Source organism: Streptomyces sp. NRRL S-37 (genome assembly GCF_000721605.1).
In the GTDB taxonomy this organism is placed as follows: Bacteria; Actinomycetota; Actinomycetes; order Streptomycetales; family Streptomycetaceae; genus Streptomyces.
In genome coordinates this window covers 1-115,343 of sequence record NZ_JOIZ01000015.1, presented here as the reverse complement: position 1 = coordinate 115,343, position 115,343 = coordinate 1, and the positions used below count along the sequence as shown (strand labels likewise).

The 115,343-nt window shown below is 72.7% G+C and carries 88 protein-coding genes, 1 tRNA gene and 8 pseudogenes (1 of these 97 running past the window's edge); 52 read left to right on the top strand and 45 right to left on the bottom strand.

What is annotated here, in order from left to right; all coding sequences use genetic code 11:
- Positions 1-24 carry the 3' portion of an APC family permease gene (locus IH50_RS0121895; protein WP_030864847.1) on the top strand. 1,329 nt of this gene lie to the left of the window's left edge, so 24 of the gene's 1,353 nt are visible here — the last part of the coding sequence; the start codon falls outside the window, past its left edge; it ends in the stop codon at positions 22-24.
- Between the two features lie 80 nt (positions 25-104).
- Here IH50_RS0121895 and IH50_RS0121890 read toward each other — a convergent pair whose 3' ends face one another.
- Positions 105-335 (bottom strand): hypothetical protein, encoded by a 231-nt coding sequence (locus IH50_RS0121890; RefSeq protein WP_030864844.1) that lies wholly within the window; start codon positions 333-335, stop codon positions 105-107.
- Positions 336-417: 82 nt separating this feature from the next.
- On the opposite strand from IH50_RS0121890, the gene IH50_RS0121885 reads away from it, so the two are divergent.
- Positions 418-1,386 (top strand): DUF1152 domain-containing protein, encoded by a 969-nt coding sequence (locus IH50_RS0121885; protein WP_030864841.1) that lies wholly within the window; start codon positions 418-420, stop codon positions 1,384-1,386.
- A gap of 83 nt (positions 1,387-1,469) precedes the next feature.
- Here IH50_RS0121885 and IH50_RS0121880 read toward each other — a convergent pair whose 3' ends face one another.
- Entirely contained in the window at positions 1,470-2,312 is an 843-nt protein-coding gene (locus IH50_RS0121880; protein ID WP_030864838.1) for a helix-turn-helix transcriptional regulator, read from the bottom strand.
- A gap of 241 nt (positions 2,313-2,553) precedes the next feature.
- Here IH50_RS0121880 and IH50_RS0121875 point away from each other — a divergent pair, with 241 nt between their 5' ends.
- Positions 2,554-3,498: an SDR family oxidoreductase gene (locus IH50_RS0121875; RefSeq protein WP_030864835.1), complete on the top strand. Its 945-nt coding sequence runs from the start codon at positions 2,554-2,556 to the stop codon at positions 3,496-3,498.
- Between the two features lie 420 nt (positions 3,499-3,918).
- On the top strand, positions 3,919-5,340 hold the full coding sequence (locus tag IH50_RS0121870; protein ID WP_030864832.1) for a DEAD/DEAH box helicase: 1,422 nt from the start codon (positions 3,919-3,921) through the stop codon (positions 5,338-5,340).
- A 318-nt stretch (positions 5,341-5,658) separates the two neighbouring features.
- On the opposite strand, the gene IH50_RS0121860 is transcribed toward IH50_RS0121870, so the two are convergent.
- Together IH50_RS0121860 and IH50_RS0121855 are read right to left on the bottom strand one after the other, a co-directional pair.
- Positions 5,659-6,090 (bottom strand): hypothetical protein, encoded by a 432-nt coding sequence (locus IH50_RS0121860; protein ID WP_030864824.1) that lies wholly within the window; start codon positions 6,088-6,090, stop codon positions 5,659-5,661.
- A gap of 234 nt (positions 6,091-6,324) precedes the next feature.
- The gene (locus IH50_RS0121855; protein WP_030864821.1) at positions 6,325-7,791 is read right to left on the bottom strand and encodes a hypothetical protein; all 1,467 of its coding nucleotides are present in this window, start codon (positions 7,789-7,791) and stop codon (positions 6,325-6,327) included.
- 497 nt (positions 7,792-8,288) lie between these two features.
- On the opposite strand from IH50_RS0121855, the gene IH50_RS41715 reads away from it, so the two are divergent.
- The 3 genes and pseudogenes from IH50_RS41715 to IH50_RS0121835 all read left to right on the top strand — a co-directional run bounded on the left by IH50_RS41715 (position 8,289) and on the right by IH50_RS0121835 (position 11,916).
- Positions 8,289-8,870 (top strand): hypothetical protein, encoded by a 582-nt coding sequence (locus tag IH50_RS41715; protein WP_158801285.1) that lies wholly within the window; start codon positions 8,289-8,291, stop codon positions 8,868-8,870.
- A 41-nt stretch (positions 8,871-8,911) separates the two neighbouring features.
- A pseudogene (locus IH50_RS0121840) lies at positions 8,912-9,312 on the top strand (transposase); the annotation flags it as partial.
- Between the two features lie 327 nt (positions 9,313-9,639).
- Positions 9,640-11,916, top strand: a complete 2,277-nt coding sequence (locus tag IH50_RS0121835; protein ID WP_030864814.1) for a GmrSD restriction endonuclease domain-containing protein — start codon at positions 9,640-9,642, stop codon at positions 11,914-11,916.
- Between the two features lie 264 nt (positions 11,917-12,180).
- On the opposite strand, the gene IH50_RS0121830 is transcribed toward IH50_RS0121835, so the two are convergent.
- From IH50_RS0121830 to IH50_RS0121815, 3 genes are all read right to left on the bottom strand, one after another.
- Positions 12,181-13,704 (bottom strand): aldehyde dehydrogenase family protein, encoded by a 1,524-nt coding sequence (locus tag IH50_RS0121830; RefSeq protein WP_030864812.1) that lies wholly within the window; start codon positions 13,702-13,704, stop codon positions 12,181-12,183.
- A gap of 102 nt (positions 13,705-13,806) precedes the next feature.
- On the bottom strand, positions 13,807-15,084 hold the full coding sequence (locus IH50_RS0121825; RefSeq protein ID WP_037872692.1) for a GAF domain-containing protein: 1,278 nt from the start codon (positions 15,082-15,084) through the stop codon (positions 13,807-13,809).
- Between the two features lie 523 nt (positions 15,085-15,607).
- On the bottom strand, positions 15,608-16,141 hold the full coding sequence (locus IH50_RS0121815) for a hypothetical protein (protein ID WP_030864805.1): 534 nt from the start codon (positions 16,139-16,141) through the stop codon (positions 15,608-15,610).
- A 115-nt stretch (positions 16,142-16,256) separates the two neighbouring features.
- Between IH50_RS0121815 and IH50_RS40005 the strand changes: the two are divergent.
- Positions 16,257-16,391, top strand: a pseudogene (locus IH50_RS40005) (LysE family translocator); the annotation flags it as partial.
- Between the two features lie 45 nt (positions 16,392-16,436).
- On the opposite strand, the gene IH50_RS0121805 reads toward IH50_RS40005, so the two are convergent.
- Entirely contained in the window at positions 16,437-17,372 is a 936-nt protein-coding gene (locus IH50_RS0121805; RefSeq protein WP_030864802.1) for a LysR family transcriptional regulator, read from the bottom strand.
- A gap of 133 nt (positions 17,373-17,505) precedes the next feature.
- On the opposite strand from IH50_RS0121805, the gene IH50_RS0121800 reads away from it, so the two are divergent.
- The 4 genes from IH50_RS0121800 (at position 17,506) to IH50_RS0121785 (ending at position 24,201) form a co-directional block, all read left to right on the top strand.
- The gene (locus tag IH50_RS0121800; protein ID WP_030864800.1) at positions 17,506-18,750 is read left to right on the top strand and encodes an MFS transporter; all 1,245 of its coding nucleotides are present in this window, start codon (positions 17,506-17,508) and stop codon (positions 18,748-18,750) included.
- Positions 18,751-19,082: 332 nt separating this feature from the next.
- Positions 19,083-20,615 (top strand): LPXTG cell wall anchor domain-containing protein, encoded by a 1,533-nt coding sequence (locus IH50_RS0121795; protein WP_030864796.1) that lies wholly within the window; start codon positions 19,083-19,085, stop codon positions 20,613-20,615.
- Between the two features lie 218 nt (positions 20,616-20,833).
- Positions 20,834-23,425, top strand: a complete 2,592-nt coding sequence (locus IH50_RS0121790) for an MXAN_6230/SCO0854 family RING domain-containing protein (protein ID WP_030864793.1) — start codon at positions 20,834-20,836, stop codon at positions 23,423-23,425.
- Between the two features lie 152 nt (positions 23,426-23,577).
- A complete protein-coding gene (locus IH50_RS0121785; RefSeq protein WP_030864789.1) occupies positions 23,578-24,201 on the top strand; it encodes a histidine phosphatase family protein in 624 nt (207 codons plus the stop codon).
- Positions 24,202-24,308: 107 nt separating this feature from the next.
- Here IH50_RS0121785 and IH50_RS0121780 read toward each other — a convergent pair whose 3' ends face one another.
- Positions 24,309-25,190, bottom strand: a complete 882-nt coding sequence (locus tag IH50_RS0121780; RefSeq protein ID WP_030864787.1) for an alpha/beta fold hydrolase — start codon at positions 25,188-25,190, stop codon at positions 24,309-24,311.
- Positions 25,191-25,344: 154 nt separating this feature from the next.
- On the opposite strand from IH50_RS0121780, the gene IH50_RS0121775 reads away from it, so the two are divergent.
- Positions 25,345-27,405, top strand: a complete 2,061-nt coding sequence (locus IH50_RS0121775; RefSeq protein WP_030864779.1) for an AfsR/SARP family transcriptional regulator — start codon at positions 25,345-25,347, stop codon at positions 27,403-27,405.
- Between the two features lie 214 nt (positions 27,406-27,619).
- Here IH50_RS0121775 and IH50_RS0121770 read toward each other — a convergent pair whose 3' ends face one another.
- Entirely contained in the window at positions 27,620-29,518 is a 1,899-nt protein-coding gene (locus tag IH50_RS0121770; protein ID WP_030864778.1) for a CASTOR/POLLUX-related putative ion channel, read from the bottom strand.
- A gap of 289 nt (positions 29,519-29,807) precedes the next feature.
- Here IH50_RS0121770 and IH50_RS0121765 point away from each other — a divergent pair, with 289 nt between their 5' ends.
- Positions 29,808-31,802 (top strand): flavin monoamine oxidase family protein, encoded by a 1,995-nt coding sequence (locus IH50_RS0121765; protein WP_030864777.1) that lies wholly within the window; start codon positions 29,808-29,810, stop codon positions 31,800-31,802.
- 77 nt (positions 31,803-31,879) lie between these two features.
- Here IH50_RS0121765 and IH50_RS0121760 read toward each other — a convergent pair whose 3' ends face one another.
- Genes IH50_RS0121760 through IH50_RS0121750 form a run of 3 tightly spaced genes read right to left on the bottom strand, consistent with a single transcriptional unit; the run spans position 31,880 to position 35,239 of the window.
- Positions 31,880-32,188 carry an SCO4225 family membrane protein gene (locus IH50_RS0121760; protein WP_030864776.1) on the bottom strand — a complete coding sequence of 103 codons (309 nt, stop codon included), beginning with the start codon at positions 32,186-32,188 and terminating at the stop codon, positions 31,880-31,882.
- Positions 32,189-32,225: 37 nt separating this feature from the next.
- Positions 32,226-32,909 (bottom strand): response regulator, encoded by a 684-nt coding sequence (locus tag IH50_RS0121755; protein WP_030864774.1) that lies wholly within the window; start codon positions 32,907-32,909, stop codon positions 32,226-32,228.
- Positions 32,906-35,239, bottom strand: coding sequence for a histidine kinase (locus IH50_RS0121750; RefSeq protein ID WP_030864771.1), 2,334 nt, complete (start codon positions 35,237-35,239; stop codon positions 32,906-32,908). The genes IH50_RS0121755 and IH50_RS0121750 overlap by 4 nt, the downstream gene beginning before the upstream one ends.
- 240 nt (positions 35,240-35,479) lie before the next feature.
- Here IH50_RS0121750 and IH50_RS0121745 point away from each other — a divergent pair, with 240 nt between their 5' ends.
- From IH50_RS0121745 to IH50_RS43585, 3 genes and pseudogenes are all read left to right on the top strand, one after another.
- Positions 35,480-35,929 carry a DUF5707 domain-containing protein gene (locus IH50_RS0121745; RefSeq protein ID WP_030864770.1) on the top strand — a complete coding sequence of 150 codons (450 nt, stop codon included), beginning with the start codon at positions 35,480-35,482 and terminating at the stop codon, positions 35,927-35,929.
- A gap of 458 nt (positions 35,930-36,387) precedes the next feature.
- On the top strand, positions 36,388-37,221 hold the full coding sequence (locus IH50_RS0121740) for an alpha/beta fold hydrolase (RefSeq protein WP_030864766.1): 834 nt from the start codon (positions 36,388-36,390) through the stop codon (positions 37,219-37,221).
- Between the two features lie 64 nt (positions 37,222-37,285).
- Positions 37,286-37,450, top strand: a pseudogene (locus IH50_RS43585) (peptidase inhibitor family I36 protein); the annotation flags it as partial.
- Positions 37,451-37,504: 54 nt separating this feature from the next.
- On the opposite strand, the gene IH50_RS0121735 reads toward IH50_RS43585, so the two are convergent.
- Together IH50_RS0121735 and IH50_RS0121730 are read right to left on the bottom strand one after the other, a co-directional pair.
- Positions 37,505-39,805, bottom strand: coding sequence for a hypothetical protein (locus IH50_RS0121735; protein WP_030864763.1), 2,301 nt, complete (start codon positions 39,803-39,805; stop codon positions 37,505-37,507).
- Between the two features lie 3 nt (positions 39,806-39,808).
- Positions 39,809-39,880: transfer RNA gene (locus IH50_RS0121730), tRNA-Pro, on the bottom strand.
- A 359-nt stretch (positions 39,881-40,239) separates the two neighbouring features.
- Between IH50_RS0121730 and nadE the strand changes: the two genes are divergently transcribed.
- Entirely contained in the window at positions 40,240-41,070 is an 831-nt protein-coding gene (nadE, locus tag IH50_RS0121725; RefSeq protein ID WP_030864760.1) for an ammonia-dependent NAD(+) synthetase, read from the top strand.
- Between the two features lie 56 nt (positions 41,071-41,126).
- Here nadE and IH50_RS0121720 read toward each other — a convergent pair whose 3' ends face one another.
- Positions 41,127-41,999 carry an SGNH/GDSL hydrolase family protein gene (locus IH50_RS0121720; protein WP_030864756.1) on the bottom strand — a complete coding sequence of 291 codons (873 nt, stop codon included), beginning with the start codon at positions 41,997-41,999 and terminating at the stop codon, positions 41,127-41,129.
- A gap of 255 nt (positions 42,000-42,254) precedes the next feature.
- Here IH50_RS0121720 and IH50_RS0121715 point away from each other — a divergent pair, with 255 nt between their 5' ends.
- A complete protein-coding gene (locus tag IH50_RS0121715; RefSeq protein ID WP_030864753.1) occupies positions 42,255-42,812 on the top strand; it encodes a TetR family transcriptional regulator in 558 nt (185 codons plus the stop codon).
- A 451-nt stretch (positions 42,813-43,263) separates the two neighbouring features.
- On the opposite strand, the gene IH50_RS0121705 is transcribed toward IH50_RS0121715, so the two are convergent.
- Positions 43,264-43,785 carry a hypothetical protein gene (locus IH50_RS0121705; protein WP_051767401.1) on the bottom strand — a complete coding sequence of 174 codons (522 nt, stop codon included), beginning with the start codon at positions 43,783-43,785 and terminating at the stop codon, positions 43,264-43,266.
- Positions 43,786-44,121: 336 nt separating this feature from the next.
- Here IH50_RS0121705 and IH50_RS41060 point away from each other — a divergent pair, with 336 nt between their 5' ends.
- From IH50_RS41060 to IH50_RS0121685, 4 genes are all read left to right on the top strand, one after another.
- Positions 44,122-44,532, top strand: coding sequence for an ATP-binding protein (locus IH50_RS41060; RefSeq protein ID WP_158801283.1), 411 nt, complete (start codon positions 44,122-44,124; stop codon positions 44,530-44,532).
- On the top strand, positions 44,529-44,987 hold the full coding sequence (locus IH50_RS0121695; protein ID WP_199822118.1) for a Fur family transcriptional regulator: 459 nt from the start codon (positions 44,529-44,531) through the stop codon (positions 44,985-44,987). Before IH50_RS41060 ends, IH50_RS0121695 begins: the two co-directional genes overlap by 4 nt.
- A 213-nt stretch (positions 44,988-45,200) precedes the next feature.
- The gene (locus IH50_RS0121690; RefSeq protein ID WP_234328220.1) at positions 45,201-46,256 is read left to right on the top strand and encodes a PP2C family protein-serine/threonine phosphatase; all 1,056 of its coding nucleotides are present in this window, start codon (positions 45,201-45,203) and stop codon (positions 46,254-46,256) included.
- 64 nt (positions 46,257-46,320) lie between these two features.
- On the top strand, positions 46,321-47,694 hold the full coding sequence (locus IH50_RS0121685) for an APC family permease (protein WP_037872663.1): 1,374 nt from the start codon (positions 46,321-46,323) through the stop codon (positions 47,692-47,694).
- Between the two features lie 88 nt (positions 47,695-47,782).
- Here the strand turns inward: IH50_RS0121685 and IH50_RS0121680 are convergent, their stop codons facing one another.
- Positions 47,783-48,883, bottom strand: coding sequence for a serine hydrolase domain-containing protein (locus IH50_RS0121680; RefSeq protein ID WP_030864738.1), 1,101 nt, complete (start codon positions 48,881-48,883; stop codon positions 47,783-47,785).
- Between the two features lie 317 nt (positions 48,884-49,200).
- On the opposite strand from IH50_RS0121680, the gene IH50_RS0121675 reads away from it, so the two are divergent.
- Complete coding sequence (locus tag IH50_RS0121675) at positions 49,201-49,887, top strand: hypothetical protein (RefSeq protein ID WP_030864736.1); 687 nt, start codon at positions 49,201-49,203, stop codon at positions 49,885-49,887.
- 61 nt (positions 49,888-49,948) lie between these two features.
- Positions 49,949-50,257 (top strand): annotated as a pseudogene (locus IH50_RS40000) (glycosyltransferase); the annotation flags it as partial.
- A gap of 205 nt (positions 50,258-50,462) precedes the next feature.
- Here IH50_RS40000 and IH50_RS0121665 read toward each other — a convergent pair.
- A complete protein-coding gene (locus tag IH50_RS0121665) occupies positions 50,463-51,824 on the bottom strand; it encodes an NAD(P)/FAD-dependent oxidoreductase (protein WP_037872685.1) in 1,362 nt (453 codons plus the stop codon).
- A 364-nt stretch (positions 51,825-52,188) separates the two neighbouring features.
- Between IH50_RS0121665 and IH50_RS0121660 the strand changes: the two genes are divergently transcribed.
- Positions 52,189-52,875 (top strand): hypothetical protein, encoded by a 687-nt coding sequence (locus IH50_RS0121660; protein WP_234328219.1) that lies wholly within the window; start codon positions 52,189-52,191, stop codon positions 52,873-52,875.
- Positions 52,876-52,971: 96 nt separating this feature from the next.
- Here the strand turns inward: IH50_RS0121660 and IH50_RS0121655 are convergent, their stop codons facing one another.
- Entirely contained in the window at positions 52,972-54,240 is a 1,269-nt protein-coding gene (locus IH50_RS0121655; RefSeq protein ID WP_030864723.1) for a helix-turn-helix domain-containing protein, read from the bottom strand.
- 679 nt (positions 54,241-54,919) lie between these two features.
- Here IH50_RS0121655 and IH50_RS0121650 point away from each other — a divergent pair.
- Positions 54,920-55,609 carry a PAS domain-containing protein gene (locus IH50_RS0121650; RefSeq protein ID WP_030864719.1) on the top strand — a complete coding sequence of 230 codons (690 nt, stop codon included), beginning with the start codon at positions 54,920-54,922 and terminating at the stop codon, positions 55,607-55,609.
- Positions 55,610-55,708: 99 nt separating this feature from the next.
- Here the strand turns inward: IH50_RS0121650 and IH50_RS0121645 are convergent, their stop codons facing one another.
- Both IH50_RS0121645 and IH50_RS0121640 read right to left on the bottom strand, forming a co-directional pair.
- On the bottom strand, positions 55,709-56,227 hold the full coding sequence (locus IH50_RS0121645) for an RNA polymerase sigma factor (protein ID WP_030864716.1): 519 nt from the start codon (positions 56,225-56,227) through the stop codon (positions 55,709-55,711).
- A gap of 62 nt (positions 56,228-56,289) precedes the next feature.
- Positions 56,290-57,597: a phthiocerol/phthiodiolone dimycocerosyl transferase family protein gene (locus tag IH50_RS0121640; protein WP_030864713.1), complete on the bottom strand. Its 1,308-nt coding sequence runs from the start codon at positions 57,595-57,597 to the stop codon at positions 56,290-56,292.
- A 462-nt stretch (positions 57,598-58,059) separates the two neighbouring features.
- Between IH50_RS0121640 and IH50_RS0121635 the strand changes: the two genes are divergently transcribed.
- From IH50_RS0121635 to IH50_RS0121620, 4 genes are all read left to right on the top strand, one after another.
- Positions 58,060-66,696 (top strand): non-ribosomal peptide synthetase, encoded by an 8,637-nt coding sequence (locus tag IH50_RS0121635; protein ID WP_030864711.1) that lies wholly within the window; start codon positions 58,060-58,062, stop codon positions 66,694-66,696.
- On the top strand, positions 66,689-70,594 hold the full coding sequence (locus tag IH50_RS0121630) for a type I polyketide synthase (protein WP_234328218.1): 3,906 nt from the start codon (positions 66,689-66,691) through the stop codon (positions 70,592-70,594). The genes IH50_RS0121635 and IH50_RS0121630 overlap by 8 nt, the downstream gene beginning before the upstream one ends.
- A gap of 47 nt (positions 70,595-70,641) precedes the next feature.
- Positions 70,642-71,871: a crotonyl-CoA carboxylase/reductase gene (ccrA, locus tag IH50_RS0121625; RefSeq protein WP_030864705.1), complete on the top strand. Its 1,230-nt coding sequence runs from the start codon at positions 70,642-70,644 to the stop codon at positions 71,869-71,871.
- Between the two features lie 98 nt (positions 71,872-71,969).
- Positions 71,970-72,164: an antitoxin gene (locus IH50_RS0121620; RefSeq protein WP_030864702.1), complete on the top strand. Its 195-nt coding sequence runs from the start codon at positions 71,970-71,972 to the stop codon at positions 72,162-72,164.
- Positions 72,165-72,312: 148 nt separating this feature from the next.
- Here the strand turns inward: IH50_RS0121620 and IH50_RS0121615 are convergent, their stop codons facing one another.
- Positions 72,313-73,797, bottom strand: a complete 1,485-nt coding sequence (locus tag IH50_RS0121615) for a class I adenylate-forming enzyme family protein (protein WP_030864699.1) — start codon at positions 73,795-73,797, stop codon at positions 72,313-72,315.
- Positions 73,797-74,045: an acyl carrier protein gene (locus IH50_RS0121610; protein ID WP_030864696.1), complete on the bottom strand. Its 249-nt coding sequence runs from the start codon at positions 74,043-74,045 to the stop codon at positions 73,797-73,799. Before IH50_RS0121610 ends, IH50_RS0121615 begins: the two co-directional genes overlap by 1 nt.
- 314 nt (positions 74,046-74,359) lie before the next feature.
- Between IH50_RS0121610 and paaA the strand changes: the two genes are divergently transcribed.
- The 9 genes from paaA to IH50_RS0121565 are packed head-to-tail and all read left to right on the top strand — an operon-like array spanning position 74,360 to position 81,910.
- Positions 74,360-75,373 carry a 1,2-phenylacetyl-CoA epoxidase subunit PaaA gene (gene paaA, locus IH50_RS0121605; protein WP_030864693.1) on the top strand — a complete coding sequence of 338 codons (1,014 nt, stop codon included), beginning with the start codon at positions 74,360-74,362 and terminating at the stop codon, positions 75,371-75,373.
- Positions 75,370-75,681, top strand: a complete 312-nt coding sequence (gene paaB / locus IH50_RS0121600) for a 1,2-phenylacetyl-CoA epoxidase subunit PaaB (protein WP_030864689.1) — start codon at positions 75,370-75,372, stop codon at positions 75,679-75,681. Before paaA ends, paaB begins: the two co-directional genes overlap by 4 nt.
- A 58-nt stretch (positions 75,682-75,739) precedes the next feature.
- Positions 75,740-76,480 carry a 1,2-phenylacetyl-CoA epoxidase subunit PaaC gene (gene paaC, locus IH50_RS0121595; protein ID WP_234328221.1) on the top strand — a complete coding sequence of 247 codons (741 nt, stop codon included), beginning with the start codon at positions 75,740-75,742 and terminating at the stop codon, positions 76,478-76,480.
- Positions 76,477-76,989, top strand: coding sequence for a 1,2-phenylacetyl-CoA epoxidase subunit PaaD (gene paaD, locus IH50_RS0121590; protein WP_030864683.1), 513 nt, complete (start codon positions 76,477-76,479; stop codon positions 76,987-76,989). The genes paaC and paaD overlap by 4 nt, the downstream gene beginning before the upstream one ends.
- Before the next feature lie 8 nt (positions 76,990-76,997).
- Positions 76,998-78,134, top strand: a complete 1,137-nt coding sequence (locus IH50_RS0121585; RefSeq protein WP_051767398.1) for a ferredoxin--NADP reductase — start codon at positions 76,998-77,000, stop codon at positions 78,132-78,134.
- Between the two features lie 31 nt (positions 78,135-78,165).
- Entirely contained in the window at positions 78,166-78,942 is a 777-nt protein-coding gene (locus IH50_RS0121580) for an SDR family oxidoreductase (RefSeq protein WP_030864678.1), read from the top strand.
- A 25-nt stretch (positions 78,943-78,967) separates the two neighbouring features.
- Complete coding sequence (locus IH50_RS0121575; protein WP_030864675.1) at positions 78,968-79,816, top strand: tryptophan 2,3-dioxygenase; 849 nt, start codon at positions 78,968-78,970, stop codon at positions 79,814-79,816.
- On the top strand, positions 79,806-80,654 hold the full coding sequence (locus IH50_RS0121570) for an alpha/beta hydrolase family protein (protein ID WP_030864672.1): 849 nt from the start codon (positions 79,806-79,808) through the stop codon (positions 80,652-80,654). The genes IH50_RS0121575 and IH50_RS0121570 overlap by 11 nt, the downstream gene beginning before the upstream one ends.
- Complete coding sequence (locus IH50_RS0121565; protein WP_030864670.1) at positions 80,651-81,910, top strand: kynureninase; 1,260 nt, start codon at positions 80,651-80,653, stop codon at positions 81,908-81,910. Before IH50_RS0121570 ends, IH50_RS0121565 begins: the two co-directional genes overlap by 4 nt.
- A 64-nt stretch (positions 81,911-81,974) precedes the next feature.
- Here IH50_RS0121565 and IH50_RS0121560 read toward each other — a convergent pair whose 3' ends face one another.
- Positions 81,975-82,571, bottom strand: coding sequence for a hypothetical protein (locus tag IH50_RS0121560; RefSeq protein ID WP_030864666.1), 597 nt, complete (start codon positions 82,569-82,571; stop codon positions 81,975-81,977).
- An 80-nt stretch (positions 82,572-82,651) separates the two neighbouring features.
- Positions 82,652-82,843 (bottom strand): hypothetical protein, encoded by a 192-nt coding sequence (locus IH50_RS0121555; RefSeq protein ID WP_030864663.1) that lies wholly within the window; start codon positions 82,841-82,843, stop codon positions 82,652-82,654.
- Between the two features lie 326 nt (positions 82,844-83,169).
- On the opposite strand from IH50_RS0121555, the gene IH50_RS39985 reads away from it, so the two are divergent.
- Both IH50_RS39985 and manD read left to right on the top strand, forming a co-directional pair.
- Complete coding sequence (locus IH50_RS39985) at positions 83,170-84,630, top strand: gluconokinase, GntK/IdnK-type (RefSeq protein WP_078914059.1); 1,461 nt, start codon at positions 83,170-83,172, stop codon at positions 84,628-84,630.
- A gap of 50 nt (positions 84,631-84,680) precedes the next feature.
- Positions 84,681-85,922 (top strand): D-mannonate dehydratase ManD, encoded by a 1,242-nt coding sequence (manD, locus tag IH50_RS0121545; protein WP_030864657.1) that lies wholly within the window; start codon positions 84,681-84,683, stop codon positions 85,920-85,922.
- Positions 85,923-86,044: 122 nt separating this feature from the next.
- Here manD and IH50_RS0121540 read toward each other — a convergent pair whose 3' ends face one another.
- The 11 genes from IH50_RS0121540 to IH50_RS0121485 all read right to left on the bottom strand — a co-directional run bounded on the left by IH50_RS0121540 (position 86,045) and on the right by IH50_RS0121485 (position 96,653).
- On the bottom strand, positions 86,045-86,485 hold the full coding sequence (locus IH50_RS0121540) for a VOC family protein (protein ID WP_030864655.1): 441 nt from the start codon (positions 86,483-86,485) through the stop codon (positions 86,045-86,047).
- 292 nt (positions 86,486-86,777) lie between these two features.
- Positions 86,778-87,335: an NADPH-dependent FMN reductase gene (gene ssuE, locus IH50_RS0121535; protein WP_030864653.1), complete on the bottom strand. Its 558-nt coding sequence runs from the start codon at positions 87,333-87,335 to the stop codon at positions 86,778-86,780.
- Positions 87,336-87,406: 71 nt separating this feature from the next.
- A complete protein-coding gene (locus tag IH50_RS0121530; protein ID WP_030864651.1) occupies positions 87,407-88,168 on the bottom strand; it encodes an alpha/beta hydrolase in 762 nt (253 codons plus the stop codon).
- A gap of 85 nt (positions 88,169-88,253) precedes the next feature.
- Positions 88,254-89,594, bottom strand: a complete 1,341-nt coding sequence (locus tag IH50_RS0121525; protein ID WP_030864649.1) for an LLM class flavin-dependent oxidoreductase — start codon at positions 89,592-89,594, stop codon at positions 88,254-88,256.
- A 39-nt stretch (positions 89,595-89,633) separates the two neighbouring features.
- A complete protein-coding gene (locus IH50_RS0121520) occupies positions 89,634-90,470 on the bottom strand; it encodes an ABC transporter ATP-binding protein (RefSeq protein ID WP_030864647.1) in 837 nt (278 codons plus the stop codon).
- Positions 90,467-91,273 carry an ABC transporter ATP-binding protein gene (locus IH50_RS0121515; RefSeq protein WP_234328217.1) on the bottom strand — a complete coding sequence of 269 codons (807 nt, stop codon included), beginning with the start codon at positions 91,271-91,273 and terminating at the stop codon, positions 90,467-90,469. Before IH50_RS0121515 ends, IH50_RS0121520 begins: the two co-directional genes overlap by 4 nt.
- 79 nt (positions 91,274-91,352) lie before the next feature.
- Positions 91,353-92,231 (bottom strand): ABC transporter permease, encoded by an 879-nt coding sequence (locus tag IH50_RS0121510; protein WP_030864642.1) that lies wholly within the window; start codon positions 92,229-92,231, stop codon positions 91,353-91,355.
- 3 nt (positions 92,232-92,234) lie between these two features.
- Positions 92,235-93,263 (bottom strand): ABC transporter permease, encoded by a 1,029-nt coding sequence (locus IH50_RS0121505; protein WP_030864639.1) that lies wholly within the window; start codon positions 93,261-93,263, stop codon positions 92,235-92,237.
- Positions 93,260-94,831, bottom strand: a complete 1,572-nt coding sequence (locus IH50_RS0121500) for an ABC transporter substrate-binding protein (RefSeq protein ID WP_030864637.1) — start codon at positions 94,829-94,831, stop codon at positions 93,260-93,262. The genes IH50_RS0121505 and IH50_RS0121500 overlap by 4 nt, the downstream gene beginning before the upstream one ends.
- Before the next feature lie 458 nt (positions 94,832-95,289).
- Positions 95,290-96,225, bottom strand: a complete 936-nt coding sequence (locus IH50_RS0121490) for a DsbA family oxidoreductase (protein WP_030864635.1) — start codon at positions 96,223-96,225, stop codon at positions 95,290-95,292.
- Positions 96,222-96,653: an RrF2 family transcriptional regulator gene (locus IH50_RS0121485; RefSeq protein ID WP_030864633.1), complete on the bottom strand. Its 432-nt coding sequence runs from the start codon at positions 96,651-96,653 to the stop codon at positions 96,222-96,224. The genes IH50_RS0121490 and IH50_RS0121485 overlap by 4 nt, the downstream gene beginning before the upstream one ends.
- 139 nt (positions 96,654-96,792) lie before the next feature.
- On the opposite strand from IH50_RS0121485, the gene IH50_RS0121480 reads away from it, so the two are divergent.
- Positions 96,793-97,299: a cupin domain-containing protein gene (locus IH50_RS0121480; RefSeq protein WP_030864632.1), complete on the top strand. Its 507-nt coding sequence runs from the start codon at positions 96,793-96,795 to the stop codon at positions 97,297-97,299.
- A gap of 100 nt (positions 97,300-97,399) precedes the next feature.
- Here IH50_RS0121480 and IH50_RS0121475 read toward each other — a convergent pair whose 3' ends face one another.
- Complete coding sequence (locus tag IH50_RS0121475) at positions 97,400-98,608, bottom strand: S8 family peptidase (protein WP_030864630.1); 1,209 nt, start codon at positions 98,606-98,608, stop codon at positions 97,400-97,402.
- 657 nt (positions 98,609-99,265) lie between these two features.
- Between IH50_RS0121475 and IH50_RS0121470 the strand changes: the two genes are divergently transcribed.
- The 3 genes from IH50_RS0121470 to IH50_RS0121460 are packed head-to-tail and all read left to right on the top strand — an operon-like array spanning position 99,266 to position 102,760.
- Complete coding sequence (locus IH50_RS0121470; RefSeq protein WP_199822117.1) at positions 99,266-100,465, top strand: hypothetical protein; 1,200 nt, start codon at positions 99,266-99,268, stop codon at positions 100,463-100,465.
- The gene (locus IH50_RS0121465; RefSeq protein ID WP_078914058.1) at positions 100,462-102,024 is read left to right on the top strand and encodes a vWA domain-containing protein; all 1,563 of its coding nucleotides are present in this window, start codon (positions 100,462-100,464) and stop codon (positions 102,022-102,024) included. The genes IH50_RS0121470 and IH50_RS0121465 overlap by 4 nt, the downstream gene beginning before the upstream one ends.
- Positions 102,011-102,760: a hypothetical protein gene (locus tag IH50_RS0121460; protein ID WP_158801281.1), complete on the top strand. Its 750-nt coding sequence runs from the start codon at positions 102,011-102,013 to the stop codon at positions 102,758-102,760. The genes IH50_RS0121465 and IH50_RS0121460 overlap by 14 nt, the downstream gene beginning before the upstream one ends.
- A 54-nt stretch (positions 102,761-102,814) precedes the next feature.
- Here the strand turns inward: IH50_RS0121460 and IH50_RS42715 are convergent.
- A pseudogene (locus tag IH50_RS42715) lies at positions 102,815-103,021 on the bottom strand (SMP-30/gluconolactonase/LRE family protein); the annotation flags it as partial.
- 149 nt (positions 103,022-103,170) lie between these two features.
- Between IH50_RS42715 and IH50_RS0121455 the strand changes: the two are divergent.
- Positions 103,171-103,704, top strand: coding sequence for a 2'-5' RNA ligase family protein (locus IH50_RS0121455; protein WP_030864622.1), 534 nt, complete (start codon positions 103,171-103,173; stop codon positions 103,702-103,704).
- Between the two features lie 86 nt (positions 103,705-103,790).
- On the opposite strand, the gene IH50_RS0121450 is transcribed toward IH50_RS0121455, so the two are convergent.
- The 5 genes and pseudogenes from IH50_RS0121450 to IH50_RS43580 form a co-directional block, all read right to left on the bottom strand.
- Entirely contained in the window at positions 103,791-104,444 is a 654-nt protein-coding gene (locus IH50_RS0121450) for a YceI family protein (protein WP_030864620.1), read from the bottom strand.
- A gap of 289 nt (positions 104,445-104,733) precedes the next feature.
- Positions 104,734-107,046, bottom strand: a complete 2,313-nt coding sequence (locus IH50_RS0121445; RefSeq protein WP_030864618.1) for an FdhF/YdeP family oxidoreductase — start codon at positions 107,044-107,046, stop codon at positions 104,734-104,736.
- Between the two features lie 36 nt (positions 107,047-107,082).
- Positions 107,083-107,703 carry an SRPBCC family protein gene (locus IH50_RS0121440; RefSeq protein WP_030864616.1) on the bottom strand — a complete coding sequence of 207 codons (621 nt, stop codon included), beginning with the start codon at positions 107,701-107,703 and terminating at the stop codon, positions 107,083-107,085.
- A gap of 228 nt (positions 107,704-107,931) precedes the next feature.
- Positions 107,932-108,503 (bottom strand): annotated as a pseudogene (locus IH50_RS37900) (winged helix-turn-helix domain-containing protein); the annotation flags it as partial.
- A 382-nt stretch (positions 108,504-108,885) separates the two neighbouring features.
- A pseudogene (locus tag IH50_RS43580) lies at positions 108,886-108,969 on the bottom strand (AAA family ATPase); the annotation flags it as partial.
- A gap of 387 nt (positions 108,970-109,356) precedes the next feature.
- Here IH50_RS43580 and IH50_RS0121430 point away from each other — a divergent pair.
- The 3 genes from IH50_RS0121430 (at position 109,357) to IH50_RS41710 (ending at position 112,230) form a co-directional block, all read left to right on the top strand.
- Positions 109,357-110,160, top strand: a complete 804-nt coding sequence (locus IH50_RS0121430; protein ID WP_030864612.1) for an alpha/beta fold hydrolase — start codon at positions 109,357-109,359, stop codon at positions 110,158-110,160.
- Positions 110,160-111,455 carry a PP2C family protein-serine/threonine phosphatase gene (locus IH50_RS0121425; RefSeq protein ID WP_030864611.1) on the top strand — a complete coding sequence of 432 codons (1,296 nt, stop codon included), beginning with the start codon at positions 110,160-110,162 and terminating at the stop codon, positions 111,453-111,455. Before IH50_RS0121430 ends, IH50_RS0121425 begins: the two co-directional genes overlap by 1 nt.
- A 463-nt stretch (positions 111,456-111,918) precedes the next feature.
- Positions 111,919-112,230 (top strand): hypothetical protein, encoded by a 312-nt coding sequence (locus IH50_RS41710; protein ID WP_158801279.1) that lies wholly within the window; start codon positions 111,919-111,921, stop codon positions 112,228-112,230.
- A gap of 101 nt (positions 112,231-112,331) precedes the next feature.
- On the opposite strand, the gene IH50_RS0121415 is transcribed toward IH50_RS41710, so the two are convergent.
- The gene (locus tag IH50_RS0121415) at positions 112,332-113,027 is read right to left on the bottom strand and encodes an IMP cyclohydrolase (RefSeq protein WP_030864606.1); all 696 of its coding nucleotides are present in this window, start codon (positions 113,025-113,027) and stop codon (positions 112,332-112,334) included.
- A 189-nt stretch (positions 113,028-113,216) separates the two neighbouring features.
- On the opposite strand from IH50_RS0121415, the gene IH50_RS39980 reads away from it, so the two are divergent.
- Positions 113,217-114,728 (top strand): CHAT domain-containing protein, encoded by a 1,512-nt coding sequence (locus IH50_RS39980; protein ID WP_234328216.1) that lies wholly within the window; start codon positions 113,217-113,219, stop codon positions 114,726-114,728.
- Between the two features lie 112 nt (positions 114,729-114,840).
- Positions 114,841-115,218, top strand: a pseudogene (locus IH50_RS0121405) (IS5/IS1182 family transposase); the annotation flags it as partial.
- Between the last annotated feature and the right edge of the window lie 125 nt (positions 115,219-115,343).

Genomic DNA, 115,343 nt, shown 5'->3' with positions numbered 1-115,343 from the left:
GACTCCGCCACGGCCTCGCCCTGACAGGACGTCCCCGCGCGGCGTCCGTGGCCGCGCGGGGCGTACGGAGCCCTCTCCGCCTGTCCGCCTGCCTCAGGGTTTCCTCATCCGTGCAGGTGCCGGTCGATTCTTTCCCGTACCTGGTGCCACAGTCGCGTGTGACGATCGGGGTTCATTCCCTCGGCGATGAACACGGCGTCGGTGAAGCTGTCCGCGTCGGCGGGCGGTGCCTCCCGCAGACGCTGCTGCTCGTGGGGCGGAAGGCAGAAGCCGAGGTCGACACAGAGTTCGTGGAGGAGTTCCTGTATCCCGTCCTTCGGGTCGCGTGGCGTCATGGAACGGCATGGTGGCACGCCCGGACACGGGGTGCCACGGAATTTGAGGCGACGCCCCGTGTCCCGGGGGTGCCGGGTGACAATGATCGTCGTGACGTCCCTCCACACCAACCCGCTCTTCGCCCGGCTCGCCGATTCCGAACGGATCCTCGTCGCGGGCGCGGGCGGCGGTTTCGACATCTACTCCGGCCTGCCGGTGGCCCTCTCCCTCCTGCACCAAGGGAAGGAAGTGCACCTCGCGAACCTCTCCTTCAGCGCACTCGCCGGCCTTCCGGCCGACGACTGGGCCGCCGACGACCTCGCCGTCATCACTCCCGACTCCGCCCCGCACCAGAGCTACTTCCCGGAGCGGACCCTCGCCCAGTGGCTGCGCCGGCACGGCTACCCGCCCACCGTGTACGCCTTCCCGCAGACCGGCGTACGCCCGCTGCGCGCCGCTTACCGGGCACTGACCGAACTGCACGGCATCGACGCCGTGGTGCTGGTCGACGGCGGCACCGACATCCTGTTGCGCGGTGACGAGGCCGGTCTCGGCACACCGGAGGAGGACCTGGCCAGCGTGGCGGCGCTTGCCGCGCTGGACGGCATACCGGACCGGATCGTGGTGTCCGTCGGGTTCGGCGTGGACGCCTACCACGGCGTGAACCACGTACAGGTCCTGGAGAACATCGCCGCCCTGGAGCGCGACGGCGCGTACCTCGGCGCGTTCTCGATACCCCGCGCCACCCGCGAAGGCGCCCTGTACCTGGACGCGGTGGCGCACGCCCAGCACCACACCCCCGATCACCCCAGCATCGTGAACGGCTCGATCGCGGCAGCCGTGCGCGGCTCGTTCGGCGACGTCCGGTTCACCGACCGCACGCGGGGCAGCGAGTTGTTCGTGAACCCGCTGATGTCCCTGTGCTTCGCCTTCGACCTGCCGGGCCTGGCTGCCCGGTGCCTCTATCTGGACCGCATCGAGGACACCTACCTGATGCGCCAGGTCCACTCCCGGATCGCGGAGTTCCGCGAATCCACGGTGACCCGCCCGCCCCGCACCTTCCCCCACTAGCGACCGGACCGGCCGCGGCCGGCCCGGGAACGCCCCGGAACCGCCGGCCGGCGCCGGGACGCGGGTGCGCGTCCGCGGCGTGGTCAGCCGACGGTCTGGGTGCCGATGACGGAGAGCAGGCGCAGCTTGTCGTGGCTCTCGGAGCCGGGGGCGGCGGTGTAGACGAGGAGGTGGTGCGACTGGTCGGGGTCGAGGAGGGACTGGCAGTTCAGCTCCAGGAGCCCGACCTCGGGGTGGAGGAAGCGTTTGACCTGGCCGGGGCGGACACCCACCTCGTGCGTGTCCCACAGTCTCCGGAACTCCTCGCTGCGTCCCAGGAGGAGCTCGGCGTAGCGGGCCGCGCGGGAGCCCGGGCCTCTCAGTGTGGCGATCCGGCGCAGTCCGGACGTGAACATGCGGGAGAGCAGGGCGTGGTCCTGCGGTGCGTACAGCGCGCGGGTGGCCGGGAGGGTGAACCAGCGGTAGCCGATGCTGCGTTCCGGTCCGGTGAAGCGGGTGGTGTCGCCGGTCAGGGCCACACCGAGCGGGGTCTGGCGCAAGGTCTCCCCGAGTTCGGTGACGATCTCGGCGGGGGTGTCGGCCAGACGGTCGAGGATGCGCAGCAGGCCGGGGCCGATGTGCTCGCCGGCCGCGCCGCGGACGGGTGGGTTGTGTCCGCCCAGACGGAACAGATGGTCACGCTCGTCGAGGGAAAGGCGCAGGCCCTGCGCGATCGAGGCGATCATCTGTTCCGAGGGCTGCGGTCCGCGTTCCCGTTCCAGCCGCGCGTAGTAGTCGGTCGACATGTGGCACAGCGCCGCGGCCTCCTCGCGGCGCAGGCCGCTGGTCCTGCGGCGCTGTCCCCGCGGGAGTCCGACGTCCTCGGGCTGCAGCAGTTCCCGCCGACGCCGGAGGAAGGCGGCCAGCCCGGCCCGATCGATCTCCATGGGTCCTCTCCTTCGTGCCGTTCCCCTTTCTATCGCCGCCACGGCGGCGCAGCCACGGATCGTCGATCCCCCTCTCCGCCGCCCAAGGCGGCCACAGCCTGCCTGTCACCAGGCGCCGGCCCGCAAAAACCGCGGAAGGCCGCCGTATCCCCGGCCTCGCGATCAGGGGATCGGCAGGCCCTGCACCGCGCCGGCGGATTCGGTCACGGTGGAAGCACCGACACCACGAGGGAGCGAACCCATGCCACGCACCGACACCGACACCGACATCACCGTCCCCGATCTGTCCGGCAAGCGCGCGGTCGTCACCGGAGCGAGCGACGGTATCGGACTCGGTATCGCCACCCGGCTCGCGGCCGCCGGCGCGGAGGTGCTCCTGCCGGTCCGCAACCCGCGCAAGGGCGAGGCGGCGCTCGCCGCGATCCGTGCGCAGGTCCCCGACGCGGACGTGTCACCGCGCACCCTGGACCTGTCCGCGCTCACCTCCGTGGCCGCGCTGGGCAGGACCCTGCTGGCGGAGGACCGCCCGATCCACCTGCTCGTCAACAACGCCGGCGTCATGACACCGCCCGAGCGCCGGACGACAACGGACGGATTCGAGCTGCAGTTCGGCACCAACCACCTCGGCCACTTCGCCCTCGTCGCCCACCTGCTGCCCCTGCTGCGGGCCGGCCGGGCGCGCGTGACCTCGCAGATCAGCCTCGCGGCGAACCGGAACGCCATCAACTGGGACGACCTCAACTGGGAACGCTCCTACAGCGGCATGCGCGCCTACAGCCAGTCGAAGATCGCCCTCGGGCTCTTCGCCCTGGAACTCGACCGCCGCAGCGCGGCCGGTGACTGGGGCGTCACCAGCAACCTGTCCCACCCGGGCGTCGCCCCCACGAACCTGCTCGCCGCCCGCCCCGAGATGGGCCGCGGGAAGGACACCCTGGGCGTACGCGTCATCCGCGCCCTGTCCGCCCGGGGCGTCCTCCTCGGCACGATCCGCACCGCACCCCTGCCCGCCCTGTACGCGGCCACGTCGCCGCACGCCGAACGCGGAGCGTTCTACGGCCCCGGCGGCCCGGGCCACCTGGGCGGCCCGCCCGCGCGGCAGAAGCTCTACAGCCGTCTGCGCGGCACGGACGACGCCCGTCGGATCTGGGAACGGTCCGAGGAACTGGCCGGGGTGCGCTGCGCGTGACGGCGAACGGCCGGTTCACGGCGGAGCCCGCGCCGACGGCTGCCGACCCGGCCTGGCCCTCGTCAACGACGTTCCCGTCGTATCCCGGGCCGGCTCCCGGCCGTGTCGACGACGCGCCCTTCACCCATGCGGGCCGACCGGCGGCTCCAGCCGCGTTTTCGCTCCTCCCGTGCGATACCTGGCCCCGACGTGACGGCGCGTGGTCGGCGGGGAGTGTGCGGCACGGCCTACGGCCGACGTGAAGTTCCGCGCGGCTCGGAGGCCGCCGGACCCGCGGCGCGCCGGAGGGGTCATGGGAGGCCCGCGGCGTGCCCCGTGCTAGCGTTGGCTGTTTGCGGTGTCGCTGTGCCGGTGTCCCTGGCCGGTGACCGCGTCCCTGCCGGGCCTTCCTCGGTACGGTCCCTCGGAGGAAGGCTTTCTGTGAGCGAATCAGCACGTACCGACGCCTGGCGGCAGGACCGTGTGCCCGAGGCGCCAGGGGCCGCTCCGGCGCTGCCCGCGGTGACGTCCTTCGCGGGGCTGGGGCTGCCGGCCGAGGTTCTGCGGGTGCTCGACGAGCACGGTGTGACCGTGCCCTTCCCCATCCAGGCCGCCGCGCTGCCGAACGCGCTCGCGGGACGGGACGTCCTGGGCCGGGGCCGTACGGGATCCGGCAAGACGCTCGCCTTCGGCCTGGGGATGCTCGCCCGGACGGCAGGGCGGCGCGCGCGGCCGAAAGAGCCGCTGGCGCTCGTTCTGGTGCCCACCAGGGAGCTGGCGCAGCAGGTGGGTGAGGCGCTCACCCCGCACGCCGAGGCGCTGCGACTGCGGCTCGCGACCGTGGTGGGCGGAGTGTCCGTCGGACGGCAGACCGCCGTGCTGCGGGACGGCGCCGAGATCGTCGTCGCCACACCCGGCCGGCTGCACGACCTCGTCGAACGCGGGGGCTGCCGGCTGGGGCGCGTGCGCATCGTGGTCCTGGACGAGGCCGACCAGATGTGTGACATGGGGTTCCTGCCACAGGTCACCGGGATCCTGGACCAGGTGCGTCCCGACGGGCAGCGGATGCTGTTCTCCGCCACCCTCGACCGTGACGTCGACCAGCTGGTGCGGCGCTACCTGCGTGACCCCGCCGTCCACTCCGTGGACCCCTCGTCCGGCGCGCTCTCCGCGATCGAGCACCACGTCCTCGTCGTGCACGGCCCGGACCGGTACGCCGTGACCACGGAGATCGCCGCCCGGGACGGCCGTGTCCTGCTGTTCCTGGACACCAGGCACGGCGTCGACCAGCTCACGCGACATCTGCGGGCCAGTGGCGTGTCCGCCGCCGCCCTGCACAGCGGGAAGTCCCAGCCGCAGCGCACCCGGACCCTCGCCCAGTTCAGGAACGGGCAGGTCACCGCGCTGGTGGCGACGAACGTCGCCGCACGGGGACTGCACGTCGACGACCTCGACCTCGTGGTCAACGTCGACCCGGCCACCGACCCGAAGGACTATCTGCACCGCGCGGGCCGCACGGCGCGGGCCGGCCGCTCCGGCACCGTCGTGACGCTCGTCCTGCCGGGACAGCGCCGCGAGACGAGCCAGGTCATGGCGGACGCCGGCGTCGCTCCCGAGGTCACCAAGGTGCGGTCCGGCGAGGCGGAGCTGAGCCGGATCACCGGCGCCAGGGCCCCCTCCGGAGAGTCCCTCGACGGCGGCCCGGCCGTGGCGCGCCCCAAGAACCACAACGTCCCGTTCCGCGGCCTGGGCAGCGCCAAGGACGCGAAGGGCGGCTCCGGTGGCAGGCCGTCCCGCAAGAGCAGCGAGGCCCGCAAGCTCGCGGAGGCCCGCAAGGCGGCCCGGGTCCGGCGCGGCGGCTGACCCCGGCCGCCCGGACCGCCGGGTGGTGTCCTCGTCCACGAGCGACACCACCGCGAAGTCACCCGCCGGTTCCGGATACGTGAGCGCGGTGCCGGACGGTGAGGCACCCGCGTGCCTCGTGGCCGTCGCCAAGGAACGCGCGGAGCCTCCCGACCGGGTACTCGCGGTGGAGACCGTTCTGAGCGGGACGGCCGTCCGAGCCGGTCGGAGACCCGGGGACGACCGGAAAGCCGGCCGGCACGCCGATCGCGCATCCGGTTCGGTTCCCCGGCACCGCCACCGCGACGTCCGTCACGATCCGGCGCCGAACCCGAAGCCCTAGGCGACCCAGCAGTAGACCTCCTGGCCCTGGCGCCGGGCGTCGCCGGCGAGAGCGGCCAGATCTCCCAGGATCACTTCGGCGATCTCCGTGCCGATCACCTCGCCGTCCTCGGCGCGCCGCGCGGCCCACGCGACGGCGACCTCCCGCAACCGGGACCGCTCGGCGTCGGCGAGTGCGGCGGACAGCCGGGGCGAGACAGCGAGGACGACGCACCCGGCATCGTCCCGGCCGGCGACGACGCACGGCTCGCCGGCTTCGACGAGTTCCTCGAAACCGCCACCCACGAGAAGGCATTCCCACTCGACCACGGCCTCTTCGGCATCGAAGTTGCCGAAGGAGAGCGACTCGGCACGTCCCGGGCCGGTTCGCAGGGCCAGAGCGGCGGACGCGTCGTCCGGCGCCATGAAGAACTCGACGATGGTGCTCATTGCGGCATTATGCCCGACCACCGGCGACGCGGTGCGCGGCCCGCTCTGCCGGTTTCCGGCCGGGAGGATCCGCCGGCGCCCGACGCCGTCACGCGTGCGGTGTACGAGAGGTGCGGCGACTCCACGGCCGTGACCGGTCCGAAGCGGTTCACGGACCGCGTTCACTCCCTGGCCGCCGCGCCGGCAACGGACGGGGATGCGCCGCCGACTACGTGCTCGACCGGCTGAAGGGGGTCATTGGCGGCTGACCGTACGGGACACGCCCGCGACGATCGTCGTCGCCAGGATCCAGCCGGTGATGACCAGGGCGTACGACAGCCACTGGTACCAGCCGTCAGGGGCGAACGCCGGCTCCTGGCCGAAGCTGACGACCGGCAGGAGCAGGTCGAGGGTGTAGAAGACAGGGTTGAAGTCGGGGGCCTCGTCCGCCTTGACGGGGCGTGGGTGGTCCAGGCCGTACGCGATCGATCCCATGGTCATGAGGGACAGCAGCCAGACGGCCGCGCGCGACGGACGGAAGCCGTAGCCGACGGTGACGTCCTGGACGTACCCCCACAGCCGTCCGTACCAGGTGAGCGTGGTGCGTCGGCGGCGTTGCTTGGCGAGTTGGACGAGCCGGGCCGCGTCGTCGTCACCGACGTGGCGGTAGGCCGCTGTCAACTGCTCGTAACCGTACGGCTCGTACCGGTCGTCGTCCCGCTCCAGCATCGGAAGGCGGCGCTCGGCGGGCTCGTGCGGAGTGAGCACGGTGTACGTGAGGTTGCTGAGGTGCACCTGGTCCGGCAGCATTTCCGGCTCGAGGGTCAGGATCTCTATCTGGGAGCGCCGCAGATTCAGGGCCCCCTCGATGCGATCGCCCCCGCGCAGCCAGAGCTCACCGATGACACAACTGCTCGCCCGCAGGGCGGTGTCTCCCGGGTGCGACAGGCGGGCGTGGAGCAGGTCGAGACGGCCCGGTATGCGGGAACCTCGGAGCTCGATCCGGCCCCGCACGCGTACGCACCGCGCCCGTACATGGGCTCCCACCTCGAGGTTCTGCGCGTCCAGCGCGACGCCGTCGGACTTGTCGAACTCGGCGTCCTGAACGTTGATCCGTCCGGCGACGGAGGCGCCCGTGAGCCGGACCTGTCCGTGCGCGCGCATCTCCGGTGCCCACAGGTCACCTCCGATCACCGCCTGGTTGAGCTGCAGCGCCGGTTCGGAGTCGTCCGGTGCCGTGAACCGCGCCCGTTCCATGAACAGCGGCCCGGAGATCTGGGCTCCGCCGAGCCGCGCCGGCCCCAGCATCCGGCAGTCCGTCAGGTGCAGCACCCCCTCGACCCGCAAAGCCGCCGAGGTCAGGCCCGGCAGAACGGACTTGCACAGATTGAGCTGGCGCAGCTGGGCACCGTACAGCTCGGGAGCGCCGTCGAAGTGGCAGTGGCTCAACCGGACGGCGGCGGCGACGGTGGCGTACTTCAGGTCCAGGACGCCGGTGATCCGCGCCCCCGTGATCCTGAGCGCGGCGATCTCCCCTTCCTCCTGCGGAACCCTGAGCAGCAGCGTCCGGAGCACACTCGCCCGTACGGTCCGCTCGGTGCCCCAGGTGCCGCCGAGTGCCGGGTCCTCGTTCTCCGCGGCGCGGAAGTCCACGGACTCACCTCGTGGAAAGGCGCGCCATACCCGTGTCTCGGCCGGCGTCAGATCGTTGATCTCGCTCACGCCGGGACTTTGATGTGCCGCGTTCGAGTTGTCAACTGCCGTACCGGGCACGGTCTCCACTTCGGGCCCGTGAAGTAGCGCGAGCACTCCGGACGCTTTTCCCTCGGACAGGTGACGGGCGCCTGGAGGGCGATGTCCGCTCCAGGCGTCTGACTCGGTGTTCCTAGAAGAACCCGAGCTTCTTCGGCGAGTACGACACCAGCAGGTTCTTCGTCTGCTGGTGGTACACGCTCATTGTCGCCTCTGACCTGCGGCAGAGGGTGTAATCATCTGCTTCTGGGCTGATTTGGTCCGCACCTGGTCCGGATCTTGATGCGTGATCTGTGGTGTTGACGTGCGAGTCCTGCGGTACGACATGGCACAGGCTGTAGAGACCGTCCAGGGGCGCCTATGCCAGTTCAGTGCGGGCATGGAATTGCAGGTCAGAGCCTCTTGACTCGGGAGAGTCTGAACCGTTCCGGGTTCGGTAGGGACTCCGGAACGGTTCAGATTCGCTGGTGGCCGGTTGGCTCGACGAAGTGGGCCCGAAGGTTGGTGAGGGAGACGTCGGACTGCACGTCTACAACCCCTGTGACCTCCTGCAAACAATCACCCATGGGTGGCCAGACAGCCTGGAGAATCTCCTGCCCATGGTCATGGGTGAAGCCGTACCCCGCCACGGCCTACGCCACTCGGTACGTGGCGCCCTGTGTTGGAACGGCCGAGGCATGTCGTTGCCCGATGCGGTACGGCTTGTGTACCGCGATCCGCTGTTCCTGATGAGCAACATGTACGCAGGGGCCGTGTGGGAACGTGACCAAGAGCTCTTGGATCTCCTGGGGCTGCACTACGTGCTCCTGGAGAAGATCGGACCCGTTGGGTCCGAGGCGACAGTGGCCGAAGAGCACCGCATCTGGATACATCAAGATCAGGGTGCTCGCGTCTACTCCTCGGACACGGATTCTCGCGGGTACGCACAGGCGTACGCAACCATTGCGGCTGATGGCGAGATCGTCTCGATCGGGCAGTACCTCAACAGGCATTCCCACGAGGTGGAGCTGGTGGCTCGGGAGTACCGCGCCTTCACTCATGTCGTCTAAAGACGCCGTTTCTGATGGCGTGATCGTTCGTTGAGCAGTGCATGGCGGATCTGGTTGAGCGGTTGGTTCCGGGCGAGTTGTGGGTGTTGTTCCGACGGGTGGTCCCACCGACGGAGGTCATACGTCCGCAGGGTGGCGGGCGGCGTCGGGCTGGTGACCGCGAATGCCTGGCGGCGATCATCTTCGTGGCCGCCTCGGGCTGTACCTGGCGGCAGCTGCCGCCTGTGTTCGGGCCGGCCTGGCCCACCGTCTACCAGCGCTTCGCCCGGTGGAGCCAGGCCCGGGTGTGGACCAGGCTCCACCAGGTCGTCCTCGACGCACTCGGTGCGCGGCGCGAGCTGGACTGGTCGCGGTGCGCGATCGATTCGGTCAGCGTCCGGGCGGCAAAAGGTGCCTCTCGGGAGGGCACCCAGTTGATGCTGTAGGTCTTCCTGGATCCAGGCCCGCAGGATCGAGTGCACCATTCTCGCCTGCTCCGGGGCGCTCGGGGCCGGTCCTACTATGCGGCAGGGCTGCTGCCGATGATCCGCCGGCCCGGCGTAGCGCCGTGGCTTGCACGACCGCAGAGATCAGCCCGATGGCCATCGACGACGACCTCGCTCTGCTTGATCGACGGCCAGCGGTCAGCCATCGGCACCTCAACTTTGCTGCAACAAGAGCAACTCCCGTGGTAAGTCTCTGATGTTGTTCTCTTTCTCTGTTTGTCTCAGTCGCTGAAGCAATCGAAGCATCCGCCCTGACTGACCCGCTGACGTGAGGAGCCCGCACTGTGCCACCCACCCTCTACCGCGACACGGGTTATACCCTTCGGCACCTGATAGAGGACATCGAGGGTGGAAGGATCGGGCTTCCCGACATTCAGCGGCCGTTCGTCTGGTCCGCGACGAAGACCCGCGATCTCTTCGACTCGATGTACCGCGGCTACCCGATCGGCACCCTGATGTTCTGGGAGACCGGAGCCGAGGTGGGGACCCGGCAGATCGGAACGGGAACGGGCGACCGGGCGCCCCAACGGCTGGTCGTGGACGGGCAGCAGCGGCTCACCGCATTGTTCGCCGTACTCACCGGGCGTAAGGTCGTCAACAAGTCCTTCGACGAGGTCACACTGCGGATCGCCTTCCACCCGCAGGACCAGACGTTCGAGGTCACGGACGCGGCAATCGAGCGAGACACCGCCTACATCCCGGACATCACCAAGCTCTGGGCCCCGGGCGGCCACCGTGGCGCCGTCCGGGAGTTCTTCCACCGGCTCGAACAGGCCGCAGGCGAGCCCCTGCCGACCACGACGAGGGACGAGCTGGAAGAGCGGATTGACCGTGTCCGGGGCCTGCACGACTTCCGTTTCCAGGTGGTGGAGTTGGACGCCGCAGCCGACGAGGAGCAGGTCGCGGAGATCTTCGTCCGTATCAACTTCCAGGGAGTGAAGCTCAACCAGTCCGACTTCATCCTCACCTTGATGTCGGTGCACTGGGAGAAGGGCCGACGTCAACTGGAGGACTTCTGCCGGGCCGCGGTGGTCGCGGGACTTCCCGGACCGAACCCGCGCAACCCGTTCCTGGACCCCAGCCCGGACCAGCTCCTGCGCGTCGCTGTCGCCGTGGCCTTCCGGCGTGCCCGGCTCCAGCACGTCTACAACGTGCTGCGAGGCAAGGACTTTGAGACCGGAAAGGTCTCCGCCGAGCGGCGCCAGGAACAGTTCGAACGGCTGGCGCAGGCGCACACGCAGGTCCTCGATCTGACCAGCTGGCACGAGTTTTTCCAGTGCATCACCGCGGCCGGCTTCCGTAGCCGCAAGATGATCACCTCTGACACCGCCCTGCTGTATAGCTACGCGCTGTGGCTGATCGGACTGCACGACTTCGGGCTGTCGGCGGAAGAACTCCGTCCGGTCATCGCGCGCTGGTTCTTCATGGTGCACACTACCGGCCGTTACTCTAACTCCCCCGAGTCGCAGATGGAGTTTGATCTGGGTCGGATCGGCGGCCTGCCGCAGGGTGACGGCCAGGCGTTCGCCGCAGAACTCACCCGGATCATCTCCGCGCACTTCACCGGTGACTACTGGGACATCTCCCTGCCAAACAGACTCGACAGCTCATCGTCGTACTCCCCGGTGGTGTTCGCCTACCAGGCTGCGTTGAACATCCTGGACGCCGAGTTGCTGTGCGGCGACCAGCACATCCGCGACCTGATGGATCCGGCGGCCAGGCCCGCCCGGAAGGTTCCCCGGGACCGTCTGTTCAACTCCGAGACCCTCGCGGGTCTTGGTATCACCGACAAACGCCAGGTCAACGCCATCGCCAACATGGCATATGTGACGTGGCCGGCAAGCGAGAAGAGCAACACTGAAGCACCTCACGTCTACTGGCCCAGGATCACCGAGGCGATGGACCCGGAGGTGGTCAGGCGGCAGGCCCTGTGGCACGCGCTGCCGGTCGGCTGGGAGCAGCTCGACTATGCGGCCTTCCTGGAACGACGCCGCCAGCTGATCGCCCAAGTGGTACGGGAGGCGTTCGAGACGCTCAGCGCGGACCGACCCGCGTACGTGCCCACCGCGGCGGCCGATCTGATCGCCGCCGGTGAGTCCCAGAGCACCGAGTTCAAGGCGAGTGCCCGCTGGAACGTGCACACCGGGGAGTACGACAAGTCCCTGCAGAACAATCTCGTCAAGACGGTCTGTGGTTTCCTCAACGGGGAGGGCGGCAATCTGTTCGTCGGCGTCGGTGACGACGGGACCGTACTAGGAATCGAGAACGATCTGTCCACCCTGCCGAAGCAGGCTGACCTCGATGGCTACGAACTGTTCGTACGCCAAGTCCTCGATGACAACCTGTCGGCCCCGACCGCGACCACCGTGCGGATCAGTTTTCCCGAGGTGGCCGATCGTGTCGTCTGCCGGGTCAGCGTGGCTGCAGCCGGCAAGGCCGTGTTCGCCAGGCCCGCCAAAGGCGGCAGCGCGGCCACCGACTTCTGGGTCCGGGTCGGTAACGCCACCAAGCAGCTGCATGGTGAGGGTCTCCTGCGGTACCGGGAGGAGCACTGGGGGTGATCGAAGAGGACCTACCTTGAAACAACCCGCGAGCATGCCGCCGTGTGATCACGTCCGGCGCCCGACGTCGTCCGCACTTTTTCGTACACTTCGCACCGCCGCGGACGACGCAAGGTAGCACCTCAGCCGGTCCGTGGCTGGTCCGGAGCGGGCACCGATCCGCGGTGGACGAGTTCGAAAGGATGCTGAACGGTCACGGATGGTCGCTTCAGCCTATGGGTGCCGGAAAGGGTAAAGCCTACGCCAGGCGCCCAATTTGCGGCTTTAGAAGAACCCAAGTTTCTTCGGACTGTATGAAACAAGAACATTCTTCGTCTGCTGGTAGTGGTCCAGCATCATCTTGTGCGTCTCCCGGCCGATCCCGGACTGCTTGTAGCCGCCGAACGCCGCGTGCGCCGGGTAGGCGTGGTAGCAGTTCGTCCAGACGCGGCCCGCCTGGATCGCGCGCCCGGCGCGGTAGGCCGTGTTGATGTCGCGGGTCCACACGCCCGCGCCGAGGCCGTACGACGTGTCGTTGGCTATCTTGATCGCGTCGTCGAAGTCGTCGAACGAGGCCACCGAGACGACCGGGCCGAAGATCTCCTCCTGGAAGACGCGCATCCGGTTGTCGCCCTCGAAGATGGTCGGCCGCATGTAGTAGCCGCCCTTCAAATCACCGTCGTACTCGGCGCGTTCGCCACCCGTGAGGATCTTGGCGCCCTCCTGCCGGCCGATGTCGATGTAGGACAGGATCTTGGCCAGCTGCTCGCTGGAGGCCTGCGCGCCGATCATCGTGTCGGTGTCGAGCGGGTGTCCGGGCCTGATCAGCTCGGTGCGGGCGACGGCCGCGGCCAGGAAGTCGGGGTAGTTGCCGCGCTGGATCAGCCCCCGGGAGGGGCAGGTGCACACCTCGCCCTGGTTCAGCGCGAACATCGTGAACCCTTCGAGGGCCTTGTCGCGCAGCTCGTCGTCCTTCTCCCACACGTCGTCGAAGAAGATGTTCGGCGACTTGCCGCCCAGCTCCAGCGTGACCGGCTTCAGGTTCTCGGCCGCGTACTGCATGATCAGCCGCCCCGTGGACGTCTCGCCGGTGAAGGCCACCTTCGCCACCCGCGGGCTCGACGCGAGCGGCTTGCCGGCCTCCGGGCCGAAGCCGTTGACGATGTTCAGCACACCCGGCGGCAGCAGGTCGGAGACGAGGCTCAGCCAGTAGTGGATGGAGACCGGTGTCTGCTCGGCGGGCTTGAGGACGACCGCGTTGCCCGCGGCGAGGGCGGGCGCGAGCTTCCATGTCGCCATCAGAAGGGGGAAGTTCCACGGGATGATCTGGGCGACGACGCCCAGCGGCTCGTGGAAGTGGTAGGCGACCGTGTCGTCGTCGACCTCGCTGAGCGAGCCCTCCTGGGCGCGCACGGCCCCGGCGAAGTAGCGGAAGTGGTCGATGGCCAGCGGGATGTCGGCCGCCAGGGTCTCCCGTACGGGCTTGCCGTTCTCCCAGCTCTCCGCCACCGCGAGTGCTTCCAGGTTGGCCTCCATGCGGTCGGCGATCTTCAGCAGGATGTCGGACCGATCGGACGCCGGCCTGCGCCCCCAGCCGGGCGCGGCCGCGTGCGCCGCGTCGAGCGCCGCCTCGACGTCCTCCGCCGTGCCGCGCGCCACCTCGGTGAACGGCAGACCGTTCACCGGGCTCGGGTTCTCGAAGTACCGCCCCGCGACCGGGGGCACGTACGCGCCGCCGATGAAGTGGTCGTAGCGGGACTGGTAGGAGACGATCGCGCCCTCGCTCCCGGGCGCCGCGTAACGGGTCATGCGGAACTGGCCTCCTCCGGCAGCGCTGCCCGCCGTTGGGCAGCTCCGCGCCGGAGCGTAAGGACACGGACGTTGCGACCACGTTGCGGGCGGGCCGCGTCGCTACCGGTCCCCGGGGCGGGCCCAGCCGTCCGGGGCCCTCAGTTCCGATTCGAGCGCGGCCAGCCGGACCCGGTTCACGGCCGTCGGCCGGGCCGCGGCCAGCGCCCGCCACACCTCCACGTCCTCCTCGCCCCAGGGCGCGTGGACCCAGTCGGCCAGCAGGTCGGGATCCGAGCGGTCGATCAGCGCCGCGCGCAGACCGTCGGCGAGGAGGCGCCTGAGCCGTACGACGGCCGGGGCCCGTGAGGCCGGCAGCAACGGACCCGGATAAGCGGCCAGGGCGTCGGTGACCGCGCCGGCCGCCAGTCGGCGTTCGACGACGGCGACGTCCGACTCCAGGGGTACCGCGAGCCGGTAGGGCCGCGACGCGAGCAGTCCCGGCCCGAGCACCTGGCGCAGCCGGGCGAGCTCCGCGCGCAGCGTCACCGGCGTCACCGACTCGTCCTCGTACAGGGCGCACAGCAGTTCGTCACCGGTCAGGCCGTCGGGGCGCCCGGCCAGCAGGACGAGGATCTCGCTGTGCCGGCGGCCGAGCCGGATCCTGCGGCCCTCCGTCGTCAGCACCGCCCGGTCGCGGCCCAGTGCCGCCAGTCCGGGCCCGCCGGCAGTCCGGCCCCCGGGGGCGAGCAGCGCCAGCCGGGACTCCGCCGCGCGTGCCACGGCCTGTACGAACCCCAGGCTGTGCGGATGCGCGAGACCGTCCCCGCCGGTGATGTCCACGGCACCGAGCAGCCGCCCGGTGCGGGGGTCGTGGACCGGGGCCGCCGCGCACGTCCACGGCTGTACGCGCCGCGCGAAGTGCTCGGCCGCGAACACCTGGACCGGACGGCCCACGGCGACCGCCGTGCCCGGCGCGTTCGTCCCGACCGCGCTCTCCGACCACCGGGCGCCCGGCACGAAGTTCATCCGCCGCGCCCGCCGCAGCGTCGACGGGTGCCCCTCGACCCACAGCAGCCTGCCGTGCGCGTCGCACACCGCCAGCAGGTGCTGGCCGTCGGAGGCGAATGTGCCCAGCAACTCCCGGAACAGCGGCATCACACGCGCCAGCGGGTGCTCGGCCCGGCAGGCCCCGAGGTCGCTGCCCGTCAGTTCGATGTCGGCGGTGCCGTCCGGGTGCACCCCGGCGCGCGCCGAGCGCCGCCACGACTCGGCGACCACGCCGCGCACCGGGCGCGGCACCGTACCGGCCTCGGTGAAGGCATCGTGCGCCCGGTGCAGCACACGTACGCGCTCGGCAGGGTCGGCTCCTGGCTCCAGGGCCACCCAGGGATCGGTCACCATGGCCTCCCGCGGGGCGATGCGCTGGGGGACATCGTCGCCCGGCGCGCGCGGGGCGACAACCGTGTCGACGAGGGCGGTCCCCGCCGGCGTGCGAGTGGCGGTGCCCGGTGCCGCGAGGAACACTTGCCTGGCGGGCCGTCGCCGTTCGCCGGTCCGGGAACCGCCGGGTGAGACGTGGTCTCACGGCTGTATGTCACCAGGGAGACGCGTATGTCCTCGAAGAGGCGCCGCAAGAAGAAGTCGCGCCGCAACCACGCGGCGAACCACGGGAAGCGACCGCAGTCCTGAACGGGAGTACCGCCGGTGCGCCGCCGCCCACCGGATGAGACCGCCACGACGTCCGTCGAAGGACGTCGTGGCGTCATGCGGGCCGCGGCCGGTGCGAAGGCCATGCCTTACGGTCCGACACGGCCGTCGGGCCCCACATGACCCTGGTGCCGGTTTTCGCCGGAGGTCGTCCGGTGTGCCGGGATCCCCTGGACGGGGCCGGGCAGGGCGAGGGCGACGGTGAGGGCGTCCGTCACTTGATCAGGGCGTTCGCCACGATGATCACCAGGCCGATCAGCATGTCGGCGATCCCGGCCCGGAGCGAGGCCGCCCAGCCACGGCCCGCGCCGCGGGCCGTCCACGCGCCCCAGCCGGCGAGCAGCAGGGTGTTGAGCACCAGGGCGGTGTTCACCGCCCGGGTCTCCGTCCACCAGGAGGGCACCGCGGTCAGCAGCAGCGCGACGGTGGGGACAGCCGCCACGACGACGGGCCACTCGGCGAGCATGGCGCGCAGCCCGGCCCGGGCACCGCCGCCGTCCGCCGACAACCGGTGCGCGACGACATGGGCGTAGCCGTGGGCGGCCGCGGAGGCGAGGGCGGTGAGCAGGACCCACAGCGCGTCGGAGCCGGGGGCGTCCGCCTCGCCGGGAGAATCGAGCGCGGCCGCCAGCGCACTGGCCAGGACCAGCCCGTAGACGCCGCTGAACAGCGTCGTCTCCGACGGCCGCCGAGATGGCGCCGGCCGCGGGGTGGCCGGCCGGTGGAAACGGTGAGCACGGTGACGCATCGCCATCGCCTACGCCTTCGCCGGGGACACGGAATGCGGCGTGATCGTTCCACGAGGCCGTCCCCCGGAAACCGCCGGTGATCCCGCGTACGGAACCGAACCCATGTTCGTCAGGCTCGGCGGCTATGTGCTGGTGCCGGCCGAGGCCCGTACCTTCTTCGAGGAGCCCGCCGTACGACGCGCCATGGACCGCGTCACAGACGTCGTCCTGATCGGGTTCGGGGTCAAGGCCGCCACCTTCCGGCCCTGAGCGGAACACCGCAACAGCCGCTCATCCCACAGACCGCGCCCGCGTTCAGCGCGCTGTCACCCAGCCGGGTGTCCAGGTCCCGGCGGTGTCGTGACCCGCCGACGTGGCGGCGAGATGGGCGCGGAGCACGGCCAGCGCGGGGTGGGGGTTGTCGCGGTGCCACAGGAGCGAGTGCGGGTAGACGGGGGTCGGATCGGTGACCGGGATGCGGCGCAGGCCGTGGCCGGCGGGCCAGACGAGGCGGGTCCCCTCGCTCATGAAGGTGGCGAGAGCCGGGGTGTCGGCGACGGTGTCGAGGAGCGCGTCGGAGCCGAAGTTGGGGCCGGTGGCTTCGATGGTGAGGCCGAACTCGGCGACGAGGTCGTCGTAGTAGGCGGCCCATTCGGTCCCGGGGACGATGCCGGGCATCCAGATCCGGTGCCCGACGAGCTGCGCGACGGTCACCGACCGGGCGCCCGCCAGCGCGTGGGCGGGACCGGTGAGGAGCTGGAGCGGCTCGTCGAGCACCCGGACCGACTCGATGTCCTCGGGAAGGGGCCGGCCGGGCATGGCGACGGCACGGAAGGACGCGTCGATCGTTCCGGACCGGAGGGCGGCGACGGCCGTCTCGATGTCGAACAGCCACACCACGTCGAGGTCGATCTCGGGACGGGCCCGGTGGAAGGCGCGCATCAGGCCCGACGGCGCGCTGCGTGAGGCGATCACGTCGACGCGCAGCGGACGGTGGCCGGGGCGCACGGACGCCCGCGCGCGCTCGGCGACGCGCAGCAGTTCGCGTGCGTGGGGCAGGAACGCCTGCCCGTCGATGCTGAGCCGGGCGCCGCGGGTGGTGCGGATGAACAGCCGCACGCCGAGGTCGCGTTCCAGCGCGGCGATGCGCTTGGACACGGCCTGTTGGGTGACCGCCAGCTCGGCGGCGGCCTCCTGGAACCGCCCCGCGTCCGCGGCGGTGACGAAGGTCCGTACGGCGTCGAGGTCCATGCCGCCACCCTAGTGTCACAACCACTGGTTGTGACCCGCGATCCTCCGGTTGTTTGATCCCAGGCCACCGCCCTCGCTTGGATACTCCCGATCGCGGACCGGTTGTGCGGGTGAAGGGCGAGGGGGATCGGGCATGAGGAGCGGACACCGGCTGGAGCGGCGGTTCGGATGGTTCTGGGCGGCGTACGGGACCAGCGCGCTCGGCACATGGCTCGCCTTCGGCGCGTTCCCGCTGATCGCCGTCCAGGTGCTGCACGCCGGGCCGGCCGAGGTCGCCGCGCTGTCCTCCGCGGGGGCCGCGGTGGGTGCGGCCGTGGCCGTTCCGCTCGGCCCGTGGGTGGAGTTCCGCCGCAAGCGGCAGGTGCTGATCGCGACGGACCTGATGCGGTTCGCGGCGCTGCTGACGGTCCCCGCCGCGTTCGCGCTCGGCGCGCTCACCTTCCTTCAGCTCCTGCTGGTCTCGGTCGTCGTCGCGGCGGCCGACATCACCTTCCGCGCCGCCTCGGGCGCCTACCTGAAGAACCTGCTGCCGGCCGAGGACCTGCTCGTCGCCCACTCCCGCCTGGAGTCCACGGCCTGGTCGGTCACGATCCTCGGACCGCCGCTGGGCGGCGCGGCGATCGGGCTGCTCGGTCCGGTGACGACGGTGGTGGCCGACGCGGTCAGCCACCTGCTCTCGGCTCTGGGCATCCGCGCGACGGGCGGACACGAGCCGCGGCCCGAGCGCCGGAAGGCCGCACGTGTGTGCGCCGGGGACCTGCTCGACGGCTGGCGGTACATCCTCTCCGACACGGCCCTGCGTCCCCTGTTCTTCAACACCACCCTGTTCAACGGCCTGGTGATGGCCGCCCAGCCGCTGCTGGCCGTCCAGATGCTCGGACAGCTGGGGTTCGCACCGTGGCAGTACGGCCTCGCCTTCGCCGCGCCCTCGATCGGCGGGCTGCTCGGATCGCGGCTGGCCCGGCCGCTCGTCACCCGCTTCGGGCAGCACCAGGTCCTGGTCGCGGCCGGGTCGCTGCGTGCCGTCTGGCCCATCGGCCTGGCCTTCCTGGGACCGGGCACCGGCGGACTGCTGCTGGTGATCGGCGTTGAGTTCGGGCTCATCCTCTGCTGCGGGGTCTTCAACCCCGTCCACGCCACCTACCGCCTCCAGCGCGTCGCGACCGGCCGGGTCACCCGCACACTGACCGCCTGGGCGGTGACGACCAAGGCCACGACCGCACTCCTGACGGCCCTGTGGGGCGTGCTGGGCAGCCTGCTCGGTCCGCGCACGGCCATCGGACTGGCCGGCGTGTTCCTGCTGGCGACCCCGCTGCTGCTGCGCCGACGTGAGGAAGCCCTTCCCTCCGGGCCGAAGCCGGTACGGAACCGGGCCTGACGGTCCGCCATGACCCTTCCGTGGTCGGGGCGCGCCGCCCGTCCGAGAAGTGGCCTGTCCCGGCGTGACCGCGACAGCGTCCGCCACGACCGGCGATGGTCCCGAAGCGGCGCGACCGGTACCGGAGGGCTGCCGGCCCCCGTGCTTCCGGCGATGCCGAGCGGTCCCACCCTCATGCGTCACCAGGCCGGGCACGTCCTCGGCCCGGACCACACCTCCGGGCCCGGCCACAACGGCACCGACCACCTGCCGGCCTGCGCACCCCCGCAGACGCCCACGGAAACAGACGCGTCCGCGGGCAACCTTCGAGGCACCTCGTGCATCGAACACGCATGAAGTCCACACGCACAGTGTTCGGGACAGCGCTGACCGCCGTGACGCTCGCCCTGGCACCCGGTGCGGCCGCTGTCGCCGCCGATCCGTCCCCTCTGCCGACGCAGGCGTACGCGTCGATCAGTGCCGACAAGCAGATCAACGTGGGACCGGCGGCACAGCCGGTCCACGTGAGCTGGGGGTTCTGGGACGGCGGGGCGCAGGTTCCCGTCCCCACCGACGAGACGCTCGTCATCGACGCGCGTGATCTGGCGGGCATCGCGAGCGTCTCGGCCGACGACCCGAGGTGCGAGGCCGACGGGCAGGTTCTCACCTGCGTCGACAAGGAATCCACGCGAAACCGCTCGGTCGACTTCACCCTGCGCGTGGCCACGGGCGCGACACTCGGCGACACCGGCACGATCACGTACACCGTCACCGCCAAGCACGGGACCGGTGCCACCGCGACGGCGAAGGTGGTCGTCGGCGTCCCGAACCTGGTGGTCGGCAAGGTGCCGGACACGACGCACGCCGCCATCGGATCCCGGATCGACGTCCCGCTCCGGCTCCGCAACACCGGTGATCTGGCCACGGACCGGCGCATCCGGCTGCGCTGGGCATCGGAGGGCGGTCTGCTCTTCGACCACAAGTTCTCCAACTGCACCTACGACGAGGAGTTCGATCCCGAACCGGCCGGCCGGACGACCGTCACCTGCGTCGTCACCGCCCCCGTGGCCGCGGGGGCCACCATGGAGCTGAGCAGCCCCCTCACCGCCGAGGTCGGCGAGCGGGTCCTGACCGACGTGGTCGACTACTCGGCCGGCCTGCTGGAGCCGGGCCAGGACCCCACCGCCGGCAGCGGCAGGCTCCAGGGCACCGGACCCGCACTCCGCCTGGTGCCGGCGTCCGGGGCGGAAGGCGCGTTCGAGAAGGGCCCCGAGGGCCGGTTCACCGTCGCGGCCGACAACTTCGCGGATTTCGGGGCCACCGTCGAGGTCGACCAGGACCTGTTGTCCCTGGACATCAAGGCCGTGAACCACGGACCGGCCTCCGTGTACGTGGTCGACCAGAAGCCCGTCGTCATGGTCGACATCGCCCTGCCCAAGGGCGTGGTCGGGTCCCGCAACATCTACGAGGAGGGAGAGGACAGGCCTTACGGCGCATGCCTGCTCCGGGTCGGCGACACCGAGACGGCACCGTTCGAGGCCGGTCACCGGCGTTATGTATGTCCCGTGCCGTTCGCCCTCACCCCCGGAAAGAGTCAACTGTTCATCCTGCGGGTGAAACTGACCGAGGACTACGACGGCGCCAAGGGCACGGCGACCGTACGCCCCGGCCCGGCCGGCGTCCCCCTGCACGACCCGGACGCCTCCAACGACAGTGTCAGCTTCGCCTTCGACGCGCGGACCGCTCCGACCACGACGGCACCGTCCGACGGCATGCTCCCCGCCACGGGCACGACCCACATGGCACTCGTCGCCACGGCAGGCGCCGGAGCCCTGTTGCTGGGCACCGTCGTCCTCGTCGGCCGGCGGCGCCGGCGCTCCCCCTGACACCGCCGAGGGACCGGTACGGGAAGCGGTGCACGGTCGCCGGACGCCCACACCGAGGGGGCCGTTTATTCGTTTGGCGACCGCGCACGGGTGTGATGGGATCGGGTGCGACGGGGGCGGCTCCCTGACGTGCATCCTTCTCACTCTCTCGAAAAGACCCAGCGCGCCCACTCTCCGCCCCCGTTCCCCTGTCCCGGCCGTCGTGGAGGGTCCCCCTGTTGCTCGCCGCCGAGTCCGTACTGCTGCGCCGTATCCAGACCGTGTACGTGGACGGGACGTCCGCGTCCGGCGGCGGAACAGGACCGGCACTGCGCCGGCTCGAGGCCGAACTGCTCGGCCGCGGCCACGTCCTCTCCCTCCGACTGCACGCGGCGCTCGACTCGCTGCCCTCCGAGGAGCTGGCGGCCGCGCACACCCGCCTGGTCGGACTGACCGACGACCTGCTCGGTTCCGACCGCACCCACGTCCCGCTCTTCCGCCGGTTCCCGCACACCGTGCCGCGGGACACCGAGGCGCTGTACGTGGACCGGGTCTTCGCCTACCTGCTGCAACAGCGGGAACAGCCCTGCGTGCTGTGCGGCGAGGCGCGCACGGTGTTCCCCGTCTCGCCCTGCGCGCACCTGGTGTGCCGGCTGTGCTGGGACGGATCCGACTACGCGGGCTGCCCGGTGTGTCACCGCCGTATCGACGCCGACGACCCCTTCCTGCGGCCGGTCCGCGCCGTCGGTGCCGCCAAGGCACCGGCGCCCGGCCCACTGCGGCTGCTGCGCCTGGGCACGGACCGGGCCGCCGACGCCACCGCCGTGGTCGACGCCCTGCTGGCCCGCCGCACCCCGCTCTCCCCGCAGGACCGCGACGACCTGCTGACGCTGCTGCCCCTCACCCCGGCCGGCCAGGGCCTGCTGCCCGAGGACATCCCGGTCCGGGAGACCAAGGCGATGGTGCTGGGCGCGCTGCTGCGCGAGGCACCGGACGGCCCGCCACCGCGAAAACTGCTGGCCGAGCGGCTCACCACCGCCACCGACGTACTGCGGCTGCTCGCCGTGCTCTCCGGCGGTGACGCGGGACTGGTGACGCCGTCGCGGTTCACGAGCCCGCCGCGCCCGCTGCGCCGCGCACTGCTCTCGGTCCTCGACGGCCTGCCGACGCCGTACCTCGTGGAGGACGTGCTGCGGCATCCCACGGAGTGGAAGCGGGCCGCGGAGGTCCTGCACCCCTTCGAGCGGCACGCCCGGCATCCGCGCGCCGCCCTCGTCTTCGCGGTCCTGCGCGGCACCCCGGTGGATCCCGGTACCGCGTTCGGCGCGGCCCTGCTGAGGACGGCCGCCGCGTACCCGGACGCCGTCCGCGTGGACGGCACCCGGATCCGCCCGGCCACCTGGGCCGGGCGACTGGAACAGGCGGTGGCCGAGGGCGACGCGGGCAGGGCCGCGGCCCTCGCAGGGGAGCGCCCCGGCGAACTGGTCCGCCGTCTGGACCTGCTGCTCCGCCTGCACACCGCCGACACCCTCGAACCCGAACTCGGGAAAGCCCTTCTGCGCGGGCTGCCGAAGGTGGGCCCCGGCCCGCTGCTGTCGGCGCTCGGAGCGCTGCGGACGCGCACCGAGGACCGCACCGGCCGCCGCCGCGTGTTCTTCCCGCGCGGGGAGGTCACCCGCGCCCTGACCGTTCCGGAGCGGCGGACTCCACTGCCCTCCGGGCTGGTGACGGAGACGGTCACGCTGCTGCGGGCGGAGGTGCTGCGCCGGTTCGCCGCCGGAGAGCCGTACGAGCTGTCGGTGCTGGACGCGGGCCTGGCCGACCTCACCGTGCCGTTCACCGAGCGGTCCACCGCGAAGACCCTGGTGGCGGTCCCCCGGGGCAGCACGCAGAACCTGCCCGAGGGCACGGTGCTGCGGCTGTTCCTGCACTGGACCGAACCCCAGGGCAACCGTACGGACCTGGACCTCTCCGTCGCGTTCTTCGACGCCGAGTGGCGGTTCACCGGACTGTGCGACTACACCGGCCTGGTGTACGGCGCGGACGCCGCGGTCCACTCCGGCGACCTCACGTCCGCCCCCGCGCCGCGGGGCGCCACCGAGTACGTGGACCTGGACCTGGAGCGGCTGGCGGAGCAGGGGGACGTCTACGCCGTCCCGCTGGTCTTCAGCTACAACAACGTGCCGTTCGAGGAGCTGCCGGACGCCTTCGCGGGCTTCATGGCGCTGCCCGCACACGGCCCGCGGGACGCCTCCTACGATCCGCGCACGGTCCGTCAGCGCTTCGACCTGGCGGGCGACTCGCAGGTGTGCCTGCCGATGATCGTGGACCTGGGCCGTCGCCGGGCGCTGTGGACGGACACCCATCTGCCGTCGACGGGCGGTTTCCAGAGCATCGGCTCGCACGGCGGTGGCGCGCTGGCCACGGTGGCCCGGGACCTGTGGGAGCAGTTCGGCTCCGGCATCCGGACCACCCTGTGGGACCTCGCGGTCTGGCGGGCGGCGGCGCGCTCCGCCGAGGTGGCCGTGATCTCCCGGGAACCGGAGCCCGCACTGCTGAGGTACCGGCGGCGTCCGGACGAGGACACGGCCGCGTTCGCCACCAGGGTGTCCTCGACGGAGGCCAGCGAGGAACAGCACCGGCACCCCGACCCCGACACGGCGGCGGCCGAACTCGCCTCCGGCAAGCGGGTGTTCCTGGCGACGGTCCACGGCGGCGTCGGGCCGGCGCGGGCATCGGGCACCCTCTACCGGCTGTTCCCCGGCCCCGGAGACGCCTCGGAGACCCTGGCCCGCGTGACGGCCGGCGACCTGGTCGCCGAACTCGGGTGAACCGGCGCCGAGCCCGGGACGCACGACCGGGTGGCCCGCCGACGGCGATGTGCTCCCGGGGCCCGTCTCCTCGAAGCGTGAAGGGAACCAGCGCCCGGAGGGACGGCGTCCGTCGCCGCACAGGATCACCAGCAGTCCCGGAGGAGTTCGAGATGACCGGCACCGCCACCCGTTACCTCTATATCGCCCGGCACGGCGAGGCGTCACCGGACGAGAGCGGTCTGACGGAGGCCGGCCGACGGCAGGCCACCCTGCTCGGCCGGCGCCTGAGGGACGTCCCCTTCACCGCTGTTCACCACGGCCCCCTGCCGCGGGCGGAACAGACCGCACGCCTGATCGGCGACCACCTGAAGAGCGTCCCCCTGCGCGTCTCGGAAGCCGCCGGCGACTACGTGCCCTACATCCCGGAAAGGGCCGAACTCCCGGCCGATTCGGCGGACTTCCATCTCCGCTTCCTCGCCGGTGCCGACGACGAGGAGCGCAATCGCGGACCCGAGCTGGCCCGCCGGGCGCTGGAACTGTTCACCGGGCCGGCGGACGGTGAAGAGGACCGGCACGAACTGGTCGTCACCCACAACTTCCTGGTCGCCTGGCTCGTCCGGGACGCCATGCACGCGCCGAAGTGGCGGTGGCTCGGCCTCAACCACTGCAACGCGGCACTCACGGTCATCCGCTACGCACCCGGCCGACCTGCCTCTGTCCTCCTCTCCAACGACATGCGGCATCTGCCCACCGAGCTGCGCTGGACGGGCTTTCCCGCCGAGTCGCACATCTGAAGGGGTTCCGCCTGCCCAAGCTGCCGTGGAGCACGCCGTCGGCCCGGTCATGGCGCGACGACGCGAGCCGGGTACGCCGCCCGGGGAGGAGAACGGGGCGGTGGCCGTCAGCGGTCGTGGAGGGCCCGGATCTCACCGGCGACCAGCACGGGATCCTCCTCGGCCATGAAGTGGCCGCAGGAGACCGTACGGTGCCGCAGGTCCCCGGCCCAGGCGCTCCACAGCCCCTGGGCGTGGTAGCCGAGCGCCGCGCCCCAGTCCCGCTGGAGGACGGTGACCGGCATGGCCAGCCGGCCGGCCGCCTCCCGGTCGGCGGTGTCGTGGTCCACGTCCACGCCGGCCGAGGCGCGGTAGTCGGCGACGATGGAGGGCACGGCCGCCGCGGACGCCGCGAGGTAGTGGGCGCGGACATCGGCGGGGATCGCCTCCGGGGCCTCGGTCCAGGCGTCGAGGAAGTGGCCGAAGAAAGCGTCGGCGGACGCCTCGATCATCTGTTCCGGCAGGCCCGGGGCCTGGGCCATCAGATACAGGTGGAAGCCGACCGCGCCGGACACGCCGTGCAGGGCGTGCCACATGTCGAGGGTCGGCAGGACGTCGAGGAAGAGCGCCCGGGACACGGTGCCCGGATGGTCCATCGCGGCGCGGAAGGCGACGAGGGCGCCGCGGTCGTGGCCGGCCAGAACGAAGCGGTCGTGTCCCAGACGGGCGGCGAGACGGACCACGTCCCGGGCCATGGTGCGCTTGGAGTAGACGTCCGGGCCGCTTTCGGCGGGCTTGTCGCTGGCGCCGTAGCCGCGCAGGTCCGGGCAGATGACGGTGTGGTCGGCGGCGAGATCGGCGGCGACGTGCCGCCACATCAGATGGGTCTGCGGAAAACCGTGCAGCAGCACGACCGGGGCACCGCTGCCGCCGACGGCGGCGTTCAGCGCGAGGCCGTCGCCGACCGGTACGCGGTGCTCGGTGAATCCGGGGATGCTCGGGTGGGTCACGGCGCCTCCTGCGGCTCGTGGCAGAGTGGACGTTCCGGGCCCGGCGGCCCGGGTCGTCCGGGGACGTCACCCAGGCTGCGGGCCCCGGATCAGCGATCGATGAGTGGACACGCGGCACCCCCGGGGACGGCGCCGCGCTCGAAGGGACCGTGCCGTGGGTGTGGAGTTCGGACTGCTGGGGCCGGTCGCCGCCTGGGACCCCGATGGTGCGCCCCTGCCGCTCGGCGCGCCCCGCCACCGGGAGGTGCTCGGGCGGTTGCTGATCGCCCGCAACCGGGTGGTCCCGGCCGGCCGGCTCGTGGCCGACCTGTGGGAGGACGGACCCCCGGCCGGCGCGATCGGCGCACTCCGCACCTTCGTCGCGGCGCTGCGCCGCGCCCTGGAACCCGGGCGCCCTCCCCGGCAGCCGTCACGGCTGCTGGTCACCGACGGCCCCGGATACGTGCTGCGCGCCGGACGCGAGGCGGTGGACGCCTGGAGGTTCGAGGACGCGGCCGCGCGGGCCGCCGAGGCGCCACCGCACGCGGCGGTCGCCCTGTGGGACCGGGCGCTCGCCCAGTGGCGCGGGCCGGTCCTGGCCGACTTCCCCGCCGCCGCGTGGGCCGCCGCCGAACAGGCCCGGCTGGAGGCACTCCGCCTCGACGCGGTCGAGCGCCGTGCCGACGCCCTCCTGGCCACCGGCGCCGCCCGGAACGCCGTCGTCGATCTGCGGGCCCACGTCACCGCGCACCCGGCGCGGGAGGACGGGTGGGTGCTGCTGGCGACCGCCCTGGACCGGTCCGGCCGCCGCGGCGAGGCCCTGGAGACCCTGCTCCACGCCCGCCAGGCCCTCAGCAGCGCGTACGGACCGGACACCGGAGCCGCTCTGGTACGCGCCGAAGCCCGCATACTCAGCGGCACCACCGGCTCCGCGACCGAGCCGGCCGGGGCGGTGGACGGCGTCTGGGACCGTACGGCCGCCGCGTGGGACCGCTCGGTGCCCGCCCGGTCCAGGGCCCGGCTGTACGCCACCGCCGGCCTGCTGCGCGACCTCGCGGTGACCGGCGCCGACGGCCTGCGCGAGGCGCGCGAGCACCGGCGTGAGCTGGTCGCCGCGGCCGAGACGACCGGGGACACGGAGCTGGCCGCGAGGATCATCGGTTCCTACGACGTCCCGGCGGTCTGGACCCGGGCCGACGACCCCGCCGACGCCGGCGGGCACGTCCGGGCCGCCGCCCGCGCCGCCGCCCGGCTCGGCCCCGGCGGACCGCCCGCGCTGCGGGCCCGGCTGCTGTCGGTCGTCGCCGTCGAGTCACGCGGCGACGCCGCCGCGGACGCGCCGCTTCCCCGGGCGGCCGCCGGGGCCGCCGCCGAACCGTGGCGGCTGCGCGCCGAACGCGCCGCCGAGGAGGCCGTCCGTCTCGCCCGCCGCCTCGGTGACCCCGCGGTGCTCGCGTTCGCCCTCAACGGCGCCTTCATGCAGTCCTTCACCACCTGCGGATCGGCCGCCCGCCGGGACGCCCTCGGCGCCGAACTGACCCGGCTGGCCGTCGACCACCACCTGCCCGGCCACGAGGTCCTGGGCCGCCTCGTCCGCGTCCAGGCCCTCGCCGGTCTCGGCGACCTCGCGGCGGCGGACGCGGAGGCCGAGGAGGTCGACCGGCTGGCGCACCGCGACGAACGGCCCCTCGCCGCGGTCTTCACCTCCTGGTACCGGGCCCTGCGCACCTGCGAGACCGACGGATGGCCGGCGGCCCGCCCCCGGTACGCGAAGCTCCTCACGGAGACCGCGGGCCACGGCATGCCCGGACTCACCCGGGGAGCGGCCGTCCTCGTCGCGCTCGTCCCGTCGATGCGGGACGGCGCCCTGCCCGACCCCGACGACTTCGCCGGCCTCGACGCCGGCCCCTACCGGCCGTGGCTCGTCCCCCTGCTGCAGGCGGCCTCCGGCGCCACCGAGCAAGCCCGGCAGGCACTCGCTACGGTTCCCCGGCCACCCCACGACCACCTCCAGGAGGCGCTCTGGTGCGTACTGGCCCGTACCGCCGCGGCCGTGGGACACCAGGAGGTCCTGCGCCGCGCCCGTGACGAACTCGCCGCCGCCGACGGCGAGTCGGCCGGCGGCGGCAGCGGCCTGGTCTCCTTCGGCCCGGTCGCCCGCCATCTGCGGGCCGCCGACGCGGCCCTCGGCGGGCGGGACCCGTCCTGCACGGGGCCGGCGGACGACGGCGCGTAGGAGCGGCGGCCACGACAGGCAGGACAGCGGAACGCCCCGGGCACCGGCACGGAACGACCGCGCCCGGACGCGCCGGAGGGACGGCCGCCACAGACCGGGCGCCCGTTCCGGCCGCCGGCTCCGGCTCCCGGTCCGGCTGCCCGGCCCACGCGGGGAGGACGATGTCGTCGTACGGGCCTGTCCCCGCCCTGAGGCAGCCGGGCGGAACCGTCCGTCAGTCCTTGCCGATGACGACCACCTCGTCCGCGGCCGTCCACCGGCGCCGCTCGGCCTTGGGCGGGTTGACCCGCACGCCGTGACCGGGACCCGTCGACGAGCCGTCGCGGCTTCGGTAACCGATGGCGCATTCACCGCGATGCCGTGCCGCGGCCACGACCGTGGCGAAGGACGCCTCGCACCCGGGCCGTACGTAGTCGGCGGCCGGCCGCAGGCGGACCCCGGTGCCGTCGGCGGAGAACAGTTCCTCGAACACCGCCGCCAGGTGACGGTTCTGGGAGATCTGCGCCATGAGCAGGCCGATGAGCTTGCCGCTGATGATCACGTCGGCTCCGGGACTGATGGGGGCCAGCGCCCGGTTGCGGTCGTCGATCAGCTCGGTGACGACCGGCAGTTCGCGCCCGGTGGCCTCCTCCAGTTGGCGCAGCAGCAGGAGGGTGACGAGCGTGCGGTTGTCCGGGTCGTCCGGCGGCTGTCCGGGAACGGGGTCCCGGCCGAGCACGATCACGCTGTCGTAGGAGTGGACGTCCAGACGCCGCAGGGTCTCGGGACGGGTGACGTCCCCGTGGTGCAGTGTCAGGGCCAGGCCGGTGCCGCCGTGCGCGTCGGCCTCGTCCACCTGCCGGACCGTCGCCTCGTCGTCGTCCGCCACCACGTCGACGGCGGATCCGGGCCGGGCACGGCGGCGCAACTGGTCGATCATGAGCGGTGCCCGGCGGTTCCAGCCCAGCAGGAGAACCCGCTCCGCTCGCGCGGGTGCCGGCGGCCCGGACGCCATCGCCCCCTTCTCGACCAGCTCCGCGCAGTCGCCGAGCCAGGCCGTGTCGTCGTCGCGGGAGATGACGACGAGCAGGTCGTCCGCGGCAAGGGGCGTCTGCTCCGGCGGATTGAGCAGGGGAGTGCCCGAGCGCACCACCCCGACGACACACGACGTCGGGTAGGACAGCAGCGCGTCGCCGAACGGCCTTCCGGCCAGGGCCGGTTCGGCGATCAGGTAGAACTCGTCGCCGGCGAAGTCGAGGAGCTCCTGGTGGACCAGGGAGAGCCCGGGGCGGCGCGCGGCGTGGACGATCAGCCGGGCGGTGACGGTGTCACTCTCCAGAATGACACCGCCCGGCCCGGCGGCGAGACGGGCGGCCAGGCGGTAGCGGTCGTCCCGGACGGCGGCGACGACGGGCGGAAGGGCGGCCTCCGCGGGCAGGGCCGCCCTGAGCGCCAGCAGCGTCTTGACCACCTCGGCGTCGGCGTCCGGCTCGTCGTGAGGCATCACCAGCACGACACCGGCCGTCTCCGGGCTGGTCAGGCCGATCACGGCCGGATCGGTGGTGGGACCGCTGCGGCAGATCAGCCGCGTACGGCCGCCGGGGCCCACCTTCGTGCTCAGGGCCTCCTCCATGGCGGTCTTGTCCCGGTCGGCCAGCACGGCCACCGCCGCCCGCCGCTGGTTGGCGTTGGCGGCCACCAGCTCGCCCACCACCGTGAAGACCTGCTCCGACCACCCCAGGACCACGGCGTGCCCTTGCTCGAGCACCGTGGAACGGCCCCGGCGCAACGCGGTGAGCCGCTCCGTCAGCGCCGTCGTGATCAGACCGACGAGGGTCGAGACGTACAGCAGGGCGACCAGCGCGAGCAGCAGCGACAACGTCACCCGCAGCGGCGTACCCGTCGAACCGCCCAGCCGCAGTGTCTCCCCGGTCAGGCGCCACACCTGCGCGAACCGGTCCGTCAGGGACGCCGGCGCGTCGGGGTCGGTCCACACCAGCACCGCGCTGGCCGGGACGACGACGGCCAGACACAGCAGCGCCATCCAGCCGACGAGGGCGGAGGCACCGCGGGTCAGCGTGCTGTCGAACCAGTAACGGGCCCTCTCGCCGAACCGAGCGCGCGGCTGCGCCACCCTTCCCCCCTAGGTCGCCCCGCACCCCTGAGGCCCGGGACGGCGCCGCGTACGCGACGCGCCACGCGAGCCCGCCGGAGAGCACGGATGTGGATACGCACCTGGCAGTGTGCGGGAAAGATCGCGACGACATCGCGGGGTCGCCCGGCATTCATTCCTTCGGGTTCCCCGAGCCGTCCGCACCGGCCGGCCCGCCGTGACGTCAGGGTTCGTCGCCGCTTCGCTCCTTCGGGTCAACTCCGGGGCGAAAGAAGGGTGTCCGGTCACGGCCACCAGTACAAAGGCCGCCATGACTGAAGATCACACGGTGGTGCGCTCGAACGGCGGCTTCTCCCGGAGGAGCTTCACGGCGGCGGCCGGCACGGCCACAGTGGCGACGGCCCTGACCGGCGGTGCCGCCGCGGCCCTGCCCGCGCCGGCCGCCCCGGACGACCGCCGTGGCCCCGACTTCGACCGGTGCCTCGCCGTCGCCCGCGCACTGCTCGTCCTGGACTCCGACGACCGCCCCCTCGTCCCGCGTTACCGGCGCGTCCTCCAGGAGGGACTGCCGGCACGCCGGCGGACCCGCCCCAGGGACGTCCTGGTCATCGGCGCCGGTCCGGCCGGACTGGTGGCCGCCTGGCTGCTGAAGAGGGCCGGCCACCGGGTGACGGTGCTGGAGGCCAACGGCAACCGCGCCGGCGGACGCATCAAGACCTTCCGCAACGGCGGCCACGAACACGCCGCACAGCCCTTTGCCGATCCCCGGCAGTACGCCGAGGCGGGCGCGATGCGCATCCCCGGCAGCCACCCCCTGGTGATGGAGCTGATCGACCGGTTCGACCTGAGGAAACGGCGTTTCCACTACGTCGACGTCGACACCGAGGGCCGCCCCGCTTACCGCACCTGGATCCACGTCAACGGCATCCGCGTGCGGCGCTCCGACTACGCCCGCGCGCCCCGGCGCGTGAACCGGTCCTTCGGCGTTCCCCGGGCTTACTGGGACACCCCCGCCGCCGCCATCCTGCGCTCCGTGCTGGACCCGGTGCGCGACGAGTTCAGCCGTGTCGGCCGTGACGGCAAACGGGTCGGCAAACCGCTTCCCGAGCAGGTGAAGGGCTGGGCCCGCGTGGTGCAGCGGTTCGGCGACTGGTCGATGTTCCGCTTCCTGACCGAGCACGCCGGCCTCGACGAGCGGACCATCGACCTGATCGGCACCCTGGAGAACCTCACCTCCCGCCTCCCGCTGTCCTTCATCCACAGCTTCATCGGCTCCTCCCTCATCAGCCCCGACACGCCCTTCTTCGAGCTGGAGGGCGGCACGGCCGTACTGCCGGACGCCCTGCTGGAACGCGTGCGCGAGGAGGTGCGGTTCGACCGCCGTGTCACGCGTATCGAGTACCACCACCCCGACCGCGCCTCGTCGGACACCGAGCACGTCCGGGGCAAGGGACCGCACGTGTGGGTGGACACCGTGTCCGAGGGCCGTGACGGGCCCGTCGTACGCGAGCAGTTCACCGCGGACGTCGCCGTGGTGACGGTGCCGTTCTCCGGCCTGCGCCACGTGCAGATCGAGCCGCCCCTGTCGTACGGCAAGCGCCGCGCCGTCTGCGAACTGCACTACGACAGCGCGACCAAGGTGCTGCTGGAGTTCAGCCGCCGCTGGTGGGAGTTCGGCGAAGCCGACTGGAAGCGCGAGCTGAACGCCGTCGAGCCGGGCCTGTACGACGCCTACCGCACCGGCCGCGCCACCGCGGACGGCAGCCTGCTCGGCGCCCATCCCTCGGTGCCCGACGGGCACATCTCGGCGGGCCAGCGCACCCACTACGCCGCCAACCGCGCGCTGACACGCGACCAGCCGGAGGCGGTCGGCGTCGTGGGAGGCGGATCGGTGTCGGACAACGCCAACCGGTTCATGTTCCACCCCTCCCATCCGGTTCCGGGCAGCGAGGGGGGAGTGGTCCTGGCGTCCTACAGCTGGGCGGACGACGCGCTGCGCTGGGACTCCCTGGACGACGAGGCACGGTACCCGCACGCCCTGTGCGGTCTCCAGCAGGTCTACGGCCGGCGCATCGAGGTCTTCTACACCGGCGCGGGCCGCACGCAGAGCTGGCTGCGCGACCCCTACGCCTACGGGGAGGCGTCCGTGCTCCTGCCCGGGCAGCACACGGAGCTGCTGCCCGCCATCCCGGTACGTGAAGGGCCGTTGCACTTCGCCGGGGACCACACGTCCGTCAAACCGGCGTGGATCGAGGGAGCCGTGGAGTCCGCCGTGCGTGCCGCCCTGGAGATCCACACGGCATGAGCCGAGCGGCCCCCTGAACCACGACGCCACCACAGTCCGCGGCGCCGGTGCGCCGCGGACTGTGGTGGCGTCCGCCGTCAGGATGCCGGGTCCGGGTTGTTCCCGCGGCGCAGTACGCGGGCGCACCAGCCGATGATCATGGCGTTGATCAGTGCTCCGAGGAGGATGGAGAGCAGGAACGTGGTGTCGGCTTCGGGCAGGAGGAACAGCAGCACGACGCTGGACGGGGCGGTGGCGAACAAGGGGACGACGGCCGCCATGGACTCGTCGGATGCGGTCACGACCGCCCATCCGAACAGCAGCGCACAGCACGTCAGGTAGATGCGGGCGGCGGTGCCGAAGGTGCGGCGCACGCCGCGTAGGACGAGCAGACCTGGGCGGGGCATGGTGGTGGGCTCCTGGAGGGCGATGGCCGGTGGGCTGTCAGGCGGGGGAGTGGGGCGGGTTGGGGCGGGTGAGGCCGAGGTCGTAGGCGAGGATCGTCGCCTGGACCCGGTCGCGTAGTCCGAGCTTGCGGAGCAGCGCGTTGACATGGGACTTCACCGTGCCGACGGTGATGCCGAGGTGTTCGGCGATCTCCGTGTTGGTGAGTCCCGCGGCGATCAGGCCGAGGACGCCGCGCTCGCGGCCGGTCAGGCTGTTCAGCTCACGGGGCGTGCTGCCGCCCGGAATCGCGGTGCTCGGTCCGGAGGTGTAGTGGCCGATGAGCCGGCGGGTGGCGGACGGGGCGAGGACGCTCTCGCCGGCGGCCACCACCCGGATGCCGTTCAGCAGTTCACCGGGGTGCACGTCCTTGAGGAGGAAACCGGAGGCGCCGGCGCGCAGCGCGTCGAACACGTACGCGTCGAGGTCGAAGGTGGTCAGCACCAGGACACGGGGTGCGTCGGGACGCCCGGTGATGATCCGGGTGGCGGCGATGCCGTCCAGTTCGGGCATGCGGACGTCCATGAGGACCACGTCGGGTGCCAGTTCCCCGGCGAGCCGTACCGCCTCGGTGCCGTCGGCGGCCTCGCCGACGACCGTCATGTCCTCCTCGGCGTCGATCACGGCGGCGAACCCCGCCCGTACGATGCCCTGGTCGTCGACGACCAGCACCCTGAGGCTCATCGTTGTCCCTCCTCGTCGTCCTGCGGTGCGGCCGGTGCCGCGGTCAGCGGCAGCAGGACGCGTACCGGACCCGACGGGCCGGCGGTGACCGTCCCGCCGGCCATCGCCGCACGCGCCGACAACTGCTGACACAGAGCGGAACGCACGGTGTCCGGAACGCCGATCGCCGTGATCGTCAACGCGGCGTCGTCCGCGTCGAGTTCCACCGCCATCGGCTCCTCGCCGCCGGCCGCGAGCACCGTTTCGCAGGCATGGTAGGCAGCCAGGTCCACGGCGGTGGGCAGCCGTCTCGGTATCCGGTCGGTCAGCCGTATCCCGACGTCGCGGCCGGTGGCCCGGATCTGCCGGCCGAGGAGGTCCAGGGCCTGCAGGGTGGGCTGCGGCCGCAGCGCGGGCACGGCCCTGGAGTCCCGGACCGTGTCGAGCAGGGCGCGCATCGCGGCGAGGGCCTCGCGGGCGCGTTCGGCGACCTCGTCGAGCCGTCCCGCCTCGGCCTGCGCGACCATGTCGGCGGTCCGCGCCAGCACGGTGGTCTCCAGTCCGGTGGCGATCCGGCGGCGCTCGGCCCAGGCGTCCCGTACCGCCTCCTCGGTCCAGGCCGCGAGATGTTCCGCCTGCGCGCTGCGGGCGGCCCGGCGGTGACGCCCGCGCAGGGTCCCGGCCCACCACGCCGCGCCGACCACCAGGGCCGTCTGGGCCGCCGCGGCGGCGGCCCAGACGGGGAAGGACGTGCCCCGGTGCACCAGCGCGGCGGTCGTGGCCGCCGAGTGCACCACCACGGCCACGACCGGGCCGGTCCACGCGGGCAGGCGCGGGCGGCCGCCGGCGACGGACGGGCCGGTGGCGGCCGTGCGGGCCGCGACGGAGACGACCACCGCGCAGATGGCGGCCGTGCTCAGCAGCGGAGGCAGGAGCACCCACCCGCTGTACCCACCCACCGCCATCGCCACCGGCCAGAGCAGAGCCAGAGCGAGTACGACGCCCAGGGTGGCGCCGGGCGCCCGGCGCCGCCACAGCAGTGCGAGCGCCTGCCCCGCGGCCAGCAGTGCGAAGAGCACACCTACCGACACCCCCGGACCGGTCGGCGCGGATTCCGCCCGTATCAGCAGGGAGGGAAACAGCGGTTGCAGGACGAGACCGGTCGCGGCCGTCACCTGCGCCAGGCGGTACTGCCACGGCACCGACCGCTTCACCGAGGCGGCGGCGACCCGGCCGGGCAGGACCGTGCTCACCTCCCAGCCGCCCTCCGCCGTCGGGCCGCTGGTCAGGGTGCCGCCGGCCTCCCGGGCCCGCGACCGCAGAAAGCCCTGGCCGCGCCCCGAGCCGAGGCCGGCGCCATGTGCCGGCGAACCGGCCGGCGGTGCGGCGCTCGTGACGACGACCTCCGTGCGGGCGTCGCCGTACCGGCACGTCACGGTGGTGTGCGCACCGGGTGCGTGCCGCGCCACATTGGTCAGCGCCTCGCGAACGATGCCGTACGCCGCGTCCGCGACGGCACCGTCCGGCAGCGCGTCGATCTCGTATTCCACGTGCCGGCCGAGCCGGGAGAATCCGGCGACCAGCCCCAGCATCCGTTCCCTGGGCGATGGCTGCTGTTCCCGTGAGGGGGCCGGTGCCCGTACCGCGCCGAGCGCCCGGGTGACCTCACGGCCCGTCTCGGCGGCGAACCGAAGGGCCTCGTCGGCCAGTTCGGGGCGACGGTCGCGCAGTCCGAGCGCCGCACCCGCCGTGACGACCACGGCCGTCAGATGGTGGGCGCTGACGTCGTGCAACTCCCTTTCCATCCGCTGCCGTTCGACCGCCGGGAGCCGGTGACGCTCGATCTCGGCCCGCTTCAGCCGCTGCTCGGCGGCCTGCCGCGCCAGCCGGCTGCGCCGTGCCAGCATTCCGGCGGCGGACGCGGCGGCGTACAGCACGGCTGTCAGGGCGAGGTCGAGTCCGTCGCGGTCGCTGAGTCCGTGCAGGGTGATGCTGTACAGAGACTGCCAGAGGGCGAGCGTCATCACGCACAACAGGGCGGTGAAGGTGTCGCGTTCGCGGGCCACGGTGAACAGGGCCAGGGCCACACCCGCTGTCCCCGGCACCGCCGTGGCGCCGGTGGGCAGGGGACCGGCTCCCAGCGCGCAGGCGGCGGCGACCAGGGCAAGGGTGATCACCGGCTTCGAACGGCGCAGCGAAAGCGCGGCCGTCACCAGCCCGGCGACGAGGGCCGCCACGAGAAGGTCGGCCCCCGCCGGAACGCTCCCGCGGATCACGTCCGCCCCCGGCCACACCGCGGCCTGGGCGCCGAGCAGCATGAGGGGCTGAAACCGGTCGTCGGTGTTCTTCATAAGAGATCAAGGTTATGGCCGCAGGTGAGCGGCTGTCCTCGGACCCGAGGCGGACCCCGTTCTCTTACCTGGGGTGCAGAGGCTGCACCCGCGGTTCGACGCGGTGATCGTCCCGTGGCGGGAGGATCCGGCGGTGCTCCCGGCCGTAGTCTCGATCACATCGGGAAAGCGGCCGGCCGACCAGCGGTTCCCGGGCTTTCCCGCCCATCGAAACTCCACTCGCAAGCAGGGGGATCCCTCATGTCCAAGCGCGTTCTCGTCCCGTCCGTCATCGGCCTCGTCACCCTCGGTGCCTTCGCCGCCGGCGGCTACGCCATGGCCTCCACCGACACGGAGCCGACCGTGGAGAACGGCTCCGCCGGTTACACCGCCCCGTCCCGGACGAGCGAGGGGAAGCTCTCGTTCACCGCGGACGTCGGCGACGACTCCGGTGTCCGCGAGGTCAGGGTCGTCGCGTGGCCGGCGAGCTCCGGGCTCGACCCGGCCGAGGCGGAGCTGCGGTACGTCGACAAGGCCGAGTGCCGCGGCACCTCGGACGGGACGTCCCGCTGCACCTACACGCTGAAGGTGACGCGGCAGGACGCGGCCGACCTGGCGGAAGGCACCTGGTACGTGTCGGTGCTGGCGACGGCGAAGGACGGCGGCACGACGTTCGTGCCCCGCGCGGCCACGTTCGACGTCACCCGCTGACCCGTCACCGGGGCCGGCCGGCTCTCGGGCGGCCGGCCCCGGTGATATCGGCGTGCCCTCGCTCCGGCTGTGCCGTTCAGGCAATTAAGTTGCGTCCAACTTAATTTGACGCTATGTTTCTTGTGGGGCCGGGACCGCCTGGCCGGCCCGATTCGATCCGGGCAACAGCCCGCCCACAGAAGGACGTTGAAGATGCGCATCACCCGACCGGCCCCGTCCGCCCGATTGCTCACGCTGCCCGGCGAGGCCGACGCGGCGCCCCGCCACCACCGACCCGGCCGACGATCGCGCTGGAGCACGGCGCGTTCGCCGACGCCTTCAGCCGGGACGGCGTCGTCCAGCGCCTGGAGCGGGCGGGCTACCCGGTCGTGGCCGCCGCCAACCCGTCGCATGGTCCGCTGACACCACCCGACCCCACCCCCCTCACCACATCTCGCAGCAGGAAGGCAGCAACCACCATGCCGTTCATCACCGTCGGCCAGGAGAACACCACCGACATCGAGCTCTACTACGAGGACCACGGCACCGGGCAGCCGGTCGTGCTCATCCACGGCTACCCGCTCGACGGCCACTCCTGGGAGAAGCAGTCCGCCGCCCTGCTGAAGGCCGGCTACCGGGTCATCACCTACGACCGGCGCGGCTTCGGCCGCTCCAGCCGGCCCACCACCGGCTACGACTACGACACCTTCGCCGCCGACCTCAACACCGTGCTCGAGACGCTCGACCTGCGCGACGCCGTCCTGGTCGGCTTCTCCATGGGGACCGGAGAGGTCGGCCGCCACCTGAGCACCTACGGTTCCGCCCGCATCGCCAAGGCCGCCTTCCTGGCCTCTCTGGAACCCTTCCTGCTCAAGACCGACGACAACCCCGACGGCGTCGACGGCAGCGTCTTCGAGGGCATCAAGCAGGCCGTCACCACCGACCGCTACGCCTACTTCACCGCGTTCTACCAGGACTTCTACAACCTCGACGAGAACCTCGGCACGCGCATCAGTGAGGAGGCCCTGCGCCACAGCTGGAACACCGCCGCCGGCGCCTCCTGGTACGCCTCCCTGGCCTGCGTGGACACCTGGACCACCGACTTCCGCACCGACATCGAGAAGATCGACGTACCGGCGCTCATCCTGCACGGTACCGCCGACCGCATCCTGCCGATCGAGTCCACCGGTGAGCCGTTCCACAAGGCGCTCCCGCAGGCCGATTACGTCGTCATCGACGGCGCCCCGCACGGCCTGCTGTGGACCCACGCCCAGGAGGTCACCGACGCCCTGCTGGCGTTCTTGGCCAAGTGACGAACACCCTGCGGCCTCCCGCCGCCGGGAAACGAACCACACGCACCCCGCCACCATCACCGCGGTGGCGGGGTGCCGTCGCGGTCGCACAGGGCGTCCCTGCAGCGGCCACGAAGGCCGCTTCTTCTCGGGCAACCGTGACACACCCGACGTCGGCAGCCGCATGAACGACCGCACGACCTCGTTCTGGAACCGGAGCAACCGCGTCGTCCGCCCGTACCGGCACGAGAACCACGGTGACGACCTGGACCCGATCCGCCTTGCTACGCCCGCGCTTTCGCCCTCACCGCATCCAGTGCCCGCCGGTGCTCCATCCCAGAAAGCGCCGGGCGCGGCTGCCGTCCGCCGTCCCGTCACCGCCGAAAGCGCCGCCCTCGGCGACCAGGGCGAGGCCCGCCAGGGCGGGGGCCAGCCGGGTCGCGACGTGGTCCGGGTGACGGGCCGTCGTCTCGTTCAGGCCTGCGATGACCTGCCGCTGCTCCTCCGGCGGGCACAGGGACAGGTGGAACACCATCTGGCGCCAGGCGTACGCGGCGTCCTTGATGGTGCCCAACGGCCGCGGGTTGTGGTGCGCACGGGAGACCAGCCGGCACACGGTCACGAAACAGCGGTGTGCCAGGTCGCCCCAGCCGGGCCGCGGAGCGATGCCCACCCGGTGGACCAGCGTGGCCAGATTGTGCGTGGTGAGGATCTGCGCCTGCTCGATCACCGTGCCGTTCGCCGCGACCGACGAGGACCACGACGCCGTTCCGGCCCGCTCGGCGCACAGACGAGCGAAGCCGGGAGAGGTACGGGCACCGGAGGAACGGGTCAGGGTCGTAGCGGTCTCGGTGATCGCCAGATCGTGGATCGCCGCGTAGTCGACGCCGTAGTAACGCTCGTACAACGTGCCGCCGAGCAGCTCGCCCGCGATCCGTGCCGCCGTGAGGAACTTCGGGCTGAACGTGCCCATGAAGATGTCGGCGGCCAGCTCCTCCACGAACGGGGCACCCAGGTCGCACTGGCGTTCAAGAACGCCGAACTCGCGGACCAGCGGGTTGGGCAGGATGGTGCCAGGGAAGGCCTGCACGGCCAGCTCGCCCAGTTGCCGCAGCACGGCGAGCGCGCCTTCGCCGTCCGGTTTGCCCAGCACGGCGGATCGCTGCCCCGACACCGCCCGCACCCAGGGCAGTTCCTCGATACGCACCTGCCGTTCCAGGTTGAGCAGGAGCAATGAGCGGCGGTTGCGGAACGCCCGGTAGTTCGCGGTCATCAGGGTTCGCAGCGTCTCGTCACCGTACGCCTGCGCGGTGGTGGCGGCGACCAACTGCGGTACCAGCTCGGCCAGGACCTCGGCGGACGGGACGACGCCCCGCTCCACCAGCGTGCCGAGCGGTGCGCTCAGCGCGGACTCGGCCACCTGGCGGATCACGGGCGGTACGACCGCTCCGGCGGGCAGGCCGGTCTCCCGGCTCTCCTCCTCGCCGACCGCGCCCAGGAGCGGGGCGACATCGGCGATGCCCGTCTCCTGCGGGATCACGGCGAGCCGACGCAGCATCAGCTGGGCCAGGGCGTGGTGGGAAGGAAGCGCCGCCTGCTCGGCCTGGCTCCGGCGCAGGGCCGTGTGGGCGGGGGAGCCGGGCAGGCCGCGCCGCCGCACCATGGACTCCACCGCGTGCCGCAGCAGACCGAGCCGGCGCGCGTCCAGCGGCCGTCCGGCGACGGTCTCCTCCAGCGCGCCGCGCAGGATACCCAGATTCCCCTTGGGACTGCGGTGCTTGGTGCAGCGGATGTGTTCCTCGGCGAGCAGCCGGTAACGGCTGAGCAGGACCTCGCCGTGCGCCAGCCAGTCGGCGTCCGGGACGAGTTCGAGGATCCGTCCGTCCCGCGCCGTCCGCAGCCAGTGCACGAGCAGCTCGTCGCCGAACGGCTGCCATACGGCGAGTGCCTCGCGCTGGGTTTCGACGGCCGCGTTGGGCCGCCGCCGTATCAGGGTGTCGACGGCCTCGGAGACGGTGCGCCGGTGGACGGCCGCGCCGGCGTCCGGTGCGGGCTTGTCCGCCGGGCGGGGCAGGAACCGCAGCCGGTCGGCGAACGGTTCCAGCTCCGCCACGAGGTCGAGCGCCGCGTCGGTCTCCCCGTGCCGGACCAGCCAGGCCATGGTGAGCAGCGCGGCCTCCTCGGGCACGCCGATCTCGTAGTGGCCACTGTCCAACCGGTCCCCCAGCCAGGCGAGTCCGGGCTCGGTGAGGCAGTGGGCGAAGAGCGCGCGCCGCTCGGCGGTCACCCCGAAACTTCGCGCGGCCTCGGTCTCGTACGCCTGGAGCGGGCCGCCCGCGCTCGCGGTCCCGGTGGCGAAGCCGCCCCGCACCACTTCGAGGGTCACCCAGGCCGGAAACCCGTCCACGGGCGTACGCGAACCGACCGACAACCGGCCTGTGACCAGTCCTGTGAGGACCTCCCGCCAGCGCTGCCCGCGCACCTCGGCGCGGCGCCGGGTGGCGGCGTCCTCGTGGGTCAGGGCGGTCACGAAGGCCTTGGCCAGCTGGGCCTGCGGATAGGACAGGGCCACGGTGGGAGGCTGCTGCTCAGCGTTGTCGTTCATAAGCCGACGTGGCAGGTTCCGCCCCTGCGCCCTCCGGGTCCCGAGCCCGGCGCTCTGCTGCTGAGCTACACGTCGATGACGGTTCACGTTAGCCATGAGGATGATCACCCCGCAATCGGGTTTTCCGCGGTCCGCACCCCCGAACACATCACGAAGGAAGCCGGTCCGGAGCCGCACGGCGGGTCGCGGATCGCGTGACACCCTCCAGGCCGTCACCGCACAGCTCCCTCACCGACAGGCGTTCACCTCACGACCGATGAACGAGTGCGAACACCGGGCCGGTCCACGCCCCTCGACGTCTCACCGCCGACCACGCACGAGCCGGTCGGCCGCCCGGGAGGTCGGTGGACAGTCCCTCCCGTCCGGATTCTCCGGAGAGCTCCTGGGTAGCAGGGGAGGCGACAGTACATCGCGAGCCGGAACGAGGAGCAGACGTGAGTGAGCCGGCGTCCATCGCCCTGCAGAAGGAGATCGCCCGGGAACTGGGTGTCGCCGAGGTCTTCGAGGCGGAGCGGGAGATCGAGCGCAGGGTGGCCTTTCTCGCCGAGCGGCTGGCCTCCACCGGTCTGCGTGCCCTCGTGCTCGGTATCAGCGGTGGGATCGACTCCACCGTCGCGGGCCGCCTGTGCCAGCTCGCCGTCGAACGGGCGCGGGCCGGCGGACACGAAGCGCGGTTCTACGCGATGCGCCTGCCCTACGGGGTCCAGGCCGACGAGCACGACGCCCGGCTCGCGCTCTCCTTCATCCGGGCCGACCACGTGCTGACCGTGGACATCAAGCCCGCCGGCGACGCCGCGCTCGAGGCCGCGCTGGCCGCCGGGGTGAGCTTCCGCGACGCCCGCCATCAGGACTTCGTGCACGGCAACATCAAGGCACGCCAGCGCATGATCGCCCAGTACGCGGTGGCCGGCGCGTACGACGGCCTGGTCGTCGGCACGGACCAGGCCGCCGAGGCGGTCTCCGGGTTCTTCACCAAGTTCGGGGACGGCGCCGCCGACCTGGTCCCGCTGGCCGGCCTGACCAAGCGCCGGGTGCGCGCCCTCGCGGACGCGCTGGGCGCACCCGACGCGCTGGTGTGGAAGATCCCGACGGCGGATCTGGAGAGCCTCGACGCGGGCAAGGCCGACGAGGACGCGCTCGGAGTGACCTACGACGCCATCGACGACTTCCTGGAGGGCGAGCCGGTGGACGAGCAGGCCTTCGAGACGATCGTCCGCCGCTACCGCCTCACCGACCACAAGCGCCGGCTGCCCCTCACCCCCTGACCGGGCGGCCGGAGCAGGCGGCGCGTCCCCCGGACCGTGTCCTGGCCCGTTCGCCGTCAGCTCAGGCCGAGAACGCTCATGGTGTGCTCGGCCATGCGCCGCTCTCCGAGGGCGTTGGGATGGACGGGCACGAGGCTGCTGCCGAAGAGGAGAGGCTCGATCCAGCGGGTCCCGCCGGGCTTGCACGCGTCGTGGCCCTCGGAGATCCGGGAGAAGTCCACGAAGACGGCGCCGGTCTCTTCACTGGCGCGTTCGACGACCGCGTTGAGGTGCGCCTGTATGCCGCGCAGGTACGGCACGTCACCGGCGGCGACCGGAAGCTTCACGAAGCAGGAGGGGTCGGCCTCGGCCGGCGTGATCCACGGGTAACCCAGAACCGCCACGCGGGCGTCGGGGGCCTTGGCGCGAACGGCCCGCAGGGCGGTCTTCAGCGCGGGGTAGGTGTTCGCGTCGATCTGGTCGGTGAAGGATGTGCCGTGCCGGTCCTTGCAGGGGCTGCCCTTGCCTCCGCTGAGGACCCCCGCGGTACCGCAGGCCGTGATGGCGTTGATGAAGGTGCCGTTGTCGTTGCCGCCGATCGTGAGCGTCACCAGGTCGGTGCCCGCGTCGAGCGCGTTCACCTGGGGTCCGACCCCGGGGTACTGCGATGTGGTGAAGTCCTTCGTCTGCGCGGCGCCGCAGGTCACGTCCTTCAGGCGGGCGCCCGTACGGCCGGCGATCACATGGGGGTAGTTCGCGGTGGAGCGCAGGCACAGCAGGTCGGTGGGATCCACGGGCAGCACGCCCGAGCCGGCGCTGTAGCTGTCACCGAGGGCGACGTAGTCCAGCGACGCGGAGGCGTGTGCGGTGCTGCCCGTGAGACCGAGGGTGAGCGCACCGACGAGTGCAAATGATGTGGCCATGACATTCCGCAAGGTGTGCTTCGGCATGTGATCCCTCTTCTCGGGGGTGGGGTGGCGGCCGGCGGGGCGTGCCGGTGGGGCGAACGGAGCGGTTCGAGCGTGGGGGAGTGCGGGGCCGCGTCATTACCGAGCAGTTCTACCGTCAAGTAATGTGCAGGCCCTCCCGTGGGGAGTCAACATTGTTGACCGGACTTCTTGGAACGCTCACGACAGCGTCCGGGCTCACCCCGCGGACGCGCGAACCCGCAGTTGCGAAGCGCCGGGACCCCTATCCTGTCCCGCATGCTGCAGACCGGCTCCCGTACCACGACCCGCGAGGCGATCCACTCGGCCGCTGCCCGGCTGTTCCGGGACCAGGGCTTCTCCAGGACCACCGTCCGCCAGATCGCGGCGGCGGCCGGCGCGGACCCCGCACTGGTGATCCGTCATTTCAAGAGCAAAGAACTCCTGTTCCTGGAGACGATGCACCTGACGATCGATGACGAGCCGCTGCTCGACGTGTCACTGGAACACCTGGGGGACCGGCTCGCCGAACTCCTCGTCGAGCTCGGCGGTTCCGCGCGGGGCGTCTTCCTGGCCCTGGTGTACGGCAGCGGCGAACCGCAGATCCGCGAACGTCTGCGTGATACGCACGAGCAACTCTTCGTCGCACCGCTGCGCCGCCGCCTGTCCGGCCCCGACGCCGACGTCCGCGCGCGCATGGCGGCCGCCTTGGCGGGGGGACTGCTGTACGCGCTGTGGGTGGTCGGGGACGAGGGGCTGCTCCGAATGGACCGTACGGAATTGACGTCACGGTACGGCGCACTGCTCCAAGGAGTGCTGACTCCTCAGAACCGCTGAGGCCGTCGCGGTACCGGATCCCGCGCAGGACGCGCAGCGGGCGGGCGTCCTCGCGTACCTTCGAGCGGTCCGGACGGCCACGACGGGAGCGCCGGACCGCGCGGTGCATCACCGAGGACGTCTTCACGTCACGGCCTCAGCGGCTCACGGCGGTCGTCCGCTTCGCACACGGCGGTTGCCCGGGATCGCGCGCGTGACGGACGCCGGTGACGCGGCCGTTCCCGGCCCGCGCCGGCATCAGGCTCACATGATCGCGGGGAGCCCGGCCCCCGGAGCGGCCGTCCGTCGCGTTCCGTCCCGGTGAACCACCGCGAGCGCCGCACGGCCGAGCGCGGGATCAACCGCCTCGAGAGGCATCATGTCCACGCGACGCGCCACGACAGGCCGGCGGCCCGCTACGGGGCGACCGCCCTCATCACGGCCGCCGACGAGTGGCCGTGACCAACGGCAGTCATCCGGTGGGGTCCACGTTCCACGTCCAGGGCAAATCGTCGCCGCAGAAGACGCAGACGAAGTCGCCCTCGCGCACGATGTTGTGCTCCTGACAGCCGGGACAGCGCCGGAAGACCACTTCGTGCGTGAACCTGGACGGATGCCCGAGCCCTGCGCCGTCCAGAGCACGGGCGACCGCCGGCCAGGAACCGACGTCCGGGCAGTACCCGGTGGAGTGGTTGCTGACGTCGCCGACGGCCCATCGGCCCGCCTCGTGGATGAAACCGATCTCGCCGGCGCTCAGAACCCTCTCTCCACCGGCACAAGCCACATGCTCACTTCGTCGTGGCGCCAACCGGAGCACGCCGTCCATGCCGACCACGAACGTGAACGGTTCGACCAGCTCCGCTGCCGGTCGCCCGGCGACCCAGATGCCGAAGTCAGCCGCCGAGCCGATCCGGCAGCCGCCGCTGCCGGGCCGGACCGCGGCCTTCAGCCCGGCCGGTCCGACATACCGGTGACCCCGCCCCCGCACGCCCACATGAGCCAGCCTGGAACACCTCCGGCTGTTCTTGTTCCCTCTCCGGCTGCGAGCCCTTCCACCCGGACGGCTGGGTGTTCCCCGCCTGCTGGACGCCACCATAATGTGATCAGTCATGAAAAAGGAACTTATCCTTAATCTTGACCGATTCAAGAAAAGGCGTACGGTCGTAGGGGAGATTGCAACCGTCCTCGAAGGCACGCCCTTATGGATCGCACAGCTCCCCGGGAAACCCTCCCGAGTGGAACGATCGCCGATGTGGCCGTCCCCGGCCCTCAGCGACCGACTGCCGCCCTGCCGTCCGGTGCGGCGGCCGAGACCCGCGTGGAATCGTTCGTGGGCGGGCCCTGGTCCCTGCCGTGGTCGCCGACCGCGTGCTCCTCGGCGAGGACCGTCATACGTGACGTGCTGCCGCAGTGGGGTCTGGACGACCTCGTACCGACCGCCGAACTACTGGTCAGCGAACTGGTGAGCAACGCACTGCGTCATGCCTCCGGTCCGCTGCGCCTCACCCTCGAGCGGGTGTCCGACCTTCGCTGTCTGGTCAGCGACGGCACCACGGACCTTCCCCGTCCGGCCGACGCGGGCCCGGAGGACGAGAGCGGTCGCGGACTCGCCCTCGTGGACATGCTGGCCGCACGGTGGGGCTGTGAGGGCGGGCCCGAGGGCAAGAGCGTGTGGTTCGAGCTCTCCGGCGGCTCCTGCACACCCGGTCCCGACGGTGACACGAAGGGTGAGGCGGCATGACGGCGTCCGGCACGGCCGACGAGCCGATGGCCCTGGCCGCTGAACGGCTGCGTGCGGCGGGCATGCGAGTGACCGCTCCGCGCATGGCCGTGCTGACGGCGATCTCCGACTCGGGTGGTCACCTCGACGCCGACACCCTGCGTGAGCGCGCTCAGCGGATCACCGGCAGCCTGTCCCTGCAGGCCACCTACAACGTGCTGCGCGCCCTCACGGACGCCGGCCTGGTCCGGACCACCCAGATCGCGGGACACCCCACCCGCTACGAGACCGAGCGCCACGACAACCATCACCACTTCGTGTGCCGGGGCTGTGGTTCCATCCGTGACGTGGAGTGCGTGGTGGGCGCGGCACCCTGCATGGAGCCGCGGCTTCCGGAGGAATACGACACCCAGGAGGCCGCCGTCACGTTCTGGGGCCGGTGCCCCGGCTGCCGGACCGCGGCACCGGTTTCCTGACGGAACCCGCCCTCGTGGCCCCACGACGGGCGAGGAAGCCCCGCGGGCTCCCGTCCGGCCGCGCCGGAGAGCCGTACGAGTAGCGGATGACCGGACACGAATACCTGCGTTGTCGTGGAACGATGCCCGTATCGTCCCGATAGGATCACTTTTGTGATCGGCTCAGGAAGACTCCGGCGTCGTCATCGTCCGAACGATGGCCGGCGGTATGCCGTGCTGCTGCTGTCGCCGGTGATCGTCACCGTCCTCATCGCCGGCCTGGCGCTCTCCACGCCGAGAGAGATCGCCTTCAGCCGTCTGCTGCCCGCTGCACCCGCCCTCGCTGCGGCACTGTGGCCCGTGCTCCCGACAGTCCTGCTGGGGACGTTCTGCCTGCTGGTCATGATCAGCCTCAGCTTCCTCTACTCCGATCTGGGGACGCCGTACACGGCTGCCGCGATCGCCGCCGTCACCCTGGCGGCCGCCTACGCGAGCCATCTGCGACTCCAGCGGGAGGAGACGCTCTTCCAGGTCCGGCTCGTCGCCGACGCGGCTCAGAAGGTGCTGCTGCGACCGCTGCCGCACCGAGTCCAGGACGTCGAGATCGAGTCGCTGTATCTGGCGGCCCAGGAGCAGGCCCGGATCGGAGGCGATTTCTACGAGGTCGTCGACACGCCGCACGGAGTCCGGCTGCTCATCGGCGACGTGCGCGGCAAGGGCCTGTCGGCGGTGGGGGTCGCCTCCGCGGTGACCAACTGCTTCCGGGAGAACGCGTACGACCAGCCCGACCTCAAGGCCATCGTCAGCCGGCTCCAGATCACCGTTTCCCGCTACGGCGCAGCGGTCCCCGCCGATGATCAGGCGGAGCACTTCGCCACCGCCCTGATGGCCGAGATCCCGCACGGCGGCGGGCACGTCAGAATCCTCAACTGCGGGCACCCGCCACCGGTGTTCGTGCGCGCCGGGAAGATCCACGTCCTCGAGCCCGCCCTCGCCTCGACGCCCCTGAACCTCTCGGCGCTCCTGGGAGACCACTACCACGTGGACACCACCGCCTTCGCCCCGGGCGACCAGGTGCTGTTCTACACCGACGGCGTGACGGAGACCCGCGACCGGACCGGCGCGTTCTTCCCGCTGGCGGACTGGGCGCGGCAGCACAACCGGACGCCGCCCCGCGAGCTGCTGGACCGGCTGCACACGGACCTGCTGCGCTACGCGGGCGGAAGGCTCGACGACGACATCGCGGCCCTCGCCGTGCGCCGCCGGCACCCCGGGGCTCCGGAGCGGTAGCCCGGTCTTCGAACGACGCGCGGTCCCGCGCGTGCATTCCGCGGTACGGGGGACACGGGCCGGTATGACGAGAAGAGCCGGGAACAGGGCGTCGGCGGAGACGGGGAAGCGGGGAGGGACACAGGAGACAACGACGCTCAAGCGCGCGCTGACGACTCCGCTGCTGTACTTCTTCATCCTGGGCGACGTGCTCGGCGCCGGCGTGTATGTCCTGGTCGGTCAGGTCGCGGCCGATGCCGGGGGAGCGGTGTGGGTACCGCTGGTCGTCGCGCTGCTGCTGGCGCTGCTGACCGCCGCCTCCTACGCCGAGCTGGCGACGAAGTACCCGCGGGCGGGCGGAGCCTCCCACTACGCGACGCGTGCCTTCGGACCGTTCGCCGGATTCGTCGCGGGCTTCTGCATGCTGGCCGCCGGCATCGTCTCCGTGGCCGCGCTCGCCCGCGGCTTCGGCGGCGACTACCTGTCGGCCTTCGTGACACTGCCCGTGGGGCTCGTGGCCGTGCTGTTCCTGGCCCTGCTCGCCCTGGTCAACGCGCGGGGCATCAAGGAGTCGACCCGTGCCAACGTCGTCGCCACCGTCGTCGAGGTGGGCGGACTGGCCGTCATCGTCGTCCTCGGAGCGTGGCTGCTGCTGCGCGGCGACGGCGACATGGGGCGGCTCACGCAGCTGGGCACTCCGCAGAAGGGGGCGGCGGCGGCCGTGCTGAGCGGCTCGGTACTGGCGTACTACTCCTTCGTCGGATTCGAGACCTCGGTGAACGTCGCCGAGGAGACCCGTGACCCGCGGCGCTCCTACCCGCGTGCCCTGTTCGGCGCCCTCGCCACCGCCGGGGCCGTGTACGTGCTGGTGGGCATGGCCGCGTCCGCCGCGGTGCCGACCGCCCGGCTGGCCGGGTCGAGCGGGCCGCTGCTGGAGGTCGTCGAGGAGGCGGGCGGCGTGCCGCCCCGCCTGTTCAGCGCCATCGCGCTCGTCGCCGTGGCCAACGGCGCGCTGCTCACCGGCATCATGTCCTCCCGCCTGGCCTACGGCATGGCGAAGGACGGGCTGCTGCCCGCCGCGCTGACCAAGGTGCTGCCGGGCCGCCGTACACCATGGGCCGCGATCGCGGTCACCACGCTGCCGGCGATGCTCCTCGCGCTCACCGGCAGCGTCGCCACCCTGGCATCCACCCTGGTTCTGCTGCTGCTGGTCGTCTTCCTCCTGGTCAACACGGCGGTACTGGTACTGCGCCGGGACCCGGGCGAAGCCGACCACTTCCACACCCCGACCGTACTGCCGGTACTGGGCATCGCGTCCTGTGTCGTGCTCGCCACACGGATCGAGGCCCACGTGTGGCTGCGCGGACTGACGATCGTGGCCGTCGGCACGGTGCTTGCCGCACTCACCGCCGTGCGGCGAACCAGGCGGGCGGGCGGGGCCGTGCGGGACCCCGGCTGAACGGACGCCGCTTCCTCAGCCGGCCAGGACGACGCAGCCCTGCCGCGGGGGAGGGGCCCGGCCGGCCGGCTGGGGCAACCGCAGGGCCCTACCGGCCCCTGGCGCACAAGGCCGCGTCCACCGCTTGCTGGAGATGGCGCAGGCTGTCCCCCTCAGCCGCCCAGGTCGTGGTGTAGACGGTCACGGTGCCGCGACCGCCCGTGGCCCTCCCGCCGCCCACCGAGTTGCCCGGCAGATCGCCGCCGTGGCCCCAGTAGGAACCGCCGCAGCTGAGCGGGATCGAGGACACGCCGTAGCCGTAACGGCTGCCCGCCGGATAGACGTCGCGGTTGCTGACGTCGGTGGTGTCCCGGGTCATCAGGCGCACCGCCCAGCCGGGCAGCAGCCGCCCGCCGAACAGGCCGTCCCAGAACGCGTTGAGGTCCTCGGGCGTGGAGACGAGCCCGCCGGACGCACCGAACTCGTAGCCCGGCAGCTCGGTCACATCCACCCGGCCCGCCTGCGGGTAGGCCGGATGGACACCGTAGTTGCGGGCGTGCGGTCCGCGCAGGGTGAGCTCACCGGGTGCGGGCCAGTAGGTGTCGTCCAGGCGCAGCGGGCGCAGAATCGTGCGTTCGACGTACGTGCGGAAGTCGGTCCCCGACACTCTGTCGATCACCATGCTCAGCACCAGGTAGTTGGTGTTGGAATAGTTCCAGTCGGTGCCGGGTTCGAAGAGGGGTTCCTCCTTGAGCGCGAGGGCCAGATAGTCCTCGGACGTGCCGGGCCGGCTCCAGTCGACCAGCTTGGAGTACTCCGGCAGGCCGCTGGTCTGCTTGAGCAACTGCCGTACGGTGACGGTGCGTCCGGCGAGCTGGGGTACGTAGGTGCCCGCGCGGTCGTCGAGCCGTATCCGCCCGTCCACCACCAGACGCATCACGGCTGTCGCGGTGAACGCCTTGGTGTTGCTGGCCAGCCGGAACCGGCCCTGCGAACCGACCATCGCACGGCCCGATTCCAGGTCCGCGACGCCGGCGGTACGCGTCCTCCTGCCGTCGTACGCGAGGGCGCCCGGCACCCCGTCCTCCTCGATGAGCAGATCCAACTGCCGCTGCACCGGGTCGGACTCGTGGGCCGACACTGCCGGGGCGAGGGTCCCGGTGAGTACGGCGGCGAGCAGGGCTGCGACGGCGAAGCGTTTGCGATGCATGTGTGTTCCCCCTTGTCATGGCCGGCCGGAACGGCCGGATCACGTGCTCACCGATGACCTTGCCAGGCCCCCACCTCGAGATCACTACGTCCAGGACCCGAATCGAACTGTGGTCAACCCCCTTGACACGGGACGGTATTCAACGGATCGCCTCACGACACGGGCGCGGGTGATCCTCGAAGTGATGCCGCACGCCGGGGACAGGGCGGACGCCGTCGGCTTCCCCGCCCCTCTGCGCAGCATATTGATCATGACTCGTCCGATGGCGCATATGATCGGCTTCGGCAGTCCGGCTGTTCCGACACGGGGGCGATGTGATGGCGGTACAGGACATACGAACGGCGGCACGGCTCATCGGGCGCCGCAACACACTGCGCTACCTGGCGATCGGGGCGGCCTCCGCCCTGGTCGCGGCCTGCACCGGTGAGAGCGGGAAGCCGGCGCCCTCGGGCAGTACGAAGACCGGGCCCACCGGCCCGACCGCGACGCCGGTCCCCCCGGCCCCGGGCCCCTCCGAACCGTCCGGGAAGGCCTCGCCCACGGCTCCTTCGGCGACCACGGCCGGCGTGATGGGCCGGGCCTTCGACGCCTTCGTCAAGGGCGACTGGACCGTGGAGTCCACGACCCCCGGGAACGAGACGGTCAAGGGCACGGCGACCGTGAGGGCGGACGGCGGCGGCAACGGCGGTTTCACCATCGTCTGGGCCGGCGAGGGCGCCCCGGTCACCTGGTCCGGTGGCTGGCTGCTGCGCGGCGGCCACCTGCGCATCGACGTGTACGACGCCCCCCAGGACATGGACCGGCTGACCGGCGGGGAGGCCCTCACCGTTCCCGAGGAGGTCGGGGAAGGCGCGTTCCTCCTGCTCCCCTGGCAGCCGCCGGGCCACGACGGCACCGGCGACGGCCAGCGACTGAAGGTCACCTACAAGAACGACGTCCTGCGCATCGTCCACACGGAGCGGAGCGGCAGTGAGTCGGTCCACGTGTGTACCCGTGCCGCCTGATCGGGACCGAGCCCACCGCCCCGGGCGCACCACCGTCCCCGGACTCGTGAGGGCCGGCCTCGCCCTGCTGTTCCCGCGGCCGGCCGCGGTGGTCCGCCACGCCGGTGCCGGCACATCGGCCGCCGCACTGCGCGCCGCGGCCGGCCCGATTCCCTTCCGGTCCCTCACCGCCGAACGGCTCGCGGACGCCCTCGACCGTATGGTGAAGCAGCAGACCTGCACACGGGCCGCCGCGGCCGCGGCGCGTCACATGGCGGCCGAGGCGGAGAGGTCCCTGGTGAAGGGCCGGCCCGCCGGGGCAGCCGGGGCGACCGTGGTGAGCCGCGGGAACAGTCCGGCCCCTGGGTTCCCGGCGGTGTGCGCCGGTTGATCCGCCGCCGTGGTCTCGGCGAGCGTGTCGGCGTGTCCCGGAAGGCCTCGTCGAGGAGTGCGGCACGGGCCGGGAAGTGACGGGGGACAGAGGACGTCGTCCACGCCCGCCCGCCTGCCGGGCGATCACATCGAGCGGGGCCTCGGTGCCGAGGACCGGTCGCCCACTGTCCCGGGGGAGTACGGAACCATTCGCCGACCTGGAATCAGCCAGCTCGGACCCCGGGACCCTCCGGTGCCGCGGGAGGCTCCGCCGGCGTCGGTGCCGGCCGGGCGAAGAGGACGGCGCGGGCCACCGGCGGAGCGAACAGCGCGGAGACGGGCCGGGCGAGCATCAGTACGGAACGGAAGGCGTCGCCCACGACCGGGTCGCCGGGTGCCCTCTCCTGGACCCGGCGCAGGTACCAGTCCGCGACCCGGTCCGCGGGGCCGCCGTCGAGGGCGTTGCCCAGGGCACCCGGCATCTTGCGGTCCGCCCCGGCGGAGATGTCCCACGCCTGCCGGGACGCCGCGAGCAACGCCCGCTGCACGCGCCGGGTCGTAGGCGTACGGCGCGGATCGGCGAGCGCGTCACGCAGGGCGACCGCGCTCATCGCGGCGACGGCCATGCCCTGTCCGTAGATCGGGTTGAAGGTGCACAGCGCGTCACCGGTGGCGAGGAATCCCGCCGGCGGACCGGTCAGGTCGTAGCGGCGGCGGACGTTGGCGGTGCGCCGGTAGCCGAATGGCGGGGAGAGCGGTTCGGCCTCGTCCATCCAGCGGTCCAGGAGCGGATGGCCCAGCCGCTTGGTGTATGTCACGAACTCCTCTTCGTCCGTAGGTGGTTCGTCGCCGCGCAGACCGGAGACGATCACCAGGTGGGTGCCGTTCTCCAGGGGCAGCGCACCGCCGCCGTGCGGCTGGGAAGGGCCGGGATAGACGTAGTACCCGACGGTCGCACCGTCGAGAACACCCTTCGGGCCGCGGTAGACACGGGAGGCGTAGGCGATCCCCGTGTCGAGAGTCTCCTCGTGCGGGGCCGCGGCGCCGATCGCGGCGAGCCACTGCGGGGCCTTCGTGCCGGCGCCGGAGGCATCGACGACCAGGTCGGCCTCCAGCGCCCGGGGTTCCGCGCGCGTGTCCCCGGACCGCTCCCGTAGCAGCACGCCCCGCACCCGTGAGGCGTCACCGAGGAGCCCCACGGCATCGGTGCCATCCAGGGTGCCGATCAGCGGGTTGGCGAGAACCCGCCGCCGTACCAGCCCTTCCAGTTGCGCGCGGGACCCGGTGTAGATGTGCGTGGAGGCGGCCACCCGGCGGAACCAGCGCCCGGCCTGCCAGAGCACCAGGTCCGACGGCATGCCCACCCGCGGCGCGCCCGCCTCCCGCAACTCCGCGAGGAAGCCCGGCAGCAGCGCTTCCACGGCCACCTGCCCACCCTGCAGCAGTACATGGGGGTGGCGCCCCTGCGGCACCCCGGACCGCGGCTCGGCACCGTCCGGGAACCGGTCCCGCTCGACGACGGTCACCCGGTCGGCATGCCCGGCCAGCACATGTGCCGCGAGCAGCCCCGCGAGGCTCCCGCCCACGACCACCACATGCCGCTCACTCCGACGGCCCGCACCTACGGCAGATTTCACCGGCCCACTCCCTGGTCGTCCCGACATCGAGTCGGCATGAGTATCCCGCCGTCCGGGCCGGGTTGACCGAGTTTCGGCCCTTCTGCCCACCCGTCCGGGTCCGTCGTACAAGCCGAGAGGTCCGACGGGGCCGCCGCCGAGGTCTGTCCGTGCCACGCCGAGGCCCTCGCCGCCTACGATGCGGCGCCGCCGGTCTCCCGGATCTGTCATGAAGACAGGGGGCTCGTCCCCGTGTCCGCCGACGTCGGACGGTGCTGTGCGGGACAGGGATAAACGAAGGCGATGGTGGCTTGAGTAGAGCATGATCTGCCGGGTGAAGAGGAACGCGGATACGGGCGTGAGCGTGGACGGCGCCGATGTGTGGCACGAGCGGCTGGGTTGGGCGTTCGGGCTGACAGCGAGCGATCCGGCTGAACGTGCTGCGGCGCTCGTCCGTCTGACTGACGTCGACAGGAACGTCCAGGACGCTCTGAAACGGTACAACTGGACGTGGCGTCGCCGGTATGTGCCGGGACGGCGGGCGGCGCACAGAAACTACGAGAAGGCCCTGAAATATTCGCTGCCAGGCGCGTTGTGGGACCGGCCGGCCGGTCCCGACATCAGCACATGGCCGGGGCTTCCCTACGTGCTGTGCTTCCTGGAGTGGGAGGCGAGATACCCGCAGGAGTGGACACGGTACGCCAAGTCGTGGGGTGCGAAGGAGGACCTCATCCGATACATGGCTGCCGCTCACCACGATGAGGCGGTCAGAAGCAAGCTTGTGGAACTGGTCGAGACCGTCGTTCAGCGCCCCTATCGCTGCAAGGACCGCGAGTACGTGCGCGTGGCCCGCGCCGTGGACGGTGAGGACCTGCGCGGCAGGCTCGAGAAAGCCGCCCGTTCGGACAACCCGTGGGCGCAGCGCCATGCCGGATACGTTCTCTGGATCCTGGACCGTCCTGAGGTGCCCAACACGCGTCATGTCTGGCGGACCTGGCTGGCGGCAGCGTCCGGAGAGTAGGCACCGACGGGTGTCACCCGGGCGGATGCCGCGGGTCGCACGACCGCACCCCGCGAACACGGCCCGCGCACGGGGTGCCGGGCGTGCGCGGTCCGTTCAGGAGCCGGAGCCGCCCCGCTCCGGTGTCCGCGTCCGCTCCTCGGGGGAGCGGACGTCGGCCAGGGTGGTGGCCAGGGCCTGCCAGATGTGGGCCGCCAGGTCGAGGTTCCCGGCCTCCGTCGCCTGCCGCCCGAGCCGTTGCAGTACGGCGACGCCCTCGTCGGCACGGCCCGCCAGGATCATCAGCCGGCCGTCGAGGACCGACAGCCGTACCCGGTCACGGTAGGAGAGACGCAGGTCCTCCTCGGCTAGCAGGGCCCGGCTGAGGGCCCGGGCGTCGTCCAGCCGGCCCTGATGGAAGGCGAGATGGGCCTGGAGCGCCCGCAGCTCCTGGAGCTGTACAGGGGTGCCGATCAGGTGGAGGACGGAGGCGGCCTCGTCCAGCCAGCGCTCGGCGGCGGTCACGCCGGGCGGTGACATCTGCAGCGCGGCGGCGGTGGCGGCGGCCCGCAGCCGGGTCCACAGGGCCAGGTCGTCCTTGCCCTTCAGCAGGCCCAGGGCGGTGTCCAGCCTGGCCCGGGCGGTCGCGTCGTCCCCCTGACGGTTGCTGACCACGGCGGCCGTCCACAACGCTTCGGCCGCCTGGGCGGAGGTGGCCACGGGCAGCAGGTCCCGCTCCAGTTCGGCGACGTGCCGGCCGGCCGTCTCCAGCCTGCCGAGTTCCGTCTCGATGCCGATCAGCACCATCAGGGCGGCCAGCGTGTCGGACACGCCCAGTTCCGCGGCGCGGGCGACGGACAGCGCCTCCACGGCCGCCGGTTCGGCCGTGCGCATGTCGCCCAGGGCGCGTGCGCAGCGGGCGTACCGGACGCGCGACCGGGCCCGGAGTTCCGGTGCCTCCAGCAGATCGCTCAGCTCGATGAGTTCCAGCAGCCGCGTGCGCTCCAGCTCGTGGTCGCCGTCACGGCCGGCGGCGCGGCTCAGCAGCCACAGGGCCTGCCAGCGGGCGGCGGGATCCTCGCCCGCGTCCTCCTCGACCGCCCGGCTGAGAGCGGCCGTGTCGTCCGCTCCGGGCGGAGCCGAGGCCACGGCGGCCAGTATCCCGGTCAGGGACCTGCCGTCCGGAGGGCCGGCCAGGGCGGACGTGTCGACGCCGAGCCGGTGGGCGAGGTAGGACACGGCGCGCTCGGTGGGACGCCGGTCACCGGACTCCAGACGTGACAGGTATCCCGTCGACATGCCTTCGCCGACGAGGCCGGCCTGGCTCAGGCCCCGCGCCAGCCGAAGCCTCCTCAGCCGACGGCCGAAATGCGGCTGTTCGAGCATCTCCCCCTCTTGTTCCGTGGCGCGTTCAACAGGTGTCGTGGTCCCCGCCTGCCCGGTCGGGCGCGTGGGTTGTCAACACTCTAGGGAGCCCGGCAAGGGGCTACAAGCCGTTAAGTGCAGGTCAACCGGTCATTGCCGAGGCGGCGTACGACTTTGCGGGAAGAGTTTGGATCGGGCTCCGCGCTGCCCGAAAGAGGCCCGATCGCAAGAGAGTTGCCAGGCTGCCGAGGTCGTCTGGCAAACCCTTGCCACACAGGTTGCCGACCCTTAATCTCGAGAGTGCCCCCTCGATGCGATCCCTTCTTCGTCATGTGGAGGTTTCTGTGCTGCGCGGCTCCCGACCGGATCCCTCGCGAAGGCCGGACATGCGGCCCGCCGGTCCGCCCGATGGTTCCCCGCCGGGACCGGGCACCGAGATCGAACGGCTCTGACAACGTTATCCACGGTAGTCGGGCACCGGCCGCCCCGGCACCGCTTCCTCTGCTCACCCTGACAGACCCGGGAGTCCGGCGCCCCACCGCCGGCCGCCCCGGGACGACGCGGACACCGGCACCGGCCACCGACGAGGTGGCACGTGCCGTCACCGGACGCCCGTCGACACCCAGGCACGGCGCACCGGTCCGCTCCGCGTCCGCTCACCCTTCCCGGCCCCACGCGCAGGAAGAAGGACGGTACGTCCGTGGCGACCACGAGTTTCCCCGACGCCTCACCCCGTAAGAACAAGAAAGCCGCCGCCGCGGCCGCCCCCGCCCGCCGTGCCCCGACCGGAAACGGCGCGCCGGGAGGTGCGGCCCCGGCGGACACCTGCAGAGCCCACGTGTCCCCCGGGGACCTGGTCGTCACGGCCGCGGACCCCGGATTCGCCCGCCTCTTCGGACTCAGCGCCGACGACATATGCGGGTACGGCCTGCTCGATCTTCTCCGCTCACCCGTTCCCGCACGGCTGAGAGAAAAGTTCACCGCGCTTTCCTCGGGGAGCGTCCGGCGATTCCGGGAAAGGGTGACGGGCAGGGACGGCACCGGCCGGGATTTCCAGGCGGAAATCACCGGAGTCGCCGTCAGGAAACCCTCGGGGGGCACGGCCGGCTTCATCGTCTTTCTGCGCCGGTCCGAAGACGCGGTTTCCGCCGGACCCGTGCTCGACGCCCTCGACGCGCAGGTCCTGGAAGGTGTGGCGGGTGGCGAGTCCACGGTGCAGCTGGCCTCCCGTCTCTATCTGAGCCGTCAGGGAATCGAGTACCGCGTCGGGCAGATGCTGCGGCGCTTCGACGTGTCCAACCGCCCCGCCCTGGTGGCGCGGGCGCACGCGCTCGGCATGTTCGCCGCGGGGCAGTGGCCCCCGCGCGTCCTCCCGGAACGCGTGCGGTAGCGCGGGAGAGAGCTCCTCGGGCCCGCGCGGCGGTTGTGGCGGTGACGCACCGCCACAACCGCCCTCGCGCGGGTCCGGTCCCGGGAACCGGTGCCGGCGTCACGCAGCCGAGGGCTGCCACGCCTCCTGGAACCGGCGGCGGGCCCGGAACAGACGGGAGCGGACGGTGCCCACGGGCAGGGCGAGCACCTCGGCCATCTCCTCCTCGTTGAGCCCGTAGGCGCGCAGGGTGAGGACCTGCCGGTGCGCCCTGGACAGACGCTCCAGCACGTCGCTGATGTGCACCGCGTCCAGGGGGTTCGCCTCCTGCCGCGACTCCACCTCGACACAGTGGCGTTCCTCGCCGTAGCGCTTGGCGGTGCGGACGGCCTCACGGACCGTCACCGAGCGCACCCAGCCGTAGAACGCCGCCGGTTCGCGCAGGGAACCCAGGCCGCGGTAGACGGCGAGCAGTGCCTCCTGCGTGGCGTCGGCACCGTCGTCGTGGGTGATGGACCTGCAGATGCGCGCGACGTAGGGCGTGATGCCGGTCAGCAGGCGGTTCATCGCGTGCTCGTCGCCCGCCTGGGCTCGGGGGAGCAGCGTCAGAGGGGAGGGGAGTTCGCTGACGGTGGTCATGTTGGCAGTACTTCCTTACGGCAGCCGGGCGGGCAGGGGCGGAAGTGGCGCGGGGGCCGTGGTCAGCCGGTGACGGCGAGGGCGTCCCCGGGCTCCGCCGCGGCCGTGAAGCCGAGGAGCCCGGCACGCACGTCGTCGCGGAACGCCCGCATGAAGGACGGGCTGTAACAGGCGGTGGAGTGCGGGAACTCGATGGAGAGCCGGCCTTCGAAGGAGACGACGCACGCCATGACGGGGCTGCGCCCCGCCTGCGGGAAGTAGTGCTCGCGGGCCGGCACCAGACGCACGTCGACCGCCCGCAGCCCGCTCGGCAGCCGCGGGCCGGGGACGACGCCCATGTTGGTGGCGATCACCGTGGCCAGCTGCAGAGCGGGATTGCGCGGGATCTCCGGCGTGATGCGCATCTCGTGGAAGTGGTCGCCGCGGGAGAGGAAGTCGCCCAGGCGGGCGTGCACGGCACGGGCCAGCTCCAGCGGCTCGGACGCCTCGGACACCTCCAGGGTCTGCAGGTGGGTGGTGACCGCGGGCACCGGGACGGAGGCGGGCAGCGGCGGGGACAGCCGGGAGCGCAGGTCGACGGGGGAGAGGCAGCCGAGAGTGCGGGATCCGCCGCCGTCCAGGCGCCGCCGGGCCGTGGCCAGCAGCACCGCGGCGACCAGGGCGTGCACGGAGACGCCCGAGCCGCGCGCCGTCCGGCGCAGCCGCGAGGTGAGGTCCGCGTCCAGGGTCAGCCTGCGGACCTCGATGTGCCCGTCCGCGCCGGCGCCTTCGCCGGTGACGGCGTCGTACGGCACCAGCTCGACCGGGTGCCGCCGGATCTGTTCGAGACGGCCGTCGAGGTACTTCGCCGTGTCGGCCTCGTCGGCCTCGGGCAGCAGCCGGCTGACGGGCTCGGGCCAGCCCGGGAGGCCCGGACCGGCGGTCCCGGCGGCGGGCTCCCCGTCGACCAGCGCCCGGTAGCGGTCCCACAGCGCGTTGTGCAGCGCGATGCTGCTGTGGCCGTCGGTGACGGTGTGGTCCACCACCAGCAGGAACAGGTGGCTCTCGCCGTCCGGCGCGCTGACCAGGACGGCACGGCTCAGCGGGCCCCCGACCGGGAGGGGCCTGTTCAGCTCGGCCGCGTAGGCCTCCTCCGCGTCGCCGGTCCGGGTGACCAGCCGCGGCCGCTCGTCCTCACCGAGGACGCGCAGCACGTGACCCGCCCCGTCCTGCTCGATGCGGGACCGCAGCGGCGGGTTCGCCTCCGTCAGGGCGTCGAACGCGGCCGACAGCGCCGCGACGTCCACGGTTCCGCGCAAGGCGCAGGACAGGAAGGCCCTGCTCCTCTGGCCCACGTAGAGCGTCTCGACCGGACACAGCGCACGGTGCATGCCGTCAGCCTTCTTTCCGTCGTCCATTTCGGGTCCACGGCCCGCAATCGGTTTGTCGCCGCGGCTTTCCGCGGGGCGGCAGGGGCTTTTCGAGAGTGCACGGCGGAACACTGCCGAATCCAGCGGAGCGCCCACAGCGGCGCGAAGTCGCGTGTTTTCCCTAAAAGTTGAACCCGGGCACGCACTCCCCGGCCGCGCGTTCTCCAGGGAAACCCCTGAATCGGCGTCCCGGGAGTCCGGATTCCTTGACCCGGCCGGTTCCGGTGCACCACCGTGCTGTGCCGTGAAACCGGGACGGGCGGCGTGCTTCCCCGCCCCGGCGTGCGGCCTCCTTTCCGCCCCGTGGGCCGGCCCGGCGCGTACCCCCACGCGAGGGCGGCGCGGAGCGGTGGCCGCACCCGTCCGATCCGGCCGGGCCTTCGCCGTCCGGGACATTACGGCTTGCCACGTGAGGGTTGTGCTATGTCACTCCAGGAGGACGAACGTCGACCGCTGTCCGGAGCCCAGGAGGGCCTCTGGTACGCCGGGCGGCTCGCACCGGACGGTGCCGCGTACAACACGGCGGAGGCGGTGGAGATCCACGGCCCCCTCGACACCGCCCTGTTCGAGACCGCGCTGCGGCGCACCGTCGGCGAGGCCGACACCTTCGCCCTGCGTTTCGCCGACACCGGTGACGGACCGCGCTGCCACCTCGCCCCGGACGCGGACGACTGGCCCCTGCACCGGGCCGACGTCAGCGGCGCCGACGATCCGGAAGCCGCCGCGTGGGCCCACGTCCGCGCCGATCTCGCGGTCCCCGTGGACCTGGACAAGGGCCCGCTGTTCGCCCACACCCTGCTGACCCTGGCCCCCGACCGGTTCCTCTGGCTGCTGAGGGCCCATCACCTCCTGCTCGACGGCTACAGCTACAAGCTCCTCGGGCGGCGCCTGGCCGAGACGTACAACGCCCTGGCCGAGGGGCGCGAGCCGGACCCCTGCGGCTTCGCGCCGGTGAGCCGGCTCCAGGCGGAGGAGGCGGCCTACCGCGCCTCCGAGCGGTACGCCCGTGACCGCGACCACTGGGCGCGCCGCCTGGCCGGCCTGCCGGAACCCGCCCGCCTCACCTCCCGCACGGCCGCCCCCACCGCGCCCTTCCTGCGCCGCACCGTCGAACTGACGCCCGCCGAGACCGGTGCCCTCGACACCGCCGCGGCCCGCCTCGGCGTCCGCCGCACCGACCTGCTGACCGCCGCCACCGCCGTCTACCTGCACCGCATGACCGGCGCCGGGGACCTGGTGCTGGGCCTGGCCACGATGAGCCGGCTCGGCGGCGCCGCCCTGCGCACCCCCGGCACCGCCTCCGACGTCCTCCCGCTGCGCGTGGCCGCCGCACCCGACACGCCCGTCGCGGAACTGGCCCGGACCGTCGCCGGCGAACTGGAGGCCCTGCGCCGCCACCAGCGCTACCGGGGCGAGTTCCTCCGCCGCGACCTGGGCCTGCTGGGCACCGGACGCCGGCTGTACGGGCCGGTCCTCAACATCGTCCCGTTCGACGAGTCCCCGGTCTTCGGCGGACACCCCACCACCTGGCACCACCTGTCCGGCGGAGCCGTCGACGACCTCCAGATCTCGGTGCGCCCCGGCACCCGCCCCGGCGGACTGTGGCTGGCCCTCGACGCCAACCCCGCCCTGTACGAGGAGGACGAACTCGCCCTGCACCGCGACCGGTTCCGCACGCTGCTGCGCCGACTGGCCGAGGCGGAGCCGACGACGCCGCTGGGCGACCTGGACCTCCTGCTGCCGGGCGAACACCCCCGCGACACCCCTGTCCACACCTGTCCGGCCGAGCGGACCCTCACGGAGCTGTTCGAGGAGCGGGCGGCCGCCGGGCCCGAACGGACCGCCGTCACCTGCGGGGACGAACGGCTCACGTACGCCGAACTCAACGCCGAGGCCAACCGCCTGGCCCGGCTGCTGACCGAACACGGCGCCGGCCCCGGCCGGACGGTGGCGCTGGCCCTGGAGCGCGGCGTGCGGCTGCTGCCCGCCCTGCTGGCCGTCCTCAAGACCGGAGCCGCCTACCTGCCCCTGGACCCCGGCCACCCGGCCGAGCGGCTGCGGCTGGTCGTCGAGGACGCGGCCCCCGTCGTCCTCGTCACCGAGTGCGCCCACGCCCACCTCGCCCCGGACACCCTCCCCGCCGTCCTGCTGGACGACCCGGAGGTCGCCGAGGACCTCGCCCGCCGCCCCGCCGCCGACCTGGGCGACACCGACCGGAACGGGCCGGTGAGCCCGTCCGACACCGCGTACGTCATCCACACCTCCGGCTCCACCGGCCGCCCCAAGGGCGTGCCCGTCCCGCACACGAACGTCGTACGGCTCTTCGCCGCCGCGTCCGCGCACTTCGACTTCCGCGCCGACGACGTGTGGACGCTGTTCCACTCCTACGCCTTCGACTTCTCCGTCTGGGAGATCTGGGGCGCCCTGCTGCACGGCGGCCGGATCGTCGTCGTGCCGTACGCCGTCAGCCGCTCGCCGCGCGAGTTCCTGGAGCTGCTGCACCGCGAGGGCGTGACCGTCCTCAACCAGACGCCGTCCGCCTTCGAGCAGCTGATCGACGCCGACCTGGAACGGGCCGGGGACACCGGGGCGCTGCGCTACGTCGTCCTCGGCGGCGAGGCCCTGCGCCCCGCGCGGCTGCGCCCCTGGGCCGACCGGCACGGCCTGGACCGCCCGGCGCTGGTGAACATGTACGGCATCACCGAGACCACCGTGCACGTCACCCACCACCGCCTCACCCGCGCCGACCTGGACGACCCGCGCCGCGGCAGCGTCATCGGCACCCCGCTCGCCGACCTCCGCGTCCACCTGCTGGACGCCGCGGGCCGCCCGGTGCCGCCCGGCGCGACCGGCGAGATGTACGTCTCCGGCGCCGGCGTCGCCGCCGGATACCTGAACCGGCCCGAGCTGACCGCCGAACGCTTCCTCGACGACCCCCACGGCCCGCCCGGCACCCGCATGTACCGCTCGGGCGACCTGGCCCGGCGCCGCCCCGACGGCACGCTCGACTACGTCGGCCGCGCCGACGCCCAGGTGCAGCTGCGCGGCTTCCGCGTCGAACCCGGCGAGATCGAGGCCGTCCTGGCCGCCCATCCGGGCGTCGCCCGCGCCGCCGTCGTGCCCCGCCGCGCCGACAGCGGCGCCCTGCACCTCGTCGCCTACACCGTCCCCGCGGGCGACGAACCCGTGGACCCCGCCGCACTGCGCGCCCACGCCGCCGCCCACCTGCCCGGGCACATGGTCCCGGCCGCCTGCGTCCCGGTGGACACACTGCCGCTGACCGCGAACGGCAAGCTCGACGTCCGGGCCCTGCCCGACCCCGACTTCACCGCCGCCGCGTCCGGCACCCGCCCCGCGACACCGCGACAGGCCCTGGTGTGCGCCCTGTTCGAGGACGTCCTGAAACTGCCGCGGGACACGGTGGGCACCGACGCCGGCTTCTTCGACCTGGGCGGCGACTCCCTCCTCGCCACCCGCCTGCTCGCCCGCCTGCGGCAAGAGACCAGCGCCGAGATCCCCCTCACCGCCCTGTTCGAGACGCCGACCCCGGCCGCCCTCGCCGAGCGGCTCGACGTACGGGCGGACGACACCCCGCCCCGGCCGGCCCTCGGCGGCGCCACGCGCCCGCGGCGGGTGCCCCTGTCCTTCGCCCAGGAACGCATGTGGTTCCTGAACCGGCTCGACGAGGGAGCGGCCACCTACAACATCCCGCTCCTCGTCCCGGCCGGCGCCGGCCTCGACACCGAGGCGCTCCGGTCGGCCCTCGGCGACCTGGCCGACCGCCACGAGATCCTGCGGACCGTGATCGCCGAACACGACGGCGTCCCCCACCAGCACGTCCTGCCGCCGGGGGAGCTGCGCCCGGTCCTGCGGCACGTCGACTGCCCCGCCGCGGAGACCGCCGCCCACGTCACCGCCGCGCTGCGGCACCGCTTCGACCTCACCGCCGAAAGCCCCCTCACCGCCTGGCTGCTGGGCACCGGCGGCGAGCGGGTGCTGCTGTTCGTCCTGCACCACAGCGCGGCCGACGGCTGGTCCCTCGGCCCCTTCGCCACCGACCTGAGCACCGCCTACGCGGCCCGCCGGGCCGGCCGGGCACCCGCGTGGACCCCGCTGCCGGCACAGTACGCCGACTACGCGCTGTGGCAGCGCGCCCTGCTGGCCCCCGCACCGGACGGCCCCGGCCGACTGGAGCGGCTCACCGCCCACTGGCGCACCGCCCTGGACGGCCTGCCCGAGGAGTGCACCCTGCCCGGCGACCGGCCGCGTCCCACCGCACCGCGCGGCGGCGGCGCCCACGTCGAGGCCACCGTCGACGCCACCCTGCACCGCGCCCTGCTGCGCCTCGCCGACCGCGAGGGCGCCAGCCTGTTCATGGTGCTGCACGCCGCCGTCAGCGCCCTGCTCACCCGCTGCGACGCCGGCGAGGACATCGTCCTCGGCACCCCCGTCGCCGGCCGCACCGAACCCGCGCTGGACCCCCTGATCGGCCTGATCAGCAACACCCTGGTGCTGCGCGCCGACACCTCCGGCGACCCCGCCTTCCGGGACCTCCTCGCCCGGCTGCGCACCGCCGACCTGGCCGCCCTCGACCACCAGGACCTGCCCCTCGACCGGCTGGTGGACGACCTCAACCCGCCCCGCACACCCGGCCGGCACCCCCTGTTCCAGGTGATGCTGGCCCTGCAGAACAACGCGCCCGCCGTCCTCGAACTGGACTCCCTCCGAACCGGGTTGCGGCCCACCGCCACCGGAACCGCCAAGTTCGACCTCTTCGTGGACGTCCTGGAACGCCACACCCCCGAGGGCACCCCCGACGGCCTGACCCTGCACGTCGAGTACGCCACCGACCTCTACGACGCCGGCACCGCCGAGGCGTTCACCCACGCCCTGCACGAGACCCTGCGCACGGTGGGCGCCGACCCCGAAGTCCGCGTCGCGGAACTGCCCGCGCCCCCCGGCCGCACCCCCGCCCCGGCCGCGACCGACCCCGTGGAACTGGAGCACGCGGCCCTCGCCGTGCCCGGTGTCCGCGACGCCCGCGCCCTGCCCGGCACCGACGGCACCCCACCCCGCCTGTACGTGGTGCCGGGGCGGGCGGACGCCGCCGAACGCGTCGAGGAGGCCCTGGACCGCGCCGGCCACGGCACCGTCCGCGTCACGGCGGTCAACGTGCTGCCCCGCGCGCAGGACGGCACCGTCGACACCGCGGCGCTGCGCGCCCTGCCCGCCGTCGACCGCACCGCGGCCAGGACCTGGCGGGAGCACCTGACCGCCCTCCCCGGCGTCACCACCGCCGAGGTGACGGCGGAGGACACCCCTACGGAACTGGACCGCCGCCACACCGGCCTGCCCGACCGCACCACGCGACCCGCCCCCGCCCCCGCCGGCCGCGCCTCCGCCGTCCCCGCGCTCAGCGAGGGCCCCGCCCTGACCGAGCCGTCCGTACCGGGCTGGGCCGAGGCCCTGCGCCGCGCCGCCGCACAGGACCGGGGCGACATCGTCCACGTCCACGCCGACGGCGGCGAGCACCGGCGCACCTACGCCTCCCTGATCCCCGAGGCCTCCCGCGTCCTCGCCGGCCTGCGCCGGGCGGGCCTGCGCCCGGGCGACCGGGTCATCCTCCAGTGCGACGCCACCGAGGACTTCATCGCCGTGCTGTGGGGCTGCGTCCTCGGCGGCTTCGTCGCCGTCCCGCTGACCGTCCCCGTCTCCTACGACACCCCCTCGGCGGCGCTGACCAAGCTGGAGGGCATCTGGCGGATGCTCGGCCGGCCCCAGGTCGTGTGCTCCGCCGGCCGCGAGGCCGGGCTGCGCGCCCTCGCCGCCCGGCAGGCCTGGCCCGGCCTGCGGCTCACCACGGCCGACGCGCTGCGCGAGGCGCCCGAGGACCACGACTGGCACCCCGCCGCGCCGGACGACCTCCTGCTGCTGCTCATGACGTCCGGCAGCACCGGCCTGCCCAAGGCGGTACGGCTCACCCACCACAACGTGCTGACCCGCTCCGCCGCCACCGAGCAGCTGAACGGCCTCGGCGCGGACGACGTCTCCCTGAACTGGATCCCGCTCGACCACGTCACCGGCGTGGTCATGTTCCACCTGCGGGACGTGTACCTGGGATGCCGCCAGATCCACGCCCCCACCTCCTGGATCCTCGAGGACCCGCTGCGCTGGATGGACCTCGCCGACCGGCACCGGGTCACCGTCACCTGGGCACCCAACTTCGCCTTCGGACTCCTCGCCGAGCAGTCCCACCGCTTCACCGGCCGCACCTGGGACCTGTCACCGATGCGGCTGGCGATGAACGCCGGCGAGGTCGTCGTCGCCCAGGCCGCCCGCCGCTTCCTGCACGCGCTGAAGCCGTTCGGCCTGCCGCAGCACGTGATGCACCCCGGCTGGGGCATGTCCGAGACCTGCTCCGTGGTCACCGACGCCGTCCTGCCCGGCGAACCCGACGCCACCGAGGGCGCCTTCGTCAGCTGCGGCCGGCCCTACCCGGGGTTCGCCATGCGGATCGTCGACGAGCACGGCACCCTCCTGAAGGAGGACGAGGCCGGCCGGCTCCAGGTCCGCGGCACCTCCGTGACCGGCGGCTACCACGACAACCCGGCGGCCGACGCGGAGGCGTTCACCGGGGACGGCTGGTTCGACACCGGCGACCTGGCGTTCCTGCGGGACGGCGAGCTGTACATCACCGGCCGCGCCAAGGACGTCATCATCGTCAACGGCGTCAACCACTACAGCCACGAGATCGAGGCCTGCGTCGAGGAACTGCCGTACGTGGAACGGAGTTTCACCGCGGCGGTCGCGGTGCGCACCGACCCGTCGTCACCCACCGACGAACTGGCCCTGTTCCTCCACCTCACCCCCGAGGCCGCCGCCGAACCGGCCGGCGCCCTCCGCGAGATCGCCGGCAAGGTCACCCGGGAGATCGGCGTCAGCCCCTCCTTCCTGATCCCGGTCGCGCGGGACGCCGTGCCCAAGACCGAGATCGGCAAGATCCAGCGCACCAGGTTGCGCAAGGGCTTCGAGGCGGGCGACTTCGACGACGAGGTCCGCCGGACCCAGATGCTGCTGGGCACCGCCACGACCGTCCCCGACTGGTTCCTGCGCCCGGTGTGGCAGCGGACGGAACACCCCGGAGCCCCCGCGACGACGCCCGGCCGGCACACCCTCGTCCTGACGGGCGGCGACCCCCGGACCGGGGAGCTCGCGGAACGGCTCGCCGACGCGCTGCGGTCCGCCGGCGGCCTGTGCACGGTGGCCGGCGAGGGAACGTCGTACGCCCGGCTCGACGCCGCGCACTACCGCGTGCGGCCCGCCGAGGAAACCGACTACGGCCTGCTGCTGGAGCGGCTGGAGCACGACCGGCGGCCGGTCGACGCCGTCCTCCACCTCGACGGGCCGCACGGCACGGAGGATCCACAGACGGCACCGGACGACACGACCGGCGCGGAGCGACTGCTCGCGTTCGCCCGCGCCCTCACCACCCGGCCCGGACGGCAGCGCCCCGTCGACCTCGTCCACGTGACGGCGGGCGCCCAGGCCGTGCGCCCCGGCGACCGCCCCTCCCCGGCCCACGCCATGGCGGGCGCGCTCCTCAAGTCACTGGCCGAGGAATCAGGCCGGCTGCGCGTCACCCACCTCGACCTCGCACCGGACGAGGGCGCGGACCCGCTGCCCGTCCTGCCGGCCGAGGCGACGGTCACCGCGGACGGCGCGGAGGTGGCGTACCGCGACGGGCACCGGTACGTACGCCGCCTCGCCCCCCTGCCCGGCACCCCGTCCCGCGTCGAGCCGTCCGCGCACGACGGCTTCACCCTGCTCACCGGCGGACTGGGCGGCGTCGGCGCCGAGATCGCGGCGCACCTGCTCCGCACCCCCGGCACCCGGCTGCTGATCGTGGGCCGCACTCCGGAGTCCGAGGCCGCCGCCTCGGCGCTGCCGGGCGAGCCGGGCGAGGTCCGCTACGCCCGCGCCGACGTCACCGACGAACGCCAGGTGCGGGCCGCGGTGGAGGCCGCCGCCGAGGCGTGGGGCGTGCCCCTGGGGTCGGTGCTGCACCTGGCCGGCACGTTCGTGGAACGGCCCGTGGGGGAGCTGGACGCCGCCACCTGGCGCCGGGCGCTCCGGGCGAAGGCGCGCGGCGCGTGGACGCTGCACCGGCTCACCGCCGACCACCCGGTCGGCTCCTTCGTCACCTTCTCCTCGGTGAACGGCTTCTTCGGCGGCGCCATGAACGCCGCCTACGCCGCCGCCAACGCCTACCTGGACGCCCTCGCCGGCTACCGCCGCAGCCTCGGCCTGCCCGCGCAGTCCCTGGCCTGGAGCATGTGGCGCGAGCGCGGCATGAGCCGCGGCTACGGCCTCACCGCGCTCACCGAGGCCCGCGGCTACCGGCTGCTCGACGTCCCCGCCGCGCTGCGCTCCTTCGACCTGGCCCGCTCCCTGGACGAGCCGCACCTGCTGATCGGCGCCGACCGCACCGCCCCCTGGGTCCGCAGCCACGTCGTCGCTCCCGTGCGGCAGGTGCGGCGCCTGGCCGCGCGCGTCGGCCTGGAGGACGGCACCGACCTGGGCGCCCTGTACCGCGCGGCGGCCGACGGCGCCCGCGCGGCCGGCCTGTCCGACGCATGGACACTGCGCTCGGCGGGCACCACCGCCCGCCCGGACGAGACCGAGACGGGAGAGAACCTGCGGCGGCTGGAGCACCGGATCGCCGAGGTGTGGTGCGGCGTCCTGGGCCGCGACCGGGTGGGCCGGGACGAGAACTTCTTCGACCTGGGCGGCAACTCCCTGCTCCTGGTCACCGCCCGGACCGCCGTCAACCGGGCCTTCGGCACCGACGTGTCGGTGGTCGACCTGTTCGCGCACCCCACCGTCCGGGACCTCGCCCGCCACCTGTCGGAACGCGGCGCCGCCCCGGCGGCGGACGCCGGACCGTCACCCCGGCCGGAGGCCGGCGGCGGCCTGGACCACGCCAAGGAGAAGGCGCAGCGCCAGCGCGCCGCCCGCGCGCGCCGCGCCGCGCGGCACGGGAAGGACCGGGACCGTGCGTGAACCCGCCGGGCCGGGCCGGAACGAGACGAAGCCCCCGCACGACACCACCGAGCCGGGAGAGGACGAGGCACAGGCCGTGCACGACACCAGCACACCCCACGACGAGGACCTCCCCGCCGTCGCCGTCATCGGCATGGCGGGCCGCTTTCCCGGCGCCGACGACCTCGACGCCTTCTGGGAGAACCTCGCGGCCGGCCGGGAGGCGATCCGGCCCGTCACCGACGAGGAGTTCCTCGCCGCGGGCGGCGACCCGCGCGACCTGGACGACCCGGCACTGATCCGGATGGCGTCGGTCGTCGAGGGCATCGACCGCTTCGACTCCGGCTTCTTCGGCTACAGCCCCGCCGAGGCCGCCGTCGTCGACCCACAGCAGCGGCTGCTGCTGGAGACGGCCTACCACGCCCTGGAGGACGCCGGCTGCCTCGGCGCGGACCGTACGGGCGAGGCGTTCGGCGTGTACGCGGGCGCCGGCGACAGCCGCTACTACCCGGCCCACGTGTACCCGCGCTTCGCCGGGCAGCCCGGCTCGGTGGCGCTCGTCCACGCCGCCACCGCCAACTCCCTGGGCACCCTCGCCACCCGCGTCTCCTACGAACTGGGCCTCACCGGCCCGAGCGTGTCGCTCCAGACGGCCTGTTCCACCGCGCTGGTCGCCGTGCACACCGCCTGCCAGGACCTGCTGGACCACCGCTGCGACACCGCGCTCGCCGCCGCCGTCTCCCTCAACCCCTCCGCCGTCCTGGGCTACCGCCACGTGCCCGACGGGCCGTTCTCACCCGACGGCCACTGCCGCGCCTTCGCCGCGGACGCCGCCGGCACCTCCTCCGGCGACGGCGTGGGAGCCGTCGTGCTCAAACGGCTGGAGGACGCCCTCGCCGACGGCGACCGCGTCCGCGCGGTCATCCGCGGCAGCGCCGTCAACAACGACGGCCGCCGCAAGGTCGGCTTCAGCGCGCCCAGCGCCGCCGGACAGACCGAGGTCGTCCTCGCGGCCCAGGCCCAGGCGGAGGTCGACGCCGGCACGATCGGCCTGATCGAGGCGCACGGCACCGCCACGAAACTCGGCGACCCGATCGAGGTGTCCGCCCTCACGGAGGCCTTCCGGCACAGCACGCGGCGGACCGGATTCTGCGCGCTCGGCTCGGTCAAGACCAACATCGGCCACCTCGGCGCCGCCGCCGGCATCGCCGGACTCATCAAGGCGGTCCTGGCCCTGGAACACCGGCGGATCCCGCCGAGCCTGCACTTCGACCGCCCCAACCCGCTCATCGACTTCGACACGAGCCCCTTCCGCGTGCCCACCGCCCTGGAGGAGTGGCCCGCGGAAGGCCACCCCCGCCGCGCCGCCGTCAGCGCCTTCGGCATCGGCGGCACCAACGCCCACGTCGTCCTGGAGGAGGCCCCGCCCGCCGCCCCCGCCGCGCCCCGCCCGCCCGAGGACGGCCGCCGCCTGGTGCTGCCCCTGTCCGCCCGTACCGCGGGCGCCCTGCGCGGCCAGGCCGAGGCGCTCGCCCGGCACCTCGAACGCAGGCCCGAGCTGCGCCTCGACGACGTCGCGCACTCCCTGCGCACCGACCGGCCCGCGCTGCGCCACCGGCTCACCGTCACGGCGGCCTCCCGCGAGGAGGCCCTCGACGCGCTGCGCACCGCCGCCCCCGCCACCCCGCCGCTCCCCGACGACCCGGCCCGCGTGGCGTTCCTGCTGCCCGGCGGCGGCACCCAGTACCCCGGCATGGGCGCGGAGCTGTACCGCGACCACACCGTCTACCGCGACACCGTCGACGAGTGCGCCCGCATCCTGCGGCCCGTCCTCGGCGCCGACCCGCGCACCGCCCTCTTCGAGGAGCGGCGGCCCGACGACACCTCCGCCTTCCTCGGGCTCGTGGTCACCGAGTACGCCCTGGCCCGCACCCTCATGGAGTCGGGCGTGCGCCCCGACGCGCTGATCGGCCACTCGCTCGGCGAGTACACGGCCGCCTGCCTGGCCGGCGTCATCGACCTCGAGGACATGCTGCCCCTGGTCACCGAACGCATCCGGCTCATCAGCTCCGCCGGAGGGGCCACCGTCGGCGTCGCCGCCCCGGCGGAGGAGATCCGGCCGCTGCTCGACGACGACCTGTCCCTGGCCGCCGTCAACGGCCCCCAGGCATGCACCGTCGCCGGACACCTCGACGCCGTCACCCGCTTCGAGGCCGAGCTCACCCGCCGGAGTGTGCCGTTCCGCCGCCTGCGCATCCCCGTCGCGGCCCACTCCCACGTCCTGGACCCCGTCCTGCCGGCCTACGAGGCCCACCTGCGCCGGGTCGCCCTGCGCCCGCCGCGCATCCCGTACGTCACCAACGTCACCGGCACCTGGGTCACCGACGCCCAGGCCACCTCCGTACGCCATTGGATCGACCACACCCGCGCCACTGTGCGGTTCGCCGACGGCATCACCGCCCTGTGGGACCGTCTGCGCCCGGTCCTCGTGGAGATCGGGCCGGGCGACACCCTGACCAAGCTCGCCACCGGCCGGCTCGCCGACGAGGCACCGGTGACCGTGACCACCATGCGGCACGCCAAGGCCGAGGCGTCCGACGGGTTCGTCCTCGCCGAGGCGCTGGGACGGCTGTGGAGCGCGGGCGTGGACGGCGCCCTGCCCCCGGTGCCGGGCGCGCCCCGGCGGGCACCGCTGCCCCCGTACGCCTTCGAACGCCGGCGCCACTGGATCGACGCCCCCGGCGCCCGCACCGGCCCCGCCGTCCCCGACGACACCCCGGCCGCGGCGGACACCGGCCCCGGCCTCGCCCCGCGGCCCCGGCTGACGACGGAGCACGTACCGCCGCGCACCGCACGCGAACAGGCGGTGACCCGGCTCTGGGAGGAGACCCTGGGCATCGGCGGCATCGGTCTGCACGACAACTTCTTCGACCTCGGCGGCGACTCCATGCGCGCCGTGCTGCTGGCGGGCCGGCTGCGCCAGGCCGGCGTCCTCGACGTCCCGGCGGCGACCCTGCTGGCCGCCCCCACGGTGGCCGGGGTCCTCGCCGCAGCCGACGAACCGGACGGGGGGACCGCCACGGGGGAGGCGCGGACCGCGCTGAGCCCGCTCCTGCCGCTGCGCGCCGAGGGCACCGCCACACCCCTGTTCTGCGTCCACCCCGGCGCGGGCGTGGCCTGGCGCTACACCGGCCTGCTGCCGCACCTCGGCGGCGACCAGCCCGTCCACGGCATCCAGGCGGCCGGCCTCGACGGCACCACCCCGCCCGCCCCGGACGCCGCCGCCATGGTCGCCCACTACCTCGACCTGGTGCGCCGGGTGCAGCCGCACGGCCCGTACCGGCTGCTGGGCTGGTCCTACGGCGGATTCGTCGCGCACGCCATGGCCTGCGCCCTCCAGCGCGACGGCGAGCGGGTCGAACTCCTGGCCATGCTCGACGCCCCCCAGCCGCACGGCACCGCTCACGACCCCGACGCGGCCGAACGCCAGGTGGCGGCCCTGCTGTCCCGGGTGGCCGGACTCCCCGCCGGCCCCGGCGCGGTGCCCCCGGACGTCGACACCGTCCTGGACCGGATCGACGCACAGGTCACGGCCGACCCGTCGAGTTCCCCCGTCACCCGCGCCGAGGCCGCCGCCATCGCCGTCGTCATGCGCAACAACCTGCGCATCGCACCCCAGTTCACCCCCGGTGTCTTCCGGGGCGACGTGCTGTTCTTCAGCGCGGCCGAGGAGACGCCCACGGACTTCCCGGCCGACCTGGCGGTGCTGCCCGGCAAGGCCGACAGCTGGCGGCCCCACGTCGACGGCACGCTGCACGACCACCACGTGCCCTGCGGCCACTACGAGATGACCGAACCCGGACCGATCGCCCGCATCGGCGAGACGGTCGCCAAGGCCCTGCGCGGCCTCACCGGCTGAGCCGCCGTTCCCCCTTCCCTCCCGAGCACGCGTTGAGGAGAACCAGCGTGGAAGCGACCCAGGAACTCTACGAACTCGGCGACGCGCCCGAGATCGGCACCGCACCCCGGCGGATGTACGCCTCACTGATCCGCCGTGAACGCTACGGACAGCCCGTCGACGCCTTCCGGACCGAGGTGGTCGACGTGCCGCCCGTGGGCCGCGGACAGGTCCTGGTGAAGGTGATGGCCGCCGGCATCAACTACAACAACGTCTGGGCGGCACTGGGGTCGCCGCTCGACGTGATCGCCGCCCGGCAGAAGGCGGGCGCCGCCGAGGACTTCCACATCGGCGGCTCCGACCTGTCCGGGATCGTGTGGGCGGTCGGCGAGGACGTGCGCGGGGTGGGACTCGGCGACGAGGTCGTCGTCCTCGCCAACCGCTGGGACGAGAAGGCCGACGACATCCGCCTCGGCGGCGACCCCACCTGGTCCACCAGCCAGCGGGTGTGGGGGTACGAGGAGAACTACGGCTCCTTCGCCCAGTTCGCCGTCGTCGACGACTACATGTGCCACCCCAAACCCGCCCGGCTGTCCTGGGCGGAGGCCGCCTGCTACATGGCGACCGCGGCCACCGCCTACCGCCAGCTCTTCGGCTGGCCGCCGCACACGGTGCGCCCCGGCGACCCGGTGCTGATCTGGGGCGGCGCCGGCGGCCTCGGCTGCATCGCCATCCAGCTCGTCCGGCACGTCGGCGGCATCCCCGTCGCGGTCGTCTCCAGCGAGGAACGCGGCGAGTTCTGCCTCAAGCTGGGCGCCGAGGGCTTCATCGACCGGCGCCGGTTCGACCACTGGGGGCGGCTGCCGGACACCTCCGACGAGGCGGCGACGGGCCGCTGGCTGTCGGAGGCCCGCGCCTTCGGGCGGGCCTTCTGGGAGGTGCTCGGCGAGCGCCGCAACCCGCGCATCGTGCTGGAGCACTCCGGCGCCGACACCGTCCCCACCTCCCTGTACCTGTGCGACAACGGCGGCATGGTCGTCCTGTGCGGCGGCACCACCGGCTACAACGGCGACGTCGACCTGCGGTTCCTGTGGATGCGGCAGAAGCGCCTGCAGGGCTCGCACGTCGCCACCGCCCGCGAGGCACGGGAGGTCACCCGGCTGATCGACCAGGGAATCATCGACCCGTGTCTGTCGCGCACCTTCGATTTCGACGAGATAGGCCTCGCCCACCAGCTCATCCACGACAACCGGCACCCGGCGGGGAACATGGCCGCACGCGTGGGCGACCGGGGCTGAGGGTTGGGACGGCGGTGCGCGGGTCCGGATGATTCGCGCACCGCCGGAGGGGTACCTGCGGCGGGGTACGACGCACGTGTACTCACGGGAGGTACCCCATGGGCAAGCTGGGCGACATGATGAACAAGGCCAAGCAGATGGCCAAGGGCCACCCCGACCAGGCCGACAAGGGCGTCGCGGGCGCCGAGCGGGCGGTTGACCGGCGGACGGGCGACAAGTACGACGCCCGGACCGACAAGGCCGCCGACACGGTGCGGCGCTCCTACCGGGACGGCGGTACGCCGGAGCGCTGACCCGGTACGAACGACTTCCCCCCTCCTCCGGACGATGCCCGGGGGAGGGGGAAGCCCGTCATCAGCCGCAGGCGCCGGCCGGACCGGGCCCGCCGACCGCCGGCAGCGGACGCGGCGTGGTCACGTCACCGCCCGCCGCCGCACGCGCTCACACCCGCAGCAGCTTCTTGACGATCTTCCCGGCGGGATTGCGCGGCACCTGCTCGATGAACTCCACCCGCCGCGGACGCTTGTACGGGGCGAGCAGCCCCGCGACGTGCGCGAGCAGCGCCGCCGCGCCCGCTTCCGCATCCGGTTCCAGGACTACGTACGCCAGCGGCACCTCGCCGTAGTCCTCGTCGGGCATCCCGACGACCGCCGCGTCCCGGACCGCCGGGTGGGTCATCAGGGCGCGCTCGATCTCCGAGGGGTAGACGTTCTGGCCCGCGCGGATGATCACGTCCTTCGTGCGGTCCACCAGGCTGATGCGGCCCTCGTCGTCCATGAAGCCGAGGTCGCCCGTCCTGATCCAGCCGTCGAGGGTGATCTCGCGGGTGGCCTCCGGGTCGTTCCAGTAGCCCCGCATGACACCCGGTCCGCGCACCACGATCTCCCCGGTCTCGCCGGGCGGCAGCTCCCGGCCGCTCTCGTCCACCGCGCGGGCGGACATGCCCGGCACGACCCGCCCGCACGGGATACGGACGGTGACGTCCCCGGGGGCGGGGTGCTCGTCGGGGCCGAGCGTGACGAACGGGCCGCCCACCTCGGTCATGCCGTACACCTGCCGGAAGCCGCAGCCGAGCCGTTCGACCGCCTCCGCGTAGACGTCGAGCGGCATGGGGGCGGCCCCGTACAGGACCTCCCGCAAGGAGGACAGATCGGCGCGGTGGGACGCCTGGGCCTGCAGCATGAAGCGCAGCATCTGCGGCACCAGCCACATGTGCGTGGCGCGGTGCCGCTCCACCGCGGACAGTGCCCGCTGCGGGGTGAAGCCGGGCATCAGCACGACCGTCGCGCCGGCCGCCAGGTAGGTCAGCGACACGACCATGCTGCCGTGGTACAGCGGGCAGCAGTTGACCATGACGATGTCGTCGGTGGGGCGGGCCATCACCAGCCAGCCCAGGGCGATGGCCCGGAACGACGCGCTGTCGACGGTGACGCCCTTGGCCTGCCCGGTGGTCGCCGAGGTGTGCAGCACGGCGACCGGGTCGGTGTCGGCGACGTCCGGCAGGTCCCGTCCGGCGGCCAGGGTGCCCAGCGCCGTGAAGGCGGGTTTGTCGAGGGCCAGCCGGATCCGCACCGACGCCGGCAGTTCGGTGTGCCGGTCCAGCAGCTCGGACTCACCGATGACCGCCACCGCGCCGACGCGCTCGACGATCCCGGCGACCTCGGGCCCGGCCAGGCTGTGGTTCAGCGGCACGAACAGCGCGCCGAGCCGGGCCAGCGCGAAGTAGCTCTCCAGGACCTCGATCCGGTCCTTGGAGAGCACGGCGACCCGGTCACCCCGCTCGATGCCCAGCTCGGCCAGCCCGCGCGCCAGTTCCAGCGTGCGGTCGTGGAACTCGGCCCAGGTGACGCTGCGTTCCTCGTCGACCAGCGCGGTCCCGCCGGGCCGGCACTGACGGTTGCGCTCCAGCAGCTGCGTCAGCCACATCACGCACCGCCGCTCGCACCGGCGGCCGCGCGCTCGGCCACGAAACGCTCGTAGTCGCCGATCGTGCGCAGATCCTCCATGTCCTGGGCGGTGATCTCCACGCCGAGCCGCTGCTCGACCAGGAGGACGAGGCGCACCAGGTCCCCGGAGTCGATGCCGCTGGCGGCCAGGTCGACGTCGTCGCCGACCTGGTCGGCGTACTCGGCCGTACCGGTGAGTTCGACCAGCAACTCCCTGATGGTGCTCATGGTTTCCCCTTTCGCCTCGGCGTGCCGGCCGCCGCGCGGTGTACGACTGTCACCCCCTGAAGAGGCGGGTGCGGCCCGGTCCCACTCCCCGGGCCGGTCCGTGAGCTTTGTCACGCGCCCGAACCTGGCGCGGCGGGGATAGCGGGGCCGCCCGCCCGGCCTCTTACCGCAACGAAGCCACTCGCCCCGCGTGGGCGGTCCCGAGCCGAAGGAGTGATGCGCGTGCCCAGGCAGCCGGTACGGGTCCGGGCCCCGGGGCGGTGCCCGCAGCACGGCACCGCCGCGGCGGTCACCGGACGCCCGGGCGGTACCCGGTGAGCGCCCCGGCCACCGCTGCCGCCACCGCGGACGAGGACGAGCCGCTCGCCCGCTTCGACGCGTTCGTCGCCGGCGGCGGGACGGTCGAACCGCGCGACTGGATGCCTGACGGATACCGCCGCATGCTGGTCCGCCAGATCGCCCAGCACGCCCACTCCGAGATCATCGGCATGCAGCCGGAGGGCGCCTGGCTCACCCGCGCCCCGTCCCTGCACCGCAAGTCGGTCCTCCTCGCCAAGGTCCAGGACGAGGCCGGTCACGGCCTGTACCTGTACTCCGCCGCCGAGACGCTCGGCGTGGACCGCGCCGACCTGCTGGACGCCCTGCACCACGGCCGGCAGCGCGCCTCCGCCACCTTCAACCACCCCGCGCTGACCTGGGCGGACACCGGGGCCATCGCCTGGCTGACGGACGGCGCCGCCGTCATCAACCAGGCCCCCCTGTGCCGCACCTCCTACGGGCCGTACGCCCGGGCGATGCGCCGCGTCTGCCAGGAGGAGGCCTTCCACGTGCGGCAGGGCTACGACCTGATGCGCGCCCTGTGCGAAGGGACGCCCCGGCAGAAGGAGATGGCGCAGGACGCGGTCGACCGCTGGTGGCTGCCGGCCGTGGCGCTGATGTTCGGGCCGCCCGACACCGAGGCGGGCGGCGCCGACGCGCGGACCGCCGCGCTGGGCGCCGCGGTCTCCCGCCGCGCGATCGCCTGGGGCATCAAGCGCCACACCAACGACGAACTGCGCCAGCGCTTCGTCGACACCTGCGTGCCCCAGGCCGAACGCCTCGGCCTGACGCTGCCCGACCCGGCGATCCGCTGGAACGAGGAACGCGGCCACTACGACTTCACCCCGGTCGACTGGGACACCTACCGCGAGGCACTGGGCGACGACACCCACTGGGCGCGGCAGCGGATCGCGCACCGCAGGGCCGCGCACGAGGACGGAGCCTGGGTCCGCCGGGCCGCCGCCGCGTACGCCGCCCGCACGGACGCGACGGCAGGAGAGGACGCATGAGCGGATCACCGGAGGACACGCCGGCGTCCTGGGAGGTCTTCCTGCGGACCCGCCGGGGCCTGGCCCACCGGCACGCGGGATCGGTGCGCGCGGCCGGCCCGGACGCGGCGCTGGCCGCCGCCCGTGACCTGTACACGCGCCGGGGCGACCCCCTGTCGCTGTGGGTGGTCCGCTCCGACGCCGTGCACACGGTCTCCCCGGACGAACGCGACGCGTACTTCGCGGGCGCCCGCCACAAGCCGTACCGCCACACCGAGCACTACGCGCCGCTGACCGAGAAAGGCCCCGAAGGTGAGCACCACGAGTGACCTCCCGGCGGTACGCCCGGGCACCCCGCCGGGCGAAGGGCCGTCCACCGGCTCCGGCCTGGCCCGGCACCTCCTGCGCCTGGGCGACGACGCACTCGTCCTCGGGCAGCGCCTGTGCCAGTGGATCACCCGCGCGCCGACCGTCGACGAGGACCTGGCCCTGTCCAACATCGCCCTCGACCTCATCGGCCACGCCCGCGCCCTGTTCACCCGGGCCGGACGGCTCGACGGAACCGGCCGCACCGAGGACGACCTCGCCTACGGCCGCACGGAACGCGAGTTCACCAACACCCTGCTGACCGAACTCCCCAACGGGGACTTCGCGACGACCGTGGCCCGGCAGCTCGCCTACACCCACTACGCCGTCCTGTACTACGAGACGCTCGCGCACCACACCGACCCCGAACTCGCCGCGTTCGGGGCGCGCGCCGCCAAGGAGGTCGCCTTCCACCGGCTGCACGCGGACCGCTGGACGGTGACCCTGGGACGCGGCACCGAGGAGAGCGCCCGCCGCATGCGGTACGGCCTGGAACGGGTGTGGCCGTACACCGGCGAACTCTTCGAGGAGGACGACGCACTGCGACGCCTGGCCGCCTCCGGCACCGTGCCCTCACCGGCACCTCTGCGCGAGACGTGGCTCGACCGGGTCACCGGCGTCGTCACCGGGGCGGGACTCACCGTGCCCACCCCCACCTGGTCGGCCACGGGAGGCCGCTCGGGCCTGCACACCGAGGAGTTCGGCCCCCTGATCGCCGAACTCCAGTCCGTGCGCCGGCAGTTCCCCGGGGGCACCTGGTGAGCGGGCCCGCACCGGCCACGGCCCGCCGCTCCGCCGAGGAGGTGCGCGAGCGGGTGGAGGCGCTCCCGGACCCGGAACTGCCGGTGATCGGCCTGGGCGACCTCGGCGTGGTGGGATCCGTCGCGCCGGCCGCCGACGGCGTACTGGAGGTGGAGATCACCCCCACCTACCTGGGCTGCCCCGCACTGCCCGAGATCACCGCCGCCGTACGGGAGGTCCTGGCCGACTGCGGTCACCCCGAGGGCCGTGTCCGGCAGGTCCTGACACCGCCCTGGACGACGGACCGCGTCACCCCCGAGGGACGGCGCAAGCTCGCCGCGCACGGCATCGCCCCGCCCGTGTCCCCGGCCCCCGCCGGCCCGGTCGCCGTCGAACCGGTCGCGGTGCCCTGCCCGCACTGCGGTTCACGGGCCACCCGGCCGCACAGCCTCTTCGGGCCCGCCCGCTGCCAGTCGGTGCTGTGGTGCACGGCGTGCCGCGAACCCTTCCCCCACCTGACCGCGCTGTGAGGCACACCGTGGACACCGCCACCCTCCCGCCCGCCGCCCCCGACGGGGCACCGGTCGGTCCGCCCCGCCGCACCGGCTGGCACCCGCTCGACGTCACCGAGGTCCGGCACCTGACCGCCGACACGGTGGCCGTCACCCTGCACGTGCCCGCCGCGCTGCGCGACGTCTTCACCCACCACCCCGGCCGGCACGTCACCGTCCGGCACCGCCGGGCCGGCGCCGCACTGCGCCGCAGCTACTCGCTCTGCCCGCCACCGCACGCCCCCGAGACGCTCCGCCTGGTGATCAAACGGTCCGGCCCCGGCGGCTTCGGCGAGCACGCCACCACCCGGCTCGCCCCCGGTGACCGCCTCGAACTCTCCCCGCCCACCGGGACCTTCGCCCTGCCGGAGCTGCCCGGCGCCCACCACGTCCTGCTCGCGGGCGGCACCGGCATCACCCCCCTGGCCCCGATGGCCGCCCACGCGCTGCGCCGGGACCCGGCCTGCCGCGTCAGCCTCGTCCACTCGGTCCGCACCTCCGCCGACGCCCTGCTGGCCGACGAGGTGGCCGAGCTGAAGGACGAGTTCGTCGACCGCCTCACCGTCCTGTACGTGCTGACCCGTGAGGACCCGGGGAGCGGGGGCGGCCCGCTCGCGCGGCGGCTGGACGCGGCCGGGCTGCGCCGCCTGCTGGCGGCCGTGGACGCCCGTCCCGGCCCGGACACCACGTTCGCCCTGTGCGGACCGCCCGGCCTCGTCGGCACCGCACGGCGGGTCCTGGCCGACGAGGGAGCCGATCCCTCGCTCGTCCGCTGGGAACTGTTCACGTCCGACGACACGGCACCACGGCCACCGGAGACGACCGGACCGGCACCAGAGAAAGGGGAGGCCCGGGTCACCGCCCTGCTCGACGGGCGTCCCCGTGCCGCCACCGTCCTGCCGCACGACCCGGCCCTCCTCGACGCGCTACTGCGCGCCCACCCCGACGTGCCGTACGCCTGCCGTGAGGGCGTGTGCGGCAGCTGCCGCGCGAAGGTCCTGTCCGGGCAGGTGACGGCGGACCGCCAGTACGCCCTGGACGAGCGGGACCGCGCCGCCGGCTACACCCTCGTCTGCCGGGCCCGGCCGCGCACCCCCGAGATCACCCTCGACTTCGACGCCTGACCCGTACGCCCGACAGCGAAGGAGACCCACGATGACCGCCACCGCCCGCCACGCGGGGAAGACCGCCCTGGTCACCGGAGGCAGCCGGGGCATCGGCAGAGCCATCAGCCGCCGTCTCGCCCGCGAGGGCGCCCTGGTGGCGGTCCACTACGGCCACGACCTGACGGCCGCCGAACGCACCGTCAAGGAGATCGAGGCCGACGGCGGCCGCGCCTTCCCCGTGCACGCCGAACTCGGCGTCCCCGGCGACGCCGACACCCTGTGGTCAGCCTTCGACCGGGCCCTGGCGCAGCAGGACGCCCCGGAAGGCCTGGACATCCTCGTCAACAACGCGGGCATCACCCTCCCGCGCCCGTTCGCCCAGGTGACCGAGGCCGACTACGACCGCGTCTTCGCGATCAACACCAAGGCGCCGTTCTTCATCATCCAGCGCGGACTGGACCGCCTGCGGGACGGCGGCAGGATCGTCAACATCTCCTCCGTCGCGACCCGCGTCGCCTTCCCGCCGATCGTCTCGTACACCATGACCAAGGCCGCCCTCGACTACCTCACCCTCTCCCTCGCCCAGGAACTGGGCCCCCGGGGCATCACCGTCAACGCCGTCGCACCCGGCTACACCGAGACGGAGATCAACCCCACCCTCGCCGTCCCGGAGATCCGCCGCCGCTACTCCGAGGCCTCCGCCTTCGGCCGGCTCGGCGACCCGGCGGACATCGCCGACGTCGTCTCCTTCGTCGCGAGCGACGACGCCCGCTGGGTGACCGGCCAGTGGATCGACGCCTCCGGCGGCGCCCACCTCGGTGTGTGACCCGTCCGCACCCCTAGGAGATGCGATGAACGACCGCACGTCCGCCCTCGACGAGCCGGTGACGGACGACGCCCTGACCCGGCCCTTCGAGGGCGCCAGCCCTTACGACACGTATGTGCGCGCGTCCGTGCTCCACTCGCTGCAGCACCCGCTCACCGAGGCCCCGGACGAGATGGGGTTCCTCGTCACCACCCAGGTGATGGAACTGTGGTTCACCCTGATCGTGCACGAGTGGCGCACCGCCCGGGTCGCCTTCGCCAAGGACGACCTGCCCGCGGCCATGGACGCGCTGGAGCGCAGCCGCCGCGCGCTGACCGCCCTGGGCGGCGCCTGGGCGCCCATCGCCGCGCTGACCCCCGCCCGGTTCAACGGATTCCGGGACGCGTTCGGCAAGGCGTCGGGCTTCCAGTCGGCGATGTACCGCCACATGGAGTTCCTCCTCGGTGACAAGTCCGCCGGGCTGCTGCGCGCCCACCGCGGCGACCCGGCCGTCCACGAGGCACTCGCCGAGACCTACCGGGAGCCGTCCCTGTACGACGAGGTGCTGGCCCACCTCCACCGCCAGGGCCTGCCCGTCCCGCGCCACGTCCGCGAGCGGGACGTGACCGGCCCCTACACCGGCGACCCCGGGGTCGTAGAGGTCTGGCGGCACATCTACGCCGGACCGCGGCACCACCCCCACCAGGCGCTCGGCGAACTGCTCACCGACATCGCCGAACTCGTCACCCGCTGGCGGTTCGACCACGTCCTGGTGGTCCGCCGCGCCATGGGCGCCCGACCGGGCAGCGCCGGCTCCGCCGGACTGGCCTGGCTGGAGCAGCGGGCGGCCCGCCCGGTCTTCCCCGAGCTGTGGGAGGCGCGCGGTGACGTCTAGGGAGATCTCCGCCTTCGCCGCCGAGGAGGAACGGCGGGTCCTGAGCCTGAAGCCGGTACTGGCACCGGTGCACGGCCGCTACGGCGACCACCCCCACCAGTCCTACGACGCCTGGCCGTCCGACGACCCCGGTGCCCCGCTGGTCGTCCTGCTGCACGGCGGCTACTGGCGCTACGACCGGATGCACCTCACCCCGTTCGCGGCCTACCTCTCCCGGCAGGGCTTCGACGTCCTGCTCCCCGGCTTCCGCCGGTCCGGCGGCGCGGGCGGCCACCCCGAGACCTTCGACGACGTCGCCCGCATCGTGGACACCCTGCCCCAGGGGCGGCCCTACGTCCTCGCGGGCCATTGCTCCGGCGGCCACCTGGCCCTGTGGTGCGCCGCCCGGGGACTGCTGCCGCCCGGCTCCCGCTGGCACACGCGCACCCTGCCGACGAGCGTGCTCGCCCTCGCGCCGATCACCGACCTCACCGCCACCCGCCGCGACGGCCTCAGCGACGACGCCGCCCTGCAACTCCTCGGCGGCGAGGAGCACTTCGACCGGCGGCTGCCCGAGGCCGACCCCCTCACCCTGCTGCGGGACGCCGGCACCACCGGCGTTCCCACCGTGCTGCTGCACGGCGCCGCCGACGAGGAGGTCCCGCTCACCCAGTTCAGCGACTACGCGGCCGTGCACCGGGACCTCAGGACGGTCGTCCTGCCCGGCACCGGCCACTACACCCTCATCGAACCGGGAGCACCCGGCGCCCGCGCGGTCGCCGACACCCTCCGGGAGATGGCGGCCGCCTTCCCCGCGAAGGACCCCGGCCGCGCGGACGAGGAGGCCGCACACCGATGACCACCGCACTCTCCGCACCGGCCGGACTGCGCGAACGGGCCGCACGGCTCGACGCCGACGACCCCCTGGCCCCCCTCCGCGCGCGCTTCCTGCTCCCGCCGGACGTCGTCCACCTCGACGGCAACTCCCTGGGCCCGCTGCCCGCCGCCGTACCGGAGGCCCTCGACGACGTCGTACGGCGCCAGTGGGCCACCGGACTCATCGGCTCCTGGAACGCGGAAGGCTGGTGGGAGGCGCCCCTGCGGGTGGGGGACACCATCGGCGCGCTCATCGGGGCCGCGCCGGGGCAGACGCTTGCGGGCGACTCCACCAGCGTGCAGCTGTTCACCGCGCTCGATGCCGCGGCCGCGCTCCGCCCGGACCGCCCGCTGCTGGTCACCGACCCCGGGCACTTCCCCACCGACCGCTATCTGGCGGACGCGGTCGCCCGCCGCCGGGGCCTGGAGGTACGGCGGGTGCCGCCGGGAGACCTCCCGCGTTTCCTCGCCGCCGAGGGCCACCGGGTCGCCGTCGTCAGCTACGCGCCCGTCGACTTCCGCACCGGCGAGCTCCACGACATGCGGGCGCCGACCCGGGCCGCCCACGACGCCGGCGCCCTCGCGCTGTGGGACCTGTGCCACGCGGCCGGCGCCCTGCCCCTGGACGTCGACGCCCTCGGCGTCGACCTGGCCGTCGGCTGCGGTTACAAGTTCCTCTCCGGCGGCCCCGGCGCCCCCGCCTTCCTGTACGTGGCGCACCGCCACCACGCCCGCCTGGAGACGCCGTTGCCGGGCTGGACCGGCCACGCCGACCCGTTCGGCCTGGCCCGGGAGTACACCCCCGCCCCCGGCATCGCCCGCGCCCGCATCGGCACCCCGCCGATCCTGTCCCTGCTCGCCCTCGAGGCGGCCCTCACCGCCTTCGACGGCGTCGACCTGACCCGGGTCCGCGCCAAGAGCCTCTCCCTGACGGGCTTCTTCCTGCGCTGCGCGGACGAACTCCTGACGCCCCTGGGCTTCACCTCCGTCACCCCGGCCGACCCCGCCCGCCGCGGCAGCCAGGTCACCCTCCGCCACCCCCACGCCCGCGGGCTGGTCGCCGCCCTCGCCGAGCACGGCGTCATCGCCGACATGCGCGCGCCCGACCTGCTGCGCTTCGGCGTCAACGCCCTCTACACCAGCCACCGGGACCTGCTCACCGCCGCCCTCCGTCTGCGGGACCTCACCCGGGACGCCGCCTACGACCCCGCGCCGCCTGCCGCGGGACCGGTGACCTGAGGGACCCGCGGCCGGCCCGCCCACCGAGACCCGTGCTCGGCGCACCCCGGTCGGACTCACGGCGTCAGCCGGTGGCCGCGCCGCCTGGCTCGACGCCGGCCAGGGCTTCGGCGGCTCGTTCCCGGTGGGCGCGGAAACGACGCAGGTACGACCGTGCCATGGGGCCCGGCGGGACGCCGCGGGCGAAGGCGCGCATGTTGCGTTCGCCCGTGTTGTAGCCGAGGGCGAGGAGCTCGTCGCGGGTGTAACGGCGTACGTGCCGCCTCGGAAGGCTCCGGTCGAGGTCCTTCAGGTGCAGGGCGGCCGAGCGAACGGCGAGGGCCGGGTCGTCGCGCAGGTCCTGCCACCGCTCCGGCAGGCCGTGCGTCCGCCGGACCCGCTCGAACGTCGCCTTGTGCATGTTGGCCAGGCCGAAGGACGCCCCGGGCTTCCACCACTGCCACAACCGCTCCAGCAGGGGATGGTGCGGCTTGTACGCCTCGTTGTGGAGCACGGTCATCACGAGCAGGGGCGAGACCCCGGCCTCCCGGGCACCGCGCACCACGACCGCCGCGTAGTCGGCCGGCTCGTAGCCGCCGGGGCGCAGCGGCGGCGTCCGGACGCCCTCGTGCTCCGTTCCTCCGGACCCCTGCCGCGCTGCCGCCACCGGTCGTTCGGTCATCGTCGATCTCCCCTCCGCCGTTCTGAGGTGCGCGTGCCCCCGAGTCCCTGCTCCAATCCGGATGCCCGGAGCCCTTCGGCTCACAGCAGCAGGGGCAGGGCGACGAGGGCCGCCCCGCTCGCGCCGAGGGCCGCCAGCAGCGAGCCGGGCCAGTCGCCGGACCGGGCGTAGGTGAGCAGCCCGGCCAGCAGTCCCGCCACCACCGAGGCCAGGAGGATGAGGGCCCACCGCAACGACAGCCGGTCCGGCGTGGGCGGGGACGGTTCGGACATACGGCTCTCCTGCCGCTGTGTCAGGACGGGACGGGGCGGCCCTCTCCCGCGGACCGCCGCGCGCCGGCCCCGGTCCCGGTGCGGCCCATCCCGCGCCCCACCCGGCCGTGCCCGGCGCCACCGGCACCTCACGAATGATGACCACCGTACCCATCTGAGCACTATCAGAAAAGGCTGCTGATACGGCATCACGGACCGCGCAGGGGCACGAAAGAGCGCTCACCGCCCTTCGTGCGCCCCGGCGTGCGCCCACCCCACCCTCCGTGCTCCCCGAAGCGGCGCCCGTACCGCTGACCACGAGGACTCTGTGACCTAGTCTCCATGGCATGACTGGTCCCGCATCGGACCCACCCGTGGACACCGACGACGCCCTCCGGGGCTCCACCGCCCAGATCGTGGCCCGCCTGGGCTGCCAGATCGTCGAGGGCGCCAAGCACCGCGACCGGCACCTGACCGTCGACGCCGTCGTGCAGGAGTTCGGCGTCACCCGCTCGATGGCCCGCGAGGCCCTGCAGACCCTGCACCAGAAGGGCCTGCTCACCCTCCAGCCCCGCATCGGGGCCACCGTCCAGCCACTGGAGCGCTGGGACCTCCTGGACGCCGACGTGATCGCCTGGCGCCTGGACGTCGCCCCCGACAGCCAGATGCGGTCCCTGACGGAACTGCGCGAGGTCATCGAACCCCGCGCGGCACGGCTGGCGGCGCAGAACAGATCCGCGGAGATCTGCCACGACCTCACCGGCCACGCCCGCACCCTGCTCGCCCTCAGCCGGGAACCCGACTTCGAACGGCCGCGGGAGGGAGCCGAGGTCCGCCAGCGGTTCCGGGACGTCGACGCCGCCTTCCACCGCACCCTGCTCGCCGGCTCCCGCAACGAGCTGTTCCTGCACCTCTCCCACCCCGTCACCATGGCCCTCAACCACCGTATCGACCGGGACTGGGCCGGCGGCCGCCCGGGGGAGCGGGCCGCCTCGGCACGGGCCCTGACCGGCTCCGACACCGTGCAGAGCTATCCCGTACGGCCGCTGCCGATCGCCATGTGGCTGCACATGGGGCTCGCCTACGCCGTCGACCAGGGACGGGCCACGGCCGCCGAGGCGTTCGCGGAGGCCATTCTCGCCGAGATCCGCGGCGGGCGGCTCCAGGACCCCGCCGTCCTCGACCGGCTGCGGGAGGGACTGGCGCAGTTCGACCCGCGCGGACTGCCCGCCGCGTACCGCGAGGGTTTCCGGGACGCCCTCGCCGCGCTGGTCCGCACCCGGCGCGCCCCCGTCGTCGTGATGGGGGTCAGCGGCTGCGGCAAGACCACCGTCGGCGAGTACCTGGCGGAGTCGCTGCGGGCGCCGTTCGAGGAGGGCGACCGGCTCCACCCGCGGCGCAACGTGGAGGCCATGAAGGCCGGTACGCCCCTCGACGACGGCATGCGCAGCCCGTGGCTGGCCGCCGTCGCCGAGCGGATGAAGGGCGCGGGACCGGAGGAAGGACTGGTGATCACCTGCTCGTCCCTGCGCCGGATCTACCGCGAACTGCTGCGGGTGGCCCGCCCCGACGCCTTCTTCGTGCACCTGGAGCTCGACCGGGAAGAGGCCGCCGCCCGGGTCAGGGGCAGGCAGGGGCACTTCATGCCGGCCTCGCTGGTGGACTCGCAGTTCGAAGACCTGGAGCCGCTCCAGGACGACGAGGCCGGCATGACCGTCGACGCGACGCTGCCGGTGGAGCGGATCGTGGCGGAGGCACAGACGGCACTGGCCGGCCATGCGCGAAGACGGGCGGCCGAGGAGCTTTGAGCGCACGGCATCCACGACCGCGACCACGACTGCGAAGAGGGGACCACATCATGAGGATCGTGTCGGCCGAAGTGATCGTCACCAGCCCGGGACGCAACTTCGTCACCCTGCGCCTCACCACCGAGGACGGTGTCACCGGCCTCGGCGACGCCACGCTCAACGGCCGCGAACTGGCCGTCCGGTCCTACCTCGAGGACCACGTCGTCCCCCTCCTCCTCGGGAGCGACGCCACCCGCATCGAGGACACCTGGCAGTACCTGTACCGGGGCGCGTACTGGCGGCGCGGGCCCGTCACCATGGCAGCCGTCGCAGCCGTCGACACCGCCCTGTGGGACATCAAGGCCAAGTGCGCCGGCATGCCGCTCTACCAGCTCCTGGGCGGGGCGTCCCGCACCGGCGCCCTGGCCTACGGCCACGCCTCGGGCCGCGACATCCCCGAACTCCTCGACTCCGTGCGGGCCCACCTGGAGCAGGGCTACCGCGCCATCCGCGTCCAGAGCGGCATCCCCGGCCTGGGCCCGGTGTACGGGGTCGCCGCCGGCACGGACGGCACGGACCGCTACGACTACGAGCCCGCCCGCCGCGCGGCCGCCGGCGGCATCCCCCTCCCGGTGACCGAGACCTGGGACACCAGGGCCTACCTGCGGCACATCCCGGCCGTCTTCGAGGCCGTCCGGGCGGAGTTCGGCCCCGAACTGCCGTTGCTGCACGACGGCCACCACCGCATGACCCCCATCCAGGCCGCCCGGCTCGGCAAGGCGCTGGAGCCCTACGACTTGTTCTGGCTGGAGGACGCCACCCCCGCCGAGGACCAGGCGGCCCTGCGCCTGATCCGGCAGCACACCACCACCCCGCTGGCCATCGGCGAGGTCTTCAACTCGGTGTACGACTACACCACCCTGCTCAGCGAGCGCCTGATCGACTACGTGCGCTCCGCCGTCACCCACACCGGCGGCATCACCGCGATGCGCAAACTCCTCGACCTCGCCGACGTGTTCGGCATCAAGTCCGGCATGCACGGCCCCACCGACATCTCACCCGTCGGCATGGCCGCCGCCCTGCACCTGGACCTGGCGATCCACAACTTCGGCATCCAGGAGTACATGCGGCACTCCGACCGCACCCTGGAGGTCTTCCGCACGTCCTTCACCTTCAAGGACGGCCTCCTGCACCCCTCCGACACCCCCGGCCTCGGCGTCGATCTCGACACGGAGGCAGCGGCCCACCACCCCTACGAACCGGCCTACCTCCCCGTCAACCGCCTGACGGACGGCACGATGCACGACTGGTGAGCCGCGCCGCGCGGACCCGGCCGGGGCCGGACCGGCCGGCCCCGGGACCGTGTCCACCGATCCGATGACGACCGCACTGCCCCCCCGGCGGCCCGACAGCCGCCGGGCTCCGGTCCTCCCTCTCAGCCCACTTGCTCGGCCAGTCCGACGATGACGCCCTCCGGGCCGCGGATGTAGCAGAGCAGATAACTGTCCTCGAACCGGGCGATCTCACCGACCAGTTCGGCACCGTGGGGGCGGAGGCGGGCAACGGTGTCCTCGATGTCGTCGACGGCGAACATGACGCGGTGCGTGCCCAGGACGTTGTGCGGCCGGTCGCGCGGTCCGGCGCCGATCACCGTGGGGCTGCGGTACTTCGCCAGCTCGAGCCGGCTGTGACCGTCCGGGGTCCGGAGCATCGCGATGTCACAGCGGACGCCGTCGAGTCCGGTGCACCGGTCGGCGAACAGACCCTCGACCTGCGTCCTGCCCTCCAGCTCCATGCCGAGTTCCACGAAGAACGCGATGGCGGCGTCCATGTCCTCGACGACGATGCCGACGTTGTCCATCCGCTGGATCGCCATGCCGGCTCCTCCTTCTTCCTCGCGCGGCCGGTGGCGGCCGGCCGATGTCCCCGGGGCGGAGCCGGTGGCACGCTCTCGGCGTCCTCGGACCGCCGAACCCCGAAGAACCCGGATCGCGCCTCCGCACCACTACAGCAGACCCGCGAGCCGGGTACCACCGAGGGCGAGCGCGGCGCACCGCCCGGACCTCCGCCGAGGGGGTCCGGCTCTGGCTGTGGTCGGGTTCCCGCCGATCGGCCGGCAACGCCGGCGATCCGGCCCCAGGCGGCGAAGCGGACAGCGTCGTGGCCGGTCAGCCGGTGGGCACGAGCTGGGCAGTGGTCCCCGCCAGTGCCGCGGAGAACTGGTCCGTGACCCGCCCCAGGGCCTCGGCGGCGCCCGGCGCGACGACCGTCGCCCCGTCGTCGTCGACGGTGATGTCCCGGTCCAGGGTGAACCAGCCGGGGACCACGTGCAGCGCGCCCATGGAGCTGAGCACGGGACGCAGCGCGTAGTCGATGGCCAGCACATGGGCCGTGCTGCCCCCGGTGGCCAGCGGAAACACCGTCTTGCCCGTCAGGGCGTACTGCGGGAGCAGGTCCAGCAGGGATTTCAGCAGGCCCGAGTAGGCGGCCTTGTACACGGGCGTGCCGATCACCACACCGTCCGCCTGCTCGAACAGGGCGGTGGCGGCGGTGATCGCCGGATGCCGGACGTCGGCGCCCAGGAGCGCCTCCGCCGGGAGGGTGCGTACGTCGAGCGGCGTCACGTCGTGCCCGTGGAGCCGCAGCCGGTCGTCGAGGTGGCGCAGCAGTCGCGCGGTGCGTGAGCTGGGGGAGGGGCTTCCGGAGACGGACAGGACGGAGGCCATGGACGGACCTTTCGTGATCGGGATGCGGGTGGGGGTGCGGGGCCGGGGGTACGCCGGTGGCGGCCCGGCGTTCACCAGGAGCTCGACTCCACCGAGACCACCGGCATCAGCCCGTTGCGCAGCGTCTCCAGGAAGGCGACGGTCTCCGCGGCCACCGAGCGGTGGTTCACGTCGTTGAGGACGTCGTGGTGGGCGCCGTGGACCACCGAGAGACGGGCCAGGGCCTGGGACTCGGCCGTCCGGGTGAGGGCGTCGTGGTCCGCGAGCCGGTCCGCGTCGCCGACGAGGAACAGGACCGGGACGGGCAGCTCGGCACCGTAGGCGGCGGTGAGCAGGGCGTCGGGGACCGCGTCGCCGAGCGAACCCCGCCGGACCCGGGAGTCGTCGCTCAGCGTGCCCCTGTGCGTGGGGCAGGAGGTGCGTATGTCGAGTTCCTCGTCCCACGAGCCGACCGTGGAGGACGCGGACCCCGGAAGGCCGGCGAGAACGGCGGCGTCCGCCACCCGCCCGGATCCGCCCCGTCCGAGGAGCGCGGCCAGCGCGACGGCGCCCGTGTCCGCTCCGACGAGCACCACGGGCCCGACGGCACCGCCGTCGGCCGCCGTGCCGTCGACGGCGTCGGCCAGCGCGGCCCCGAAACGGCCGAGTGCCGCGTCGGTGTCGAACGCGCCGATGTCCGGGGCGTCGATCACCCGGACCCGGTACGCGTCGGCGGCGAGCCGTCCGGCGAACCGCCCGTAGGTCGCGCGGGTCTCACCCCGCCCCGGCACCACGACGATCGTTCCGCGGGTGCGCAGGCCCTCGGGGGCGTGGTGGTCGGTGTACTCGGTCATCTCGGGCTCCTGTGCGTGTCGGCGGTGGTGACGTCCCCGGCGCGGTCGCCCGGCCGGGGTCCCTCGGCGGTCGGGACGGACCGGTTCAGCCGTTCCCCCCACGGCGCTCGAGGGTGTGGCGGTTGACCGGGACCGGCAGGCCCAGGTTGCCGCGGAGGGTGTCGGCCTCGTACTCGGTGCGGAACAGGTCCCGCTTCCGCAGGATCGGCACCACGCCGTCGACGAAGAGGTCGAGTTCGTCCTGGGTGCGGAAGGCGAGGTTGATGCCGTCGAAGGCGCCGGCGTCGAACCACCGCTCGATCGTGTCGGCCACGGTCTCCGGCGCCCCGACGAAGGGGGAGGGACGGAACTCGGCCACGGACTGCGCGACCTGGCGCAAGGTCAGCTTCTCTTCGCGCGCCCGCTCGATGATCTTCGCGGCGTTCGTGCGGCCCCCCTTCTCGGCGAGACGGGCGACGTCCGGGAACGGGGCGTCCAGATCGTGCACGCTGAAGTCGTAGGCCCCGAAGGAGCGCCCGAGCAGCGCCAGGTGACGGTCGAAGTCGTTGTCCTCCTCGAAGATCTCCCGCTCACGGCGCCGGGCCGCCTCGTCGGTGGCGGCGACGACCGGACCACCGTGGATGAAGATCTTGATGTGGTCGGGGTCCCGGCCGTACGCGGCGGTCCGCTTCTTGAGGTCGGCGTAGTACTCCCGGGCCTGCTCCAGCGATCCGCCCGGCGCGTAGACGCCTTCGGCGACGCGCGCCGCGAGGTCGCGCCCCTCCTCGGACACACCGGCCTGGAAGACGACCGGCTGGCCCTGCGGGGAACGCGAGATGTTCAGCGGGCCCGCGACCTTGAAGTGCTCGCCCTCGTGGTTCAGTTCGTGCAGCCTGGACGGGTCGAGGAAGACGTTGCGGGCCACGTCCGCGGGGAAGGCGTCGTCCTCGTAGGAGTCCCACAGCCCGCGGGCGACCTCCACGAACTCCAGGGCCCGGCCGTACCGGGTGGCGTAGTCGAGGTGCTCGTCCAGGCCGAAGTTGCGGGAGGTGCCGGTGTCGAAGCTGGTCACGACGTTCCAGCCGGCCCGGCCGCCGCTGATGAGGTCCAGCGAGGCGAAGCGGCGGGCGAGGTTGAAGGGCGAGTTGTACGTCGAACTCGCCGTGCCCACCAGGCCGATGTGCCGGGTGTGGGTGGCGACCGCCGACAGCAGGGTCAGCGGCTCCAGCCGGTTGAGGTAGTGCGACGGGTAGGTGGCGTTGATGAACTGGCTGTCGACGATGAACAGCGCGTCGAACAGGGCGTGTTCGGCGGCCTGGGCCTGCCGGATGTAGTAGTCGATGTCGATGCTGGCGTTCTTCGCGACGCGGGGGTCCTTCCACAGGCCGTGCTGGCCGGGGCCGCCGACGCCGTAAGGGTGCAGGGCGAGATGGATCTTGCGGGGCATGGTTCTTCCTGTCCGTGCGGAGGGTGGGCGGGACGGGGTTCAGGCGCGCAGCGCCGCACGCTCGGACCGGTCGGCGGGGGCGCCGCGCAGGGTCGGGGCGGAGCCGACGAGCAGCCGTGTGCAGGGGTGTCCGGGCCGGCTGACGACGTCGCGTGCGGTGCCGGTCTCGACCAGCTCGCCCCGGTACAGCACGGCGATGCGGTCGGCGGTCCCCGCGACGGACCCGAGGTCGTGGGAGATGAACACGAGGGCCACGCCGGTGGCGCGCAGTTCCTTGAGGATCTCCAGGACCTGGACGCGGTTGGCCGAGTCCAGGGCGCTCACCGGCTCGTCGAGGATGACCAGCCGCGGTTCGGTGACCAGGGCGCGGGCCACCGCGATCCGCTGGCGCTGCCCGCCGGAGAGCTCGCCCGGCAGCCGGCCGAGCAGCTCCTCGGACAACCGCACGCGGGGCAGGAACGCGCGTACCCGCGCCACCGCCTCGTCACGAGGCACGCCGCGCACGAGCAGCGGCTCGGTCAGCGACGCCTCGACGGTGAGGTCCGGGTCGAGGCTGCGCAGCGGGTCCTGGAAGACGTACTGGACCACTCCGCGGCGGCGCAGGTCGCGCCACTGGCGGGGGCCGTGGGCGGTGACGTCCTCACCGTCGACGATCACCGATCCGGCGGAGGGGCGTACCAGCCCGAGCACGGTGCGGGCGAGGGTGGATTTGCCCGACCCCGTCTCGCCGATGAGGCCGACGGTCTCGCCCGGGGCGACGCTCAGCGAGACGCCGTGCAGGGCGCGGCGGCGCCGGCGGCGCGCGCCGTAGTGCACCTCCAGGCCGGTGACTTCGAGGACGGGGCGGGTGCCGGTGTTCGGCCTTCCGGTGGTCACGCTTCCTCCTTCGGCGCCAGGAACTTCTCCAGTCCGTACTGCTCGTGCTCGCTGATCAGCAGCCGGGTGTAGTCGTGCCGCGGGGCGTCCAGCACCGCGCGGGTCGGGCCCTGCTCGACCACCTCGCCCCGGCGCATCACCAGGACCTCGTCGCACGACCGGGCCACGACGGCCAGGTCGTGGGAGACGACGACGAGGGCGAGCCCGGCCCGTTCGCGCAGGTCGGCCAGGAGGTCGAGGATCTCCGCCTGTACGGTGACGTCCAGCGCGGTGGTGGCCTCGTCGGCGATGAGGATCCGCGGGTCCGCGGCGATCGCGGCCGCGATCAGCACGCGCTGCAGCATGCCGCCGGAGAGCTCGAAGGGGTACTGGTCGTGCACCAGTTCCGGGTCCCGCAGGTGCACCGCGCGCAGCAGGCCGAGGACCCGTTCCCGTGCCTCGCGGCGCCCGAGTCCCTTCTTGACCCGGAGGACTTCCGCGATCTGCCGGCCGATCCGCAGCGACGGATTGAGGTAGGACGCCGGGTCCTGGAACACCGCGCTGATCGTCGACCCGCGCAGCGCCGTCCACCGCGAGGGCGTGAGGGCGGTGATGTCGGTGCCGTCGATCTCGATCGAACCGCCGGTGACCTCGAAGCGGGCCGGCAGGATGCCCAGGGCGGCCCGGCACGTGAGGGTCTTGCCGCTGCCGGACTCGCCGACGATGCCGACCACCTTGCCGGGGGTGAGGTCGAAGCTCACGCCGTGCACGATCTCCCGGCCGTCACCGCGGTCACCGATGCGCACGTCGCGCAGGGAGAGCAAGGCGGGGACGGGTCCTGTGCGGGCCCGGACGCGCCGGACTCCCCGGCCCGGGTGAGGAGCTTCTCGGAAACCGTCGTCATCACGCACCTCCTGCGGGAGTGGGGTCGGTTCGGCCGGCGCGGGCTCCCCGGTCCGCGGCCGGCGCGCGTCCCGCCTCGCCGGACACGTCGCGGATGGCGTCCGCGAGCAGGTTGCCGGCCCAGACGGTGACCGTGATCAGCAGCGCGGGGGTCAGCGGGGCCCACGGCCGGTGGCTCAGGTAGCCGAGGTCGGAGGCGAGGAGCCCGCCCCAGGTCGGGTCCGGGGGCTGCACGCCGATGCCGAGGAAGGTCAGGCTGGAGACGACGACGAAGCCGACGCCCACGGTCTGGGCGAACGCCACGGCGATCGGCGGGAGCACCTTGACCCACACGTGGCGGCGCACCACCCAGCCGACGGACGCGCCGGAGATCAGCGCCGCCTCGACGTACTGCGAGCGGGCCACCGCCAGCGTGGCGGCCCGGGACACCCGGTAGAACAGGGGCGACACCAGTACACCCGTCACGAGCATCGCCTGCGTCAGCCCGTTGCCGAGCAGGGCGATCACGGCGACGGCGAACAGCAGGAACGGCAGGGCCACCAGGGTGTCGGCCAGGCGCAGGGTGATCCACTCGAAGACCCGGCCCAGGTACACCGACAGGATCCCGGGGACCGCCCCCACGACCAGTGCCGTGAGCGCGACTTCGAGCGCGCCCAGCACACTGACCCGGGAGCCGTCGAGCAGCCGGCTCAGGACGTCCCGGCCGAGGTGGTCGGTGCCCAGCCAGTGGCCGGCGGACGCGGCGGCGAGGGTGTTGTCGCTGGTGGCCAGCGGATCCTGCGGGGCGAGCAGCGGACCGAGGACCGCCAGCAGCGCGACCACGGTCAGGATCGCGACGGCGATGCGGCCGGAGGTGAGGGAGAGGACGCGGCGCACCATGGTTCACACCCCCCGCTGCGAGGCCGGCGTGACGCGCGCCAGCACCAGGTTGACGACGAGGTTGAAGGCGACGACCAGGGCGATGGACACGACCAGGACGCCCTGTACGGCCGGTACGTCGCCGGCCTGTGCGGAGTCGTTGGCGAACCGGCCGAAGCCCTGCAGGCCGAAGATCCACTCGGTCACCACGGAGGCGCCGACCAGGGCCGGGAACTTCAGGCCCAGGGTCGCCAGCGTCGGGCCGAGGCCGTTGCGCAGGACGTGGACGAAGAAGATCCGGCGAGGGCTCAGTCCCCGTACCACCGCGCCCGTCACGTAGTTCTCCCGGTAGGCGGCGACCAGGCCGGAGCGGAGCTGACGGGCCACGTCGGCGATGACGTCGAAGCTCAGCGCCAGCGCCGGAAGCGTGATGTGCGCGAGCCACGGCCCCAGCCCCTGCTCCGCCGGGACGTACCCGGCGGAGGGGAACAGGTTCAGCTGGACGGCGAGGACGGCGACGAGCACGATGCCGACCACGAAGGCGGGCATCACCGAGACCACCGTGACGAACCCGGTGACGGCGCGGTCGACCCAGGTGGTGCGGCGCAGCGCCGCCAGCGTGCCGAGCGCGAAGCCCACGACCACGCCGATGACCAGCGCGAACGTCGCGACGGACAGGCTCACTCCCAGCCCGAGGCCGATGAGGGTGGAGATGTCCGCGCCGTTGGTCCAGCTGGTTCCCAGCTCCCCGCGCAGGACACCGCCGAGCCAGTCCCCGTACTGGACCAGGAAGGGCCGGTCCAGGCCCCACTGCGCCTCGATCCTGGCGACGGCCTCGGGGGTCGCCTCCTCGCCGAGCTGGATACGGGCCGGGCTGAGGCCGCTCAGCGACCGCAGCGCGAACGTCACGAACGTCGCCACCAGGAAGACGGGCACGAAGACCGCGACCGACCGGGCGAGCGTGACCAGGACGCGGCCCAGCGCGTGCCGTGCCCTTCTCACGGCGAACCCACCGCGCGGGACGGTCTCCGCCCGCACCTCGGCCGCCGTCATGAGGCCGCCCCCTTCCCGCCGATGGTCACGCCGGTCCAGTCGATGTGGGCGGGGATCTCCGGCAGGCCGGAGACCGACTTGCTCTTGGCGATCAGGTTGGGCGAGGAGTACGTGAACACCAGCGCCTTGCTCTCCAGGCCGGCCCGTGTCGCCGCCCGGAGCACCTCCGGGTACTCGGGCGCGTCCAGCGGGGTCCGGCGCACCTCGGCGACGGCCTCCTCGAAGCCGTCCGGCTGGTAGGGGGAGCTGAGGTTCAGCGGGCCGTCGGGGCCGAAGTGGGCGGTGAGGGTCTGTACCGCCGAGTCCCGGCCGGTGGTGCCGTAGAGCGAGAACGTGAGGTCCTTGGCGAAGAAGGGCGTGGCCCAGTTCTTGTCTATCTTGATGTCGACGGTGATGCCCACCTTCGCGAGCTGCGACTGGACGATCTCCGCCTGGGGGTCCTCCGCCGGGATGACCAGGCCGAGCTTGATGTCACCGGGCCCGTAGCCCGCCTCGGCGAGGAGCTTCCTCGACTTTTCCGGGTCGTAGGGGTAGGAGTCCTCGGACCGCGGGTCGTAGGCCACATAGCCCTTCGGGAAGGGCTGGTCGGTCGCCTCGCCGTAACCGAAGGTCAGTTTGTCGACGAATTCCCGCCGGTCGACCGCGTGCCGTACGGCGTCGACGACCTTGTCGTCGTCGAACGGAGCCTTGTTGACGTTCAGGCTGAGGTTGGAGGCGTTGAACCCGGGCTGGACGAAGACGTCGAGGCCCGCCTTCTTCGCCGCGTCCGCCTGACTCGGTTCGATGTCGGCGAAGTTGTACACACCGGTCTGCAAGCCGGAGACGACCGTGGAGACGTCGGGCGCCGAGGTCAGCTCCACCTGGTCGATGTGGATGTTCTCCGCGTCCCAGTAGTCGGGGTTCTTCCTCAGGACCGCCTTGGTCCCCGGAACGAGCTGCGTCACGGTGAACGGGCCGGCCCCGACCGGGTTCTGGTCCAGTTTCCCGGGCGAGGCGGCCGCCTTGGGGCTGGCGATCTGCAGGACCCGCTGGCCGAGCAACTGGGGTATCTGGTAGTCGACTTGGTTGAGATGGACGATGGCGTCCAGGCCCTTGGCCTCCACCGACTCGATCGAGGTCAGGTCGCCGAAGAGCGCCGAGTTCTTCTGCTTCTGGGCCCGTTCGACGGCGGCCTTCACGGCGGCGGCGTTCACGGGTTCCCCGTCGCTGAACTTCAGGCCGGGGCGCAGACGGAAGGTGACTTGGTCGCCCCGGTCGTTGTACTCCCAGCTCTCGGCCAGGTCCGGGACGGCCTTGCCGGTGGTGTCGGTTCGGGTCAACGAGGCGTACACGAGGGAGAGTTCACGGAACTGGGCGCCGCTGCCCGAGACCACCGGGTCCCAGTGGGCGGGGAAGTAGGTCGAGGTCCACTTCAGGGTCGCGGCACCGTTCGCGGAGGCCGCGTCACCGCCGCACGCGCTGAGGGCGGGGACGAGCACGGCGGCGAGGGCGGCGCCGAGTGCGGTGGCACGCATGCGGCCGGATCGGCGGTGCGGTCCGGGGCGTCGGGTCGTGAGTCGTCCGGGCATCTCGTTCTCTCTGTGACGGTGCCGGCTCCCCGCGGCCGGACGGCCTCGGGCGGGAGCGGGGCAGGGCAGGGAAGGGAAGGGCGGCGCCACCGCGCCCGCCGCCGGCTCAGGACGTGCCGGGGCATGCCGAGACGGACTCGGTGCCCATGACGTCGACGGATCCGCGGAGGCGGACCGCCTGAGGGGCGGGGCGGCGGGGAACGCGAAGGAAGGGAAGGGCGCGAAGGGCGGACGCGGCTCGGCCGAGCGGCGGACGGCCGGAACCGACGGAGGTCGTCAGGCGCCGGGGGACCGCGGAGGGCGGCCGGTCAGCGACAGAGGGCGCTGCAGGTCCACGTAGCGGCACACCACGCCGGGGTGCGTCGTGAGCATGTGCCACATCCTGAAGGCGGTCGCGAGCGTCTGTCAATGGACACCTAGAGGTGTCTCATCCGGCGGGACAGGCACCTGACCGCAGATCAGATACCTTGTCGCGGGCCGACCGGAGCGCCAGGGCGGGTCGCCGGGTGCGTCGCCGCCTCCTCAGGATGCAGCCACAGCGGGCCGTTCCCGGTCTCGACCCGGACCGCCCCGGGCGGCGGCCACGGACCGTCCGCCAGCAGCCGCGACTCCGGCCCGGTCAGGCTTCCGTAGCGCCGCAGCGCCTCGTCCGGAGCCAGAGGCGCCGGCATCACATCCCACGCCGGTGACGGACACAACTCCCGTACGGCGTCGGCGTACGCCTCGTAGGGACGCCACCCCGGAACCACGCGGTGGCCGCCCGGCGCCCGGACGAGCACGGTCGGCAACGCGTACCGCCGGCCGCCGTCGGGGGTCTCCTTCGCGGCCCCCGGATGCGGCGAACCGCCGGGCGCGGAAAGGGCCTCGGGGACCGGACGGCGCGCCTCGCGGTGGTCGGCGCGCACCCGCTCCCGTACGGCGTCGGACGACGCGTCTGCGGACAGCCGCGCCAGGTCCAGTCCCGGTGTGCCCCGTACCGCGGACAGGGCCAGTGCGGGAGTGTCGGCCGGTTCGCCCAGGACGAAGACGGTCTCCCGCAGTCTGCGCAGCACCCGGTCGGCCACCTCGGCGCCCTGCGGTTCCGCCGCCTTGGCGACGAGCGAGGCCGGCCAGGAACTCGCCGCCACCCGGCTCAGCCGGGGCGCCCGCGGAGCTCCGGTGTGCCGGCAGACCTCGTCGACGTATCCCTCGTACCAGGCGGTCTCCGCCGCCGGGTCGGGCGGCGGGTCGTCGTCCTCGTCGAAGAGGACGCAGAAGACACGGCGCAGGCGCACCCGCCCGGACAGGGCCGCGCGCAGCCGGCGGAACACGGGCTCCGAGCCCCACGCCCACGGGCACAGCGGATCGGTGTACTCCACCACCTCCACCAGGGCCTCGCCCGGCTCCGCCGTCACGCGGCTCCCTTCCGCGGCACGTCACCGGCGCCCATGGACAGCAGCGAGGCCACGGTCACCCCGCCCAGGACAGCGGCGGCGTCCGTCTCGATCCGGCGCCACACATCGGGCAGCGCCGCCGCGGCGCCGGGATAGTCGAGCGTGGCCAGGGACTCGCCGCGCAGGGTGAGCAACTCCCCGTCGACGACACGGGAGATGTCCAGCAGCGTGATGTCCTCGGCGGGCCGGCCGAGCCAGTAGCCGCCCTCGCAGCCGCGCTGGCTGCGGACCAGTCCGCCCTTGCGCAGCTCGCCCACGACGGACTTCAGGAAGCGGAACGGGATCCGCTGGGAGGAGGCGATGGCCTCGCACGTCAGCGGGCGGGCGGGTTCACGGGCGAGCTCCAGAAGGGCCCGCGTGGCGTAGTCCGCCTTCGCGGAGATATGCATGGCGCCCATGATGCCGGAGTTCATCCTCCCGGAGGGTGTCCGAACCCGCTTCCGTCGCCTGTTGCGGGAACATTGCCGCAGGTGAACAGCAATGGACACCTCTTGACATCTTTTTCGGCGCCCTTCTAGCGTCCCCGGCATGAGCGAGCCGTTGACAGCCCCGGGTGAGGGCTTCCATCCCCATCTCCACGACGCCCCCGGGCGGTCGGCCGCCCCGCTGCGGACCCGCCTGCACCATGTGCGTGCCGACTCCCTCGACGGTGACACGGCGCAGACCGGCGGCATGCGCAGGTTCGCCGCCGTGAGCGGGCGGACGGTGGGCTCCGAGAAGCTGTGGATGGGCCAGACCCACGTCGCTCCCGCGACCTCCTCCTCCGACCACCACCACGGGGCGTCGGAGACCGCGATCTACGTGGTCAGCGGCCACCCCGAGTTCGTCTTCCTGGACGACTCGGGCGACCGCGCCGAGGAGGTGCGGCTGCGCACGTCCCCGGGTGACTACATCTTCGTCCCCCCGTTCGTCCCGCACCGCGAGGAGAACCCCGATCCCGCCGAGGAGGCGGTGGTGGTCATCGCCCGCAGCACGCAGGAGGCGATCGTGGTGAACCTGCCCCGCCTGTACGCGCTTGCGGCCGAGGAGGCCTGACCGGTACCGGTGTGCCCCGGAGGCGGGCGGACGGGCCGGCCTCCGGGGCACGCGGTTCGGGTCCGGCGGATCACGGAGCCGCCGTCGGGCCCAGGAACCGTCAGGGCACGAGCCTCAGCAGCCGGTTCGGCGAACCCGAGCCGGGGCCGGTCACCTTGCCGGTGGTCGCGCCGTTCACCAGGGCCGAGGCGACCTGGGCCGGGGTGGCGGAGGGGTGGCCGGCCAGATGGACCGCCGCCGCCCCGGCGACGTGCGGGGTCGCCATCGAGGTGCCGGAGATGGTGCTGGTCGCGGTGTCACCGGTGTGCCAGCCGGCCGTGATCGAGGAGCCCGGGGCGAAGACGTCCAGCACGGAGCCGTAGTTGGAGTAGCTCGCCCTGGCGTCCGTACGGGTCGTGGCGCCCACGGTGATGGCCTCGGTGACCCGGGCCGGGGAGTAGGAGGAGGCGTTGGCGCCGCTGTTGCCCGCGGCGACCGCGTACGTGACGCCGCTGGCTATGGAGTTGCGCACCGCCGTGTCCAGGGTGGTGGACGCGCCGCCGCCGAGCGACAGGTTGGCGACCGAGGGGCCGGAGTGGTTCGCGGTCACCCAGTCGATGCCGGCGATGACCCCGGCGGTGGTCCCGGACCCGTTGTCGTCCAGCACCCGTACGGCGACGATCTTCGCCTTCTTGGCCACTCCGTAGGTGGATCCGGCGATGGTGGTGGCCACATGGGTGCCGTGACCGTTGCCGTCGGCGGCGGTGGTGTCACCGTCCACGGCGTCGTAACCGTACACGGCACGACCGCTGATCTGCTGGTGGGTGATGCGCACGCCGGTGTCGATGACATAGGCCGTGACACCGCTTCCCGCGCTGTCCGGGTAGGTGTAGGTACCGGAGAGCGGGAGCGAGGCCTGGTCGATGCGGTCCAGGCCCCACGGCGCGTTGGACTGCGTGGTGTCGGCGACGCTCACCCGCTGGTTCTGCTCGACGGAGGCGACCGCCGGGTCGGCGGCCAGGCGGCCGGCCTCGGTGGCGGAGAGGACGGCGGTGTAGCCGTTCAGCGCGCTGCCGAACGTCTTCCGCACGCTGCCGCCGTACCGCTCGACCAGGTCCCGGCCCGCGGCCGAGGAGGCCTTGAACCCGGCGGCCTTCTTCAGCGTCACGATGTAACTGTCCTTGACCGCGGTGGGGGAGCCGGCGGCGAGCACCGTCCCCTCGGCGGGGGCGGCCTGGACGGGGGTCGAGGTGAGCCCGCCGGCCAGGGCGGCCGTCGCGACACCGGCGATCACCGCGAACCGTGTTCTCTTGCTGCGCAGTCGTGCCATGACGAGGGGTTCCTCCTCCGGGCGGCGTGCCCGGGTGGGGCACGCGTCTGTGGGGGCGGGTGCGCGTGATCGCACACCCCTGCCGTGAGCGTTGCGTTCCGCTCCCGGCCCGCAAGCAAGGTTCGTCGCCGACTCCGTTACGGGACAAGGGAGTTGATTACCTGGCAACAAACTTGCCATGGGCACGACATATGGTGGGGCGCCGGGACGCGAGCGGACCGGGAAAAGGACCGGGTGAGCGCTTCCGGTCACCGGACGCAGGCCCTCGCGCGCTGTGGTGACGCGCTGCCGCGCATCAGCCGGCTCCCGTGGCCGAGCGGCGAGTTCACCCCGGATCGCCTGGCACGGTCCGCAGCCCTCCGCGAGCCGCTCGGCCGCGGTCACCGCCCGGACCCCCGGAAGGGGACCGCGGGGACGACACCACCGGAACCTTCCGCTTCACCGTGGCGGAAGTCCGCCGGCTCCCGAGGGCTCTGCCGCCCCGCCCGGACCGGCCGTCCATGCTTCCCGCTTTCAACCGACGTTCCCCGAGAGGTCATTCGGGGTACACCTCCGTCACCGACGATCCTGGCCCGGCCACACGGGGAGAACGCAGGCGTCAGGGGGAGAACGCAGGTGTCCGAGAACAGACCCGCTGCCGAAGAGCCGCGGTTGACCGTGACCAGACCCCCGCGCCGCCACCTGCGCAGAGCGCTGGCGGCGGCGCTGCCCGTCCCGGTCATCGGGCTGGTCCTGCTCGTGACCTCCGGGAACCTGCTGCTGCCGATGCGGCCGGTGGTCACCATCGAGGCCAAGATGGCCTCCAAGAGGGACTTCTTCCAGGACCCCGAAGTCGAGCGGCTGCTCATGAAGCACGGCTTCCGCGTGCACATCACGAACATGGGCTCGCGTGAGATCGCCAAACAGGACTACAGCGGATACGACGTCGTCTTCCCCTCCGGCCAGCCGGCCGCCGACCTGATCAGCCGGGAGCGCGCCCGGGCGAACCGTCCGGTGCTGCTGTACCGCCCCTTCGTCAGCCCCATCGTGCTGGCCACCTACCGGGACTACGCCGAGGTGCTCGCGGCGGAAGGCGTCGCGGAGCGCCTGCCGGGCTCGGGCAGCCCGCCGATGTACTACACCCTCGACATGAGGAAGTTCCTCGACCTCGCGCTCGGCAAGAGGAAGGGCGTCCAGCGCGACCCGGAGAACGGCTACCGCTGGGACGAGATCGACGACAGGAACCACGTCCACAACGGCAACAAGATCCTCGCCCAGACCTCGGACATCTGCGAGTCCAACTCCGCCGGCACCTACCTCGGACTCGTGGCCTTCGTCGAGCACGGGAACGACGCACCGGACAACGAGGCCGAGGCCGAGCGACTCGCCCGGAGGATCAAGCCGCTCCTCGTCGAACAGGGCCTGCCGTCCTCCGAACGGGCCGAAACATATCTGTCCCCCGACGGGCAGGGCATCGCCCCCATCTCGGTGATCTACGAACACCAGTTCCTCGCCCACCAGTTACGGTACAAGGCGCGGAAGGGCGAGACCGACGACGAGCGCGTCCTGCTCTACCCGTCCACGCGCTTCGTCACCGAACCCCAGCTCGTCGCGCTGACCGGCGACGGCGCGCGGCTCGGCGAACTGGTCAGCGAGGACTCCGAACTCCAGCACCGCGCCATGGAACTGGGCTTCCGGGCCCGCAGCACCGGCAGCGGTGCGAGCGGCGACGACCTCACCCGGTTCCTCACCGAGCGGCGGATCCCGGTGCCCACCACCTCCTCCGACGACACCCGCGCGGTCCTGCCCAGCCTGCCCCTGCTGGAGAAGATGATCGAGATCGTCGGCGACTGCCCGGACAGGAACGGCACCCCGTGAGGCGCGGCGTGGGCCCGCTGATGCTCTGCCTGGCGCTCGTCGCCGCCTTCCTCACCGCCTGCTCGGGCGGCGACGACGACACGGTCCGGCTGCGCGTCCTCGCCGGCCCCGACCTCGCCGTACTGGAACCGCTGCTGGGCGAGTTGAAGGACGAGACCGGCGTCGACCTGCGCCTGTACCACCGGGCCGACGCCGAGACGAAGGCCCCGGACCGCGACCGGTACGACCTCGCGTGGCTGTCCTCCGACCACTATCTGCGTCTCACCGACAAAGACGCGGTCCGAGGACTGCAGCGCACGGCCACCATGACGTCCCCCGTCGTCATCGGCCTGAAGCCGGACGTGGCACGCGAGCTGCGCGCCCGGGTGCCCGGCTCCCGGCTCACCTGGGCGGACATCGCGGACGCCGCCGCCACCGGAACCGTCCGCTTCGGCATGGCCGACCCCCGGCACGCCGGCAGCGGGCTCGCCGCCCTCGTCGGTGTCGCCACCGCCGCGGCCGGCACCGGAGCGGCGCTGCGCCCCGAGGACGTCTCCTGCGACCGGCTGCGCGGCTTCCGCTCCGGCCAGGCCCTCACCGCCGACACCGGCCCCGCCCTCGTCGACACCTACGTCGACCACCAGGACGAGGCCAACGCCCTCATCACGTACGAGTCCGATCTGCTCGCCCTCAACGACTCCGGCCGCCTCGACGACCGCCTGGAGGTCATCCGCCCCGAGGACGGCATGGTCCTGGCGGACTTCCCGCTGCTCCTGCTGAACCCGGCCCACCGTGCCGCGTACGACAAGGTCACGAGGTGGCTGCGGCGCGACTCGGTGCAGCGGCAGATCATGCGGCAGACGGTGCGCCGCCCCGTGAACACGACGGTCACCCGGGACGCGCGGCTGCGCGAACCGGTCGGCAACGCGCTCTTCTACCCCGACCAGCCGGCCGTCGTCGAAACGCTGCTGGCGGACTACGGCGACCCCGACCGCCGCACCACGAGCCAGGTGGTCTTCCTGCTCGACTTCTCCGGCTCGATGCGCGGCGCCCGGATGGCCGCCCTGCGCGAGGCCTTCGCCGGACTCAGCGGCGCGGACCCCTCCGCCTCCGGCAAGTTCACCCGCTTCTACCGGGGCGAGCGGCTGACCGTCGTCCGGTTCGGCGGCCGGGTGCTGGAGCAGACGACCGTCACCGTCACCGGCCCGAAGGATCTGACCGCCCTCGCCGACACCGTCGCCCGGGGCGGCTACGGCGACGCCACCGCCGTATGGTCCGCCCTCGACCACGGCTACCGCACCGCCGCCCGTGAACTGGCCGCCGACCCCGACCGCTCCGTCTCACTCGTCCTGATGACGGACGGCGAGAACAACGCGGGCCTGTCCTACGCCGAGTTCGTACGCCGCCACAAGACGCTGGACGCCGCCGTGCGCGCCGCCGTCCCCACCTACCCCGTCCACTTCGGCGAGGCCGACGCAGAAGAACTGCGGCGCGCGGCGGCGAGGACGGGCGGACGGATGGTGGAAGCCGCCGGCTCGTCCCTTTCCGAGGCTTTCAAGGAGATCCGTGGCTGTCACTGACGCACTGTGGTGGAGCCTTTGGTGGCCGTGGATGACGGTCTGGCTGGTGACGGCCGCCGGCACGGCGGTGCTCGCGGTGATCCTGGTGCGCCATGCCCGGGAGCGGCGCAGACACCTGCGACGCTGGCGGTCGGCGTACAGCATCTGCCTGTACCTCGACGAGCAGGCCGTGATGGACCTGTACGAGCTCGGCAACTACCGGTCCGCGCTGGAGGAGGCCGTCGAACTGCGGACGAAGGTCGACACGAGCGTCGGCTTCTGGAGCCGGGTGCTGACGTCGCTGTTCCGGTTCCGGCTGAAGCGGGACATCAGCCAGGAGACGTTCCGCAAGTTCGTGCGCAAGGACAAGCCGATCAACGTGATCGGCGTGGTCATGGAGGCCTTCGACCGGGCCGACGCCATCGTCCACGCCGACCTGACCACCCTGACCGTCGTCCCGAACCGGAACCTCGCCGACAACCTGGCCGACGGCCGTGCGGTGACCCTGAGCCGCATCGGTGAATTCGTCTCGGTCAAAGGCATGTTCTCGCGCGTGCCGGACGTGACGGAGGGATTCGTCCTGCGGGCCGAGTACGGCGACGAGCGGCCCCCCGTCCACATGCGCGTCGTGGCTCCCGGGAACGCGCGCCGCCCCATCCCGGACGGCACGTTCACGGCCCGCTGCCTCGGCAAGATGACCGGCTGGCGGGAGGACACCCGCGAGGTGACGCTGGAGGCGATCGCGATCTTCTGGTGACCGCCGCTCACCGGGGGTTCGGTCCGGCGAGGACGCACCGCGCGGCGGTCCGGTCCCCGTGCCGGTGAACCGCACCACCCGTCCGGTCGGCTCGCCCTCGGACATGCCGCGTGAGCCGCTGATGCGGAGGTCGCCGTCCTGGCCGAAGGCGAGACCGTCGGGTTTCATCGGAACACCGTCGACATCGCCGGTGAAGAAGGTCCGCCGGTCCGTGCCGTCCGCGGCCAGGCTGACGATCTCGCCGTGCGCGAAGCCGGTGAGACCTGGTTCCACCACACGGCCCTCGGCCCGCCCCCATCCGCACATCTCACCCAGCAAGGGATACGGCCACCACTCCAGGCCCCCTCAGGGACTTCGTCGCGGGCGGTTCCGGCAAGCGCGGCAGAAGGCCGCGCGGGTAGGCTGCGCCGATGCGCACAGTCGAGCTTTTGTTGGACGAGGCCGCGGACCTCGCGGTCCGGGAGGCCTGGCAGCGGCTCGCGGACGCGGGACTGCCCAGTCAGGCGCGTCATCGCTCACCGACCAACAGCCCGCACCTGACCCTGGCGGCTTGCCCGGAGCTGACCGCTCCGATCCGCTGGGAGCTTGCCGCGGTGGCCGCCGCCCTGCCGCTGCCGGTACGGGTCACCGGCGTGGTCCGCTTCGAGCGGCCGACCTCCGTGCTGGCTTGGGCGCTGCATCTCGACCCCGTGCTGGCGGCCCTGCACGGCCGGGTGTGGGACGCCGTGGTCTCGGACAGTCCGCCCGGGACCCTCAACCCTCTCCACGCACCCGCGCGCTGGAGCCCGCACATCACCCTCGGTCGCTCCCGGAGGGCCGGCGCCTTCACCGGCCCGCGGGTCTTCGAGCTGCTGCCGGCGCCGCCGCCGTCGGTCCGGCTCACCACCCTGCGCAGCTACGACACGGAAACGGGCGCCCTGGAGGTGCTGGAACCTTGTCCCTGAGGGCCCCACCCCTGCTGGTCAGCGCACCGAAGCGGCGGCTCGGGCTCACGAGTGCCGGCTTGTCCGTCACATGATGGGCGGGGCGGCTATGACGTGGACCGGATGGCGGAGATGTCGAACTGCAACCGGACCTTCTCGCTCACCATGGCGCCGCCGTTCTTGAGGCGCTGGTTGTAGACCAGGCCCCACTCGGTGCGGTCGATGGTGGTGGTGCCGTCGAAGCCGGCCCGCTCGTACCCGAACGGGTCCAGGACCGAGCCGAGGTAGTCAAGTTGCAGGTCGACGGGCCGGGTGACGCCACGGATGGTCAGCTCTCCCGTCATGCGGAAACTCTCCCCGCCCTCGTGACTGGTGGAGGTGCTGCGGAACACCATCTCCGGATGACGCCGCACGTCGAAGAAGTCGGGGCCGATGAGGTGCGCGTCCCGCTGTTCCACGCCCGTGTCGACGCTGGCGACCCGGATGACGAGGTCGGCCCGCGACTCGGAGGGTCGCGCTCCGTCGAAGTACAGTGTGCTGTCGTAGTCGCTGAAAGCCCCCCGGACCGTGGTCACCATCGCGTGCCGGACGGAGAATCCGATGCGGCTGTGCGGGCGGTCGATGGACCATCGCCCGGTCAGTGCCCGCAGCGTCGGATCCAGTGCGACACCGGTGGTCGAGGCATCCGCTGCGGGCGTGCTGGTGCCGGCCACCGACGCCGGCTCGATGACGGCTGTCTGGCGGCGGCTGAAGATCCCCATGACGTCGTAGGCCCTCTCTGTCTGATTACTCCGTGCTATCACGAAGTCGACAGGTGCCGCGTGGCGAGATGAGCGGCCTCGTCCGGGTTCCATGCCGTCGACCGCAAAGCTGCACAAGATCGACATGAGTGGTCTCCGGCCGACCGGCAGGACCGGTCCTCCGCGGCCCCGCCCGCCCGCGGGCCCCGTCCCGTGGTTCCTCCCGGCCCGCCGAGGGCGCGTCGCCCCTGCCGGCAACGCCCGACGGGGCCCGCTGCCGTCGCGGGCCCCGTCGGGATCGTGCCGCCGGTCAGGCGGGTGCGGGCTGTGTCCGGTCGAGGGTGGGTTCGAGGCGGACGACGATCCCCTTCGACGTGGGCTGGTTGCTGATGTCGGCGACGCTGTCCAGCGGCACCAGGACGTTCGTCTCCGGGTAGTAGGCGGCGGCCGAGCCCTTGGCGGCCGGGTAGGGCACGACCTCGAAGTTCTCGGCCCGGCGCTCGGAGCCGTCCGCCCAGACGCTCACCAGGTCGACACGATCGCCCCGGGCGAGGCCGAGTTCGGTCAGGTCGGCCGGGTTGACGAGCACGACGTGGCGGCTGCCGTGGATGCCGCGGTAGCGGTCGTTGTCCGTGTAGGGAACGGTGTTCCACTGGTCGTGCGAGCGCAGCGTCTGCAGCAGCAGGTGACCCTCGGGCGCCCGGGGGACCACGCGCTCGTTGCAGGTGAACAGGGCTTTGCCGACCTTGGTGTTGAAGACGCCCTCGTTGACCGGGTTGGGCAGCTGGAAGCCCCCGGGGCGGGTCACCCGTGCGTTGAAGTCGTGGAAACCCGGCACGATGCGGGAGATGCGGTCACGGATGGTGCCGTAGTCGCCCTCGAACTTGTCCCAGGGGATGTCCGCCTTGCCGTCCAGGGTGCGGCGGGCGAGCCGGCACAGGATGGCGACTTCGCTGAGCAGCAGCGGGGAGGCCGGTTCGAGGCGGCCTTGGGAGGTGTGCACCTCACTCATGGAGTTCTCGACGGTGACGAACTGCTCGCCGTCGGCCTGGACGTCACGCTCGGTACGCCCCAGGGTCGGCAGGATCAGCGCGGTGTCGCCGCAGACCGTGTGCGAGCGGTTGAGCTTGGTGGAGATGTGGGCGGTCAGCCGGCACGAGCGCATCGCCTCCTCGGTGACCTCGCTGTCGGGAGCGGCGCGGACGAAGTTGCCGGCCAGGGCGAGGAAGACCTTGACGCGGCCCTCGAGCATCGCCTTGATCGAGTCCACCGAGTCCAGGCCGTGCGGGCGCGGCGGGTCGAAGCCGAACTCCTTCTGCAGGGAGTCGAGGAAGGTGTCCGGCATCTGCTCCCAGATGCCCATGGTGCGGTCACCCTGGACGTTGCTGTGGCCGCGCACCGGGCAGGCGCCGGCACCGGCGCGTCCCAGGTTGCCACGCAGCATCAGGAAGTTGACGATCTCCCGGACGGTGGGCACGCCGTGCTTGTGCTGGGTGATGCCCATCGCCCAGCAGACGATGACGCGTTCGCTCCGCAGGACCTCGTCGCGGACCTTCTCGATCTCCTCGCGGGTCAGTCCGGTCGCCGCGTGCACGTCGTCCCAGTCGACGGTACGGGCGTGCCGGGCGAACTCCTCGAAGCCGCTGGTGTGGGTCTCGATGAAGGCGTGGTCCAGGACGGTGCCGGGCCGGGCGTCCTCGGCCTCCAGCAGCAGGCGGTTGAGGGCCTGGAACAGGGCGAGGTCGCCGCCGGGCTTGATGTGCAGGAAGCGGTCGGCGATCTGGGTGCCGCGCCCGAGGATCCCGCTCGGCTTCTGCGGGTTCTTGAAGCGCCGCAGACCTGCCTCCGGCAGCGGGTTGACCGCCACGATCCGGCCGCCGTTGCGCTTGGCCTCCTCCAGTGCGGAGAGCTGGCGCGGGTGGTTGCTGCCCGGGTTCTGCCCGACCAGGAAGATCAGGTCGGCGTGGTGGAGGTCGTCGAGGCTGACGGTGCCCTTGCCGGTGCCCAGGGTCTCGCTCAGGGCGAAGCCGCTGGACTCGTGGCACATGTTGCTGCAGTCGGGCAGGTTGTTGGTGCCGAAGGCGCGGGCGAAGAGCTGCAGGACGAAGGCGGCCTCGTTGCTGGCGCGGCCGGAGGTGTAGAAGACGGCCTCGTCGGGGGAGGCCAGCGCCTTCAGTTCCTGCGCGAGGACGCCCAGGGCGTCGTTCCAGCCGATGGGCTCGTAGTGCTCGGAGCCGGGCCGCTTGATCATCGGCTCGGTGAGCCGGCCCTGCTGGTTGAGCCACATGTCGGAGCGGGCGGCGAGGTCGGAGACGCTGTGCTCACGGAAGAAGGCGGCGGTGATCCGGCGCGTGGTGGCCTCGTCGTTGATGTGCTTGGCGCCGTTCTCGCAGTACTCGTTGCGATGGCGCCGGCCCGGGGCCGGGTCCGCCCACGCGCAGCCGGGGCAGTCGATCCCGCCCACCTGGTTCATGGCCAGCAGGTCCACCCCGGTCCTGCGCGGGGAGGTCTGCTCCAGGGAGTACTCCAGCGCGTGCACGACCGCGGGGACTCCGGCCGCCCACTTCTTCGGCGGTGTCACGGAGAGGGGGGTCTCCGGCTCCTCGCCGGCCGGGTTCTGCATCGGTTCGCCTTTCTCTCGCCGTGTCCGGTACGCCGGTCAGCCGACGGGCCACTGGGCCACGCGGCTCCTGGGCGGTTCCGGGTGATCGTGTTGCACGCGGCCGTTGCGGATGGTGCCGCGCCAGGCCCCGCCCTCCTGCCCCAGCCCCTCGATGAACCGCTTGAAGTTCACGAGTTCCCCGCGCACCAGCCGGGCGGTCAGCCGGACGGCCCCGGACGAGCGGGTGAGGATCCTCGCGGCTCCCCGTGGTTCCAGGAGCATCCGGACGGTGATCGCGGTGCCGCCGGACTCCGTCGGCCCGAACTCGATCTCGCCCTGGTGGGAGGGGTTCTGTCCAAGACCGCGCCAGGCCAGGTAGGTGTCGGGGTCCTGCTCCAGGATCTCGACCGCGAAGCGGTGGCGCAGGGGCCCGTAGCCGATGGTCCAGGCGGTCACGGCGGGCCTGATCTGCTCGACGCTGCGCACCACGGTCGAGAAGCGCGGGAAGGTCTTGAACTGTGTCCACTGGTTGTACGCCGTCCGCACCGGCACCGCGATCTCGACCGTCTCCTCGACGTGCCGCTCCCGCAGCGGCCGGCGGTGCGTGACGCGGTCGCCGTCGGTGCGCGTCCCCGGCGTGTCCGGCACGGCCTGCTGAAGGTCGTCTTCGTGCGCCATCGTGGTCTCTCCTCCGGGGAGGGAGCCGGGCGGGCGTGCGGGCGTCCGGCCTCCCCTCGTGCGTCAGGGTTTCTCTTCCAGTTCCCCCATCGCGCACTTCGAGTCACCCCGGGGCGTCCGTGTCCCGCGAGGGCCGGCCACGGGAAGGGCGTCGAGACTCGTCCCACCGCGCAGGACACGGCCGGCGAGGAAGGACCGGAGCGTGCCGCGTGCCATGTCGTCCCTCGGTCAGGCTCCGAAGCGGTAGCCCATGCCGGGCTCGGTGATCAGACAGCGGGGTGGAAGGGACCCTTCTCCCGTTTGCGTCGCAACTGGGCCGTGCAGACGCGCAGGCAGTCGGTCCTGCCGTTTCGGGAAAGACCCCGGACCTCCTGGAGGAGATGCTTCTGGGGGACGAGCCGGCCCGGACGGGTCACCAGAATTTTCAGCAGATTCCACTCGGCCGGAGTAAGCCGCACGTCCCGCCCGCCCCGGATGACCTTCTTGGCGAGCAGGTCGACGGTGAAGTCGTCCGTCTCGACCGGAGTCGTCTCCGGAACGGACGGAAGGTCCTCGGTGCGGCGCACGGCGGCCCGCGGCTCGTCCATGCTGAACGGCTCGGTGATGTGGCCGTCGGCGCACGCATCCAGTGCCGGGACCTCCTCGCCTGAAGACCGCCGGGCGGACAGGACCGGAACCGGCGCCCGGGTCCAGCCCTGCAGGCCCTTGATGACGTCGACGCCGCCCATGTCGGGCAGACCGAGGCCGAACAGCACCGCATCGGGCGGACGCACGGCGGTGAGCCGCAGGGCCGTGGCCCCGGCGACCGGAGGCATGCCATGGACCGGATCGGTGACAAGCCCGAGGAAGTGCACGATCACATCGAGAAGGAGGAAGCCGCTGCAGCAGAGTGCGGAACGCCGGGGCGAGCCACCACAGACGACGGGACCGCGCAGGACGGGGCCGACTCCTTGACGACGGACCGGCAGCCGGCCCGGCTGTGCCGGCTGGTGACCGTCCCGGGCGGCCCGGCCCTCAAGAAAGCCCTGACCGGTCCGTTTTTCTGCACTTCTTCGGCCTGGGGGAGGTACTGGGCGCCAGGGTGTACGTACCGATCGGTCACGTCGTCGCCGACGCAGGCGGAGCGGTGGGGGCGCCGCTCGCCGTCGCCCTGCTCCCGGCCTATGCCGACTGCGGCCTCCTGCGCCGTTCGGAGCGACGGCGGGCCCGGTCGTCGCGCTCGGCCATCAGCAGTTCGGCAAGGAAGCCGCGATAGGACATCCGGTCGGGGTGGCGGTGGCGGCCTGTCCGGTCAGCCCGCGGTGTCGTTCGAGCGTCACGGCATCTCTCCCTGGATGGCGGGGCGATCGGCCCGCTGCCCGGACTCCTTGTACCGGCAGGGCATGCAGGGGGCGGCCCGAGTCCGGTCGGCGGCCCGAGTCCGGTCCGCACCTGTGTGTCTGTCCGGAGCGGTGTTGCGGATGTGCCCATCGAGCCGCTTGTCGGTGCTGGGGCGCACCGTGTCTCGTGTGCGATCGGGACCGGAGATGTCTGGTGACTGCCCCGTTTCATGGCGTAGCGGCGGTGCGCGGCGCAGACGGAATCCACCGGCCGGGGCATGGGGCGGTCCGCGGTCCTGTCTGTGGAGCGCGCAAAGCCTGAGACAGTGGGGGGATGGACATCGAACGCAGGAACAATGTCACGGTCACCGGTAACCCCCGGGGGCGGACGGTGGTGCTGGCGCATGGGTTCGGCTGTGACCAGAACATGTGGCGGCTGACCGTGCCCGCTCTGGTAGAGGACTACCGGGTGGTGCTGTTCGACTACGTCGGATCGGGCCGTTCGGACCTGTCCGCGTTCTCGGAGGACCGCTATGCCTCGCTGGACGGTTACGCCCGGGACGCGGCCGAGGTCTGTGAGGCGCTCGATCTGCGCGAGGCGGTGTTCGTGGGGCACTCCGTCAGCGCGATGATCGGTGTGCTGGCGGCCGGGATGGCGCCGGAACGTCTCGGGGCGCTGGTGATGGTCGCTCCGTCCCCGCGGTACATCGACGACGGCGGCTACCGGGGCGGATTCAGCGCCGAGGACATCGACGAACTCCTGGTCTCCTTGGAGTCGAACTATCTGGGCTGGTCGGCGGCGATGGCACCGGTGATCATGGGAAACGCGGATCGGCCCGAACTCGGTGAGGAACTGAAGAACAGCTTTTGCGCCACCGACCCGGACATGGCGCGCGTCTTCGCCCGGACCACGTTCCTGTCGGACTCGCGGGACGACCTGAAGGCGGTGACGGTGCCGACGCTGATCCTGGAGTGCACCCAGGACGTCATCGCCCCCCGGGAGGTCGGCGCCTTCGTCCACCGGGCGATCCCCGGCTCGGAGCTGGTCACGCTCGACGCGACAGGGCACTGCCCGCACCTTTCCGCACCCGAGGCCACCAACGAAGCGATCACCGATTTCCTGGCGCGTCTGCGGTGATGTGCCGCACCGGGCAGGAATCCGGCCCGCATGACGCAGACAACGACAAGAACGACAAGACACCGCACGCGGCATTCGCCGCGCTGCTGGAGGACAGCGTCGAGGAACTTTACGAGAACGCGCCCTGCGGGTATCTGTCCACGCTGATGGACGGCACCATCGCCAAGATCAACACCACGTTGCTGGACTGGCTCGGCCTGGAGGGCGAGGCGGTGGTGGGCCGGATGCGGTTCACCGACCTGCTGACCGTGGGCGGCAAGCTGTACCACGAGACGCACTTCGCGCCTTTGCTGCGGATGCAGGGCGAGATCAGCGGTGTCGCCTTGGAGATCAAGGCAGCCGACGGCGGCCGCATACCGGTCCTGGTCTCCTCCGTCGTCAAACACGGCAGCGGCAAAGAACCCCAGCTGATCCGCACCACTGTCTTCGACGCCCGTGAACGCCGCGCCTACGAGCAGGAACTCCTGCGGGCCCGTAAAGCAGCTGAACAGGCACGTAAGGAGGCAGAGGCGGACCGTGCCCGGTTGCAGGACGCCCTGGCCGTGCTGCAGCAGTCGCTGCTGCCCGCCACCCTGCCCTCGGTACCGGGGATGGAGGCGGCCGCCCACTACCGCACCGCCTCCCCGGACCGGCTCGGCGGCGACTTCTACGATCTCTTCCCCGTCGATGCCGATCGCTTCGCCTTCTTCCTCGGTGACGTGTGCGGCAAGGGCCCCCAGGCCGCCGCGGTCACTTCACTGACCCGCTACACCCTGCGCGCCGCCGCCGTGCACGACCCCGACCCCGTCTCCGCCCTGACGACCCTCAACCAGGTGCTCCATGAGCGCTACACCGGCGACGACCCGCGCTACTGCACCACGATTTTCGGCACCCTCGACCCCGACCCCGCCACAGGGCGGGTCACCGTCCGTCTCGCCTCCGGCGGACACCCCCCGGCCCTCGTCCTGCGCGGGAACGGGAAGGCCGAATTCCTCCCCACTCCCGGTGGTTTCCTCGTCGGCGTCCTGCCCGCCGCCGCCTTCTCCGCCGCCACGACCGTGCTGGAACCCGGGGACACCCTGGTGCTGTACACCGACGGCCTGACCGAGGCCCGCACCGGCGACGGCCGCACCGCCCTCTACGGAGAAGAAGCTCTGCTCGAATTCGCCGCCGGCCACGCCGGCCGCCCCGCCCGGGATGTGATCCAGGCACTCACCGGCCTGCTGGACGGCTTCGGCGACGGCCTCGACGACGACACCGCCCTTCTCGCCCTCGGCGTCCCTGCCCTCACCCCTCGGACCGAAGCCACCGCATGAACCCGCTGAAGACCACCACCCGCCACGCTCCCACCGGCCCCGTTGTGGAGATCAGCGGCGACCTCGACTACACCACCGCCGGCGAACTCCGCGCACTGATCACCGCGCTCACCCTCCAGCCCGGCCAGCGCCTCGTCCCCCCCCCCCGCCCCGGGGGGGGGGGCGGGCCCCCAGAAAACCCATCACGGGCCCCCCCGCCGTTCCGCGCTGTGTGCTCCCGGCCTCCGGGTACGCGACGGAAACGCACAACCCCCACTGAACGGCGAGCGTACTGAGAAAACCCCTGCGGTCATCCCGCTGAGCAAGCAATCGGCAGATGGCCCGAACGGGGAAACCCCGCTGCGCTACGCCGCGGCCTGGGACGGGAGCGCGGCGCAGACCGCGAATGCCGGCCGGTTCCTACACGCTCCTTTTCCGCTCACGCCCCCGAACCGGTCACACCGCGGTGCCGCCGGCTCCGGCGATGGCCGCCGAGCCGGCCGCCGGCGAACTGATCACCCACGTGATCCGGCACGTTCCGGGCGCCTGCGGGACAACCCCGCGGATGTCCGGGCAGGAGCCGACGATCACCGTGCGGGGCGGCCCCACCGAGCAGCAGGCGGCCTCCTTCATCTGCTTCATCTGGTGGTGGAGGACGAGCGTCCTGCGAAAGCCCTCCTCCGCCCGGGTCCTCACCAGCGCGCCGTCTGCGGCGCGGCGAACCGGCCCCGCGCATCTCGTCCGGGCGGCTCTCCACACCCGGCAGCGGCGCCGCCCGGAGCTGGGTACCGGGTGATGTCCAGGCACACCACCCGGTACGGCGCGCGGACTCCCCGAACAATCGCCTCGGACAGCGTCAGCGTGTGGCAGCGCGCCCCGAACGGCCCATGAGGAACGTCAGACGCGTGTGCGAGAGGTGTGCCGGATGCTGGAACCCGCCAGGTCCCCGGGGGCGAAGACAGCCGCGGCGATGCGGAGATGAGGCGGCAGTGCCGACCACAGTTCGTCGAGGAGGCCGCTGCGGGTCTCGGCAGTGGTGCGGATCTCCGTGAACGGGGCGCCGGTGGCGACCTCCTGTCCGTTCGAGTGGTAGGTCGTCATGAGTACTCCCTCGCCGGGAGGCAGGTCGCTGATGCGCAGAGTGAGCCGGTTGGTGGCGGTGCGGTCCCCGGCGCTGTGCCGGGCGGCTCCGAACCAGGCCCGGCCGCCTTCGTTGTCCGCGATCACGGTCAGGCGGGGGGTGAAGATCGGCGGGTCGGGTTCGTAGTCCAGTCCGTCCAGGGCCAGGAGCGGAGCCTGTCCGGAGGCAAGCCGGTCGGCCACGGTGGAGACCTGCTCTCCGTTGCCGAAGACCAGCCAGTTCGGACCCTGACGGGCGGCGACATAGTGCCGGAGGCGGTCGTGTTCGCGCGCGTCGGAGGGAGCGACGATCAGTTCGCCCGCGGAGGTGCGGTGCAGGGTGCGGGCCTGGGAGGCAGGGCTGCGCCCGGTGAGGAAGTAGGCGCCGAGCGTGGTGCCGTCGCCGGTTGTGCACCACAGCACACCACGGCCGGGGTAGTCGTTACCGGCCAGTGCGTTTTTCAGCAAGTCCACTGCGGTCGGGCTCCTTTGCGTGATGGCTTCGCGTCGCGAAGTCGGCGTTGACATCCAAGCGGATCACAGGGGCATCCGGCCCGCCCGTCGCATGGTGCCCCGGTCCCCGCCTCTCGCGCGGGGATCATCGCGGAGCCGGATCCCGAACCTGCTCTCACCGATCGGCGGCTCGACGGCGGCCTCGGCCGGTTGACGCGCCTGCTCGACGAAGCGCCGGCACCGCTGGTGTTCGAGATCCGGGCGCCGGCGAGACCGTCCGCGGCGGCGTGGGCGCTGCTGCGGGCCCCGTACGAGCTGCTGGCCGCCCCCGAGGGCGGGTTCCTCGCCGAGGCGCCGAAGCTGTTCGCCGTGGCGCGTCGGCTCGGTCACCCGAGCCCGGCGCAGGCCCTGGACGGGCACCGGCTCGGGGTGGCGTTCATGGCCTCGGCGCCCCGGGGCCGGCACGAACTGGACTTCGAAGCCGAGGAGATGGCCATCCTCAGTGCTGTCGGGAAGACGAACCTCGATCTCGGCGTCGAGGACTCCGGCAATCCCGAGCATCTCGGCCTTCGCCTGTCCGAGCTAGGCGGGATGCCGGTGGTCCATCTGTCGTGTCACGGGCTGCACAACTGGCGTACGGAGCCTGACGGGCCCGCCACTCCCGTCCTGCTGATGGAGGACGATCTCGGGAACGGGTGCCCGACGAGCGCGGACGCGCTGGTGAGCCTGTTGACTCCTCGGCCACGGCTGGCGTTCGTGTCGGCCTGCCTGACCGCGACCGGTGCCGACGTGGCCGGGCATGTTCCCGTCGGCGCCGACCGCCGCGGCGGTCCGCCGGCCGAGCCCGGCGTGTCGGTGGCGCACTCGATGGCCACCGGACTGGTGACCGCCGGGATCCCCTCGGTCATCGGCTGGGACGGCTCGGTCAGCGACCGGGCCGCCACTCGTTTCGCCGAGCACCTGTACCAGCAGCTCAGCCGCCGCGTCGAGTTGGCCGAGGCCGTCGCCCGCGCCCGTCGCCACCTGCTGGCCTGTTCCGACGAGCACCAGCGCGCCGACTGGCACCTGGCGCGGCTGTGGCTGGGGCCGACTGGGGGCGGCCCGCTCGTCGCGGGCAACCGCAAACGCCAGATGGTGCCTCCGCACCACGTGACCAAGACGTTCCTGGACCGCAAGCACCAACTGCCGGTCGCGGCCACGGAGATGTTCGTCGGCCGCCGCCCGGAGACGCAGCACACGCTGCGGGCCCTGCGCGGCGGGCGGAAGGCCGGGGTCCTGCTCCACGGGCAGGGCCGGTTGGGCAAGTCGAGCCTGGCCGCCCGGATCGCCGCCCGGCACACCCACCGCCGAACCACCGCCTCCGGCGCCCGCGCCCGCGTGCGCACCAAAGCCCTCCTCATCACCCCCACCGGCTCCGGCACCGGCCGTGTCGGCGCCCAGGCCATCGCCTCCGGCTCCGCCCGCCTGCGCCCTCTCATCGCCGAGGCCGCCCGCCGCGGTCTGCGCCTGGCCTTCACCGTCCGCCTCGCCAAGACCAGTTACCTGCACCCCTCCGGCAGCAGAACCGACTCATCCGGCATCCGCCGCGATGTCATCCAGCGCACCGACCACACCGAGGAACGCTCCTACGGCTCCGCCCGGACCGGCGGCTTCGACGCCGCCGATTTCGCCCGGCGCGTGGACGCCGCCGGCGGCGACGTCACCACGGCCGTGCACCAGTGAACCGTTTCCAACCTGACGGGTGGTTGGGCCGGCAGCCCCGGCGGCGGGCATGAAGAAAGCTCCTGGTAGACGGGTTCACGACCAAGATCACCAGTCCGCCAGGAGCTTTCGCGTGCTTGTCTACCCGTCCGGCATCGATCTGTCCAGCCGCACCCTGCAATACCTCTCCGGTCTCCTCGCAGGTCACCGCCGCCGGATCGGCTCCCGGTGGCGTCGCCTGACCTGCGGCCGGCAGGCCCTGCTCGTCCTGGCACACCTGCGCTGCGGCGACACCTACGCCCGCCTCGCCGCAGGCTTCCGCATCGGGATCGCCACGGCCTACCGCTACATACGCGAAGCCGTCGACCTCCTGGCCGCCCTCGCGCCCACGCTGGAACAGGCCATGACGACTGTCCGGAAGAAGGCGTACGTGATCCTCGACGGCACCCTGCTGCCGATCGACCGCATCGCCGCAGACCGGCCGTACTACTCCGGGAAGAAGAAGCACCACTCGCCGCCTGATCAAGATGGAAAAGGCTCAGTAGTACTCTAGTTGCAATTCGCTATTCCTGCTGGTCAGTGGTGTGTTCGCGAGTGTACTCGGCTGATGTCCCGTCAGGTGCGGGAGGTTCGTGA

Bases quoted from the DNA above. Each gene is read 5' to 3' on its own strand.
- IH50_RS0121890 (WP_030864844.1), bottom strand. From the start codon at position 335: ATGACGCCACGCGACCCGAAGGACGGGATACAGGAACTCCTCCACGAA.
- IH50_RS0121885 (WP_030864841.1), top strand. From the start codon at position 418: ATGATCGTCGTGACGTCCCTCCACACCAACCCGCTCTTCGCCCGGCTC.
- IH50_RS0121880 (WP_030864838.1), bottom strand. From the start codon at position 2,312: ATGGAGATCGATCGGGCCGGGCTGGCCGCCTTCCTCCGGCGTCGGCGG.
- IH50_RS0121875 (WP_030864835.1), top strand. From the start codon at position 2,554: ATGCCACGCACCGACACCGACACCGACATCACCGTCCCCGATCTGTCC.
- IH50_RS0121860 (WP_030864824.1), bottom strand. From the start codon at position 6,090: ATGAGCACCATCGTCGAGTTCTTCATGGCGCCGGACGACGCGTCCGCC.
- IH50_RS0121830 (WP_030864812.1), bottom strand. From the start codon at position 13,704: ATGACCCGTTACGCGGCGCCCGGGAGCGAGGGCGCGATCGTCTCCTAC.
- IH50_RS0121815 (WP_030864805.1), bottom strand. From the start codon at position 16,141: ATGCGTCACCGTGCTCACCGTTTCCACCGGCCGGCCACCCCGCGGCCG.
- IH50_RS0121805 (WP_030864802.1), bottom strand. From the start codon at position 17,372: ATGGACCTCGACGCCGTACGGACCTTCGTCACCGCCGCGGACGCGGGG.
- IH50_RS0121800 (WP_030864800.1), top strand. From the start codon at position 17,506: ATGAGGAGCGGACACCGGCTGGAGCGGCGGTTCGGATGGTTCTGGGCG.
- IH50_RS0121795 (WP_030864796.1), top strand. From the start codon at position 19,083: ATGAAGTCCACACGCACAGTGTTCGGGACAGCGCTGACCGCCGTGACG.
- IH50_RS0121785 (WP_030864789.1), top strand. From the start codon at position 23,578: ATGACCGGCACCGCCACCCGTTACCTCTATATCGCCCGGCACGGCGAG.
- IH50_RS0121765 (WP_030864777.1), top strand. From the start codon at position 29,808: ATGACTGAAGATCACACGGTGGTGCGCTCGAACGGCGGCTTCTCCCGG.
- IH50_RS0121760 (WP_030864776.1), bottom strand. From the start codon at position 32,188: ATGCCCCGCCCAGGTCTGCTCGTCCTACGCGGCGTGCGCCGCACCTTC.
- IH50_RS0121755 (WP_030864774.1), bottom strand. From the start codon at position 32,909: ATGAGCCTCAGGGTGCTGGTCGTCGACGACCAGGGCATCGTACGGGCG.
- IH50_RS0121750 (WP_030864771.1), bottom strand. From the start codon at position 35,239: ATGAAGAACACCGACGACCGGTTTCAGCCCCTCATGCTGCTCGGCGCC.
- IH50_RS0121745 (WP_030864770.1), top strand. From the start codon at position 35,480: ATGTCCAAGCGCGTTCTCGTCCCGTCCGTCATCGGCCTCGTCACCCTC.
- IH50_RS0121740 (WP_030864766.1), top strand. From the start codon at position 36,388: ATGCCGTTCATCACCGTCGGCCAGGAGAACACCACCGACATCGAGCTC.
- IH50_RS0121735 (WP_030864763.1), bottom strand. From the start codon at position 39,805: ATGAACGACAACGCTGAGCAGCAGCCTCCCACCGTGGCCCTGTCCTAT.
- IH50_RS0121720 (WP_030864756.1), bottom strand. From the start codon at position 41,999: ATGCCGAAGCACACCTTGCGGAATGTCATGGCCACATCATTTGCACTC.
- IH50_RS0121715 (WP_030864753.1), top strand. From the start codon at position 42,255: ATGCTGCAGACCGGCTCCCGTACCACGACCCGCGAGGCGATCCACTCG.
- IH50_RS0121695 (WP_199822118.1), top strand. From the start codon at position 44,529: ATGACGGCGTCCGGCACGGCCGACGAGCCGATGGCCCTGGCCGCTGAA.
- IH50_RS0121685 (WP_037872663.1), top strand. From the start codon at position 46,321: ATGACGAGAAGAGCCGGGAACAGGGCGTCGGCGGAGACGGGGAAGCGG.
- IH50_RS0121680 (WP_030864738.1), bottom strand. From the start codon at position 48,883: ATGCATCGCAAACGCTTCGCCGTCGCAGCCCTGCTCGCCGCCGTACTC.
- IH50_RS0121675 (WP_030864736.1), top strand. From the start codon at position 49,201: ATGGCGGTACAGGACATACGAACGGCGGCACGGCTCATCGGGCGCCGC.
- IH50_RS0121655 (WP_030864723.1), bottom strand. From the start codon at position 54,240: ATGCTCGAACAGCCGCATTTCGGCCGTCGGCTGAGGAGGCTTCGGCTG.
- IH50_RS0121645 (WP_030864716.1), bottom strand. From the start codon at position 56,227: ATGACCACCGTCAGCGAACTCCCCTCCCCTCTGACGCTGCTCCCCCGA.
- IH50_RS0121640 (WP_030864713.1), bottom strand. From the start codon at position 57,597: ATGCACCGTGCGCTGTGTCCGGTCGAGACGCTCTACGTGGGCCAGAGG.
- IH50_RS0121635 (WP_030864711.1), top strand. From the start codon at position 58,060: ATGTCACTCCAGGAGGACGAACGTCGACCGCTGTCCGGAGCCCAGGAG.
- IH50_RS0121620 (WP_030864702.1), top strand. From the start codon at position 71,970: ATGGGCAAGCTGGGCGACATGATGAACAAGGCCAAGCAGATGGCCAAG.
- IH50_RS0121615 (WP_030864699.1), bottom strand. From the start codon at position 73,797: ATGTGGCTGACGCAGCTGCTGGAGCGCAACCGTCAGTGCCGGCCCGGC.
- IH50_RS0121610 (WP_030864696.1), bottom strand. From the start codon at position 74,045: ATGAGCACCATCAGGGAGTTGCTGGTCGAACTCACCGGTACGGCCGAG.
- paaB (WP_030864689.1), top strand. From the start codon at position 75,370: ATGAGCGGATCACCGGAGGACACGCCGGCGTCCTGGGAGGTCTTCCTG.
- IH50_RS0121580 (WP_030864678.1), top strand. From the start codon at position 78,166: ATGACCGCCACCGCCCGCCACGCGGGGAAGACCGCCCTGGTCACCGGA.
- IH50_RS0121575 (WP_030864675.1), top strand. From the start codon at position 78,968: ATGAACGACCGCACGTCCGCCCTCGACGAGCCGGTGACGGACGACGCC.
- IH50_RS0121565 (WP_030864670.1), top strand. From the start codon at position 80,651: ATGACCACCGCACTCTCCGCACCGGCCGGACTGCGCGAACGGGCCGCA.
- IH50_RS0121560 (WP_030864666.1), bottom strand. From the start codon at position 82,571: ATGACCGAACGACCGGTGGCGGCAGCGCGGCAGGGGTCCGGAGGAACG.
- IH50_RS0121555 (WP_030864663.1), bottom strand. From the start codon at position 82,843: ATGTCCGAACCGTCCCCGCCCACGCCGGACCGGCTGTCGTTGCGGTGG.
- IH50_RS39985 (WP_078914059.1), top strand. From the start codon at position 83,170: ATGACTGGTCCCGCATCGGACCCACCCGTGGACACCGACGACGCCCTC.
- manD (WP_030864657.1), top strand. From the start codon at position 84,681: ATGAGGATCGTGTCGGCCGAAGTGATCGTCACCAGCCCGGGACGCAAC.
- IH50_RS0121540 (WP_030864655.1), bottom strand. From the start codon at position 86,485: ATGGCGATCCAGCGGATGGACAACGTCGGCATCGTCGTCGAGGACATG.
- ssuE (WP_030864653.1), bottom strand. From the start codon at position 87,335: ATGGCCTCCGTCCTGTCCGTCTCCGGAAGCCCCTCCCCCAGCTCACGC.
- IH50_RS0121530 (WP_030864651.1), bottom strand. From the start codon at position 88,168: ATGACCGAGTACACCGACCACCACGCCCCCGAGGGCCTGCGCACCCGC.
- IH50_RS0121525 (WP_030864649.1), bottom strand. From the start codon at position 89,594: ATGCCCCGCAAGATCCATCTCGCCCTGCACCCTTACGGCGTCGGCGGC.
- IH50_RS0121510 (WP_030864642.1), bottom strand. From the start codon at position 92,231: ATGGTGCGCCGCGTCCTCTCCCTCACCTCCGGCCGCATCGCCGTCGCG.
- IH50_RS0121505 (WP_030864639.1), bottom strand. From the start codon at position 93,263: ATGACGGCGGCCGAGGTGCGGGCGGAGACCGTCCCGCGCGGTGGGTTC.
- IH50_RS0121500 (WP_030864637.1), bottom strand. From the start codon at position 94,831: ATGCCCGGACGACTCACGACCCGACGCCCCGGACCGCACCGCCGATCC.
- IH50_RS0121485 (WP_030864633.1), bottom strand. From the start codon at position 96,653: ATGCATATCTCCGCGAAGGCGGACTACGCCACGCGGGCCCTTCTGGAG.
- IH50_RS0121480 (WP_030864632.1), top strand. From the start codon at position 96,793: ATGAGCGAGCCGTTGACAGCCCCGGGTGAGGGCTTCCATCCCCATCTC.
- IH50_RS0121475 (WP_030864630.1), bottom strand. From the start codon at position 98,608: ATGGCACGACTGCGCAGCAAGAGAACACGGTTCGCGGTGATCGCCGGT.
- IH50_RS0121455 (WP_030864622.1), top strand. From the start codon at position 103,171: ATGCGCACAGTCGAGCTTTTGTTGGACGAGGCCGCGGACCTCGCGGTC.
- IH50_RS0121450 (WP_030864620.1), bottom strand. From the start codon at position 104,444: ATGGGGATCTTCAGCCGCCGCCAGACAGCCGTCATCGAGCCGGCGTCG.
- IH50_RS0121445 (WP_030864618.1), bottom strand. From the start codon at position 107,046: ATGCAGAACCCGGCCGGCGAGGAGCCGGAGACCCCCCTCTCCGTGACA.
- IH50_RS0121440 (WP_030864616.1), bottom strand. From the start codon at position 107,703: ATGGCGCACGAAGACGACCTTCAGCAGGCCGTGCCGGACACGCCGGGG.
- IH50_RS0121430 (WP_030864612.1), top strand. From the start codon at position 109,357: ATGGACATCGAACGCAGGAACAATGTCACGGTCACCGGTAACCCCCGG.
- IH50_RS0121425 (WP_030864611.1), top strand. From the start codon at position 110,160: ATGTGCCGCACCGGGCAGGAATCCGGCCCGCATGACGCAGACAACGAC.
- IH50_RS41710 (WP_158801279.1), top strand. From the start codon at position 111,919: ATGGCCGCCGAGCCGGCCGCCGGCGAACTGATCACCCACGTGATCCGG.